The 115,070-nt window shown below is 63.5% G+C and carries 102 protein-coding genes and 2 pseudogenes (2 of these 104 running past the window's edge); 60 read left to right on the top strand and 44 right to left on the bottom strand.

Translation table 11 applies throughout. From position 1 onward, the window contains the following. The 9 genes from LDZ21_RS24455 to LDZ21_RS24495 form a co-directional block, all read left to right on the top strand. On the top strand, nt 1-1,571 hold the 3' portion of the coding sequence (locus tag LDZ21_RS24455; protein ID WP_244797289.1) for a hybrid sensor histidine kinase/response regulator. The gene continues 787 nt to the left of window position 1, outside the view; the window shows 1,571 of its 2,358 coding nt (coding positions 788-2,358); its start codon lies beyond the left edge, outside the window; the stop codon is at nt 1,569-1,571. Between the two features lie 325 nt (nt 1,572-1,896). After that, the gene (locus LDZ21_RS24460) at nt 1,897-2,613 is read left to right on the top strand and encodes a YrzE family protein (RefSeq protein ID WP_244797218.1); all 717 of its coding nucleotides are present in this window, start codon (nt 1,897-1,899) and stop codon (nt 2,611-2,613) included. A gap of 38 nt (nt 2,614-2,651) precedes the next feature. Next, on the top strand, nt 2,652-3,101 hold the full coding sequence (locus LDZ21_RS24465; RefSeq protein ID WP_244797219.1) for a DUF2382 domain-containing protein: 450 nt from the start codon (nt 2,652-2,654) through the stop codon (nt 3,099-3,101). Between the two features lie 85 nt (nt 3,102-3,186). Continuing rightward, nucleotides 3,187-4,047, top strand: a complete 861-nt coding sequence (locus LDZ21_RS24470; RefSeq protein WP_244797220.1) for a YsnF/AvaK domain-containing protein — start codon at nt 3,187-3,189, stop codon at nt 4,045-4,047. A gap of 224 nt (nt 4,048-4,271) precedes the next feature. Next, nucleotides 4,272-4,475 (top strand): cold-shock protein, encoded by a 204-nt coding sequence (locus LDZ21_RS24475; RefSeq protein ID WP_035962526.1) that lies wholly within the window; start codon nt 4,272-4,274, stop codon nt 4,473-4,475. 178 nt (nt 4,476-4,653) lie between these two features. Then, complete coding sequence (locus LDZ21_RS24480; RefSeq protein WP_244797221.1) at nt 4,654-4,872, top strand: hypothetical protein; 219 nt, start codon at nt 4,654-4,656, stop codon at nt 4,870-4,872. 391 nt (nt 4,873-5,263) lie between these two features. Further along, on the top strand, nt 5,264-7,585 hold the full coding sequence (locus LDZ21_RS24485; protein WP_244797222.1) for an EAL domain-containing protein: 2,322 nt from the start codon (nt 5,264-5,266) through the stop codon (nt 7,583-7,585). Nucleotides 7,586-7,599: 14 nt separating this feature from the next. Beyond that, nucleotides 7,600-8,334: an iron-containing redox enzyme family protein gene (locus LDZ21_RS24490; protein ID WP_244797223.1), complete on the top strand. Its 735-nt coding sequence runs from the start codon at nt 7,600-7,602 to the stop codon at nt 8,332-8,334. 108 nt (nt 8,335-8,442) lie between these two features. Beyond that, nucleotides 8,443-9,171: an OmpW/AlkL family protein gene (locus tag LDZ21_RS24495; RefSeq protein ID WP_244797224.1), complete on the top strand. Its 729-nt coding sequence runs from the start codon at nt 8,443-8,445 to the stop codon at nt 9,169-9,171. A gap of 48 nt (nt 9,172-9,219) precedes the next feature. Here the strand turns inward: LDZ21_RS24495 and LDZ21_RS24500 are convergent, their stop codons facing one another. The 5 genes and pseudogenes from LDZ21_RS24500 to LDZ21_RS24520 form a co-directional block, all read right to left on the bottom strand. Beyond that, the gene (locus LDZ21_RS24500; RefSeq protein ID WP_035962519.1) at nt 9,220-9,483 is read right to left on the bottom strand and encodes a DUF3072 domain-containing protein; all 264 of its coding nucleotides are present in this window, start codon (nt 9,481-9,483) and stop codon (nt 9,220-9,222) included. Between the two features lie 62 nt (nt 9,484-9,545). Next, entirely contained in the window at nt 9,546-10,421 is an 876-nt protein-coding gene (locus LDZ21_RS24505) for a LysR substrate-binding domain-containing protein (protein ID WP_244797225.1), read from the bottom strand. Nucleotides 10,422-10,796: 375 nt separating this feature from the next. Then, nucleotides 10,797-11,492, bottom strand: coding sequence for a CBS domain-containing protein (locus tag LDZ21_RS24510; protein ID WP_244797226.1), 696 nt, complete (start codon nt 11,490-11,492; stop codon nt 10,797-10,799). 121 nt (nt 11,493-11,613) lie between these two features. Next, nucleotides 11,614-12,249 (bottom strand): annotated as a pseudogene (locus tag LDZ21_RS24515) (MDR/zinc-dependent alcohol dehydrogenase-like family protein); the annotation flags it as partial. Nucleotides 12,250-12,395: 146 nt separating this feature from the next. Beyond that, nucleotides 12,396-13,325, bottom strand: a complete 930-nt coding sequence (locus LDZ21_RS24520) for a LysR substrate-binding domain-containing protein (protein ID WP_244797227.1) — start codon at nt 13,323-13,325, stop codon at nt 12,396-12,398. A 156-nt stretch (nt 13,326-13,481) separates the two neighbouring features. Here LDZ21_RS24520 and LDZ21_RS24525 point away from each other — a divergent pair, with 156 nt between their 5' ends. The 9 genes from LDZ21_RS24525 to LDZ21_RS24565 are packed head-to-tail and all read left to right on the top strand — an operon-like array spanning nt 13,482 to nt 21,773. Beyond that, nucleotides 13,482-14,537: an ABC transporter substrate-binding protein gene (locus LDZ21_RS24525; protein WP_244797228.1), complete on the top strand. Its 1,056-nt coding sequence runs from the start codon at nt 13,482-13,484 to the stop codon at nt 14,535-14,537. 46 nt (nt 14,538-14,583) lie between these two features. Continuing rightward, nucleotides 14,584-15,663: an ABC transporter ATP-binding protein gene (locus tag LDZ21_RS24530; RefSeq protein WP_035962512.1), complete on the top strand. Its 1,080-nt coding sequence runs from the start codon at nt 14,584-14,586 to the stop codon at nt 15,661-15,663. Continuing rightward, nucleotides 15,650-16,522 (top strand): ABC transporter permease, encoded by an 873-nt coding sequence (locus LDZ21_RS24535; RefSeq protein ID WP_244797229.1) that lies wholly within the window; start codon nt 15,650-15,652, stop codon nt 16,520-16,522. Before LDZ21_RS24530 ends, LDZ21_RS24535 begins: the two co-directional genes overlap by 14 nt. 16 nt (nt 16,523-16,538) lie before the next feature. Beyond that, nucleotides 16,539-17,336, top strand: a complete 798-nt coding sequence (locus tag LDZ21_RS24540) for an ABC transporter permease (protein ID WP_244797230.1) — start codon at nt 16,539-16,541, stop codon at nt 17,334-17,336. Then, entirely contained in the window at nt 17,333-18,469 is a 1,137-nt protein-coding gene (locus tag LDZ21_RS24545) for an NAD(P)/FAD-dependent oxidoreductase (protein WP_244797231.1), read from the top strand. Before LDZ21_RS24540 ends, LDZ21_RS24545 begins: the two co-directional genes overlap by 4 nt. Nucleotides 18,470-18,476: 7 nt before the next feature. Continuing rightward, entirely contained in the window at nt 18,477-18,830 is a 354-nt protein-coding gene (locus tag LDZ21_RS24550; protein WP_035962723.1) for a (2Fe-2S)-binding protein, read from the top strand. Continuing rightward, on the top strand, nt 18,820-20,226 hold the full coding sequence (locus LDZ21_RS24555) for an NAD(P)/FAD-dependent oxidoreductase (RefSeq protein ID WP_244797232.1): 1,407 nt from the start codon (nt 18,820-18,822) through the stop codon (nt 20,224-20,226). The genes LDZ21_RS24550 and LDZ21_RS24555 overlap by 11 nt, the downstream gene beginning before the upstream one ends. Continuing rightward, the gene (locus tag LDZ21_RS24560) at nt 20,219-21,391 is read left to right on the top strand and encodes an NAD(P)/FAD-dependent oxidoreductase (protein WP_244797233.1); all 1,173 of its coding nucleotides are present in this window, start codon (nt 20,219-20,221) and stop codon (nt 21,389-21,391) included. The genes LDZ21_RS24555 and LDZ21_RS24560 overlap by 8 nt, the downstream gene beginning before the upstream one ends. Before the next feature lie 28 nt (nt 21,392-21,419). Further along, entirely contained in the window at nt 21,420-21,773 is a 354-nt protein-coding gene (locus LDZ21_RS24565; protein ID WP_035962505.1) for a RidA family protein, read from the top strand. A 36-nt stretch (nt 21,774-21,809) separates the two neighbouring features. Here the strand turns inward: LDZ21_RS24565 and LDZ21_RS24570 are convergent, their stop codons facing one another. From LDZ21_RS24570 to LDZ21_RS24585, 4 genes are all read right to left on the bottom strand, one after another. Further along, a complete protein-coding gene (locus LDZ21_RS24570; RefSeq protein ID WP_244797234.1) occupies nt 21,810-22,763 on the bottom strand; it encodes a TauD/TfdA dioxygenase family protein in 954 nt (317 codons plus the stop codon). 39 nt (nt 22,764-22,802) lie between these two features. After that, the gene (locus LDZ21_RS24575) at nt 22,803-23,819 is read right to left on the bottom strand and encodes an ABC transporter substrate-binding protein (protein ID WP_244797235.1); all 1,017 of its coding nucleotides are present in this window, start codon (nt 23,817-23,819) and stop codon (nt 22,803-22,805) included. A 115-nt stretch (nt 23,820-23,934) separates the two neighbouring features. Beyond that, the gene (locus tag LDZ21_RS24580) at nt 23,935-24,705 is read right to left on the bottom strand and encodes a hypothetical protein (protein WP_244797236.1); all 771 of its coding nucleotides are present in this window, start codon (nt 24,703-24,705) and stop codon (nt 23,935-23,937) included. A 129-nt stretch (nt 24,706-24,834) separates the two neighbouring features. Next, a complete protein-coding gene (locus LDZ21_RS24585; RefSeq protein ID WP_244797237.1) occupies nt 24,835-25,428 on the bottom strand; it encodes a nitroreductase family protein in 594 nt (197 codons plus the stop codon). Nucleotides 25,429-25,681: 253 nt separating this feature from the next. Here LDZ21_RS24585 and LDZ21_RS24590 point away from each other — a divergent pair, with 253 nt between their 5' ends. The 4 genes from LDZ21_RS24590 (at nt 25,682) to LDZ21_RS24605 (ending at nt 30,023) form a co-directional block, all read left to right on the top strand. After that, nucleotides 25,682-26,323 carry an NADPH-dependent FMN reductase gene (locus tag LDZ21_RS24590; RefSeq protein WP_309774622.1) on the top strand — a complete coding sequence of 214 codons (642 nt, stop codon included), beginning with the start codon at nt 25,682-25,684 and terminating at the stop codon, nt 26,321-26,323. A gap of 5 nt (nt 26,324-26,328) precedes the next feature. After that, a complete protein-coding gene (locus LDZ21_RS24595) occupies nt 26,329-27,933 on the top strand; it encodes a rhodanese-like domain-containing protein (protein ID WP_244797238.1) in 1,605 nt (534 codons plus the stop codon). A 138-nt stretch (nt 27,934-28,071) separates the two neighbouring features. Further along, nucleotides 28,072-28,899, top strand: a complete 828-nt coding sequence (locus LDZ21_RS24600; RefSeq protein ID WP_244797239.1) for a MetQ/NlpA family lipoprotein — start codon at nt 28,072-28,074, stop codon at nt 28,897-28,899. Between the two features lie 134 nt (nt 28,900-29,033). After that, nucleotides 29,034-30,023 carry an aliphatic sulfonate ABC transporter substrate-binding protein gene (locus LDZ21_RS24605; RefSeq protein WP_244797240.1) on the top strand — a complete coding sequence of 330 codons (990 nt, stop codon included), beginning with the start codon at nt 29,034-29,036 and terminating at the stop codon, nt 30,021-30,023. A 38-nt stretch (nt 30,024-30,061) separates the two neighbouring features. Here LDZ21_RS24605 and LDZ21_RS24610 read toward each other — a convergent pair whose 3' ends face one another. Genes LDZ21_RS24610 through ssuD form a run of 3 tightly spaced genes read right to left on the bottom strand, consistent with a single transcriptional unit; the run spans nt 30,062 to nt 32,892 of the window. Further along, nucleotides 30,062-30,853, bottom strand: a complete 792-nt coding sequence (locus LDZ21_RS24610) for an ATP-binding cassette domain-containing protein (RefSeq protein ID WP_244797241.1) — start codon at nt 30,851-30,853, stop codon at nt 30,062-30,064. Further along, on the bottom strand, nt 30,850-31,692 hold the full coding sequence (gene ssuC, locus LDZ21_RS24615; protein WP_244797242.1) for an aliphatic sulfonate ABC transporter permease SsuC: 843 nt from the start codon (nt 31,690-31,692) through the stop codon (nt 30,850-30,852). Before ssuC ends, LDZ21_RS24610 begins: the two co-directional genes overlap by 4 nt. Before the next feature lie 36 nt (nt 31,693-31,728). After that, nucleotides 31,729-32,892 (bottom strand): FMNH2-dependent alkanesulfonate monooxygenase, encoded by a 1,164-nt coding sequence (gene ssuD, locus LDZ21_RS24620; RefSeq protein ID WP_244797243.1) that lies wholly within the window; start codon nt 32,890-32,892, stop codon nt 31,729-31,731. Nucleotides 32,893-33,177: 285 nt separating this feature from the next. Between ssuD and LDZ21_RS24625 the strand changes: the two genes are divergently transcribed. Continuing rightward, nucleotides 33,178-34,134, top strand: a complete 957-nt coding sequence (locus LDZ21_RS24625; RefSeq protein WP_244797244.1) for a sulfonate ABC transporter substrate-binding protein — start codon at nt 33,178-33,180, stop codon at nt 34,132-34,134. A 1-nt stretch (nt 34,135) separates the two neighbouring features. Here the strand turns inward: LDZ21_RS24625 and LDZ21_RS24630 are convergent, their stop codons facing one another. Then, complete coding sequence (locus tag LDZ21_RS24630; protein ID WP_244797245.1) at nt 34,136-35,335, bottom strand: YbfB/YjiJ family MFS transporter; 1,200 nt, start codon at nt 35,333-35,335, stop codon at nt 34,136-34,138. An 80-nt stretch (nt 35,336-35,415) separates the two neighbouring features. Next, complete coding sequence (locus tag LDZ21_RS24635) at nt 35,416-36,351, bottom strand: LysR family transcriptional regulator (RefSeq protein WP_244797246.1); 936 nt, start codon at nt 36,349-36,351, stop codon at nt 35,416-35,418. A gap of 111 nt (nt 36,352-36,462) precedes the next feature. On the opposite strand from LDZ21_RS24635, the gene LDZ21_RS24640 reads away from it, so the two are divergent. After that, nucleotides 36,463-37,203, top strand: a complete 741-nt coding sequence (locus tag LDZ21_RS24640) for an alpha/beta fold hydrolase (RefSeq protein WP_244797247.1) — start codon at nt 36,463-36,465, stop codon at nt 37,201-37,203. Between the two features lie 78 nt (nt 37,204-37,281). Here LDZ21_RS24640 and LDZ21_RS24645 read toward each other — a convergent pair whose 3' ends face one another. The 6 genes from LDZ21_RS24645 to LDZ21_RS24670 all read right to left on the bottom strand — a co-directional run bounded on the left by LDZ21_RS24645 (nt 37,282) and on the right by LDZ21_RS24670 (nt 45,475). Next, nucleotides 37,282-38,232 (bottom strand): hydroxymethylglutaryl-CoA lyase, encoded by a 951-nt coding sequence (locus tag LDZ21_RS24645; protein ID WP_244797248.1) that lies wholly within the window; start codon nt 38,230-38,232, stop codon nt 37,282-37,284. Nucleotides 38,233-38,245: 13 nt separating this feature from the next. Continuing rightward, nucleotides 38,246-39,607: an MFS transporter gene (locus LDZ21_RS24650; RefSeq protein ID WP_244797249.1), complete on the bottom strand. Its 1,362-nt coding sequence runs from the start codon at nt 39,605-39,607 to the stop codon at nt 38,246-38,248. A 101-nt stretch (nt 39,608-39,708) separates the two neighbouring features. Further along, complete coding sequence (locus LDZ21_RS24655; RefSeq protein ID WP_244797250.1) at nt 39,709-40,524, bottom strand: enoyl-CoA hydratase-related protein; 816 nt, start codon at nt 40,522-40,524, stop codon at nt 39,709-39,711. Further along, nucleotides 40,521-41,690, bottom strand: a complete 1,170-nt coding sequence (locus LDZ21_RS24660; protein WP_244797251.1) for a CaiB/BaiF CoA transferase family protein — start codon at nt 41,688-41,690, stop codon at nt 40,521-40,523. Before LDZ21_RS24660 ends, LDZ21_RS24655 begins: the two co-directional genes overlap by 4 nt. Next, nucleotides 41,687-43,426 carry a hydantoinase B/oxoprolinase family protein gene (locus tag LDZ21_RS24665; RefSeq protein WP_244797252.1) on the bottom strand — a complete coding sequence of 580 codons (1,740 nt, stop codon included), beginning with the start codon at nt 43,424-43,426 and terminating at the stop codon, nt 41,687-41,689. The genes LDZ21_RS24660 and LDZ21_RS24665 overlap by 4 nt, the downstream gene beginning before the upstream one ends. Before the next feature lie 3 nt (nt 43,427-43,429). After that, on the bottom strand, nt 43,430-45,475 hold the full coding sequence (locus LDZ21_RS24670; protein ID WP_244797253.1) for a hydantoinase/oxoprolinase family protein: 2,046 nt from the start codon (nt 45,473-45,475) through the stop codon (nt 43,430-43,432). Nucleotides 45,476-45,636: 161 nt separating this feature from the next. Between LDZ21_RS24670 and LDZ21_RS24675 the strand changes: the two genes are divergently transcribed. Continuing rightward, nucleotides 45,637-46,575, top strand: a complete 939-nt coding sequence (locus LDZ21_RS24675) for a LysR family transcriptional regulator (protein ID WP_244797254.1) — start codon at nt 45,637-45,639, stop codon at nt 46,573-46,575. 52 nt (nt 46,576-46,627) lie between these two features. Here the strand turns inward: LDZ21_RS24675 and LDZ21_RS24680 are convergent, their stop codons facing one another. Continuing rightward, on the bottom strand, nt 46,628-47,524 hold the full coding sequence (locus tag LDZ21_RS24680) for an ATP-grasp fold amidoligase family protein (protein WP_052005683.1): 897 nt from the start codon (nt 47,522-47,524) through the stop codon (nt 46,628-46,630). A 392-nt stretch (nt 47,525-47,916) separates the two neighbouring features. Then, nucleotides 47,917-48,180, bottom strand: coding sequence for a YlcI/YnfO family protein (locus tag LDZ21_RS24685; RefSeq protein ID WP_035962481.1), 264 nt, complete (start codon nt 48,178-48,180; stop codon nt 47,917-47,919). A 1,419-nt stretch (nt 48,181-49,599) separates the two neighbouring features. Here LDZ21_RS24685 and LDZ21_RS24690 point away from each other — a divergent pair. After that, complete coding sequence (locus tag LDZ21_RS24690) at nt 49,600-50,853, top strand: glycosyltransferase family 4 protein (RefSeq protein WP_244797255.1); 1,254 nt, start codon at nt 49,600-49,602, stop codon at nt 50,851-50,853. Between the two features lie 4 nt (nt 50,854-50,857). Here LDZ21_RS24690 and LDZ21_RS24695 read toward each other — a convergent pair whose 3' ends face one another. After that, nucleotides 50,858-51,967 (bottom strand): nucleoside hydrolase, encoded by a 1,110-nt coding sequence (locus LDZ21_RS24695; protein ID WP_244797256.1) that lies wholly within the window; start codon nt 51,965-51,967, stop codon nt 50,858-50,860. A 151-nt stretch (nt 51,968-52,118) separates the two neighbouring features. Here LDZ21_RS24695 and LDZ21_RS24700 point away from each other — a divergent pair, with 151 nt between their 5' ends. Then, on the top strand, nt 52,119-52,475 hold the full coding sequence (locus tag LDZ21_RS24700; protein ID WP_244797257.1) for a CidA/LrgA family protein: 357 nt from the start codon (nt 52,119-52,121) through the stop codon (nt 52,473-52,475). Next, nucleotides 52,472-53,206, top strand: coding sequence for an LrgB family protein (locus LDZ21_RS24705; RefSeq protein WP_244797258.1), 735 nt, complete (start codon nt 52,472-52,474; stop codon nt 53,204-53,206). Before LDZ21_RS24700 ends, LDZ21_RS24705 begins: the two co-directional genes overlap by 4 nt. A gap of 12 nt (nt 53,207-53,218) precedes the next feature. Here the strand turns inward: LDZ21_RS24705 and LDZ21_RS24710 are convergent, their stop codons facing one another. Beyond that, entirely contained in the window at nt 53,219-54,247 is a 1,029-nt protein-coding gene (locus LDZ21_RS24710; RefSeq protein ID WP_244797259.1) for an alpha/beta fold hydrolase, read from the bottom strand. Between the two features lie 50 nt (nt 54,248-54,297). Here LDZ21_RS24710 and LDZ21_RS24715 point away from each other — a divergent pair, with 50 nt between their 5' ends. Then, complete coding sequence (locus LDZ21_RS24715) at nt 54,298-54,501, top strand: MARCKS-like protein (protein WP_244797260.1); 204 nt, start codon at nt 54,298-54,300, stop codon at nt 54,499-54,501. 10 nt (nt 54,502-54,511) lie between these two features. On the opposite strand, the gene LDZ21_RS24720 is transcribed toward LDZ21_RS24715, so the two are convergent. Continuing rightward, a complete protein-coding gene (locus LDZ21_RS24720) occupies nt 54,512-54,937 on the bottom strand; it encodes a CBS domain-containing protein (protein ID WP_244797291.1) in 426 nt (141 codons plus the stop codon). 150 nt (nt 54,938-55,087) lie between these two features. Between LDZ21_RS24720 and LDZ21_RS24725 the strand changes: the two genes are divergently transcribed. From LDZ21_RS24725 to LDZ21_RS24745, 5 genes are all read left to right on the top strand, one after another. Continuing rightward, complete coding sequence (locus LDZ21_RS24725) at nt 55,088-56,182, top strand: glycosyltransferase family 4 protein (protein WP_244797261.1); 1,095 nt, start codon at nt 55,088-55,090, stop codon at nt 56,180-56,182. A gap of 38 nt (nt 56,183-56,220) precedes the next feature. Next, the gene (locus LDZ21_RS24730) at nt 56,221-57,291 is read left to right on the top strand and encodes a glycosyltransferase family 4 protein (RefSeq protein WP_244797262.1); all 1,071 of its coding nucleotides are present in this window, start codon (nt 56,221-56,223) and stop codon (nt 57,289-57,291) included. Nucleotides 57,292-57,306: 15 nt separating this feature from the next. Then, nucleotides 57,307-59,118: an HAD family hydrolase gene (locus LDZ21_RS24735; protein WP_244797263.1), complete on the top strand. Its 1,812-nt coding sequence runs from the start codon at nt 57,307-57,309 to the stop codon at nt 59,116-59,118. Between the two features lie 159 nt (nt 59,119-59,277). Next, nucleotides 59,278-61,695, top strand: a complete 2,418-nt coding sequence (locus LDZ21_RS24740) for a glucose/quinate/shikimate family membrane-bound PQQ-dependent dehydrogenase (protein WP_244797264.1) — start codon at nt 59,278-59,280, stop codon at nt 61,693-61,695. Between the two features lie 241 nt (nt 61,696-61,936). After that, entirely contained in the window at nt 61,937-62,227 is a 291-nt protein-coding gene (locus LDZ21_RS24745) for a hypothetical protein (RefSeq protein WP_244797265.1), read from the top strand. 136 nt (nt 62,228-62,363) lie between these two features. On the opposite strand, the gene LDZ21_RS24750 is transcribed toward LDZ21_RS24745, so the two are convergent. The 3 genes and pseudogenes from LDZ21_RS24750 to LDZ21_RS24760 all read right to left on the bottom strand — a co-directional run. Next, the gene (locus LDZ21_RS24750; protein ID WP_404980583.1) at nt 62,364-63,530 is read right to left on the bottom strand and encodes a YihY/virulence factor BrkB family protein; all 1,167 of its coding nucleotides are present in this window, start codon (nt 63,528-63,530) and stop codon (nt 62,364-62,366) included. A 327-nt stretch (nt 63,531-63,857) separates the two neighbouring features. Next, on the bottom strand, nt 63,858-64,025 hold the full coding sequence (locus tag LDZ21_RS24755; RefSeq protein WP_244797266.1) for a hypothetical protein: 168 nt from the start codon (nt 64,023-64,025) through the stop codon (nt 63,858-63,860). Nucleotides 64,026-64,229: 204 nt separating this feature from the next. After that, nucleotides 64,230-64,415 (bottom strand): annotated as a pseudogene (locus LDZ21_RS24760) (hypothetical protein); the annotation flags it as partial. Between the two features lie 991 nt (nt 64,416-65,406). Here LDZ21_RS24760 and LDZ21_RS24765 point away from each other — a divergent pair. After that, nucleotides 65,407-66,579, top strand: coding sequence for a YbfB/YjiJ family MFS transporter (locus LDZ21_RS24765; RefSeq protein WP_244797293.1), 1,173 nt, complete (start codon nt 65,407-65,409; stop codon nt 66,577-66,579). 36 nt (nt 66,580-66,615) lie between these two features. Here the strand turns inward: LDZ21_RS24765 and LDZ21_RS24770 are convergent, their stop codons facing one another. Then, nucleotides 66,616-68,010, bottom strand: coding sequence for a replication initiation protein (locus tag LDZ21_RS24770; protein WP_244797267.1), 1,395 nt, complete (start codon nt 68,008-68,010; stop codon nt 66,616-66,618). A 619-nt stretch (nt 68,011-68,629) separates the two neighbouring features. Here LDZ21_RS24770 and LDZ21_RS24775 point away from each other — a divergent pair. The 3 genes from LDZ21_RS24775 (at nt 68,630) to LDZ21_RS24785 (ending at nt 72,374) form a co-directional block, all read left to right on the top strand. Next, a complete protein-coding gene (locus LDZ21_RS24775; protein ID WP_035965603.1) occupies nt 68,630-69,841 on the top strand; it encodes an AAA family ATPase in 1,212 nt (403 codons plus the stop codon). After that, nucleotides 69,838-70,815, top strand: coding sequence for a ParB/RepB/Spo0J family partition protein (locus LDZ21_RS24780; protein WP_244797268.1), 978 nt, complete (start codon nt 69,838-69,840; stop codon nt 70,813-70,815). Before LDZ21_RS24775 ends, LDZ21_RS24780 begins: the two co-directional genes overlap by 4 nt. Nucleotides 70,816-72,020: 1,205 nt before the next feature. Next, the gene (locus LDZ21_RS24785) at nt 72,021-72,374 is read left to right on the top strand and encodes a hypothetical protein (RefSeq protein ID WP_244797269.1); all 354 of its coding nucleotides are present in this window, start codon (nt 72,021-72,023) and stop codon (nt 72,372-72,374) included. Between the two features lie 418 nt (nt 72,375-72,792). On the opposite strand, the gene LDZ21_RS24790 is transcribed toward LDZ21_RS24785, so the two are convergent. Beyond that, the gene (locus tag LDZ21_RS24790; protein ID WP_244797270.1) at nt 72,793-73,257 is read right to left on the bottom strand and encodes a hypothetical protein; all 465 of its coding nucleotides are present in this window, start codon (nt 73,255-73,257) and stop codon (nt 72,793-72,795) included. Between the two features lie 1,278 nt (nt 73,258-74,535). On the opposite strand from LDZ21_RS24790, the gene LDZ21_RS24795 reads away from it, so the two are divergent. Continuing rightward, complete coding sequence (locus tag LDZ21_RS24795) at nt 74,536-75,333, top strand: hypothetical protein (RefSeq protein ID WP_244797271.1); 798 nt, start codon at nt 74,536-74,538, stop codon at nt 75,331-75,333. 950 nt (nt 75,334-76,283) lie between these two features. Here the strand turns inward: LDZ21_RS24795 and LDZ21_RS24800 are convergent. Together LDZ21_RS24800 and LDZ21_RS24805 are read right to left on the bottom strand one after the other, a co-directional pair. Beyond that, complete coding sequence (locus LDZ21_RS24800) at nt 76,284-77,366, bottom strand: hypothetical protein (RefSeq protein ID WP_244797272.1); 1,083 nt, start codon at nt 77,364-77,366, stop codon at nt 76,284-76,286. 102 nt (nt 77,367-77,468) lie between these two features. After that, nucleotides 77,469-77,957, bottom strand: a complete 489-nt coding sequence (locus LDZ21_RS24805) for an Lrp/AsnC family transcriptional regulator (protein WP_244797273.1) — start codon at nt 77,955-77,957, stop codon at nt 77,469-77,471. Between the two features lie 173 nt (nt 77,958-78,130). On the opposite strand from LDZ21_RS24805, the gene LDZ21_RS24810 reads away from it, so the two are divergent. The 5 genes from LDZ21_RS24810 (at nt 78,131) to LDZ21_RS24830 (ending at nt 83,539) form a co-directional block, all read left to right on the top strand. Continuing rightward, nucleotides 78,131-79,147 (top strand): 1-aminocyclopropane-1-carboxylate deaminase, encoded by a 1,017-nt coding sequence (locus tag LDZ21_RS24810; protein ID WP_244797274.1) that lies wholly within the window; start codon nt 78,131-78,133, stop codon nt 79,145-79,147. 83 nt (nt 79,148-79,230) lie between these two features. Then, on the top strand, nt 79,231-79,551 hold the full coding sequence (locus LDZ21_RS24815) for a DUF1330 domain-containing protein (RefSeq protein WP_244797275.1): 321 nt from the start codon (nt 79,231-79,233) through the stop codon (nt 79,549-79,551). A gap of 131 nt (nt 79,552-79,682) precedes the next feature. Next, entirely contained in the window at nt 79,683-81,017 is a 1,335-nt protein-coding gene (gene argG / locus LDZ21_RS24820; protein ID WP_244797276.1) for an argininosuccinate synthase, read from the top strand. Between the two features lie 100 nt (nt 81,018-81,117). Beyond that, nucleotides 81,118-81,942 (top strand): NAD(P)-dependent oxidoreductase, encoded by an 825-nt coding sequence (locus LDZ21_RS24825; RefSeq protein ID WP_244797277.1) that lies wholly within the window; start codon nt 81,118-81,120, stop codon nt 81,940-81,942. 151 nt (nt 81,943-82,093) lie between these two features. Then, nucleotides 82,094-83,539, top strand: coding sequence for an NAD-dependent succinate-semialdehyde dehydrogenase (locus tag LDZ21_RS24830; RefSeq protein ID WP_244797278.1), 1,446 nt, complete (start codon nt 82,094-82,096; stop codon nt 83,537-83,539). Between the two features lie 60 nt (nt 83,540-83,599). On the opposite strand, the gene LDZ21_RS24835 is transcribed toward LDZ21_RS24830, so the two are convergent. Together LDZ21_RS24835 and LDZ21_RS24840 are read right to left on the bottom strand one after the other, a co-directional pair. Further along, nucleotides 83,600-84,529, bottom strand: a complete 930-nt coding sequence (locus tag LDZ21_RS24835; RefSeq protein WP_244797279.1) for a phosphatidate cytidylyltransferase — start codon at nt 84,527-84,529, stop codon at nt 83,600-83,602. Between the two features lie 31 nt (nt 84,530-84,560). Beyond that, nucleotides 84,561-85,190 (bottom strand): lysophospholipid acyltransferase family protein, encoded by a 630-nt coding sequence (locus tag LDZ21_RS24840; RefSeq protein ID WP_244797280.1) that lies wholly within the window; start codon nt 85,188-85,190, stop codon nt 84,561-84,563. A 208-nt stretch (nt 85,191-85,398) separates the two neighbouring features. Here LDZ21_RS24840 and LDZ21_RS24845 point away from each other — a divergent pair, with 208 nt between their 5' ends. Then, nucleotides 85,399-86,007, top strand: coding sequence for a CDP-alcohol phosphatidyltransferase family protein (locus LDZ21_RS24845; RefSeq protein WP_244797281.1), 609 nt, complete (start codon nt 85,399-85,401; stop codon nt 86,005-86,007). Between the two features lie 25 nt (nt 86,008-86,032). Here the strand turns inward: LDZ21_RS24845 and LDZ21_RS24850 are convergent, their stop codons facing one another. Then, entirely contained in the window at nt 86,033-86,257 is a 225-nt protein-coding gene (locus LDZ21_RS24850) for a hypothetical protein (RefSeq protein WP_152562602.1), read from the bottom strand. Nucleotides 86,258-86,397: 140 nt separating this feature from the next. Here LDZ21_RS24850 and LDZ21_RS24855 point away from each other — a divergent pair, with 140 nt between their 5' ends. The 5 genes from LDZ21_RS24855 (at nt 86,398) to LDZ21_RS24875 (ending at nt 94,865) form a co-directional block, all read left to right on the top strand. Further along, the gene (locus tag LDZ21_RS24855; protein WP_244797282.1) at nt 86,398-87,546 is read left to right on the top strand and encodes a PDDEXK nuclease domain-containing protein; all 1,149 of its coding nucleotides are present in this window, start codon (nt 86,398-86,400) and stop codon (nt 87,544-87,546) included. A gap of 149 nt (nt 87,547-87,695) precedes the next feature. Then, nucleotides 87,696-88,439 (top strand): carbonic anhydrase family protein, encoded by a 744-nt coding sequence (locus LDZ21_RS24860; protein ID WP_244797283.1) that lies wholly within the window; start codon nt 87,696-87,698, stop codon nt 88,437-88,439. Nucleotides 88,440-88,743: 304 nt separating this feature from the next. Further along, nucleotides 88,744-90,483 carry an IlvD/Edd family dehydratase gene (locus LDZ21_RS24865; protein WP_244797284.1) on the top strand — a complete coding sequence of 580 codons (1,740 nt, stop codon included), beginning with the start codon at nt 88,744-88,746 and terminating at the stop codon, nt 90,481-90,483. A gap of 160 nt (nt 90,484-90,643) precedes the next feature. Then, a complete protein-coding gene (locus tag LDZ21_RS24870; RefSeq protein ID WP_244797285.1) occupies nt 90,644-92,230 on the top strand; it encodes an alanine/glycine:cation symporter family protein in 1,587 nt (528 codons plus the stop codon). Nucleotides 92,231-93,152: 922 nt separating this feature from the next. Then, nucleotides 93,153-94,865, top strand: coding sequence for a tannase/feruloyl esterase family alpha/beta hydrolase (locus LDZ21_RS24875; protein ID WP_244797286.1), 1,713 nt, complete (start codon nt 93,153-93,155; stop codon nt 94,863-94,865). Nucleotides 94,866-95,041: 176 nt separating this feature from the next. Here the strand turns inward: LDZ21_RS24875 and nudC are convergent, their stop codons facing one another. Continuing rightward, nucleotides 95,042-95,977: an NAD(+) diphosphatase gene (nudC, locus tag LDZ21_RS24880; RefSeq protein ID WP_244797287.1), complete on the bottom strand. Its 936-nt coding sequence runs from the start codon at nt 95,975-95,977 to the stop codon at nt 95,042-95,044. Nucleotides 95,978-96,458: 481 nt separating this feature from the next. Continuing rightward, a complete protein-coding gene (locus LDZ21_RS24885; protein ID WP_244796765.1) occupies nt 96,459-97,001 on the bottom strand; it encodes a response regulator in 543 nt (180 codons plus the stop codon). A 226-nt stretch (nt 97,002-97,227) separates the two neighbouring features. Between LDZ21_RS24885 and LDZ21_RS24890 the strand changes: the two genes are divergently transcribed. The 4 genes from LDZ21_RS24890 to LDZ21_RS24905 all read left to right on the top strand — a co-directional run bounded on the left by LDZ21_RS24890 (nt 97,228) and on the right by LDZ21_RS24905 (nt 100,529). After that, on the top strand, nt 97,228-97,887 hold the full coding sequence (locus LDZ21_RS24890; RefSeq protein ID WP_244796766.1) for a glutathione S-transferase family protein: 660 nt from the start codon (nt 97,228-97,230) through the stop codon (nt 97,885-97,887). A gap of 25 nt (nt 97,888-97,912) precedes the next feature. Further along, a complete protein-coding gene (locus LDZ21_RS24895; RefSeq protein WP_244796767.1) occupies nt 97,913-98,620 on the top strand; it encodes a DUF899 family protein in 708 nt (235 codons plus the stop codon). Nucleotides 98,621-98,742: 122 nt separating this feature from the next. Further along, nucleotides 98,743-99,387, top strand: a complete 645-nt coding sequence (locus tag LDZ21_RS24900) for a septal ring lytic transglycosylase RlpA family protein (protein ID WP_244796768.1) — start codon at nt 98,743-98,745, stop codon at nt 99,385-99,387. A gap of 80 nt (nt 99,388-99,467) precedes the next feature. Beyond that, nucleotides 99,468-100,529, top strand: coding sequence for a phytoene/squalene synthase family protein (locus LDZ21_RS24905; protein WP_244796769.1), 1,062 nt, complete (start codon nt 99,468-99,470; stop codon nt 100,527-100,529). Here LDZ21_RS24905 and LDZ21_RS24910 read toward each other — a convergent pair. Then, on the bottom strand, nt 100,507-101,358 hold the full coding sequence (locus LDZ21_RS24910) for a LysR substrate-binding domain-containing protein (RefSeq protein WP_244796770.1): 852 nt from the start codon (nt 101,356-101,358) through the stop codon (nt 100,507-100,509). The two genes, LDZ21_RS24905 and LDZ21_RS24910, sit on opposite strands and share 23 nt — an antisense overlap. Before the next feature lie 107 nt (nt 101,359-101,465). Here LDZ21_RS24910 and LDZ21_RS24915 point away from each other — a divergent pair, with 107 nt between their 5' ends. The 4 genes from LDZ21_RS24915 (at nt 101,466) to LDZ21_RS24930 (ending at nt 104,340) form a co-directional block, all read left to right on the top strand. After that, nucleotides 101,466-102,335, top strand: a complete 870-nt coding sequence (locus LDZ21_RS24915) for an alpha/beta fold hydrolase (RefSeq protein WP_244796771.1) — start codon at nt 101,466-101,468, stop codon at nt 102,333-102,335. Between the two features lie 122 nt (nt 102,336-102,457). Then, the gene (locus tag LDZ21_RS24920) at nt 102,458-102,808 is read left to right on the top strand and encodes a hypothetical protein (protein ID WP_244796772.1); all 351 of its coding nucleotides are present in this window, start codon (nt 102,458-102,460) and stop codon (nt 102,806-102,808) included. Between the two features lie 158 nt (nt 102,809-102,966). Further along, nucleotides 102,967-103,863 carry a fructose bisphosphate aldolase gene (locus LDZ21_RS24925; protein ID WP_244796774.1) on the top strand — a complete coding sequence of 299 codons (897 nt, stop codon included), beginning with the start codon at nt 102,967-102,969 and terminating at the stop codon, nt 103,861-103,863. A gap of 252 nt (nt 103,864-104,115) precedes the next feature. Then, nucleotides 104,116-104,340: a hypothetical protein gene (locus LDZ21_RS24930; protein WP_244796776.1), complete on the top strand. Its 225-nt coding sequence runs from the start codon at nt 104,116-104,118 to the stop codon at nt 104,338-104,340. Here the strand turns inward: LDZ21_RS24930 and LDZ21_RS24935 are convergent. Beyond that, complete coding sequence (locus tag LDZ21_RS24935) at nt 104,333-105,283, bottom strand: LysR family transcriptional regulator (protein ID WP_035965428.1); 951 nt, start codon at nt 105,281-105,283, stop codon at nt 104,333-104,335. The two genes, LDZ21_RS24930 and LDZ21_RS24935, sit on opposite strands and share 8 nt — an antisense overlap. Before the next feature lie 113 nt (nt 105,284-105,396). On the opposite strand from LDZ21_RS24935, the gene LDZ21_RS24940 reads away from it, so the two are divergent. Both LDZ21_RS24940 and LDZ21_RS24945 read left to right on the top strand, forming a co-directional pair. Then, a complete protein-coding gene (locus LDZ21_RS24940; RefSeq protein ID WP_244796778.1) occupies nt 105,397-106,908 on the top strand; it encodes a CoA-acylating methylmalonate-semialdehyde dehydrogenase in 1,512 nt (503 codons plus the stop codon). A gap of 93 nt (nt 106,909-107,001) precedes the next feature. Next, nucleotides 107,002-108,093, top strand: coding sequence for an NAD(P)H-dependent flavin oxidoreductase (locus LDZ21_RS24945; RefSeq protein ID WP_244796780.1), 1,092 nt, complete (start codon nt 107,002-107,004; stop codon nt 108,091-108,093). Between the two features lie 116 nt (nt 108,094-108,209). Here the strand turns inward: LDZ21_RS24945 and LDZ21_RS24950 are convergent, their stop codons facing one another. From LDZ21_RS24950 to LDZ21_RS24970, 5 genes are all read right to left on the bottom strand, one after another. Next, nucleotides 108,210-110,552 carry a penicillin-binding protein 1A gene (locus LDZ21_RS24950; RefSeq protein WP_404980587.1) on the bottom strand — a complete coding sequence of 781 codons (2,343 nt, stop codon included), beginning with the start codon at nt 110,550-110,552 and terminating at the stop codon, nt 108,210-108,212. 83 nt (nt 110,553-110,635) lie between these two features. Beyond that, nucleotides 110,636-110,977 carry a zinc ribbon domain-containing protein YjdM gene (locus tag LDZ21_RS24955; RefSeq protein ID WP_244796782.1) on the bottom strand — a complete coding sequence of 114 codons (342 nt, stop codon included), beginning with the start codon at nt 110,975-110,977 and terminating at the stop codon, nt 110,636-110,638. 59 nt (nt 110,978-111,036) lie between these two features. After that, nucleotides 111,037-112,497: an efflux transporter outer membrane subunit gene (locus LDZ21_RS24960; RefSeq protein ID WP_244796783.1), complete on the bottom strand. Its 1,461-nt coding sequence runs from the start codon at nt 112,495-112,497 to the stop codon at nt 111,037-111,039. A gap of 19 nt (nt 112,498-112,516) precedes the next feature. Then, the gene (locus LDZ21_RS24965) at nt 112,517-114,088 is read right to left on the bottom strand and encodes an MDR family MFS transporter (protein WP_244796784.1); all 1,572 of its coding nucleotides are present in this window, start codon (nt 114,086-114,088) and stop codon (nt 112,517-112,519) included. Then, nucleotides 114,081-115,070, bottom strand: partial view of an HlyD family secretion protein gene (locus tag LDZ21_RS24970; protein ID WP_244796786.1) — the 3' portion only. Its footprint extends 138 nt past the window's final position; only the last 990 of its 1,128 coding nucleotides appear in the window; the start codon falls outside the window, past its right edge — the gene reads right to left on this strand; it ends in the stop codon at nt 114,081-114,083. Before LDZ21_RS24970 ends, LDZ21_RS24965 begins: the two co-directional genes overlap by 8 nt.

The following is a 115,070-nucleotide window of genomic DNA, read 5'->3' on the forward strand; positions in this document are numbered from 1 at the left end:
ACCAGCTACTCGAGGAAACCCGCGCGGCGCTGTTGCAGGCGCAAAAGATGGAGGCCATCGGCAAGCTCACGGGCGGCGTCGCGCATGACTTCAATAACGTCCTGCAAGTGCTGCGCGGCAATCTCGAACTGCTGCGCACGCGCTGCCTTCACGACACCTGGAGCATGGACCGCGTGAGCAGCGCGATCGACGCCGTCGAGCGCGGCGCCAAGCTCGCCTCGCAGTTGCTCGCGTTCGGCCGCCGCCAGGCGTTGCGGCCGGTATCGGTGAATCTCGCGGCGATGGTGCGCGGCATGGACGACCTGCTGCGCCGCGCGCTCGGCGAAACCATCGAGGTCGAGACGGTTGTATCGGGCGGGCTGTGGAATGCGTTCGTCGATCTGCATCAGTTGGAGAACGTGCTGCTGAATCTCGCCATCAACGCGCGCGACGCGATGCCCGAGGGCGGCAAGCTCACGCTCGAACTGGCCAACGCCATGCTCGATGACCGTTACGTGCGCAGCTTGTCCGACGTGCCGCCCGGCCAGTACGTGATGCTCGGCGTGACCGATACGGGCATCGGCATGCCGCCGGAAGTGATGGAGCGCGCGTTCGATCCGTTCTTCACGACGAAGCCCGAAGGCGAAGGCACTGGGCTCGGACTAAGCATGGCGTATGGCTTCGTCAAGCAAAGCGGCGGGCATATCCGCATCTATAGCGAAGTCGGGCACGGAACCACGGTGCGCGTGTATCTGCCGCGATCGTCCGTCGAGGCGGCGGAGCCGGTCAGATGGCGCAACGCACCGGTCACGGGCGGCACGGAAACCGTGCTCGTCGTCGAGGACGATCAGAAGGTGCAGGCGACGGTCATCGAAATGCTCTCCGAGCTGGGCTATCACGTGCTGAAAGCGGACAACGCCGATCAGGCGCTCGTCGTGTTGAGCAGCGGCGTGCACGTCGATCTCATCTTCACGGACGTCGTAATGCCCGGTACGCTGAAGAGCCCGGAGATGGCGCGTCGTGCGGTCACGATGCAGCCGCACGTGCGCGTGCTGTTCACATCCGGCTATACGCAGAACGCGATCGTGCATGGCGGGCGTCTCGACCCCGGCGTCGAACTGTTGAGCAAGCCGTACAGCCGCGAAGACCTCGCCTTCAAACTGCGGCAAATGCTGGGCTCACCGGGGGAACTCGTCGCCGCACCTGCCGATAAACCATCGGCGGAATCCGCCCCGGCGGGTGCGAAACGCGTGCTCGTCGTCGAAGACGACGGCGCGACGCGTGAAGCGGTCGGCGAACTCATCGGCATGCTGGGTCATCAGGTGGTCGGCGCGGCCAACGCGCAAGCGGCGCTCGATGCCATGGCGCAAGGCCCGTTCGATGTCCTTCTCACCGATATCAACCTGCCCGACATGACGGGCATCGAACTGGCGCGACGCTGGATCGAACGCTTCCCGGACGTGCGCGTGATATTCGCGTCGGGGGAAAACGTCATGCAGGAAGACGTGCGGGACTTCTCGTGGCAAGCGCTGCGCAAGCCCTATACGCTCGAACAGCTCGAAAACGCGTTGAGCGACAACAGCGGAGCGTAGCCGCCCGGCATCGTGCCGTGGCGCATGGCTGAGACTGCGCGGTCGAGCGCGTCTCAGCCGGGCCTTCCTCGTTAATTCATTGCTCACTGCGGAATCGGCCGCCCGGCTTTACGCGGGAATGATTCCGGTTTAGTCACGTCTTTATTACGGCATCCATAATAATTCAAAGCGGGCTTGTAATATCGCTATGGCGCTCGCCCCTTCGAGCGTCGCCGGGACGTGCATCGCGTCTCGCGTTGCGGCACAACGCTTGCGGAAAGTGGTCACCGGACGCGTAATCGCCAAGTGCGGCCATGCGGAAGGTGTGACCTGTCAGGGGGACATCATGAAACTTCTCACTACGCGCGATGGCCTGCCACGGCTGTCGTGGGGCTCCATCATCGCGGGCGTCATCCTGTCGATGGTCGTCTATCTCATCATGAGCGTGCTCGGCACGGCGATCGGGGCATCGTTGCTCTCCCCGATGTCCAGGCCCGATGCGCTGCATGGCTTCGGTTTCGGCTCCGGCGTATGGGTGATCGTCACTACGGTCCTCGCTGTTTTCGTCGGGTCTTACTACGCGGGACGTTGCGCGCCCGTGCTCGGGTGGCTGCATGGCCTGCTCGCGTGGGCCGTGATGACGCTTCTCATCGTCTATGGAATGACGTCGCTCATTACGGGCGCGGTCAGCACGGCTGGCAGCATCGCCGCGACCAGCGCGCAGGTCGGCGCGACGGCCGCGAATCAATCAGGCGGCACAAGCCAGATGATCGATTCCGCCAAACAGCAAGTACAGGCGGCGCTGGCGTCGGCGGCGTCCGCCGCATCGAGTCCCGAAGCCGAGCAGAACGCGCGTCAGGCCGCCGACACGGCCGCTCGCAACGTCGCTCGCGCAAGCTGGTTCTCGTTCGCGGCGCTAATCGTCGGCGCGATCATCGCCATTGTCTCGGGCAACGCCGGATTCAGGCATCAGCCACCGTTCGAAGAAGGCGGCGGGTCGGCCACCACGCGCGACGCCGCAGCCGCGCGCAACCGCCCTTTGCAAACCGGCGGACGCGCGTGAGCGTCGACGTTACCCACACATGAGAAACGGAGAACCCGATGAACCCGGACGAAACGCCCAGGCACGTCACCCCATCGACGGATTCGTCCGACGAAGTTCGGCTCTCGGCGGTGCAGGAAGAACTCGCCGTCGGCGTGCGAACGACCGAGACCGGCTCCGTGCGCGTGCGCAAAGTCGTGCACGAAGAGATGCAGCCCGTGCCGATGCGGCTTGCCACCGAGCAAGTCGAAGTCACGCGCGTGCCCGTGAACCGGGCCGTCGATGAGCGAGCGGAGCCACGGCGCGAAGGCGACACGCTCATCGTTCCTGTCTACGAATACGTGCCGGTAGTTCGCATGCAGCTCAGTTTGAAAGAAGAGGTGCATATTCGGACGGTACATGCGCAGCAGGACGTCGTGCAGCAGGTTCTGTTGAACTCGGAAGAGTTGATCGTCGAGCGGCGCGAAGGCACGGACGGCGAATGGAAACCGGATCGCACCGGCGAATGAATCAAGCGGGAACGCGCGTTGCGCTTTCTGTGCACGCGCTTCAACTTCGGCCTGCGTACGCCTTTATTGTTAAGGAGATCATGCAATGACTCAGACCATCATCGGTGTATTCAACACCATCCAGGATGCGGAAGTTGCCCAAGCCCGCCTCGAAGCGGAAGGCTTCGCCAGATCGGACATGAGCGTGCACGCGCAGGACGCGACGAGCACCACTGACGCCGATCTGACCACGCGCAATGGCACCGCCGGCACGTCCGACACCGGCTATCACGAAGGCGCGATGTCGCGTATCGAGCACTTCTTCAAGAACCTGTTCGGCGACAACGACCGGCCGGAAGAGATCGGTCATTATCAGGAAGCGGTTCGCCGCGGCGGCGCGTTGCTGACCGTCGATATCGTGAACGAGTCGGATAGCGAGCGCGTGCGCGATGCACTTTATGCAGCGGGCGCAATCGATATCGACGCGCGCGTCGCCCAATGGCGCAACACCGGCTACACCGCCTACGACAGCAGCGCCCCCGCCTACACGGCCGATGAAATCGCCGCCGAACGCAAGGCGTTCCCGGTCGTTCAGGAATCGCTCGAAGTCGGCAAGCGCGAAGTGCAGACGGGCGGCGTGCGTGTCTATTCGCGTGTGACCGAAACGCCCGTCAGCGAGTCGGTCAATCTTCGTGAAGAACACGCGAGCATCGAGCGCCGTGCTGTCGACCGTCCCGCGACGGCCGCCGATCTGAAGGAAGGCTTCGTCGAGATCCGCGAAACAGCGGAGCAGCCGGTCGTGGCGAAGACGGCACGCGTCGTCGAGGAAGTGGTCGTCGGCAAGGAAGCGTCGAACCGCACGGAAACCATCACGGACACCGTGCGCGGCACCGAAGTGGAAGTGGAGCGGACCACCGGCGTTGAAGGCACCGCCGACGTTCCTCCGGTGAAGAAGACGCCGCTCTGATCGCGGCAGCGTTTAGCGGTCCGTCACGTGCGGGCCGCTGAACGCGAGCTTATTCAAAAAATAGTTGACCGATTCGATAGAGTTCGGCATAATCCACTGTGAAGTTCAAGAAGTCGATTGCTGTTCATCAATAGTCCGATTCCCCCCGGTATTCGTTGTCCACTCCCTCCTTGCTGCTTCGCCCTGCTCACTGAGCGATCACACTTATTCATTTCAGGATTCTCATGGATACCGGTACGGTTAAATGGTTCAACGACACCAAGGGTTTTGGCTTCATCACGCCGGATAACGGCGGCGACGATCTTTTCGCCCACTTCTCGGAAATTCGCGCGGACGGCTTCAAGACGCTCGCAGAAGGCCAGAAGGTGAGCTTCGAAACGAAGCGCGGCCCGAAGGGCATGCAAGCTTCGAACATCAAGCCGGTGTAAGTTTGCTGCACATCGGGAGCTGAATAATCGGCTCCCGATTTCTTGCTGGTCCGCTTTACCTCCCCTCCGCGTTCCTCCGGCCAAGACGTTCCCAGGCCCATTCCCCCAAGCGTCTCTCAGGCGCGGCATTTCAAGACTTTCCGTACTTTGACGGAAGGCATTTACCTACAAAATTAAAATGACATCAAATCAACATTACCGCGGTTATGCGGTGCATCCCTTCGCACATCAACTCGGCGATAACGGCTTTTCCGCGAACCTGCTGCTCGAGCGCGCCGACACGGATTGCGGCGACCCAGCCTATCAGTTTTATTCGCTCGACTACTTCTCGAAAGAAGCCGACGCCATTGCTTATTCGCAGCGATGGGCGGAGGACTGGATCGACGCGCGAGGCTAAATCGCCCGCGCCGTGCCTTCGACGTGCCGCTCGGTAACGTCGACACTCCCCCTTTCCCGCCTTGCATTTTTTCCCTCGCAGCACATTATCGGACTCCCATTCCGATAATTAAGATTCAACGCGCCAAACGTTTGCCCGCGCAGGCAACGCCTTCAGTCGCCGCTGCAACTGCCGTTATCGGTGGAAGGAGGCTTATCCGGCTTTAGCCGTCGATACCTCTCCCCCGACCCTGGCTTTGCAGTCGCATCGTTCCGTCGTTTAAGAGCGAATAAGAAAGGAAAACATGCGCGTTGCCTCTAAAACGACGAATCGGCAGTTGTTCAACACAATCTGGCCATTCCTGGCGGTCGTCATCTCCCTATTGGCGATGGCGGCTACGAGCCTGGCGATCATGTCGTCTGTGCGTGCTTATATCGGCGGGGAAAGTACCTGGTCGAAGGGGCAAAAGGACGCAGTGTTCTATCTCGTCCGCTACGCACAGACCGGCGATGAACAAGCGTTCTCGGAATACCAGAGCGCGATCGCCTATCCGCAGAATCTCAAACGCGCCCGTCTCGCGCTCGACCGCCCCGATCCCGATGTGCCCGAAGCACGCGCCGCCCTGCTGGCGAGCGGCGTGTATCCGGCCGATGTCGGCGCGGTCATCTGGGTCTATCGCACGTTCCGCCGCGCAAGCTATTTTCAGGAAGCCGTGGCGTACTGGACGGCCGGCGACCTGCTCGTCGACAAGCTCGCCGATGCGGGCCGCCAGTTGCGCGCCGCCGTGAAACGCGGGGACGCCGGGCGCGCCGACGTCGACCATCTCACCGACGAAGTCTGGAACATCAACGGCGCGATCGCCCCGACCTCGCGCGCCTTCGCCGACGTGCTCGGCTCCGCGTTCCGCCAAACCGCGATGCTGCTGTTCACGGTCAACGTCGTGATCGCCGTGCTGCTCGTCTGTTTGTCCGGCTGGTACGCGCGGCGCTTCATCACCGCGCGGCTCGCGACGGAGAACGCGCTGCGCCGAAGCGAAGCGCGCGCCAAGGCGACGCTCGGCTCGATCGGCGAGGCGGTGATCTCGGTCGGTCCGTCGGGTCTCGTCGAGTTCATCAATCCGGCAGCGGAAAAGCTCTTCTGCCGGGAAGCGGCGGCCTGCGTGAACCGGCCGCTCGGCGCGCTCGTGACGGTGGCGCGCGAATGGGACCGCCGGCCCGTCGACGTGATCGACGAGGCGCTGAAGGAAGCGGAGCCCGAAGACGTCAGCGGCGACCTGATTCTGACGAACGCGATGGGCGTGGATATCGTCGTGCAGGCCATCACGTCCGTCGTGCGCGATCAGTCGGATGTGCTCACGGGCGTCGTGCTCCTGCTGCGAAACATGACGCGCGAGCGCGAGTACGTGTCGAACCTTGCCTGGCAGGCGACGCACGATGGCCTGACGGGCCTGCTCAACCGCACTGAATTCGAGCGGCGTCTCAGCAACGCGCTCGATCGCGAATCGGACATCGATCCGTCGCATCGCGCGCAAATGCTGATGATGCTGGACCTCGACCAGTTCAAGGTCGTCAACGATACCTACGGTCACGCAGCTGGCGACGCCATGCTGCGCGAAGTCGCGCTATTCATCGAAGAATGCCTGCGCGAAGACGACGTGCTCGGCCGTCTCGGCGGCGACGAGTTCGGCGCGCTGCTCTGCAATTGCGACAAGCAGACCGCGATGCAGATCGCCGAGCGCTTGCGAAAGGACGTCGCCGCGTTCGAATGGTCGTGGGAGACGCATCGCCTGTCGACGAGCGTGAGCATCGGCGTGGTCGATCTTCGGCAAAGCGGACTCGATGTCGAGACCGCCATGCGTTATGGCGATATCGCGTGCTATCTCGCGAAGGAGCGCGGCCGCGATCGCGTGCATCTCGCGGTGCCCGGCGACAAGGAACTCACGCGCCACGCGAGCGAAATGTCGTGGTGCGGACGCATCAAGGACGCGCTCGCCAACGACCGCTTCTGCCTCTACATGCAGGAGATTCGCGCGACCGAACTGGAGGCGGGCGATCCCAGCGGCATCGCATACCCGCGCCATGCGGAAATTCTCCTGCGCATGGTGGGCGAACGCGGCGATATCGTGCCGCCGGGGCTTTTCATGCCGGCAGCGGAGCGTTATGGGCTGATGTCGGCCATCGACCGGTGGGTCGTGCGCGCGGTGTTTTCCACGCTATCGCAGACGCCGCAAAGAGAACGGATGGAATACGCGATCAACCTTTCGGGCGCATCCATCGGCGACGAACGCTTCCTTCAGTTCCTGAACGAGCAGTTCGCGGTCAGCGGTGTCGCGCCATCGTCGATCTGCTTCGAAGTCACCGAAACCACCGCTGTCGCCAATCTCGCCGCCGCCGCGCGCTTCATCCGCGAACTGAAGAAGCGCGGCTGCAAGTTCGCGCTCGACGACTTCGGCGCGGGCATGTCGTCGTTCGGCTATCTGAAGCACTTGCCGGTCGACTACATCAAGATCGACGGCGGATTCATCAAGGACATGCTTAAAGATGCCGTTAACCGAGACATGGTGGCGGCGATCAACGACATCGGTCATTCGATGGGCCGTCTGACCATCGCGGAATACGTGGAAAGCGAGGCGATTCATCGCGCGCTTCGGGAGATGGGCGTCGATTTCGTACAAGGCTTCCATGTCGGGCGTCCCGAACCCTGGGCGCAGCACGTCGAACCTATCAACATCTAACAGGAGAGTACGTTTTGGATCCGACTTTTCAGCGGGTTGGCGATCTGAAGGATATCGCCAGCTACCCGGCATGGCTTGGCGACGTTTTGGCCGAGACGAACGAAGCGAAACAAGGCGTCGTCAGGCATCCGATTTTCGCGGCAATGCGCGAGGCGAAGCTGGAAGCGCGTCAGGCAGAGGCGTTCCTCGTCAACGGATGGCCGGTCGTCGAGCAATTCCCGCAATACATGGCGATGAACCTGCAAAAGCTGCGCTACGGCCACTCGCGCGGCGAAGACCTCGCGCGGCGTTATCTGACGCGCAATATCCGCGTTGAGCAGAATCACGCGGATTACTGGGTGGACTGGGCCGCTGCACACGACGTCAGCAAGCGCGCACTGATGAAGGCCAATGGCCCGACGCTCGCGTATGCGCTTAGTCACTGGTGCTGGAAGAGCAGTAGCACGGACGCGCTCGCGGCCAGCATCGCGGCCACGAACTTCGCGATCGAAGGCGTGACCGGCGAATGGGCGACGCTCGTTTGCAGCAGCGACACGTATGCGAACAGCTTCCCGGTATCGATCCGCCGCAAGGCGATGCGCTGGCTCAGCCTGCATGCGCATTACGACGACGCGCATCCGTGGGAAGCGCTGGAGATCGTGGCCACGTTGCTCGGCAATGCGCCGGGTGTCGACGAAGTGCATACGGTGAAGCGCAGCATCGAGATGAGCTATGAGTACTTCAAGATGAGCCTCGACTGCTGCCTGTAGCAGACGGCTTCCCGCTGTATCAAGAGTGTTATCCGCAGCCGCACACGAGATGTCGTGTGCGGAGTGGATACGCTCTGCCCGGCAAACTGGAACCAATCTGGACAAGAGATGAAAAAGAAGCAATTTGCGTGTGCTGCCGCAGCGGCCCTGTGTGTCACGGGCGCTCACGCACAGGCGGCGGGAAGTGTCGTCGTGAACGCCGGGTGGATGCATTTCGCACCGCAGGAATCGAGCGGCCCGTTCAAGATCACCGCGTTGGGGCAGACGACGACGGCGCCCGGCGCGGGCGCATCCGTGAGCGATGCCGACACGTTCGGTCTCACGGCGACGTACTTCATCACCGATCACATCGCCGCTGAAGGCGTGATGGGCGTGCCGCCGAAGTTCAATCTGTACGGCACCGGCACGCTGGCTCCGTTCGGCAAGCTCGGCTCGGCGCGCGAATGGAGCCCGACGCTGCTCCTGAAGTATTACTTCGGCGGCGCGCAAAGCCGCTTCCGCCCTTACCTGGGCGCGGGCGCATCGTACGTGTGGTTCTCGGGCGAGAAGTTGAACGGCGCGATGTCGAGCGGCGCCTTCCTCTATTCGAGCCAGTTCGGCAACGCGCTGACCGGACCGACGACCGTCAAGCTCAGCAGTTCGTTCGCGCCTGTCGTGAACGCGGGTCTCTCGTACAACTTCAACGAGCACTGGTCGGCCGCGTTCTCGGTGTCGTACATGTGGCTTAAGACCCGTGCGACGATGGAAACCCAATCGGCGGTGGGCACGGTCAAGAGCGAATCGAAGATCAAGCTCGATCCGATCGTGACGTTCCTCTCGGTCGGCTACAAGTTCTGAGTGTTCTCGCGATGCCGCCGCCGTGACGGGCGGCGGCTCATCGCCGGCTCAGGACTTTTGTCCGCGGCCTGTCTTTTCCTGCAGTTCTTCGATCCTGCGCGAAGCGTCCGCCTTCGTCAGCGATGGATCGAACGGCTCCTTCGCCTCTTCCGATAACGTCTTCAGATACGACGCCTGCGCGCCGGTCATCGGCTCGTCGCCCGTGACCCAATCGTCGGGATCCTTCTCCGCATTCGAAGTGGGCGATGCCTTCGGGTTGTCGCTGGGCGCGTTGCTTTGAGCATCGTCGCGTTCGGTGTCTTTCTCGTTCATTGTGCGGTTCTCCTTGCGGGTGCCTGGTCGATGATGACAGCGCGCAAAGAACGTGCCTTGCCTCATCCACGCGACAGCGCCGCGCGCACATGCGATACGAATCGCGCAGTCACCGGATTCTCCCGCGCCGATGCCCACGCCAGCCCGACGCGCCATCTCGCGTCCTTGCCGGGCAACGGCAGAACGGTCGCATCGCGCAACAGATATTGCGCACGCGAGGGAATAAACGCGACGCCGACGCATGCCGCGACCGACGTCAGCACGGACTGCACGTCTTCCGCATGCTGCGTGATGTTCGGCACGAAGCGCCGCGCGCCGCACCACCGGTCGATCTGAGCGGCGAGACCCGGCCCGCGCGCGCGCGACAGCGCAATGAACCCGATGTCGTTGAGCACCGCAAGGTCTGAAGGAAGGCGCTTGTACTGGCTGTGCGGCGGCATCGCCAGCGCGAGGCCTTCATCGACGACCTTGAACGACGCCAGTCCCGCGCCCGCCGGCAAGCGCAGAAAGCCGGCGTCCAGCTTGCCCGCGAGCAGCCGCCGCTCCTGCTCGGCCGAAGACAGATCGCTCAAAGTAATGGCCACGCCCGGATTCGCGCGACGGAAATCCGCGATGATATTCGGCACGAGCGTCAGCACCGACAGGCAGATGCCGATGCGCAGATGCCCGGTTCGACCGCTGCTCGCGTCACGCGCACGCGCGAGTAGGTCGTCCGCGTCGCGAACCAGCGTCTGTGCGTCGGGCAGGAAACGCTCGCCGAACAGCGTGAGTTCCGCGCCATGCCTTCCCCGCTCGAACAGCTTGCCGCCGATGCTCGCCTCCAGCGCACCGATCTGCTTGCTGAGCGCGGGCTGGCTCATATGCAACGCGTCGGCGGCGCGGCTGAAATGGCGCAGTTCCGCGACCGCGAGAAAGGTTCTGGGCAGCCTGATTTCCATTCGTTTTGGTGATTGAACGCCGCAAATCATTCATTTTACAAATCGGGCGCCACAACGTTCAATAGCTACCTGAACTTTCGATCGAGGTAGCGTCATATGTCATCTGAAAAGTTTCCGCCGAATGCGAGTGCGCCTGATGCGCGCGCTCAGTCGAAACTCTCGCCGCGCGTCAGGCGCATTCAGGTTGGAGAAGCACCGGCGCAGGATCGGCCTTTGACTGGGTCCATCGCGTTGAGCTTTGCGGTGGTTAGACGGAATATGGGGAGTTCGGCGAAGTAGGGGCGCGATGAACGCCTGTCGAACCGGACTGCCTCGATTGCGGCTGCGGAGCGCAATCTGGATGGTGTTGCGATGCAAACCAGTGCCCGGATCCGCTCAAACCCCCGGCATCATCGGATAGGCAACCGTATGATCCTCCACGCGCTTCACGCCGGGGATATTCTCGGCCGCGATCCGCATCGCGTCGATCTGATCCGTCGACCACACCGCGCCCCACAAGTGCACGACGCCATCCTGCACGACGATATTGCGCCCGGGAAACGCCCATTCCCGCCCCGCGACCTCGCCCATCAGCATCGCGCGAATGTCCTTGTCGGTTGCTGGGGTACACGGCGCGCCCTTCGCTACCGGCGCCGACGCCAGCGCCTGCACGAGATTCGAGCGGCTCACGATGTCGACGAGCCGGTGATCCCGCAGCACCGGCACGCGCTTGATATGCCGCGTTTCCAGCACCGAGGCAACCTCGGCAAGCGACGCATCCTCCTGCACGCACACCACATCGCGGCTCATGATTTCGCCGACCGTGCGCGCATGCGACTTCACGTAGTCCGCCGCGCCATCGGAGCCGATCAGATCCAGCCACCACGAACGCCTGCCTTGCCGCTTCTCGGTGTCCGTCTCGCTGCGATGAAGCAGGTCGCCTTCACTGACCATGCCGATCACGTGCCCGTCTTCATCGACGACCGGCGCGCCGCTGATGCGGTGCTTGACCAGCAATTGCGCCAACTCATGAACCGTCGTGCCGGGCGTGACGGAAAGGACGGTCGAGGTCATTACATCGCGTGCTTGCATGATGGGCTCCGGTGGTGATAAATGATCAGTTGATCGAAACGATGCCGGTTTCGCTAATCACGATACGCCTCGCGCAATGTCCCGCCTTGACGGGCGTCAATTGCGGATGAGATGCGAAGCCTCAACCGTCCATGCGCAACACCGCCGCACCGGAGACGCGGCCCGCGCGCAGATCGGAGAGCGCATCGTTCGCATCGTCGAGCGCGTAGACGCGTGTCCGCAAACGAAGCGCGATGCCATCCGCGCGCGCCATGAACTCCGCGCCGTCCGCACGCGTCAGGTTCGCCACCGGCACGATCCGCCGTTCGCCCCATAACAGCGCATAGGAGAACGCGGGAATGTCGCTCATATGAATGCCGCCGCACACGACGACACCCCCCTTCGCGACCGCTCCGAGCGCGACCGGCACGAGCGCACCGGCGGGCGCGAAGATCAGCGCCGCATCGAGTTCGTCGGGCGGTGGTTCGCCGCTGCTGCCGGCCCAGCTCGCGCCCAGCTCCAATGTCAGCGCCTGCGCCGCCTCGTCGCCGGGACGCGTGAACGCATAGACCGCGCGCCCCTCGCGCCGCGCGACCTGCGCGACCTGCGCGACCTGCGCGACCTGCGCGACCTGCGCGACGATATGCGCCGCCGCGCCAAACCCATAAATGCCGATGCGCTTCGCGTCGCCCGCCATCTTCAGCGTCCTGTAGCCAATGAGTCCGGCACACAGCAGCGGCGCCGCGTCGAAGTCCGGGTAGCGCGACGGAAGACTTACGCTTCCAGTGTTCCCGCGATGACCCTCGCGAGCGTTGATCCAGATCAATGCCCGGACGCGCTATCTGCGCAGAATCGATGACTCCGCGCATGCCATGTTGTCGATGGCGTGCATCGCATTCGCCCACGAAACATCACGCGCCAGGTTCAACGCGATGCCCGCGCGCCGCGCCGGGGCGGGACCACTTCTGCGAGCAGCTCGTAATGCAACTGGCGCAGGATTTCGACGAACGCCGAAGTAAGCCGCTCGCGCGGCCGATGCGGCGGAAACAGCAGATATGTCGGGAAAAGCGTGGCCGGAAGAAACGGACGAATGGCGATTTCCGGTCCCGCAAAGTCCCGCGCGACGATCGGATGCGCGAGCGTCACGCCCATGCCGTGCCTGACCATTTCGCAGCTAATGGCGGTGTATTGCGCTTCGATCGCGAGCACGCGTTCGACGCCGGCGCGCTGGAATACCTCGTCCATCAATGCGCGCGTGCCGTCGCCATGACACAGCGAGATGAACGATTCGCCTTCGAGATCTTCGGGCTTGATGCTGCGCTTCGCCGCCAGCCGATGCGACGCCGGCATCACACAGACGGCTGCGACACTCGATAACTGCTCGACCTCGCAATCGGACGCCTCGCTGACATAGACCGCGACGCCAAGATCGCAGAACTGCGAAGCAGTCCAGTGATTGACGGTGCCCGACGTATTCACGTGCAGCGACACCGTGACTTCCGGAAACTGCGCGACGAATCGTTTGATCGCGTGCGGCACGAGCGTCATGCCCGCGGATGGCATCGCCGCAATGCGCAGACGCCCGCTGCCCAGATTGCGTATTTGCGCGGCGGCATTGGCGAGCCCTTGCAGGCCCACGAACGCGCGCTCGACTTCGCGGAAGAATGCCGTGCCTTCGCTTGTCGGTATCAGACGCACGCCGCTGCGCTGAAAAAGCTGCAGGCCGGTATCGCGTTCAAGCTGCGAAATCAGCCGGCTCACGTTTGGCTGCGACGTGAACAGCGCCTTGGCTGCGGCGGTCATCGATCCCGAGACCATCACCGCGCGAAAGGCCTCGATGTGCTTCAGGTTCATGCGCGTTTTCCCTCATCGGAATAACCATGGTCCATATCATTCCTGCATGGATAGGTATTTTATTCGTATTGGACGATATGACACGCCGGCGCGACACTGCATCTCAACGACAGGCTGCAAAGTCCCCCACACATACCGGTACTGGAGATCGTCGTCATGAAAAGAGCGCTGCATCGCCGTCTTTCCGCCCCTGCCCGCACCGCCATCGCGGCGCTTTCGCTGGCTGCCCCGCTTCTCGCACACGCCGAAACCACGCTCTACGTGGCGAACGTCGGCGGCTCGAACGAGCAGTTGTATCGGCAGAAGGTGATACCGCCGTTCGAGAAGGCGCATAACGTGAAGATCGTCTACGTCGCGGGCAATTCGAGCGATACGCTCGCGAAGCTCCAGGCGCAGAAAGGGCATCAGCAAATCAACGTCGCGGTGATGGACGACGGTCCCATGTATCAGGCGATGCAGCTCGGCTTGTGCGCGAAGGTCGAAGACGCGCCCGTGATGAACGATCTTTATCCGCTTGCGAAGCTCGGTCCGACGGCGGTCGGCGTCGGCATGGTGGCGACGGGCATCGGCTACAACGAGGAAGCGTTCAAGAAGGCGGGCCTGCCGCCGCCCGATTCGTGGAAGGTGCTGTCGGACGCACGCATCAAGGGCAAGCTGGGCGTGCCGCCGATCACGAATACGTATGGCCTGCATACCCTCGTGATGCTCGCGCGCATGAACGGCGGCGGCGAAAAGAACATCGATCCCGGCTTCAGCGCGATGACGAAGCAAGTCGCGCCGAACGTGCTTTCGTGGGCGCCGACGCCCGGCGAAATGGACGGCCACATGCAGTCCGGCGACGTGATCGTCGCGCCGTATGGCAGCGGCCGCGCGGTCGCCCTGCAAAACACGGGCTTTCCGCTCAAGTTCATCTACCCGAAGGAAGGCGCGGTCGCGTTGCAGGTGGCCGCATGCACGCTCGCCGAGAACGCGCAGCCGCAACTGTCGCAGCAATTCGTGCAATACCTGCTGACCCCGGAAGTGCAGACGATGCAGGCGCAAGCCATCGGCCTCGGTCCGGTCAACAAGACGGTCAAGCTCACCCCGGAGATCGCGGCGCGCGTGCCTTACGGCCCGGAGCAGATCGGCAAGCTGACCGCGATGGACTGGACGAGCATCAACCAGCATCGCACGGAATGGACGGAGCGCTGGAATCGTTCGGTCGAACGCTGATTCCCCGCCCGCCTCGTGCACGTGACTCGATGAAGGAGCAAGGCGCATGGCCTTCCTGACTTTGCAGGGCATTTCGAAACGCTACGGCGATTTCACCGCGATCGAGCAGCTCGATCTTTCTGTCGAACGCGGCGAACTGCTGTCGCTGCTCGGGCCTTCGGGCTGCGGCAAGACGACGACGCTGCAAATGGTGGCGGGGTTCGTGACGCCGACCACGGGCCGCATTCTGCTCGATGGCCGCGACATCACGCACGAGCGTCCGGAGAAGCGCGGCATCGGCGTCGTGTTTCAGAGCTATGCGCTCTTTCCGCATATGACGGTGGCGGGCAATGTCGGCTTCGGACTCGAGATGCGCAAGGTCAAGCGCAAGGAGCGTGAAGCGCGCGTCGCCGAGGCGCTCGCGCTCGTTCGCCTCAACGGCCTCGGGCATCGCTATCCGAAGGAACTGTCGGGCGGGCAGCGGCAGCGCGTGGCCATTGCCCGTGCGATTGCGATGGAGCCGGAACTGCTGCTGCTCGACGAACCGATGTCGAACCTCGATGCCAAGCTGCGCGAAGAGATGCACATCGAGTTGCGCGGTATTCAGAAGCGGCTCGGCATCACGACGATCCTCGTCACGCACGATCAGGTCGAAGCGATGACCATGAGCGATCGCATCGCGGTGATGCATCGCGGCACCATCGCGCAACTGAGCACGCCCTACGACGCCTACGAACGCCCCGCGACGCCGTTCGCATCGACGTTTCTCGGCCGCACCAATGCGTTCGCCGGCGAAGTGCTGCGGCGCAATCCGCGTTGCGCGGAAGTGTCGGTTGCGGGCGCGACGCTGCACGTTCCGCACGAAGGCCGTCATGTGGATGGCGCGGTGAACGTCTACATCCGCCCCGAAAAACTGCATCTCGCCAATGGCGATGCCCGCGTGCGCGGACGCATCGCGACGCGGGTGTTCGTCGGCAATCAATGGCTGCTCGAAGTGGAGACACACCTCGGCAAGCTGCGTGTCGCGCAGCCGAATCACGGCGCGCCGCCGCCCGAGGAAGGCGATGAAGTCGGTCTCGACTGGACCGACGACGACCTGCGCGTGCTCACGCAAGACACGGCCGGAGGCGCTCATGGCCACGCTTGACGACACCCGTCCGGGCGCCGCGCCCTGGCTGTTGTCCGGTCCCGCGCTGCTGCTCTTCATCGGCCTGTTGCTGGTGCCCCTGCTGCTCACGCTGATGCTCTCGTTTCGCGTGTTCAGCGATACCGCCGGCGTGCAGAGCGCCTTCACGCTGTCGAATTACTGGGAAGTCGTTAGCGATCCGTACTATGGCACGATCTTCCTGCGCACCGCCGGCCTCGCATTCGCCGTCACGTTGCTGTCGATCGTGCTCGGCGTGCCGGAGACCATCGTGCTTGCGCGCATGAAGCGGCCGTGGCAGTCGCTGTGCCTGCTCATCGTGCTCGGCCCGCTCCTGATTTCCGTCGTCGTGCGCACGCTCGGCTGGCAGATCCTGCTCGGCAACAACGGCGTGCTCAACAACGTGCTGCAGGCGCTGCACATCACGGACGAACCGATCCGCCTCGTCTTCACGATGACCGGCATGATCATCGCGCTGACACATGTGCTGGTGCCGTTCATGGTGATGTCCGTGTGGGCGAACATGCAGAAGCTGGACAGTCAGGTCGAATGGGCCGGCCGCTCGCTCGGCGGCTCGTCTTTCGCGGTGTTTCGCCGCGTGGTGCTGCCGCAGATCATGCCGGGCGTGCTGTCGGGATCGATCATCGTGTTCGCGCTGTCAGCATCGGCTTTCGCGACGCCTGCGCTGATCGGCGGACGACGCCTGAAAGTGGTCGCCACCGCCGCGTACGACGAGTTCCTCGGCACGCTTAACTGGCCGCTCGGCGCGAGCATCGCGGTGCTGCTGCTGATCGCTAACGTGGCGATCGTGATGGGCTGCAGCCGTCTCGCGGAACGCCGCTTCAAGCACATCTTCGACTGAGCGCGAGAGGACTCCCATGAAACAGAACGGCATACTCGGCCTCGTCTATAACGCCTTCTTCCTCTCGTTCATCATTGCGCCGCTCGCGGTCGTGATGCTCGTCGCGTTCACCGACAAGGGCTTCATTTCGATGCCCTTCGAAGGCGCGTCGCTGCGCTGGTTCCGCGCGATCATCGAGAACGGCGACATCGTCGCGGCGTTCTGGCTCTCGGTGCGTCTCGCGTTCGCGGCGGCGACCATCGGCGTGCTGCTCGCGGTGCCCGCCGCGCTCGCCATCGCACGCTATCGCTTTCCGGGCCGCGCCGCGCTGACGAGCTTCTTTCTCTCGCCGATGATGATTCCCGCCGTCGTGCTCGGCATCGCGTTCCTGCGCTTCCTGTCGCTGCTGCACCTGTCGGGATCGTTCTGGTCGCTGGTCTGCGCGCACGTGATCATCGTGCTGCCGTATGCGCTGCGGCTCGCGTTGTCGTCGGCGGTCGGGCTGGATCGCGATGCCGAACGCGCCGCGCTGTCCTGTGGCGCGAGCCGCTTCACCGCCTTTCGCCGCGTGGTCCTGCCGATGATCCGCACCGGCGTGGCGGGCGGCTGGGTGCTGTCCTTCATCCAGAGTTTCGATGAACTGACGATGACCATCTTCGTCGCGACGCCTGGCACCACCACGCTGCCCGTCGCCATGTACAACCAGATCGCGCAGACCATCGATCCGCTGGTCGCATCGGTGTCGGCGGTGCTGATCGTCGGCACGGTGCTCCTGATGATTCTGCTCGACCGCATGGTCGGACTCGACCGCATTCTGATCGGAGAAGCGCGATGACACACACAAGCACCGCCAGCGCCGACGTACTGGTTCTCGGCGGCGGCCTCGTCGGTTCGGCCGTGGCCTACGGGCTTGCCCGCGAAGGTGCACGCGTGACCGTGCTCGACGAGGACGACGGCGGCTTTCGCGCGTCGCGCGGCAACTTCGGACTCGTCTGGATTCAGGGCAAGGGGTACGGGTTATCGCCTTACGCACGCTGGTCGCGCAGTTCGGCCACGCGCTGGCCGGCGCTCGCCGAGGCACTGTTGCAGGAGAGCGGCATCGACGTGGCGTTAAAGCAGCCGGGCGGCTTCCATTTCTGCTTCAGCGACGACGAACTCGCCGAACGCGAGAAGCGCCTCTCGACGCTGAAGGCCGAACTTGGCGACTATCCCTACGAGATGCTCGATGCCGCCGATGTGCGCGCGCGCATTCCGCAAGTCGGCCCCGCCGTGCTCGGCGCAAGCTATACGCCGATGGACGGCCACGTGAACCCGCTCAAGCTTCTGCGTGCGCTGCATGCCGCGATGCAGGCGCGCGGCGTCAAGCTCGTATCGGGCGAACGGGCGGAGCGCATCGAGCCGCAGGCGAACGGTTTCGTCGTGCACGGCAAACGCGGCACGTATCGCGCGGCGCGCGTGGTGCTCGCGGCGGGCCTCGGCAATCGCACGCTCGCGCCGTTCGTCGGAATGCATGCGCCGGTGGCGCCGAATCGCGGGCAAGTGCTGGTCAGCGAACGCGTCGCGCCGTTCCTTCATTACCCGACGCTCAACGTGCGGCAGACCGACGAAGGCAGCTTGCAGTTCGGCGATTCGATGGAAGAAGTCGGCTTTGACGACTTCACGACAACGCACGTGCTCGCCGATATCGCACGTCGCGGCGTGCGCGCCTTTCCGATGCTGCAGAACGTTCGGCTAGTCCGCATGTGGGCCGCGCTGCGCGTCTACAGCCCCGATGGCTTCCCGATCTACAACGAATCCGAAGTGCATCCCGGCGCGTTCGTCGTCACGTGCCATAGCGGCGTGACGCTGGCCGCCGCGCACGCGATGCGCATCGCGCCGTGGGTCATGGGCGCGCCGATGCCCGACGAACTGCCCACGTTCTCCGCGCGCCGTTTCGAAAGCGCCGAGCAGCTGACACTTGCACACTGATCCCGACATGACTTCACATACAACGTTGTTTAAGCCGCTGAACGCCGAAGGCGCGCCCATCGACATCTGGTTCAACGATCAGCGTTTGTCCGTGCCGGGCGGGCGCTCGGTGGCGGCCGCGTTGCTGGCGGCGGGCGTGTCGCGGTTTCGTGCGACGCCGGTCTCGGGCGCACCGCGTGCGCCGTACTGCATGATGGGCGCGTGCTTCGAATGCCTCGTCGAGATCGACGGCGTGCCGAGCCGCCAGAGCTGCATGGTGGAAGTGAAGGCCGGCATGCGTATTCGCTCGCAGGAAGGCGCACGCGATCTTCCGCCGATGGATCTGACCGATGCCCCGCTGGAGAACGCACATGGCCGCTGATTTTGCATCCGAAGCCGTCGATGTCGTCGTGATCGGCGCGGGCCCCGCTGGCATGAGCGCGGCGACCGTCGCGGCGCGCGCGGGCTTGAGAACCGTGTTGCTCGATGAACAGGACGCCGTCGGCGGGCAGATTTATCGCGGCATCGTAAAAGCCGACGCGCAGCGCAAGCAGATACTCGGACCGGATTACGCGGCGGGGGCATCCATCGCGCAGGCCTTCGCGGCTTCCGGCGCGCGCCACGTGACCAACGCGACCGTGTGGCAAGTCACGCGCGAGCGCGGCGTCAACTATCTGAAGGACGGCAAGATCGGCAGCTTCGACGCGCAGCGCGTGATTCTCGCGAGCGGCGCGCTGGAACGCCCGTTCCCGATTCCCGGCTGGACGCTGCCCGGCGTGCTGACGGCAGGCGCGGCGCAAATCCTCCTGAAAAGCGCGGGCGAAGTGCCCGCCGCGCCGCCCGTGCTCGCGGGCTGCGGGCCGCTTCTCTATCTGCTCGGCTGGCAATACGTGCGTGCCGGCGTGCCGATCCGCGCACTCGTCGATACGACGCGCCATGAGGATCGCTGGCGCGCGAAGCGTCACATGCTGTCGGCGCTGCGTGCGTGGCCGTTCCTGTCGAAAGGGCTGCAACTGATCCGCACCCTGCGCGAAGCCGGCGTGCCGATCTTCGAAGCCGCCGACGATTTGCGCGTGGAAGCGCGCATCGGCACGGACAACGTGGAGCGCGCCGCGGCACTGAGCTTCACGACGCAGGGCGCCGCGCATCGCATCGAAGCCGATGTGATCCTGCTGCATCAGGGCGTCGTGCCGAATACGCAGTTCACGCAGGCATTGCGCGCATCGCACCGATGGGACGATGCCCAATTGTGCTTCACGCCCAAGGTCGATGAATGGGGCGAGCTGGATGTGCCCGGCATCTTCATCGCGGGCGATGGCGCGGGCATCGGCGGCGCGCAGGCGGCGGCCTTGCAGGGCACGCTCGCGGGCCTGGCCGTGGCCGCGCAACTCGGCGCGGTCGGCCACGCGAAGCGCGATGCGGAAGCCATCGCCATCCGGCGTGCGCTGGCGGGCGTGCTGCGCATCCGGCCGTTTCTCGACAGCCTCTATCGTCCGCGCGACGTCAACCGCATTCCGCGCAACGAAACCATCGTGTGCCGCTGCGAGGAGGTCACCGCGGGCGAGTTGCGCAAGTTCGTCGAACTGGGGTGTGTCGGGCCCAATCAGGCGAAATCGTTCGGACGCTGCGGCATGGGGCCGTGCCAAGGCCGCATGTGCGGTCTCACGGTGACGGAAGTCATCGCGGATGCGCGGCGCGTCTCGCCCGCCGATGTCGGCTATTACCGTATTCGTCCGCCGATCAAGCCGCTCACGCTCGGAGAACTCGCCGGTGAATGACGCACGCGCGGTACAGGAAGCCGATGTGCTCGTGATCGGCGGCGGGCTGCACGGCACGAGCAGCGCGTTCCATATGGCGCGGCGCGGCGCGAAGATCTTCGTGCTCGAAGCGGACTACGTCGCGCGGCATTCGTCAGGCGTGAATGCAGGCGGCGTACGCACGCTCGGGCGTCCGCTGCCGGAGATACCGCTTGCGTTGATGTCGCGTGAGATATGGCATGACATGACGGAACGCATCGGCGAGGACGGGGGATTCGTTCCATCTGGACAGCTGAAGATCGCCGAAACCGACGATGAACTCGAAGACTGCCGCAAGCGTGTTGCGCTGCTGGAATCGCACGGTTTCACGCATGAAAAGGTGATCGACCGCGAGACCGTGCTGGAACTCGAACCGGCGCTCGCGCGGCACGTGACGGGCGGCATATGGGTCGAGCGCGACGGCTATGCGCTGCCCTTTCGCACGACGACGGCGTTCCGGCTCGCGGCGCAACGGGTCGGCGTGCGCTTTCTCGAAGGCACACCGGTGCGCCGCATCGAACAGCAGGGCACGCGCTGGTTGGCTCACACGCCCCAGGGCGCCTTCAGCGCGGAGAAGCTGCTCGTCACGGCGGGCGCGTGGTCGGGCGAGCTGGCGAAGCAAGTCGGCGAACCGGTGCCGGTGCATCCGGAAGGACTGATGCTGATGGTCACGCATCGCGTGGCGCCGTTCTGCCGCGCGACGCTCGGCGCAACGGGCAGGCCGCTATCGTTCAAGCAGTTCGACAACGGGACGGTGGTGATCGGCGGCAAGCTGATCGGGATTGCGGAGCTGGCGAACCGGCATGGCGAAGTGGATTTCATTCGCCTAGTGCGCAGCGCGCAGACGGTCACGGACTTGTTCCCGCATCTGCGTCATCTCGGCGTGAACCGCGCATGGGCCGGCGTCGAGGCGTTCACGGAAGACGAACTTCCGGTGATATCCGCGAGCCGCAAGGCATCGAATCTCTATTACTCGTTTGGCTACTGCGGCAGCGGATTCCAGTTGGGACCGGGCTGCGGACAACTCGTTTCCGAACTGATGCTCGACGGCTCGCCATCCATTTCGCTCGATGCCTTCGCGGTCGATCGATTCGATCGCCACGGAACGGCATCGGCGGCAAGCGCGCGTCATCTGGCGACTCACTAACTCAACCACTCTTTAACGGAGAGCATGCATGACCGACATCCAACGTATCGAAACGAACCAGCGCATGAGCCGTGTCGTCAAGGCGGCGGGCCTCGTGTTCATCGGCGGCCAGACTTCCGCCGATCACACGCCCGATGTGAAACTTCAGACCGCAAAAGTGCTGGACAAGATCGACGCGTTTCTGGAGAAAGCCGGCATCGACAAGACGCGCCTCGTTTCCGCGCAAGTGTGGCTTGCGGATATCGACCGCGACTTCGCCGGCATGAACGAAGTGTGGGAAGCATGGGTTCCGCAAGGCCACGCGCCGACCCGCGCGACCGTGCAGGCCAAGCTCGCGGCGCCTGAGTTGCTCGTCGAGATCGCGGTCATCGCGCTGGCCTGATGTCAGGCGATGAACACAGGCGCGAGAGCAACGCGTCTAGTTCATCGCCACCGCAGCCGCGGCGCCGACCGGCGATCCTTCTATCGCGACGGACGCCTTGCCATCCGGGCCAACCGGCACATCGCCGACGAGCGTCGTGCGATAAAGCTGGCGATCGAAGTCGAGATCGAAGATATCGGACGGCGCCAGATGTGCAGTCGCGCGGTTGTCCCAGAACGCGATGCTGCCCGCCTCCCACTTGAAGCGCACCGTGAACTCCGGGCGCGTCACGTGCTCCCACAAGAGTTCGAGCAACACTTGACTCTCGCGCGGCGAAAGCCCGACGATCTGCTTCAGGAAACTCGGGCTCACGTAGAGCGCCCGCTCGCCCGTCTCGGGATGCACGCGCACGAGCGGATGCTCGCTCACCAGCGTGCGATCGTCGACGGCCTTCGAGAACGCTTCGGTGCCGCTCGCGCCTTGCGGCGGCGCGAAGCGATGCAGGCCACGCAAGCCATCGACGAATGCGCGCAACGGCGCCGACAGCTTTTCATAGGCGATGACGAGATTGGTCCACTGCGTATCGCCGCCATAGGGCGGAATGGTCACGCCGCGCAGTATCGACGCAAACGGCGGGTTGACGGCCGCCGTCACATCCGTATGCCATCCGGTCCACGGGCGCAGCAACGCCTGCCCTTCGAATCGCGTCGCCTTGCGAAACTTGGAGATGGAGTAAATCTCCGGATGTCCATCGACATGACCGAACACCGGATGCCCGATGGTCAGCTCTCCGAACTGTGCAGAGAACGCGACATGCTGTTCGTGGCTCAGGAACTGCTCGCGGAAAAATACGACACGCCACTTTAATAGCGCGGCGCGTATCGCCTCGACCTGCGGGCGCGACAAGGCCTTCCTGAGATCGACCCCGCTGATTTCCGCACCGATGTGCGCGGAAAGCGGACTGACTTTCACACCGGCTTCATGGTCATTGACGATAACGGCTGCATTCACGAATGTGTCTCCCTTCGAATGATGAAAAGGCGCCCGGCTTCAACTGCCCTGCGCGGCCGGATCGTCGGCGAAGAAGTAATCCCCCCACGACTTCGGTTCGTGCCGGATCACGCCGACCTTGTACAGAAATGCGCCCAGCGGCAGCGTGTTATTCGGCGTCGTGGCAAAGCTGACTTCCTTGTCGTTGAGAATGCGTTCGACGAATGCGGGCGAGAGCTTCGAGCCGTCCTGACGAATGTAGATGGCCGCCGCTTGCGTCTTGTCGGCTTCGATGAGCTTCGCTGCGTCGGCGAGCGCCGCGCGCACGGCGGCATACGTTCTGGGATTGTCGCGACGCCACTTGTCCGATGTGACGGCGACACTGCTCGTCGCGAGTCCGCCGAGTATGTCGGTGGAACTCAGCACCTTGTGGATCTTTGGATCGTCGAGTTCCTGGTACTGATACGGCGCGTTCGAGAAGTGCAGGTCGATGACGGGGCTGCCCAAGAGCATCGCAGTGGTAGCGTCCGCATGCGGCATGTTCACTTCGAAGCGATCGAGCCGCGCGTAGTGGTCATTGCCGAACGCCTGCGCCGCCGCCATCTGCAAGAGGCGGCCTTGCTGCGATACCGCGACGGACACCACGGCAATGCGGTCTTTCTCGCCGATATCCTTGATGCTGCGGATGCGCGGATCGTTCGATACGAGATACACCGGCACCGCGCTTTGCGCCGATAGCGCGCGGAAGTCCTGATGCCCGCGCGTGCGATCCCAGATGGTCATGAGCGGACCGATGCCGAGCGTCGCGATATCCGCCGCGCCGGACAGCAGCGCGTCGTTCACGGCCGCGCCGCCCGAGAGCGTGGTCCATTGCACGTCGATGGCAAGGCCCGCGCGTGCGCCCTGCTTCTCGATCAGCTTCTGATCCTTCGCCACTTTCAGCAGCAAAGAACCGATGCCGTATTGATCGACGATCTTCACGGCGCCTTCGGCCTGAGCATGGCTCATCGGCCAAACGAATGCCGCAACCAGTGCAATCAGCGAAGGGAAACGCGTGAGCCAGAGAGATAACGTCATACAGTGACCGTCCAGGCGATATGCGCCAAGAGGAGTCACTGTACAAGCGGCATCCTTGCTTCCCAACGAAGAAAGGATGCTACGGATATGCAGTCACGCGAAAAGCGGGCCTTGCTTACTGCGCGGAAAGATAGAACGCGGCATTGCGTTGCGGCGTGACGCCGACGACCGTGAGCAGGCCGTTGACGACCGTCGCTTCCACGGCGACCGATACGTTGTCGAGATAACACGCCGGGCCCGAGAACTTGAGCGTGCCGTCGAGCAGATGCTTGCCCGTTGCGCGCGGCTTGAAGCTGCCGGCGAACGCGCACGTGCCGCGCGCGTCGGCGGCTGTGCCATTGGCGGTGCCGTCGGCGGCGACGGTGATCGTCGCTACCGGCGATACGCCCGATGCGCTGGTCCACGTGCGCGCGACGCCGCTGATCGCGAGCGGCGTATCGTAGGCCGTGCTGTAGTTGCCGTTAAAGGCGGTCGCGGCCGTGTCCGGCAACACGTAAAGGCTCGTGGACGCTGCGAGCGTGCTCTTCGTCGAGAAGTTGCCCGACAGCGAGCCGGCGCGTATCACGTTCGATATCGCGCCGACCGTCGCCTGATCGGAGAAGGCGCCGTTCGACGCTGTCATCGTCCCTTCGATCATCCAGGAGAACGAGCCTTGCCGCGTGAACACGGTGAAGTACTGCCCCGTTTCGAGCACGATGGTCTGCGCCGCCACGGACAGATCGTTGTTTGCCGCGCCGTACCAGATGCCCTCGGGAACTGTGTGCGAGACGCAGGTCTTTTGCAGGTTGCTGAGATCTGAGACACAGGTTTTGTCGTCACCGCCGCCACCGCAAGCGGCGAGCACGACGGGCAGCGCGAGCAGCATCGATCTGAAAAGCAGTTTCATGAGGCGTCTTCGTTGTCTGATGGGAGATCGTGGCTGCCGCGTCCTCAACGTGCTTTATGTTCTTCACGTCCTCTGCGGCCTGCCGACAACGGGATAACGGTTTGACGCCGGAAATCTTGAATCGCCCCGTTATGCAGGATCGCCCCACGCGCCGAACCGCGCAACCTCGTCGAGCGGCAATCGCGTACGAGGCGCAAGCTCGCGTTCGGCCAGTTCGGCGGGCAATGCCTGCGCGTCGCCGTGGTGCGCCACCGAAATCATGCTCAATGCGGCGTAGCGCTCGGGAATCGCGAATGTCTCGGTCAGGCCGCTGGCGTCGAAACCGCCCATCGCGTGCGCGGCGAGGTCCTGCGCGTGGGCCTGAAGCAGCAGCGCCATCGCAGCCGCGCCGGCGTCGTAACTCGCGCTTGGATTGACCGTGCCTTTGGCGTTGAGGGTATCGGCAAGCACGGCGATCAACACTTGCGCGTGCTCGTTCCACTTTTGGTTGAACGGCGCGAGCAAGGCGAACGCGCGATCGAACGCCGCGCGATCCTGAGATTTCTCGAACACGACAAAGCGCCACGGTTGCACGTTATACGCCGACGGAGCCCAGCGCGCCGCCTCCAGCAACGCGACGACCTGCGCGTGCGCGACGGGACGATCGGCGTAGGCGCGGGGGCTCCATCGTCCGGCGATCAGCGGATGAATGGCGATATCGGTTGGTGCGGGACGGTGTGTCATAAGCCTCTCGTGATGGATGTGAATGGCGGGTTCGAGCATACCGCGCGCAAATGCGTCCGCAGAACAGGCATCGAACGAATGGTTTGCGATATGCAATTCACGATTGGCGCTATCGCCGCGCGGCCGGGCGTACGCTGCCACACCGATGCATATCCTTAGCGGAATTCGTGCGTTCCGGTGCGCGTGCGCGCTCGTTATGATGGCTGGCTCGGGGCTTGCAACATTGCCGATATCATCCCAAGGGAGCCTGATCTTGACCCAGATTCAATCACCGCGCAGGCCGCTCGTCGTCGGCATTGGCGGCACCACGCGCCCGGCGTCATCGACTGAACGCGCGCTGGCTTTCGCATTGAAAGGCGCGCAGGAAACCGGCGCGCGCGTGCAAATGTTCGGCGGCGCGTTACTGCACAGCCTGCCGCACTATGCGCCCGAAACACGCGAACTGACCGATGAACAACACGAACTGATCGAAGCGGTGCGCGCCGCCGATGCGTTGATCATCGCGACACCCGGCTATCACGGCGGCATCTCGGGCCTGGTCAAGAACGCGCTCGATACGCTCGAAGAACTGCGGCTCGATGATCGCCCGTACCTCGATGGCCGCGCGGTCGGCAGCATCGTGACGGCTTATGGATGGCAGGCCGCGGGCACGGTGCTCACGTCGCTGCGCTCGATCGTGCACGCGCTGCGCGGCTGGCCGACGCCGTTCGGCGCAGCCGTCAACACGCTCGAAACGCGCTTCGAAACCGCGGATACGTGCTCGGACCCGAAAGTGGTCGAGCAGCTTCGCACCGTCGGGCGGCAAGCGTCGACGTTCGCGCTGGCGTTCGGCGCGCATGCATCGTCGGATGCGTATCACGCGGTCGAGCATCGCGTGGCTGTCGCGCAGAGTTGACACGCATGAGCCCGACTCCATTCGCGGTGTGGACGTATCAGGACGTGCGCGAGGCGCTCCTTGACAAGCGCGAAATCGCGCTGCTCGACGTGCGCGAGGAAGACCCGCACGCGCAATCTCACCCGCTGTTCGCGGCGAATTTTCCGCTCGCGCGCATTGAACTCGATGCATACACGCGTCTGCCTCGCCGCACTGTCTCCATCGTATTGCTCGATGACGGCGAAGGGCTTGCATTGCGCGCCGCGCAGAAGTTCGCGGAGCTGGGCTATACGCACGTCGCGCTGCTGGAGGACGGCCTCGCCGGCTGGATTCGTGCGGGCGGCGAGGTGTTTCGCGACGTGAATGTGCCGAGCAAGGCGTTCGGCGAATTTGTCGAAGCGCGGCGTCATACACCGATGCTGTCCGCTCCGACGCTGCACGAGTTGCAGAAGAATGGCGATGACGTCGTGGTGCTCGATGCGCGCCGCTTCGACGAATATCGCACGATGAACATTCCAGGCAGCATCAGCGTGCCGGGTGCGGAACTGGTGCTGCGTGCGCGCGCATTGGCGCCGGATGCGGCGACGCGCATCGTGGTCAACTGCGCGGGGCGCACGCGCAGCATCATCGGTGCGCAATCGCTCGTCAATGCGGGCTTGCCGAACCCGGTGGCCGCGCTGCGCAACGGCACGATCGGCTGGACGCTTGCGGGGCAGGCGCTGGAACACGGCAGCGAACGGCGCTTCGATACCGATGCGGGGCGCGATGCGTCGTCGCTCGATGCATCGCGGAAGGCGGCGCACGCGCTTGCCGATCGTGCGGGCGTGCGGCGCACGTCGCTCGAAGAGGCGTCACGATGGGCCGAGGATGCGGCGCGTACGATCTATCGGTTCGATGTGCGTACGCCGGAAGAGTATGAGGCGGGGCATGCGCCGGGATTCCAGAACGCGCCGGGCGGCCAGCTCGTGCAGGAAACGGAGATGTTCGCGCCGGTGCGTGGCGCACGCGTCGTGCTGCTGGACGACGACGGCGTGCGTGCGAATATGACGGCGTCGTGGCTTGCGCAGATGAACATCGAAATGTACGTTGTCGATGGCGTATCGTCAGGATCGCTAAACGAGGTGGGACCGTGGCGGCATGATCGACCTCAGCCGCCGAGCGTTCCTTCTCTTGCGCCTGCCGAACTGTCGGCGCTGCTTGCTGATGCGGACAGTGGCGTCGCGTTGCTCGATGTTGCGCCGGGCGCGAGTTTTGTGAAGGCGCATATCATCGGTGCGCGCTGGATTCTGCGATCGCGTCTCACGCCGGCATACGATGATTTGCCCGATGCGAAGCGTTACGTGGTGACATGCGGCACGAATGCGCTTGCACCTTATGCCGCCGCCGACGTTGCTGCGTTGACGGGCAAGCAAGTGCATGTGCTGGAGGGCGGAACTTCGGCGTGGGTGCGCGCGGGATTGTCGACTGAGGGCGGCGAGAGCGGGATGGTGTCGCCGCGTATCGACAGGTATCGGCGTCCGTATGAGGGCGTGAATAACGCGCGGGAAGCGATGCAGGCGTATCTCGAATGGGAGTACGGGCTGGTCGCGCAACTGGAGCGTGACGGCACGTGCGGATTCTTCGTGATTTGAAGTCACCGAGGCCGCGCCAATAGACCGGCGCGAAACCAACAACCGCACGTATAACCATATCGCCCGATATTATTTGCCCCTTGCGCCCGCGCTAATTAGCATCACGACTTCCATACCAAGTCGCGGAAACCGCAAACCATGAAACTAAAAGCGCCCATCAAAACTGCCCTGTTTTCCGCATTGATTGCATTGGGCATCGCAAGCGCACAACCGGCGCTCGCCGCGGACAAGACCATCCGCGTAGGCATCATGTCGGGCGAAGACGAAGACGTATGGCGCGCAGTCGCTGCCAATGCCGCGAAGCAGGGCATCAAGGTGAAGGTGACGACGTTCTCCGATTACACCCAGCCCAACGAGGCGCTCGCGCAACACGACCTCGATGCCAACTCGTTCCAGCACAAGCCCTATCTCGATGCGCAGATCAACGCGCGTCATTACGACATCGTGCCGGTCGGCTTCACCTATGTGCAGCCGATTGGTCTCTATTCGCGCAAAGTTAAATCGGTAGCGGACTTGCCGCAGAACGCCGCCATCGGCGTGCCGAACGATCCGAGCAACGAAGGCCGCGCGCTATTGCTGCTGCAAGCGAATGGCATTATCAAGCTGCGTGAAGGCGTCGGCCAGCTACCGACGGCGCGCGATATCGCAAGCAATCCCAAGCATGTTCAGATCAAGGAACTGGATGCGGGCATCGTCGGACGCGCGATCGGCGATCTCGACGCGGCCGTCGTCAACACCGACTGGGCCATCAAGGCGGGCATCAAGATCCCGCAGGAACGCATCGCGCAGGAGAGCGTGAACGGCAACCCGTATCGCAACTTCATCGCGGTGAATGCGAAGGATGCGCAAGCGCCCTGGGTCAAGACGCTGGTGCAGAGCTATCAGCAAGCGAACGTGGCGTCGGCGATCCTGACCGTCTATCACGGTGCGACGCTGCCCGCGTGGGACGGCGCACCGCAGCACTGAACGCATGCCACGGGTTGTCTGCACGCTTATCGCCGTGCGCGGGATCGATAGCTGAATCCGTCAGTTAGCGCGGGATCGTCGCATTGCTACGATGGCGATCCCGCGACCTCGCATACGACACAAGGACACCCGCAATGGCGCCGATGACCCGACGCACCTTCACCCGCCTCGCGCTCGCTTCCACGCTCGGCGCCGCGCATTCCTTCGCGTTTGCGCAGGCATCGCCGCAAGTGCTGCGCATCGGCTATCAGAAGTCATCGACGCTCATCACGCTGCTCAAGACGCGCGGCTCCCTCGAAAAGGCGCTCGCGCCGCTGAACGTGCGCGTATCGTGGAACGAATTCGCAAGCGGTCTGCCGCTGACGGAAGCGCTCAACGTGAACGCCGTCGACTTCAGCGCCGATGTCGCCGACACCGTGCCGATCTTCGCGCAAGCCGCGCATGCGAGCTTCGTCTATGTCGCGCAGGAAGCGCCATCGCCTCACGCGCAGGCCATCATCGTGAAGAAGGACGGGCCTGTCCGATCGCTCGCGGATCTGAAGGGCAAGCGCATTGCCGTGACGAAGGCAGCCGGCAGCCATTATCTTTTGTTCGCTGCACTCGCACGCGCGAAGCTCGAACCCGCCGACATCAAGACCGCCTATCTCACGCCCGCCGACGGACGCGCCGCATTCGAGCGCGACAGCGTCGATGCGTGGATCACGTGGGACCCGTATGTCGCTTCGGTGGAGAAGACAAGCGATGCGCGCGTGCTCGTCGACGGCGCAGGGCTCGCTTCGTATCAGCGTTACTACCTCGCATCGCGTTCGTATGCCGCTGCGCATCCGCAAATCGTGCAGACCGTGTTCGATCAATTGAAGACCGCGGGCGAGTGGTTGCTCGCCCATCAGCAGGATGCCGCGAATGCGCTTGCGCCGGTATGGGGTCTCGATGCCGCGACCATCGAACGGGCGAATGCACGCCGCAGCTATGCCGTGCGCGCGGTGACGGCGCAGAACTTCGGTGAGCAGCAGACCATCGCGGACACGTTCCATCGCAACGGCTTGCTGCCCGCGCGCATCGACACGAAAGAGTCGCTCGTATGGGATTTCGCCGCGAAGCAGGCCAAAGCCATCGCAGCGTGAATGCGTTGCGGGCCTTCGTTGAAGACCCGCTTTTTTCCTTAACCCTGCTTCAGAATCCGGCGCAACACGCGTTCCTCGAGCGCCGACGCTTCCGCTGATGCCTGCTTGCGCGGCCGGGCCAGTGGCACCGGCTGATCCAGCGCGATACGCCCTTCCTCGATCAACAGAATGCGGTCGCCGAGCACGACAGCCTCATGCACGTCATGCGTCACTAGCAGCGCGGTGAAGCGATGCTCGCGCCACAGCCGTTCGATCAACGCATGCATTTCGATGCGCGTGAGCGCATCCAGCGCGCCGAGCGGTTCGTCGAGCAGCAGCAGTTGCGGCCGATGCACCAGCGCACGCGCCAGCGCCACGCGCTGTCTCTGGCCACCCGACAGTTGCGACGGCCAGTCGTTCTCGCGTTCGAGCAGCCCGACTTCCGCCAGCACCGCGCGAGCCTGATCGCGTGCGCCGCGCCTGAGGCCGAGCATCACGTTTTGCAGCACGGTCTTCCACGGCAACAGCCGTGCGTCCTGAAACATGATGCGCGTGTCGAGCGCCTCGCCGTTGCTCGCGCGCATCGTCAGCGCGCCGCCGCTCGGCGTTTCGAGGCCGGCGATGAGCCGCAGCAGCGTCGACTTCCCGCATCCGCTGCGTCCGACGATCGTTACGAAGCTGCCCTGTTCGATCGACAGATCCAGCGCCGACAACACCGTCCGATCGCCATAACGTTTCTCGACGCCGCGCAGTTCCACCGCGACATCGTGCGCAATCCGCGCATGCGGTTGCGCTCGCTCTATCGTCGATCGTTCGTCTACTCTGAACAACACAGCAGCAGTCGCGCTCATGCCTTCTCTCCTCGTTGATACGCCGGATGCCAGCGCAGCGCCAGGCGTTCGATGCCTTTCGCGAGCACATCCGCGAGCTTGCCGAGCACCGCATAAAGCAGGATGCCGACAACTACCACGTCCGTTTGCAGGAACTCGCGTGCGTTCATCGTCATATAGCCGATGCCCGATTGCGCCGAGATGGTTTCGGCCACGATCAGCATCACCCACATGAGGCCGAGCGCAAAGCGCACGCCGACGAGAATCGAAGGCAACGCGCCCGGAAGGATCACATCGCGATACAGCGCGAAGCCCTTCACGCCATAGCTGCGCGCCATCTCGATCAGGTTTGCATCGACGGAACGGATGCCGTGGAACGTGTTGACGTACACCGGAAAGAACACGCCCAGCGCGACGAGAAAAATCTTCGCTTCCTCTTCGATGCCGAACCACAGAATGACGAGCGGAATCATCGCGAGCGCGGGGATGTTGCGGATCATCTGCACGGTGGAATCGAGCGCGACTTCGAACGGACGAAAGAGCCCGGTCCAGAGTCCAAGCACGAGCCCGACGCCGCCGCCGATAGCCAGGCCCAGCAACGCGCGCCAAGCGCTGACTTTCACGTTCGCCCACATATCGCCCGATTGAATCAGCGCCCATGCCGATTTGACGACGGCAAGCGGCTCGGGCAGCACGCGCGTAGAAAGCACGCCTGCACGCGTGGCATATTCCCAGAGCAGCAGGATGGCAATGGGCACGAGCCACGGCGCGATGGCTGCGCCGATCCGCCGGAAAATGAGAGCGCCGTATTGCTTGTTCTGCGCCGGGGCGGGTATCGCCTGAGTGAGGGCATCGGCCATGCTGCTAGTTCCTCCGATGAGATTGCGGTTGCATGTTCAGCTCTGGCTCGCGTTCGGCAAATAGCTGTTGCCGACGATTTCGCCGAATGGTCCCGACAACGGACCGGACTTTTTCTCGGCCTGCACTCCGCGCTCGCCGAGGAACGGGAACACGAGTTCGGCGAACCGGTACGACTCTTCGAGATGCGGATAGCCGGAAAGAATGAACGTCTCGATGCCGAGGTCCGCATATTCCTTCATAAGCGCCGCCACTTGTTCCGGATTGCCAACTAATGCCGTTCCGGCTCCGCCGCGCACGAGCCCCACGCCCGCCCAGAGGTTGGGATAGATTTCGAGCGTCTCGCGGCCGCCGCGCTTGCCGCCGTGCAACTGCGCCATGCGGCGCTGGCCTTCCGAGTCCATCTTTGCGAAGGCGGCCTGCGCACGCGCGACCGTCTCATCGTCGAGATGGCTGATCAGGCTGTCGGCCGCCGCCCATGCTTCCTCTTCGGTCTCGCGCACGATCACATGCAGGCGGATGCCGAAGCGAATCTTGCGGCCCTGCGCTTCGGCGCGGGCGCGTATATCGTCGAGCTTCTTCTTGACGGCTTCGGGCGGCTCGCCCCAGGTGAGATAGGTATCGATATGCGTTGCGGCGATGTCATGCGCCGCCGCCGACGAACCGCCGAACCACAGCGGCGGATGCGGCTTTTGCACCGGCGGATACAGCACCTTGCCGCCCTTCGTTTGCAGATGCTTGCCATCGAACTCGATGGCTTCGTTCGCATGCGATGCGCTCAGCAGATTGCGCCAGATATGCAGGAATTCATCGGTGATTTCGTAGCGCGTGTCGTGATCGACGAAAAGGCCATCGCCTTCCAGTTCGGCTGCGTCGCCGCCCGTCACGACGTTGATCAGCAGACGCCCGCCCGACAGTCGATCGAACGTGGACGCCATGCGCGCGGACAATCCCGGCGACGACAAACCCGGGCGGATCGCGACGAGAAACTTCAGCCTCTTCGTGGCCGCGATGAGGCTCGATGCGACGACCCATGCGTCTTCGCACGAACGTCCTGTGGGAAGCAGCACGCCTTCATAGCCGAGCGTATCGGCGGCGGTTGCAATCTGCTGAAAATACGAGAGGTCAGCGGCGCGCGCCCCTTTCGACGTGCCGAGATAGCGGCTGTCACCGTGGGTCGGGATGAACCAGAACACATTCATGCGCTATTCCTCTTTGCCTTCGTTGAGCGTTGTTTGACGGCGATGCCGTCGCAGACGAGTAGGCCAGTTTAAGGACGCGCGTGACTGCCGCGAACGATGGAATTCAGCTTTGGTTTTCTGCTTTAGTGCTTTGCAGGCGGCAGCGGCGCGTCTATCGCCATGACGGTGATTTGCTTATTCGAATCGATCATTTCGCGGCGCGTGTGCGCCTCGTTAGCATGGCGGACCGGGCCGTCTCGCTGAAGCAGGCGGTCGCGTCACTCAATTTGCCGGAGGCTTTGCACCATGAATCGCACGACATCGAAAAGCCGCCGAATCTTTCTGGCCGCGCTCGCCGGAACGCTCGGAGGAATGGCGGCGCCGTCCTGGGCGAAGTTCGAGAACGATCGCTTCAGAATCGGTTATCAGAAGGCCGCGAGCACGCTCGTGTTGCTCAAGGCGAACGGCACGCTGGAGAAGCAGCTCGCGCCGCTAGGCGTAAAAGTGACGTGGACCGAATTCCCCGCTGGCCCGCAATTGCTCGAAGGGCTGAATGTCGGCGCGATCGACTTCGGCTACGTCGGCGAAGCGCCACCCGTGTTCGCGCAAGCGGCGGGCGCGGACTTCGTCTATACCGCCTATGAAATTCCGACGCCGCGCGCCGAAGGCGTGATCGTCCCGCAAGACTCGCCGATCAAAAGCGTAGCCGATCTGAAGGGCAAGAAGATCGCCTTCAACAAGGGATCGGATGTGCACTGGTTCATCGTCGCGTTGCTGCGCAAGCACGGGCTCGCCTATACCGACATTCAACCCGTGTTTCTCGCACCCGCCGATGCGCGCGCCGCGCTCGAACGCCGCTCCATCGATGCGTGGGCGATATGGGACCCGTTCCTCGCGGCGGCGCAGGCGCAGAGCAATGCGCGTCTGATCGCGGATGCAGACGGCGTGGCGAGCCATCATCAGTTCTTCCTGAGCCAGCGCGAATTCGCGCAAAAGCGCAAGGACGTGATCGCCATCGCGATGGATGCGCTCGGCAAGCAAGGCCAATGGGTCAAGCAGAATCCGGCGCAAGCCGCCGCGCAACTCGCGCCCATTCAAGGGCTCGACGCTGGGATCATCAAGACCGGTCTGGAGCATTACGAGCATGTGTATCGTCCGATCGATTCATCCGTGCTGGACCAGCAGCAGCGCATCGCGGATACGTTCTATGAACTCAAGCTCATTCCGCGCAAGATCGTGACGAAGGACGCGGCGCTGGCCTGATTCACTTCGACCGCGCCAGCGCAATGACATCGACCACGAACGCGACGCCGAGCGCCGCCGCGCCGATCGCGAACAGCAGGCGGTAGTCGCCGCCGCTATGCGAGAACAGGAACGACAGGCCATAGGCGGATGCGGCCTGCATCACCGCGAAGCTCGTCGTCGCCGTGCGCCAGGCGCGTTTTTGCGCGGCTGGATGATGCGCGAGCAGTTCGTTCACGCGGCCAAGCACGAGCGGCACGATGCCTGGCGTGAACGCGCCGACCACGACACTCGACACCATCAGCAGCGCCGCTCCCGAGGCGATCACAGGCAGCACGACCGCGACGAGCTGAAGCACGAGCGCGACCCGCAACGCACGGCCGAAGCCCGCGCGATCCGCGAGATGCCCGCTCAGCAGCGGCCCCGCAATCGCGCCCAGACCATACAGCACCCAGTATTGCGCGCCCCCATCGACACCCTTGCCGAGCCCTCGTGCGACGTAATCGACGAGAAAAATCATGTGCGGCACGAGGCCGACCGCGTTCAGCCCGTACTCCGCGAAGAGCGCGCGCAACGCGGGCGTCGGCGGCGATTTCGCTTTCGGTTGCTCGTTGACTTGCAATGACGGCGCATCGTGCGCAGGCCATCCGTTCCACGCGATGATCGTCAGCAGCAGCGACACCGCCGCAAGCCCGAGCCACGTCTGTCGAAGCCCTTCTCGCAGCAACAGCGGCACGATGGTCCCCGATGCGGCGATGCCCAAGCCGATGCCGGTGAAGATCGCGCCGCCCGCGAAACCGCGCCGCGATGGCGCGACGTGCGCGAGGATCGTCGGGGCGGCGAGCACCATCAGCGCGCCGCCGGATATCCCCGACGCGAGCCGCCACACGAAGAACCACGCGAACGACACCGGAAATGCGCACGCGATGAACGCGATGGTCGCGAGCAGCATCATCGCGCGCAGCACGGTTGCCGGACGCGCGTGACGAACGAGCGCGCCCGCCGACAGCGCGCCGGCCAGATAGCCGCCGAGATTCGCCGCGCCGAGGTAAGCCGCCGTCGATGCGGGGAACCAGTGCGCGCCGATGATCGCCGGCAGCAGCGGCGTATAGGCGAAGCGCGCAAGCCCGATGCCGACGAGACTCGCGCTCGCGCCCGCCAGCACGCCGCGCCACACCTGAAACGTCGCGCCCTCCGGTTGATTCGACACTGCGTATCGCATGCTCCCTCCGTACCATTGCACGCAGTTTATATTCGCGCGATTCGCGAGAGAATCGGCGGGTTACGGAAGAGACTCTTTCGCTAAACGGTCGATTGCCGCCGCGTGCCGATCCGCAATCGCTTGAACTGGCGGCGCAGACGCGGCGTCGCGAAGTCGACGAACGCGCGCACTTTCGGCACGGCGAGCCGTCCTTGCGGCGTCAGCAGATGGACGGGCAACGGTGCGTGCTCGCTGTCGGGCAGCACGATGCGCAGCGCGTCGTCCTGTACTTCCTTCGCGACGTGATACGAAAAGAGCCGCGTCACGCCCTGCCCGTCGACGGCGGACGCCACCGCCGCCCGCACCGTGTTGACGATGATGCGCGGCACGAACTGCACGACCTGCGGAATCGCGGAGCCGCTCGATGCGGGAAAGCTCCACGAATCGAGGCCGAAATGCGTCATCGAGATGATGCGATGCCGTGCGAGATCGGCGGGGGTATCGATAGGCGGATGGGCGTCAAGGTATTCCGGCGACGCGGTCACGACCCGCCGCACTTCGCCCACGGGAATCGCGATCAGCGTCGAGTCCGCGAGGTGCGCGATGCGCAGCGCGATATCGATGCCCTCGTCGATCAGGCTCACGGGCCGGTCGAGCAATTGCAGGCGCACGGATACGGCGGGGAAGCGCGCGAGGAAGTCGTCGAGCATTGGCGCGAGCAACGCTTCGCCGGCGGCGACAGGCGCGGTGATCGTCAGCAGGCCGCGCGGCGCGGAGCGTTCATGCGCGACGAGCAGGTCCGCTTCTTCGAGATCGGTCAGGATGCGCCTGCATGCGGACGCATAACGTTCGCCCGCTTCACTCAGCTTGATGGTACGTGTCGTGCGATGAAGGAGCGCGGTGCCGGTATGCGCTTCGAGAAACGCGATCGCGCGGCTGACGGCGGCGGGCGATCGTCCGAGCCGCCGCCCCGCGCCCGCGAGACTGCCTTCGTCGAGGGTGGCGATGAAGACTTTCATCGCGTCGATTCGATCCATGAAGTGTGCGGGCGATGGTTGAGTGATGCACGAAGTCTAACCTCGCACTGCACGCATCCGCCGATGCGTTGTACGATGCTTCACCATTGCGCATTCACGGAGCATGAACGCATGTCGTCCACGCACGCAAGCCCGGCAAGAACCTTCGTCCTGATTCACGGCGCATGGCATGGCGGCTGGTGCTGGCGCTTCGTCGCGGACCGGCTCGCGGCGCGCGGGCATCGCGTGTTCGCGCCTTCGCTGACGGGTCTTGGCGACCGGCGTCATCTCGTGGGCGCGGCGACATCGCTCGATGTGCCGATTGCGGACATCGAGAATCTCATCGAATCGGAAGAACTCAGCGACGTGGTGATCGTCGGTCACAGCTTCGGCGGGCTGGTGGCGTCGGGGGTGGCGGACCGCAGGGCGCAGGCAATACGCTCGCTCGTCTTTCTGGATAGCCTGCTCGTCGAGAATGGACAGGCCGCGTTCGATGTGCTGCCGGCCAATGTCGTAAAGGAGCGCATGGACTCGGTGGAAGCGAGCGGACAGACGCTTGCAATGCCCGTCAACGGACTGGCGGGCACGGCCATTCCGGACGATCACCCGCTCGCGGACTGGGTGCGCCGCCGCTTGACGCCGCATCCTGTCGCGACGTATCGCACGCCGTTGCACTTGAAGCATCCGCTTGGCAATGGCTTGCCCTGCACGTACGTGCATTGCGCGAATCCTTCTTATGACACGCTCGCGGGGGTGCGGGAGCGGGTTCGCACGCTGCCCGGCTGGGGATGGGAAACGATCGATACCGGGCACGATGCGATGATTCTCGCGCCCGATTTGCTGGTGGAAGTGCTGGAGAGGTTGGCGGGGTGAGCCTTCCCGCATGAGTGCCGCGAACGCAAGGTTTCGCTCGCCGGGTATCCGCCCACTGTGAGCGGATACCGTGTAGCTTCACGCGACCACCGCCTCCCTCGCCCGAAACGTCTTCGGCACCCCCGCCCGCGCGATCGCACCGGTAAAGGCCTCGCCCGGCAACCATTGCGCAAGCGTCTCGCGCATCGCCAGCAGCTTGTCCAGGTCGATACCCGTCTTCAGCCCTTCGGCTTCCAGCAGGAACACCGTGTCCTCGGTATTAATGTTCCCCGTTGCGTTCGGCGCGAACGGACATCCGCCCAGGCCGCCAAGCGACGAATCGAACACGCGCACGCCGGCATCGAGCGCGGCGAGGACGTTCGCCAGCCCCAGGCCGCGCGTATCGTGGAAATGGCACGCCACCGGCACCGCGCCGGCCAGCGCGCACACCTTGCTCATCAGCGCACGCACTTGCCCGGGATTCGCATAGCCGACCGTATCGGCGACGGTGATCTCGTCCGCGCCCGCCTCGATCAGCTTGTCGACGAGACCGAGCACCACGCTCTGCTCGACCTTGCCCGCGATGGTGCAGCCGAACGCCGTCGCCACGCCCGCGCCCAGCACGACGCGCGGCGCGCGATCATCCCGCTCCGCGACGATGCGCCCGAAGTCCTCCAGCGACTCCGCCGTGCTGCGGCGCACGTTCTTGAGATTGTGCGCATCGCTTGCCGACAGCACGTAATGCACTTGCGCGACGCCCACATCGAGCGCACGCTGCGCGCCCTTCAGGTTCGGCACGAGCGCCGACGCGTGCAGGCCGTCGATCGCGAGCGCGCCGCGCGCCACATCGACCGCATCGGCGAACTGCGGCACGACCTTCGGCGGCACGAACGACGTGACCTCGATGTCGCGCACGCCCGCATCGACCATGCGGCGGCACCAGTCGAGCTTCTGCTCCGTCGTGAGAATCTTGGCGACCATTTGCAGGCCATCGCGCAAGCCGACTTCGCGCACACGGACAGCGGGCGTTCCAATCACTGCATCATTCATCTCGATGTTCCTTTCAAAGCGTCGCATCCGCGACAGTCGCGCCGCCTTCGGCACGGCTTTCTTCCTTCGCGGCCGCCGCCGATGTCGTGGGCGCGAAGCGCACCGCCGCAATCGCGCCGAGCACCATCAGCAGCGCAATCGCACCGAGGCCGCCGACCATGCTGTTCGTAAGCGTCTTGATGGAGCCGATGATCATCGGGCTCACGAAGCCGCCGAGCAGTCCGAGGCAGTTGATCATCGCGACGCCACCGGCCGCGCCGCTGCCGCGGATGTAGTCCGTGGAGATCGCCCAGATCAGCGGATTCGGCGCGAGAATGCCCGCCGTCGCGATCGAAAGCGCAACAAGCGACAGCGCGAGGTTGCCGGTCGTGAACGCCGCGATGACGAGGCCCGCCGCGCCGCACACCATCGGGATCGCGCAGTGCCAGCGGCGCTCCATCGTGCGGTCGGAATGTCGGTTCAGCGTGACGAGCGCAACCCAGCTCACGAAGTACGGAATCGCCGAATAGCATCCGATGGCAAGCGAACTCGTCACGCCCGCGCTCTTGATGAGCGTCGGCAGCCAGAAGCCGATGGCGAACACGCCGGCGATCTGCGTGAACCAGACGAAGCCCATCACGTAGACGCGGAAATCGCGAAGCGCGCGGGCGAACGTATGCTCCGCGTGCGTCGCGGAAACGCTCGACGTCTTGCGGATATCGCGCAGCACGAGGTTCTTCTCGGCTTGCGTGAGCCACTTCGCCTGCTCGGGGCCGTCCTGCAGGTAGAAGAACGCCATCACGCCCAGCACGCTTGCCGGCAGACCCTGCACGATGAACATCCACTGCCAGCCGTGCAGCCCGGCATAGCCATTGAAGTAGGTCATCAGCGCGCCGGAAAGCGGCCCGCCGAAGAGACCGGCGATACCCGTCGCACACGTGAAGATCGCGATGACCTTCGCGCGGCGCTCGACCGGATACCAGCGCGTGAGATAGAAGATCACGCCGGGATAAAGACCCGCTTCCGCGAGCCCGAGAAAGAAGCGCACGGTGTAGAGATGCGAAGGCAGCGTGACGAAGGCCGTCCCCGCGGCGATCACGCCCCACAGAATCATGATGCGCGAAAACGTCCGCTTCACGCCGATGCGCGCCAGCAGCAGATTGCTCGGCACTTCCATCAGCACGTAGCCGAGGAAGAAGATGCCCGCGCCGATGCTGTAGGTGAGATCGCTGAAGCCGACATCGTGCTTCATGTCGAGCTGCGCAATGCCGATGTTGATGCGATCCAGAAACGCGAACACGTAGCACAGGAACAGGAACGGAATCAGCCTGCGCGTGATCTTGCCGTAGGTCTGTTCCGCGTCGGGCGCGTCGAAACTGCCAGGGTTGGGGGTCATGTCTGTCTCCTCCGGTGAGTCCGGGTGTCGTGCCGGCCAGTCGATGCCGGCCGGTGCTTGCTTCATGCCGCTTGCTGCGTGCTGCACGTGGACATCGGCGGTCAGCGGCCCTTGAACGCGGGCGTGCGCTTCTCGTTGTAGGCGCTGATGCCTTCCTGCCTGTCCGCCGTCGGAATGAGGCGGTTGTACGCCTCGATCTCGACATAGAGGCCCGTGCGCAGATCGCCCTGAATGCCGAGGTCGATGGCCTTCTTCGCCTGCGCGACGGAAAGCGGCGCGCTCGTGCAGATGTCGCGTGCGGCTTCGATCGCATCGGCGAGCACGCGGCCGCGTTCGCACAGCCGGTTGACGACGCCCCACGCGAGCGCTTCATCGGCGGTAAAGCGCGCGCCGCGGAAGATCAGTTCTTTCGCGCGCCGCGTGCCGATGGTGCGCGGCAACTGCTGCGTGCCGCCGCCGCCCGGCATGATGCCGCGCTTGACTTCGGTGAAGCCGAAGACCGCATCCTTCGCGGCGTAGGCGAAGTCGCACGCGAGCAGCAGTTCCAGTCCGCCCGCCACCGCCGATCCGTTCGCCGCGCAAATCAGCGGCAGCGGGCAGTACGTGATCGCGCGGTTCATGCGCTCGAAGAGATAGTGCTGCACGCCGAAGTCTTCATCGGTCATGCCTTCGCGCTGCTTCAGGTCCGCGCCGCCGCAGAATGCCCGATCGCCCGCACCCGTCAGGATCACGCAGCGATACAGCGACGGATCGGCCTCCAGCGCGCCGAACACGCGGATGATCTCATGGCCCATCGCCGTGCTGATCGCGTTCGATACGGCCGGACGGTTGAGCGTCACGACCAGGATCTGCTGATCGATTTCTTCGAGCTGCAGCGTTTCGAGCGGCGCGTGGCCGAGTTGCTTTGCCAGTTTCAAGGTGTCTCCAGTGGCGTCTTGGCCAGCAGATGATTGTGTTCGCCGAGCCGGGGCGTGCGTCCGACGTGCGCGGGCCGCGCGCCGCCGAATGAGATCGGCACGCCGACGACCGTTGCGGCGCCATCGTCGGTGGTGCGCAGCAGGTCCAGCGCCTTCGTCTGTTCGTGCGCGACGACCTGATCGATTGTCTGCAGCGGGCCGCTCGGAATGCCGGCCGCGTCGAGCGCGGCGAGCCAGTGCGCGCTGCCCGCCTTGCGGAACTCGGCGTGCAACAGGTCGATCAGCTCGACGCGGTTCTGCACGCGCGCGCCGTTGGTGGCGAAGCGCGCATCGGCGGCGAGCGCGGGGACCGCGAGCACGTCGCACAGCCGGCGGAACAGGCGGTCGTTGCCAGCTGCGACCATGATCGTGCCGTCCGCGCATTCGAACGCCTGATGCGGCACGATCGCGGCCGTGCCGGAGCCCCAGCGTCCCGGCAGCACGCCCGATGCGAGATAGTCGGCGATCTGAATGCCAGCCCAGCTGATCGCCGTCTCGTACAGCGATACCGAGACCACTTCGCCCTCGCCCGTGTGCTGCCGCCGGAACAGCGCGGCCAGCACGCCGATGGCGGCCCACAGTCCGGTGCCCATGTCGTTCACCGAAACGGGGATGCGGCTCGGCGGCTCGCCCGGTTGCCCGAGAAAGCTCATGAGACCCGACAGCGCCTGCACGAGCGGATCGTAGCCGGGCTTGTCACGCAGCGGCCCCGACGTCCCGAACGCGCCGAGATTGCAGTACACGAGCGACGGTTTCATGCGCAGCATTTCGTCGGCGCCGAGACCATACTTCTCGGTGCCGCCCGCCTTCAGGTTTTGCAGCACGACATCGGCGCGGGTGCGGATGAGCGCGCGAAGCGCATCGCCTTCATCCGGATTCGACAGCGACATCGCGATGCTCGACTTGCCGTGATTCACCGCATGAAAGAGCGCCGCCGCGCCGTCGATGAACGGCGGGCCCCAGTCGCGCGCATAGTCGCCGCCGTCCGCGCTTTCGATCTTGATGACCGTCGCGCCGAGCGAGCCGAGGATCATGCCCGCATACGGCGCGGCGAGGCTGTGGCCAATCTCGACCACGCACACGCCTTCGAGCGGCAACGGCTTTGCCATGTCGTCGCGCGTGCTCATTCGGCGGTCACCGCGAGCGCGGGTTCGTCGTGGGCGACGGTCTCGCCGTAGCCGTAGAAGCGGTGCGCGGCGCCTGCGCTGATGTAGCCATCGGCGATATCGGCGGCCACGCGTTCGCGTTCGCGCGTCGCGGGATCGCCATATCCGCCGCTGCCCGCGGGCTGCACCGTCACGCGATCGCCGCGATACACCACGGTCTGCCCGCCCTTCGCGGCCACTTTCTGCTCGCTGCCGTCCGCACGCTGCACCGTGCACTGGAAGCGCGTGCCCGGCAATCCGCCGAAGTGGCCTTCGGGCGCGGAGCGGCCGCGTTCGCCGGATACCGTGAACGTCGCTTCGTCGTATTCGATGCGATACACGCGCCGCGACGTTAGCCCGCCCCGCCGGCGGCCCGCGCCGCCGCTATCGGTGACGAGCGACCATTCTTCGACGACGAGCGGCGAGGTCGCTTCGATCATCTCGATCGACTGGCTGCCCGCATTGCCGACATACACGCGCACGCCGCTCACGCCGTCCTTCTCGGCGCGCGCGCCCATGCCGCCCGCATGGACGTCGTGCATCGTGACGAAGGCCTGACCCGTCTGCGCGACGCGCGCCGCGTCGGTGTCGCGTCCGCTGAAAATGCCCGCGCACGACGCGCAATTGCTTTGGCCCGTGATGCGTTCCGGCACGGCGGGCGCGAGCGCCTTCAGTAGCAGGTCGATCACGCGCGGCGACGTCTCCGTATTGCCCGACACAACCGAGGCCGGGTACTGGCAATTGAGCACGCTGCCTTCGGGCGCGATGATCGTCACCGGGCGATAGCAGCCCTGGTTGATCTGGATCGCCGGATCGGTCAGCGCCTTCACGGTGAACCACGTGCTGTTGCAGGTTACGGAAAGCGGGCAATTGATGCCGCCGCGCACTTGCGGACCGGTGCCGGTGTAATCGAAGGTGATGTGATCGCCTTCGACCGTCACCTTCACCTTGAGAAGCGGCCGCTCCTGTTTCCAGCCGGGCGCTTCGATCGGATCGAGATACTCTTCCGCTTCGTAGACGCCGTCGGGAATGCGCGCGATCTCCGCGCGGATCAGCTTCTCCGAATGATCGAGGCTCTGGCTCATCACTTCGGCGAGCGCGTGTGCGCCATATTTCGCGACGAGTTCGCCGATGCGCCTGTCGCCGACGAAGGTGCCCGCGTATTGCGCCTGAATGTCGAGCAGCAGTTCGTGCGCGTTGCGGCTGTTCTTCGTGAGCAGGTTCAGCATGTCCTTCACCGGCTCGTCGTTGCGATACAGCAGCACCGGCGGAATGCGGATGCCTTCCGCGAAGATGTCCCAGGTCGTGACGGTATAGCTGCCGGGCGACTGCCCGCCGATATCGGTCCAGTGGCCGCGCGTCATCACGAACGCGACGATCTTGCCGTCCGCGAACACGGGGCGCGTGAACTGCACGTCCGGCTGGTGATTGCCGCCGCCGACATACGCGTCGTTGCTGACGATGACATCGCCGGGGCGCAAGTTCTCCCGGCCCACGGCTTCCACCGATACGCGCGTCGAGATGACGGCCGAGCCGAGCATCGTCGGGATGTCGTTGCCCTGAGCGACGAGCTGCATGTCGGCGTCGAAGATCGCGGCGGAGGAATCGCCGCTTGCGTGCATCAGCGGGCTGCCCGCGGTGCGCATCATCGCGATTTTCATTTCGCGCGCAACGGCGAAGAGACTGCTGCGGATGATTTCGTAGGTAACGATGTCCATGAATCAGGCTGCCAGTTCGATGACGAGGTTGAGATCACGATCGACGCGCGCGACGTGCGACGCCTTCAGCACCGCGCAACTGCTGTGCTCTTCGATCACGGCCGGCCCTTCGATCGCCGCGCCCACCGGAATCTCCGTGCGGGCGAACACGGGCAACGTGCGGACGTTGCCGTCGAAATACACGTCGCGCGTGCGGGTCGGTGCGGGCATCGCGCCGCCGTTGCGTTGCGCCGCGCTGCCGCGCCAGCCGGTCGACGTGACGAGTTGCAGCCGCACGTTGGCGACGACAACCGGCTTGTCCTTGCTGACGAAGTTCCATTGCCGCAGATGCGCCGCCTCGAAGTTCGCCGCGAGCGCACTGCAGACGCCTTCGGCTCCGTCCTGCACTTCGACGGTGATGACATCGGGCTGGCCGGCGTAGCGGCAATCCGCGAGACGCACGACCTTCACGCCTTCCGCATCGACGCCATGACGCTGGAGTTCTTCCATGCCTTGCGCGCGCAGATCGTCGAGCGCACGGTTCAGCGTGGCGTCGTCGATCTTCGCGAGATCGCTTTCAAGGGGACGCTGATAGTCGTATTGCTGATCGGCGACGGTCATGCCGAACGCGCTGAACAGTCCCGGCAGCGGCGGAATCACGACGCGGCGAATCCCCATTTCCTGCGCGAGATCGACCGCGTGGACCGGGCCCGCGCCGCCGTAGCAGATGTAGCTGAACTCGCGCGGATCGTAGCCGCGCTCGACGGTCATGATGCGAATGGCCTGCGCCATCAGCGCGTTCGCCACCGAGCGCACCACTTGCGCCGCTTCGGGCACGGAAAGACCGAGCGGCTTCGCGATCACTTCCTCGACGACACGCCACGCGGCCTTCGCATCGAGCTTGAATTCGCCGCCGAGGAAGCTGTCCGGATCGATATAGCCGAGGACGAGATTGCAGTCGGTGACGGTCGGGCGCGTGCCGCCGCGCCCGTAGCACGCGGGGCCGGGATCGGCTCCCGCGCTTTCCGGCCCGATCCGCACGCCGCCGCCCGCATCGATCCACACGATGGAGCCTCCGCCCGCGCCGACCGAATCGATATCGATGCTCGGCGAGCGCACCGTGTACGTATGCAGCACGCTCTTGTTGCGCAGTTCGGGGCGGAAGTCGCGGATCAGCGAGACATCGAACGTGGTGCCGCCCATGTCGCCGAGAATCGCGTTCTTCAGTTCGCTCTTCTCGCAGTTGCGGATCGCCGCCGACACGCCGCCCGCCGGTCCTGATTCGAGCAGCACGATGGGCCGGTCCGCGACCATCGCCGGGCTCGCGAGGCCGCCGTTCGATTGCATGAACAGGAACTTGCCGGCGAAGCCCAGTTGCGCGAGCGCATTGATGAGCCGGCCGATATAGCGGCCGCAAACGGGGCCGAGCATCGCGTTGATGACGGTGGAGCTGGCGCGCTCGTACTCCATCGCTTCCGGATTGACTTCGTGCGATGCGCAAATGAAGCGGTCCGGCAACAGGCGGCGCAGCGCATCGACGGCCTCGCGTTCGTGCTGCGGATTCACGTGCGCGTGCAACAGGCAGACGGCGACGGCTTCGACATCCGATTCGCGAATCTGCGCGGCGATGCGTTCGAGTTCCGCGTGATCGAGCGGCGTGGCGACGATGCCGTCATAACGCATGCGCTCGGTCACTTCGAGCCGCCAGCGGCGCTCGACGAGCGGGCGCGGGTTATCGAAGAGCAGATCGTAGAGGTCGGCGCGGTCGTGGCGCGAGACGCGGCGCAGTTCGAGGATGTCGCGAAAGCCGTGCGTGGTGACGAGCGCGGTTTTGGCGCCGGTGCCTTCGACGACCATGTTGGTCGCCATCGTCGTGCCGTGTCCGAGGAACGATACGTCCGCGCTCGCCGTCCCCGACAGTTCGAGAATCTTGCGAAAGCCTTCCACGGTGCCGACGACGCGATCCTTCGGCGTCGTGGGAACCTTGGTCGACCAGATGCGGCCCGTTTCGTCATCCACCATGACGACGTCGGTGAAGGTGCCGCCGACATCGATACCGATTCGTTTCAATTGCGTCTCTCCATGTACGTTGTGCTGTTTGAGCGCCATGCGCGTTGCGGCTATGATCTGCCGCACTGAAGGCATCGGGCATCGACGGACTCAGTGTAGAGAGACATCGCCCGGCCAGATAATGAAACGTTCCGATCAGGTGAATCAGTGGAGTTATATCGGTGATAACCAGTATCGACGCGATCCTGCGGCGCTTGCGCGGGAACCATGTGGCGCTGTTGATCGCGCTCGACGATCACGGCTCGCTTCGCCGTGCGGCGCAGCAGGTCTCGCTTTCTCAGCCCGCGACGACGAAATCCCTGCGCGAAATCGAAGCGATGTTCGGCGCAGAACTGTTCGCGCGCTCGCCGCGCGGCATCGTCGCGAATGAGCTCGGGCGCTGCGTGATCCGCCATGCGCGTGCGGTGCGATCGGAGATCGGCGCGTTGCGCGATGAACTCGCGGCGATCATGCGTGGCGGCGGCGGGACGCTTGCGATCGGCGCGGTCATGGGCAGCATGCCCGTGTGGCTGACGCCGATCCTGCGCTCATTGCGAGAAGTGCAGCCGGATATATCGGTGGAAGTGTGGGAGGACAACAGCGCGCGGCTTTTGTCGATGCTCGATCAGCGCCTGCTCGATCTCGTTATCGGCCGGCCGAGCATCAGCGTGCATCCCGATGCTTACGACTTCGTGCCGCTCGAAGCGGAGGAAGTGTGCTTTGTCGTGGACGGCGCGGACCCGCTTGCGAAGGTGGAGCGCATCGAGCTTGCCGATCTGACCGGCAATCCGTGGATCGTGCCGCAAGCCGCGCTGCCGATGCGTTCCTTGCTCGAACAGCTCTTCGACGACAGGCAGTTGCCGTTTCCGCGCTATGCGATAGAAACGTCATCGACATTTGCGACCTTGTCGTTGCTGCGCTCGGGAAGCGGGACGGTCGGCCTCGTGCCGATGAAGGTGGCGCGCTACTTCGAGGAACACGGGCTGGTTGCCGTGCTGCCGATCACGATCGACCGGCGCGGGCCGCCGTATGGCATCGCGACGCGGCGGGGCGCGACGCTGCCGCAGCCGGTGCAAAGGTTCATCGATCTATGTCTCGCGAAGCGTGATGCCGATGCTTGATGCCGATGTTTGATGCCGATGCTTGATGCCGATGTTTGATGCGCTACCGTGATCAGGCTTTCTCGGTGGCCCACTCCTGGCGGATCGTTTCGAGCATGCGGCCCCATTCGTAATCGACGCTATCGGGGGACATCCGCAAAACTCCCGCGCCCGGCGTAAAAGTAAGCTCACCGAAATAAATATGTTCTCTCAGCGAGTACAGATCGACGCGCACGTACTCGAAGTCTCTTGCGAGTTCACCGGCCGTCTTCAGCAACGCATCCAGATTCGCGGGACGCGGCACGGGCTTGTCGCTCGGCTTGTAATGGCCGAAGCGAATGTTCTGCAGGTTCCAGTTTGCATCGAAGGTGTCGCCGTGCGGCGTTTCGCCGAAGCGATCCGATATCACGAGGACGTAGATCGTCTGCTTGCCGGACTTCTCGTTGAAGACGTGGAACTTGAGATCGGGCGGAACGGTGCCGGTATCGTCGAGTAGCAGCTCTTCGAAGAAGATGCGCGGCTTGATCGCGCGATAGTGCCGCTCCCGTGCGATGCGATAAAAGTCCGTCGATAGCCACGATTGCGCGAGTTGCGACAGTTCCTCGAAGGACGTCGTCGATTTGTCGCGGACCACCTTGACGAAACCGCTGCCGTGATTGGCTTTCATCACGAAGGCGTTAGGCAGTTCGTCGAAGACAGTCTTCGTGAAGACCGATGGGGCAGCGAGCAATGGAATCAGATATTGCGGGCCGATTTTTCTTGCGATGTAGTCGCGGACCGCGAGCTTGTCGCTCAAGTCGACATAGCGCGGATCGGGGTGCAGACAGCGCCGAAGGATCTGCTCGTTGAACGTCAGGGGACGCCGCAGATTCGGGAATCGCCCAATGCGCCTGCGATGAACGAAGCTCAGGAACACATCGTCCGGCAACCACACCTTTGCGCTGTCAAAGAGCCGTTTCGAAAGCGACATCCGGTATTCTCCGTGTGACTAATCTTGTAATCTTGGTCGTAGCTCAAGCCCCGTTTCGTTAGCGAGCGCCTGACGTCGTTCACCGGTGCGGTGGACTCGAAATCGTCCCAAGCCGCCGATGCCCCGACCGTGCGGCAACCAACAAAACGAAACCAAAAGACTTGCCTGCCGATTTTGCTTGTATTAAGCGGCTGGTAAAGCGCCGCTCCTCGTTGAACGAGCGTAGCAGACGCTTAGTGGGAACCGGAGCGCGTTTCCACACGCTGTGGGGCATATTTTCGTCTTGACGGTGCATTAGCAAGACAAATTCCCGGCGGATGTGCGGGTGTGTCGGCTGTCGCGACGTTAGGGGTTCGAAAGGTTTAGCAAGTGCGGTGGCCGTGGGTGACCTGTTAGTCCGCCAGGTTGCTGAAGAGGTCGGGCGTGGCGTCGCTTGCGGGCTGCCTGCGCTGCAATGAGCCACCGCGCGCCTGCTCGAGCATGTCCGGCGGCAACCACGTTTCTTCCATCTGAGCGATGCCGCGCTCGATCATCTGCTGCAGGAAAAACGACTGCTTGTGTCCCGTTACTTCTGCCAATAGCCGCAATCGCTGTTCGATCGCCGGCTCGACACGTACCGCGACCACCTTCAACTTGTTTTCGGCGGTCCTTCTCACGTTTGCTCCTTTTGCTGCCTTGTTAGTGCTACGGTTCGCGCCGGTTGGGGACGCGGATGCAGCGGTGCTTCTACCATGAAGGTTTGGTGGGGGGCAATGGTTTTTTGGGCGAGGGCGGGCGCTGTTCGCGTTTGGGGCGGCTTCTTGAGGTGCTTTTGCCGCCCAGTTCGGCGATGCCGCGCCGTAAAGCCTTCGCAAATAACGTAGCTCGTTAATCAAATACGCGAGATCGGCGGGGCATCGATGATCATTTTAGTGACTAGATGGGGTCGTCGGTCATCCCGTTTATGCGATGCCGTTATTCAGACGCGTTGCAGTGATGGCTGCGCGTCAGTCTGGTACCTTCGTCAGATTTTCGAGACCCTGACCGCCCTGCACGTGACGCGCAATTCTACGCAACCAGAACAGGAACAACAGGTTCGTCGCCTCATGCTCGACGCACTCATGGTTTTACAGCGTAATCGCGCGCGTCACCAAACGAACGGCGACACCCCCAAGCAGAAGGCAGAGCGAGTAGTGAAGCACCGTTGTAGGAGACGCGAAGGCCGTGAGTACGTCGCGTCAATGCACGTGCACCGCACGAAACGCGTTAAGACCAGGCCACAGTCATGGCGTATCTCTAAGTGACGTGGCTACGATGGCTGATAAAGACGCCCGGGAGTTATCGCACGTCGCTCGGATGCTTCTTCAGAGCTGACCAATTGCCTTTCGGCACACGGTCACGTTCTTCAGATAGGTAGTACATCGTAATATCTGGTCCGATGCTAACGAAGCGTCGTTTGGACGCTCCTAACTGTGGCCGTTGCTTTTGCTTCCCGTTGAGGAAGCTGCTCGCGACACCGCCGCGAATTCGCTTGCCTGGGCGAGAAGGCCACGGCATCGTGCAGCTGATACACGCCGTCCTCCGACCGTTGCTACCATTCGACGACACGGACACACGAATTGCCTTCCGCTCGTAGCATTGTCGAACTGGAGCACGGCTTCAGCGTCTGCACACCCCGACTTACCAACTGACGAATAGCCAGCCACCCCGCCGTATGTGAACCCTTCGTCGCGACTACACTCAAACGAGATTCATGACGTATGGAAGAACCGCGAGAAGCACACGTAACTTATTCATTACGCCGACACTAACCCGGCAATATTTGCAGACGAATCGCGTTATTAATCCAGCTTGATTCACAACGGATCGATCCAAAGCTAGCATTGCATTTGCTTACGTTTCGCTTTGCGCCTTCTCAAGCATTTTGGCTTATCCTAAACTCCTGCTTACCGGCTGGAGCGATGCCGCAACTGCGCTGTCATGTTGTGCTTCAAATCCGAGATGGCTGCAGCGGTGCACCCCTTGCCTTCTGGTAACTGTCTCGGGCCGACAGCGAGGGTGCCTTATCGTAGGACGACGACACTACTTCAAACGCCGTGAAAATACTCATCGTCAACACGTTGTACTATCCGGACAAAATCGGCGGAGCTGAGGTATCGACGCAACTGCTCGCCGAGGGGCTCGTCAGGGCAGGCATGGACGTGTGCGTCGCCTGTGCAACGGGAACAGGCAACGATAGCGTCACCGAATTCAACGGGGTCAAGGTTTATCGTCTGCGCTCGGCCAATCTCTATTGGCCACATGCGCCCAAGAAGCGCTCGCGTGTCGCCAGGTTCATCTGGCATGCCATCGACGTCGTCAATGTCGTCATGTCGCGCAAGCTGCGCGAGATCATCGCGCGGGAAAAGCCGGACATTATTCATACGAGCAATCTCGCATGTCTGTCCGTCGATGTTTGGCGCGCTGCGCGTGCCGCCGGCGTGCCGATCGTTCATACCGCACGCGACTACTATCTGATGTGCCCGGCGACGACGATGTTCTCCGACGTCGAGCCCTGCAAACGGCAGTGCGGTTCATGCGCGTTGTATTCCGCGCCGAAAAAGGCTGCGTCGACGCGCGTTCAGGTCGCCGTGGGCGTCAGCCGCTTCGTGCTGCAAAAACATCTGAACAGCGGCTACTTTCCTGAAGCGACACGCACGGCTGTCATCAACAATTGCTATGTCCCAAGCCAGGACGCCGTTACGCACATGAAGCCACGCTACCAGGGCGGCCCTGTCCGTCTTGGCGTGCTTGGCCGCGTCGCGCGAGACAAAGGCTCGGAAGTCGTGCTCGAACAGCTCGCCGCCGACAACACGCTCGACTGGACGCTCGTCTTCGGCGGCAAGGGCGACCCGGATTACATCGACGGCCTGAAGCGCAAATACGACGACCCGCGCGTGCAGTTTCTCGGTCACGTGAAGCCCGAGGACTTTCTTCGCAGCATCGACATTCTGATCGTGCCGTCCATCTGGCATGAGCCGTTCGGCCGCGTGATCGTGGAGGCCTATTCGTATGGCTTGCCGGTCGTCGGTGCAAATCGCGGCGGCATTCCGGAAGTGATCGAGCCGCGCTCCAATCTCGTCTTCGACATGGAGCGTCCGCACACGCTGATCGAAAAGATTCGCGAGGCCATCGAGTTGCTGAAGGAACCGTCCGTGCACGACAGGCTGCGCAAGCACGCCGATACCTTCAGCCCCGACTCGATGGTCAACGCCTATCTCGACGTCTATCGCAGCGCGCTCGGCAACGCCATCAAAAGAACCGTCGAACCGGTCACGCCCGCGATAGCGCCGAAAGCCCGAATGGACTGAGCCGTCACTGGAACTTCACCGGCACCGGACTCGTTAGCAAGCCCACGTAGAAATTAAAGAAGCGGTCGTTGTCATACCGCGTGACGTAGGTGATTTTCTGCGGCGACGCGCCGGGTGCCGGCGCGTCGGGATACACACGCACATGCCCCTGATCTTCGCCAGGCGTCGTATCGATATCGAGGTAGGCGCTCTGCGTCTCTTTGGCATACGTGGGATCGAGAAAATATCCGATGGTCAGCGTGTCGTAGATATTCGTATTGCTCGCAAATGCGCCCGCATTCGCGATGGCATAAGCCTGCGTGACCGGCGTCTGTCCCGTCGGCGGATTGACGATCTGGTTATAAACGCTCTCCGTTAATGGAACTGTATTCGTCACGTCGAGTGGAATCACCCGCTGCGGAATGGTGGTTTGCAACAGCGTGCGCACCGCCACCGGATCGAACCACCAGTTCAGTTCGCCCACTGCATTCGCATTGCCGGGCACGTTCATCGCGCCGCCCATATACACGATCTCCTTGATGAGCGGCACGATCTCCGGCGCTTTCTTCACGGCTGTCGCGAGATTCGTCGGCGGTCCGACTTCGATGATGGTCACCTGATTCGGATAGCGCTTGATCGTATCGATCATGAAATCCGCGGCGGCTTCGGCCTTGAGCGTCGTCGATTGCGCGAAGCCGTCGGGCGGCGCCGTCAATTGCGACGACTGCGTCGGCTCCGGACGCATCCACGCGCCGAAATAGCCGTTCGGATTCGCGGCCTGCTGCGCGCGAATGCTCGCGACGTCGTATTGCAGCGGATAATTCGCGCCGGCATACACGCCGACCTTGTCCTGCACGCCCATGCGCTCGACGGCCTTCAGCGCATCCGCCTGTTCCTGCAGCAGCCAGTCGTTGCCGGTGACAACACAGAGTCCCAGCAGGTTGACCTTGCCCTGCCCCATCAACTGCGTTGTCATTGCGAAGAGCTGTCCGTCGTCGCCCATCGTGTTGAAGTCGGAATCGATGATGACCTTCGGTGCGTCGTTGTAAGCATCGTGATGATCGGAGCCGCCGCAGCCGGCGACGATGCCGGCCACCACGACTGTGACGAGTCCTGCTGCATTGCGAGGCGTCATCGTTGTCTCCTGAGTCCTTCGACTTATCGTGCGAATCGTGGCCGCCGATGCCAGCGGCTTCTTCATTCTAGGAGCATTCCGTGCAATCGTCGGCTGGACTATGATTTGCTCGCGCGACTTGCCGCCCGGAACAATGAATACAGGACTTGCGATGCTTCTCTCACTGGCCGTGCTGCTGCTCTTCCAATGTCTCGGCGAGGGCCTTTCGTATCTCTTCCGGCTTCCGGTGCCCGGCCCGGTCGTCGGCATGTTGCTGCTGCTCGTGTTTCTGATGGCGCGTCCGCGCGCCGCCGATGCAATCGAACCTACCGCGAACGAATTGCTGCGCCATCTCTCGTTGCTGTTCGTGCCGGCAGGCGTCGGCATCATGGTGTCGGCGAGCGCGTTGCGCGGCAATCTGATGGCGATCGTGCTCGCCATCATCGTCAGCACGACGCTCGGCATCGCCGTGACCGCGCTCGTCATGCGCGCGCTGATGCAGCGTCATCGTGAAGGGAGCGCGCGATGACCGCGTTCCCGCAAATCAATGCGATATGGGTCTATCTCGCCGCATCGCCGCTGCTTGGGTTGACGATCACGCTTTTCGCGTATCTCATCGCGCAGTGGATTTACGCGCGCTGCCAGTTCAATCCGCTGGCGAACCCGGTGTTGATCGCCGTCGCCATTCTGGTGGCCGTCTTGCAGATCAGCCGCACGCCGTATCCGACTTACTTTGAAGGCGCACAGTTCGTGCACTTTCTGCTGGGACCCGCAACGGTTGCGCTGGCCTTGCCGCTTTATCGGCAACTGGGGAATCTGCGCAAGCTCGCCGCGCCATTGATGGTGGCGCTCGTTGCCGGGTCGATGACGGCGATCGTGTCCGCTGTCGCGATCGCATCGTGGCTCGGCGCATCGAAGCAAACGATCGCCTCGCTTGCGCCGAAGTCCGCGACGACGCCTATCGCGATGGCCGTCGCCACGTCTATCGGCGGCATTCCATCGTTGACCGCGGTGCTCGTGATATCGACCGGCATCTTCGGCGCGGCGTTCGCACGCGTGATCCTCAACGCGCTGCGTGTGACAGAACCGGAAGCGCGCGGCTTCGCGCTCGGCGTGGCATCGCATGGCATCGGCACGGCGCGGGCGTTTCAGGTCAGTCAGCAAATGGGCGCGTTCGCCGGCCTCGGCATGGGGCTGAACGGAATACTGACGTCGATACTCGTGCCGCTCGTCGTGCCGATGCTTACCGCGTGGCTCTGAGCGGCTCGCGCATCAGCCGATCGCCATCGCCTCGACCGCATCGCCGATGCGGCCGGCATCATCGTAATGAACCATGTGCCCGCCATGCCGGATCACCGACAGCACGCTCTGCGGAATGTCCCGCGCAAGACGGCTGGAATGCGCTTGCGGATCGACCACGACATCGTCTTCGCCCGCGAAAATGCGCACGGGGATATCCACCGCTCGATAGTGCTTCGACAACGCACTCGCCGCCGGCACCATGCACGCCGCATCCTCGCCGATGGCCCGCATCTGCGACGGACGAAGCACGATCTGGCGCTGCACGTAATGACCGAAATCGGGCGGCACGTCGGAGGGCGCGAACATCGCACGCACGTTCTGGTCGAGCAACAGGCGTCCCATGACGGGCGACACGGTGTAGCGAATGACGTCGCCGACCACGGGAATCGCAGCGGGCGCGGTGAGCAGAACGTCGTATCGCGCGGTCGGATAGTAATAGCCCGAGATGAGCGTCAGCCCGCGAATCTCGATGCGCGGCTCGATGGCCATTGCCAGTGCGATGAGGCAGCCGAGCGATTGCCCGACCACGACCGCGCTCGTCAGGCCCATGCGCCTGAGCGCGTGTTGAAAGAGCGCAGCCTGCTCCTGCGGCGTCCAGACGCGATCGCGCGGGCGCGTGCTGAAGCCGAAGCCCGGACGATCGAACGCAATCACACGATGACGCTTAGACAGGCGCGCGACCAGCCCGCTCGCGATGAAGTCCTGCAGCGTGACGAGATTGCCGTGCACGAGCAGCACCGTGGGGCCTTCGCCTTCATCGATGTAATGAAGGCGCACGCCGTCGACGTCGATGAACTGACCGATGGGCGGATGCTCCCGTTCGGCGCGTCGTCCCCGCCACGCGGCCCACGCCGCGATGCCGATGGATGCGGCCGCGATGCCGGCAAGAAGTGGGGGCGATGAGGAAGCGCTGGATCGTGTTGGACGCATATAGGAGAGAGAAGGAGGCGAAGGACGAGCCAGCGAAGCGAGCAACCGGCGTGCCACGGATCGGAACATCGCTTGCTCGATGAGGCCAGGACACTGCTCACACAGACGAGGCACGCGCGATGAACCAGCAAGATCACATCGAAGGTCAACCGGTTCCCGGCCATACCGAGAACATCCCGACCAATCCAGCGGATGCGCCGCTACGCGGCCCGACCGAGGACCGCGCGCCTGACGCGACGCCCGACGACAAGCCCGGCACGCCGCCCGGCACGCAAAGCGAGAGCGACCGCCTGAAGACGCCGGAAGACGGCAATCCGGTCTGACTTGCGCGTGCTACCGGTCGGGCACGGACGGCGTGGAGATTGCCTGTATCGTCGATGACACTTCGCCGTCCGAGTAGACCGCGATATCGCCCAGCGCGAGCATGCCGACGAGTTTCTCCTCGCTGTCCACGACAGGCATTCGCCGGATCTGCAACTGCTCCATCCTCTGCATGGCGGATTCGATCTCGTCACTCTCCCGGCACCACTCCACCGGCTCGCTCGCGATTTCCTGCACCGTGCACGACGAGTCCTTGCCCGCCGATACCGCACGCACGACGATATCCCGGTCCGTGATGAGCGCCTTCAGCCGCTCGCCCTCGCATACCGGCAGCGCTCCGACGTTGAGTTCGTCCATCAGTTCGGCCGCGCGGCGAATGGTGTCGCTCGGCGCGATGCTTTGCACGCCGCATGTCATTACTTCAGCAACCTGGGTCATGACGTTCTCCGTTGAATCGTGGATGGACATCGAATGAGCATGCGGCATGCCGTCATACGCCGCGCAGCGATCGTCGGCCCGCAGATTGCTCATTGAGCGCATCGAACGACACAAACCATGCATTGGCGTGGCCGACACTGGAATCCATCGATGAAAATCGCACAGGTCGCACCGCTCTACGAGAGCGTCCCTCCTATCGCATATGGCGCCACCGAGCGGATCATCTCTTACCTGACCGAAGCACTCGTCGCTCTCGGGCACGACGTCACGCTGTTCGCCACCGGCGATTCGCGCACGCGCGCCCGTCTGCACATCGGCACGCCGACTGCGTTATGGCGCGACGAACGCGTATGGGATACGACGAGTCATCACTTGCGCCAGCTCGATGCGGTCATCAAACGTTCATCGCAATTCGATGTAATCCACTTTCATACCGAGCCTTTGCATCTGCCGATGCAGCGCCTGCTCGCATGTCCATCCATCACGACGATGCATGGCCGCCTGCTCCCCGCCGATCACGGCCCGCTCTTCGATACCTTCAGCGATGCGCCGCTCGTCGCCATCTCCGATAGTCAGCGCAGCGAAATGCCCGACGCGAACTGGCGCGCGACCATTCATCACGGTCTCGCACTCGACGAAATGCGTTACTCGCAGAAAGGCGGCGACTATCTGCTCTTTGTCGGACGCGTGATGCCCGAGAAGCGCATCGATCGCGCAATCGAGATCGCACGCCGCGCCGGGTTGCCGCTAAAGATCGCCGCCGCCGTACATCCGGGTGAGCGTGCGTACTTCAAGGAGCAAATCTGCCCGTTGCTCGAAGCGTCGCAATCGTTCGTCGAATATCTCGGCGAAGTCGGCGGCGAAGCGCGGCGCGCGTTGTTCGCGCATGCACGTGCGCTCGTTTTTCCGATCGACTGGGAAGAGCCGTTCGGCCTCGTGATGATCGAAGCGATGGCGTCGGGCACGCCGGTCATCGCGTTCAGGCGCGGCGCGGTGCCGGAGGTGATCGAGCATGGCGTGAGCGGCTTCATCGTCGACGATGTCGATGAAGCCGTGCAGGCGGTACGCGATATCGGCGCGGTCGATCGCGCGCGCTGCCGCAGGACCTTCGAGCAGCGCTTCTGCGCCGAGCGGATGGCGCGCGATTATCTCGCGGTCTATCGCGATCTGATCGAATCTCACGCGCCCGCTCCGGCTGCGAATGCCGACGCCGCCGATCTCGACACCGGCGCGCTACAGGCATAGGGAATGCATCGCATCGATCGTCCTTTCATCGAATAGTCATGCGCATCGCCCAGGTATCGACGTTATATGAGAGCGTGCCGCCGCAGCGTTATGGCGGCATCGAGCGGATCGTGTCCTATCTCAGCGAGGAACTCGTGAAGGCGGGCCACGATGTCACGCTGTTCGCGAGCGCGGATTCACGCACGAGCGCGAAGCTGGTCGCGGGAAGCGATTGCGCGGTGCGGCTCGTCGAAGACACCGCCGACCCGCAAGCCTTTCACTTCGCTATGCTCGAAGATGTCGTCGCTGCGTCGAAGCAGTTCGACATCGTCCATTTTCATACGGACTACCAGAGTTTTCCGTTCGCGCGGCGGATGCAATGCGCGCATGTCACGACCCTGCACTGGCGGCTCGACGTGCCCGGTCTCGAGCCGATGTATCGGCGCTTCGCGGACATTCCGCTCGTCTCCGTCTCGGATGCGCAGCGCGCGCCGCTGCCGTGGCTTTCGTGGGCGGGCACGGTCCATCACGGCTTGCCCGCCACGCTGTACCGCTTCCATGAACGCGCGGGCGAGCATCTCGCGTTCGTCGGCAGGATCGCGCCGGCCAAGGGACCGGATGCCGCGATCCGCATCGCGCGCCGTGCAAACGTGCCGCTTCGCATCGCCGCGAAGGTGGACGAAGCCGATCGCCCGTATTTCGAACGCGCCGTCGCGCCGCTCGTGCAGGCGCCGCTCATCGAGTATGCGGGCGAACAGGACGATACCGGCAAGAGCCGGCTCATCGGCCATGCGCGCGCATTGCTGTTTCCGATCGACTGGCCGGAGCCGTTCGGGCTCGTGATGATCGAGGCGCTTGCCTGCGGCACGCCGGTGATCGCATTCGGGCGCGGCTCGGTGCCGGAGATCATCGAAGATGGCGTGAACGGCTTCGTCGTGCGTAACGAGGACGAAGCGGTCGAGGCCGTCGCGCGCCTGCCGCAAATCAATCGCCGCCGCTGCCGCGAAAGTTTCGAGCGGCGCTTCACGGCCGAGCGCATGGCGGGCGATTACGTCGATGTTTATCGGCGCCTGCTCGATGCGCGCGCCGCCCGTCGGGTGCCGCCGCATCTGGTGGCGCACGACGCTTAACCGAGGGATACCGCTATGCGATGCATGGTGCTTGCCAGCGATTACGACAACACGCTCGCCGAAGAAGGCCGCGTGAGCGATGCGACGTGGGAAGCCGTCGACCGGCTGCGCGCGTCCGGGCGTCATATGGTGCTCGTGACGGGCCGTGAACTCGACGATCTGCTCACGCTATGCGATCGCGTCGATCGCTTCTCGCTGATCGTCGCGGAGAACGGCGGCGTGATCTACTCACCGGCGACGCGTGAGCGCACGCTGCTCGCGCCGCCGCCGCCGCCCGAGTTCGTAGAGGCGATGAAGGCCAGCGGCGTGCGGCATCTCGGCGTGAGCCAGACGCTCGTCGCGACCGTGAAGCCCTACGATGAGCAGGCCCACGCCGCGATCCGCGATCTTGGTCTCGATTTGCATGTCGTCTATAACGGCGACGCGGTGATGGTCCTCGCGCCCGGCGTCAGCAAGGCGAGCGGCCTGCTTGCGGCGCTCGACAAGATGGCGCTGTCGCCGCGCAATGCGGTGGGCGTCGGCGATGCGCAGAACGATCACGCGCTGCTCGATGCGTGCGAGATATCGGCCGCCGTCGGCAACGCGATCGATGCGCTGAAAGCGCACGCCGATATCGTGCTGGATCGCGAATGCGGCGCCGGCGTGACGGAGCTGATCGAAGCGATCCTCGAAGACGATCTCGCCAGCGCTTGCGAACATCTCACGCGACGTCATCTCGTGCTCGGCGAGCGCGTGAAGGCGCAAGGCGGCCAACGCGAGAAAAGCGGCGAAACAGAAACGCTCGCGCCGCAAGACACCGTCGCGCTGATCGCGGGGCAATCCGGCGGCGGCAAATCCACGCTCATCACCGGATTGATGGAGCGGTTGTCGGAGTCGGGTTATCAGTTCTGCGCGCTCGATCCCGAAGGCGACTTCGACAACCTCGAAGATGCGCTTCCCATCGGCGACGCGGAAACCGCCCCGAAAGCCGATGATGTCACGCGGCTCATCCATCAGCCGAGCCAGTCGGTCGTCGTCAACCTGATGCGCGTGTCGTTCGCGGAGCGGCCGACCTATTGCGCGACCGTGCTCGCGCACATGCAGAAGACGCGCGCGCTCACCGGGCGTCCGCACTGGATGATCTTCGACGAAGCGCATCACTTCTTTCCCGCGAGCATCAACGCCGCCGATGAAACGCTGCCCGACCAGCTCGCGCCCGCGCTGTTCGCGACCGTGCATCCGAATCAGCTTTCGGCGCGGCTGCTCGACCGCGTGACGGTGTTCATCGGCGCCGGTCCGGGTGCGCAGGAAACGCTGCAGGAGTTCGCGCAGGCAGCGGGCATCGACGAACCCGCCGAACTTCCCGATGCGATCGAGACAGGCGAGGCGCTCGTGTGGCGTCGCGATCGCGAGGGACACTGGGGCGCCCCGATCGTCGTGCGAATCGAGCCGGCGAAGACGCAGCGCCGGCGGCACGTGCGCAAGTATGCGGAGGGCATGCTGATTCCGGAGCGCAGCTTCTATTTCCGCGGCCCCGAGGACAAGCTCAACTTGCGCGCACACAATCTCGTGCTGTTCCTCGAAATCGCGGAAGGCGTCGATGAGGACACCTGGCTCTTTCATTTGCGCCAGGGCGATTATTCGACGTGGTTCCGCGACGTCATCGGCGATGCCACGCTCGCCGACGAAGCGCGCGAGGTAGAAGCCGACGAAGCGCTTTCGGCCGCTGAAAGTTTTGAAGGAATCCGAAAGGCTGTCGAGCAGCGTTACACTCAGCCGGAGAACCCGGTGCTGCCGAATATCCTCGCGCCGGGAGCGAACAACGGCGGTGGCACGTCAAGTGCTTGATGGGCGCCGGTATCGACTCACGTCCCGCTTTGGCGAATGCTTTGCCAACGCGTTACGCTTGTCGTCCGCCTGCTCGCGTCGCATGCGTATCCATTCGCATGCGACGCTTCACACTGGCCGCATGATCCATTACTCCTAGTTGCAAACAGAGGTGTGTGAATGAATACGAACTCCCCGCCGGCGCGGCCGTCTACCGGCTCGCCGTCGCCGATCGTCAAGTGGCTTACCATCGCGTTCCTCGCGCTATCGGGCCTGTATCTTGGCGGCGTCGGCATATGGCTCGTCGCGATCGGCGGATCGCCCTATTACGTCATTGCGGGCCTGCTCATGCTGGCGGTCGCATGGCTCATCATGCGGCGCAATCCAACGGCGCTCCTCGTCTATGCGCTGCTGCTTTTCGGCACGCTGATATGGGCGATCGCCGAAGCAGGCTTCGATTTCTGGGCGCTCGCGCCGCGTCTCGACGTGCTCGTGATCGTCGGCATATGGCTGCTGCTGCCGTTCACGTATCGCCTGTATGCGAGCCCGGTTCGCCGAGGCGGGCTTGCAATTGCGGCGGCGCTCGTGCTGACGGGCATCGCGCTCGTGTATGCGGTGTTCAACGATCCGCAAGAGATCAACGGTTCGTTCGCGCGTCAGGGATCGGGCCCGCCCGCCGCCACGGCTGGCCGTCCGGGCGACTGGCTCGCTTATGGCAACTCGCAGGGCGGCACACGCTACTCGCCGCTTGCGCAGATCGACGACAAGAACGTCGGCGATCTCAAGGAAGCGTGGAGCTTTCGCACCGGCGACATGAAAGGCCCGAACGATCCCGTCGAAATCACCGATGAAGTCACGCCGCTCGCGGTCGATGGCACGCTGTTCTTCTGCACGCCGCATCAGAACGCGATCGCGCTGGACGGCGCGACCGGCAAGGAGAAATGGCGCTTCAATCCGGAACTGAAGCCGGACCCGAGCTTTCAGCACGTGACCTGCCGGGGCGTCTCCTACTATGAGACGCCGGTCGCCGCACAGGCGCGCCAGGCGAACAAGGCCGCTTCACTGCCGATGTGCGCGCGCCGCATCATCCTGCCCGTCAACGATGGCCGCCTCTTCGAACTCGATGCCGCCACCGGCCAGCGCTGCGCCGGCTTCGCGGTCAACGGCGTGCTGGACCTTCAGCATTTGCAGCCGGTCAAGACGCCGGGCCAGTACGAGCCGACATCGCCGCCAGTCGTGACGTCGAAGGTGATCGTCGTGGCGGGCGCGGTGACGGACAATTACGGCACGCGTGAACCGTCGGGCGTGATTCGCGGCTTCGACGTGGACAGCGGCAAGCTGCTGTGGGCCTTCGATCCGGGCGCGGCGAATCCCAACGCGATTCCCGACGATCAGCATGCCTACACGTTCAACTCGCCGAACTCATGGGCGCCCGCCGCCTACGATGCGCAGCTCGATCTCGTTTATCTGCCGATGGGCGTAACGACGCCGGACATCTGGGGCGGCAACCGCACGCCGGAACAGGAACGGTACGCGAGCGGTCTGCTCGCGCTCAACGCGACGACGGGCAAGCTCGCGTGGTTCTATCAGACCGTGCATCACGACCTGTGGGACATGGACCTGCCGGCGCAACCGACCATCGCGGATATCAAGGATGCCAACGGCAACATCGTTCCGGCCATTTACGCGCCTGCCAAGACAGGCAACATCTTCGTGCTGGACCGCCGCACCGGCAAGCCGATCATCCCCGCGCCCGAACAGGCGGTGCCGCAGGGTCCGGCGAAGGGCGACCGGCTTTCGCCGACGCAGCCGTTCTCGGAACTGACCTACCGGCCGCAGAAGAACCTGACCGGCGCCGACATGTGGGGCGCGACGATGTACGACCAGCTCGTGTGCCGCGTGATCTTCCATCGGCTACGGTATGAGGGGCCGTTCACGCCGCCGTCGGAACAGGGCACGCTCGTGTTCCCCGGCAATCTCGGCATGTTCGAGTGGGGCGGGCTGGCCGTCGATACGGATCGACGGATCGCGATTGCGAACCCGATTGCGTTGCCGTTCGTGTCGCGGCTCGTTCCGCGCGGGCCGGACAATCCGATGGAGCCGCCTCAGGCGGGGCGGGCCGGCACGGGCACGGAAGTCGGCATTCAGCCGCAATACGGCGTGCCGTTCGGCGTCACGCTGAATCCGTTCCTGTCGCCGTTGAACCTGCCGTGCAAGCAGCCTGCATGGGGCTACGTGTCGGCGCTCGATCTGGATACGCACAAGGTGATCTGGAAGAAGCGCATCGGCACGACGCGCGATTCATCGCCGATTCCGCTGCCGTTCAAGATGGGCATGCCGATGCTGGGCGGGCCGATGACGACGGCGGGGCGCGTGTTTTTCATCGGCGCGACGGCGGACGACTATATCCGCGCGTTCAGCACGGATACGGGCAAGGAGCTGTGGCACGCCCGGCTGCCGGCGGGCGGACAGGCCACGCCGATGACGTACGAGGCCAATGGCAAGCAGTACGTGCTGATCGCGGCGGGCGGGCATGGGTCGTTCAATACCAAGCTCGGGGATTACGTGATCGCTTATGCGTTGCCGGGTGGGCGTTAAGGGGTGTTTGGCTTGGCGCGTTGCTGCCTTCTCCGTCGGCTGGATGGCGGAGGGCGGCGATGCGCTGGCTTGGGGGACGGGGATGGGGCCGGCTATCCTGCCGTGTCTCGCTCGAAGTACAGGCGAGTGGCCCGCAATCGCGGTGACCGCCGAGGATTCGATGTCGATGGTGTAATCGTCGCTCGGATCGCTGCCGCCTGGTTCGGAGCACGTTCATGTCGAGCCGGCCATCGTTGCGAGCATGGCGAAGGCGGCGCTCGACGACCGTTTTTGCTACTGGCACGAATCGGTCGGTATTGCAGCCGAGGCGCGCGATTGGATCGAAGCGGTTTCTTCTGACTTCGACCGCTTCAACGAGCGCAAACAGGATCGCGGTAGTTGTTGCTTCTTGAAGGCGCGAGTATCGATGGCACACGCCGCGCAGATGCACGCGATTCGAACCGCAAAATGGCGCGCCTTTGTACAAGGCGATACCTGTGCGGCTTACGCTCGGTCAAGCCGGATCGCGGAGGGCGTCGATGCGCAAACGTGACGCCAGCATGAAATCAGCTACAAGACAACGGCGCTGCGGCTGAAGCGTCAGCGCATCGGCGGAAAATGGGGACGCCGTCGCTATTGCCGCGACGGCACCCCAACGCGGGAAGAACGGCGCCCGCCCCGCGCCCTTCTCAAGCCTTCACCGACCGATGCCTTCCGTGCGCCCGCTGCGATCCCTTGGTGAACAGGAACAGACCCGCCCCCGCCGCCGCGATCGCGATGCGGCTCGGATTGGACTTCAGCGCATCCATACCTTTCGCGAGAGCCAGCGCCCACGACGATGACGGCGTCGCAACCACGCGCTCGTCAAGCGGCGCGGGCGTCACATCGTCGAGATGCTCGACGCGCACGACAGGCGCGGGCATTGGCATGGCGCTGTTGCCTTTATCGGCAACTGGGGGCGCATCGGCGGCACCCGCGTTGGCCGCGCCGCTACCTTCGCGCACCTCGACTCGCGTCGCCGCGGCTTCCGCGCCGAGCAGCACCACGGCTGCCGCGAAGTACAGCCACATCAGCAGGACCGCGAGCGAGCCGGCCGCGCCGAACGCGTTGGCGGTCCCCGCATGCGTCAGATAGAGCGCGAACAGCTTCTTGCCGACGGAGAACAGCACGGCGGAGATAGCGCCGCCGACAAAGGCGTCGCGCCACTCGACGTGACCATCGGGCAGGTATTTCAGCAGCGCGGCGAACGCGGCGGACAGGATGACGAGCCCGAGCACGAACTGCACGATATCGCCGATGATGACGAGCGGCGACTCGCCGAACACCCACTTTCCGGCGGCCTGGACGGCGGTATCAAGAACGAGCGAGACGATCAGCAGAAATGCGACGCCCATCACGAGGCCGAAGGAAATCAGCCGCACCTTGACCAAAGTGGCGACGCCGGATTTCTCCTTTTTCTCGGCAGGCCAGATGATCGACAGGGCCGTGTTCAGCGATGAAAACGTCGCCGACGCGCCGACCGCCAGCAGCACGAACGATATGATCGCCGCGATACCGCCCCCGCCGCTGCGATGCGCATGCTGGACGATCGTCTGCACGCTTTCAGCGGCATCCTTGCCGAGCATTCCGCTTATCTGATGGAAGAGTTGCCCGCGCGCCGCTTCGGCGCCAAACACGAGCCCGGCAATTGCGATGACCATGACGAGCGTCGGCGCGAGCGAGAACGCCGAGTAAAACGCAATGCTCGCGGCCATCGGCGCGGCGCGGTCGTCGCCGAATCGCTTGAACATGCGAACGGGCCACGCGAAGACGCGGCTCATCAGGGATTTGGAATCCCGTGCGGGGGTCTTGTCCATCGCTTCCTCCTTGTTGGCTTGCTGAAGGCTTATAGCATCGCGAATGCCAGGGGGATGGGTGGCTGGGTTGAATGATGGGGGTGCACCGTCCAGCGCGCCCGGGCGCGTGACGGTTAGCGTGTTCCGACCGCACGGGGCAAGGGGAGCGCCGCTTCGTGCGTTCTGAAAGCGCGTGACGAATCAGTGGCTGGGATCGACCATGATCACGCTGGCGCGCTTGGACTTCTCTTGGTTCTGATGGACCTAATAGGCTGCAAATCGCGTCTGTTTCGGGCACGCCTTCAGTGCCGGCCCCGGCGTACCCGCACGGCCTGTTGCGGCGGGATATCAGCCGTCTGCACCCGGCTTGGACAAATCCGGCGTGCTGCGAACAGGCTGCTGATCCGGCTGCAAGTCGGTGTCGGGCAAAGTCTCGGGCGTGCGCGCAGGCGGCGTGCCGCGCGCTATCTCCGCTTGCGATGGATCGGGCGTTTGCGGGTCGGAAGCGTCGGGCATGAGCGTTCTCCTTTGCGGATCATAGGGAAGCACCGACGTGCGCTGGGTCGGGAACTGCACGATGGACGTCGGGTTCCTTAGATTCGTAGCAATGAGTGTGCTTGCAGTGTCCCGCACCGAATTGCCATGCGACATCACCCCGGGCCGACCATATCAACTGGTTGCGCGAGTCATCGTTTCAAAGCATCTGACGCGTTCTCTTCGTTATGTGGCAGCGACCACCAACCCCTCACCCCGTCGAATCATCGCTATCACACTGCGCAAGCATTTCCGGCTGATCGCTTTCACGACTTCAGCGTATCGCTTGCCGACGAACTGTTCCGCACGCCGCAGCAAAACCGGGATCGGGCTGCTCGGCTCATGCTGGTTCCCGGATTGTCGCGCTTGTCGTCTCCCGTTGGTCAACCGTTGCCTGGACCGTATCTCGCATTCGGCCGGCTCAAGCGGCTGCCGGTATCGGCATGTGCGGCATCATCACGTTGCTGTTCGTCGGGGGTTGCTGTGGCTGTAGGAATTGTCGAACAGCCCCTGTTCGTCGCACTGCTTTGCTTGCCCGCTGCGCCGCTCGGTTTCCCGGCATGGTCGTCGCCGAGACCGGCCCCTGTAGCCAAGCCGCGGCTGCGTCGGATGGTCATTGAAGCTTCCATCCATCGGCGGACTACCGCTCGCTGGTGTGAGGGGTGGTTGACACACATAGCAAACGTGGCGGCTGCTTCAGTGTGAGCCGAGCGGGCGATTCTTTCCCCGCCCCGCGTCTCTTCGTCACCGCTGCGGGCCACTGCTGTCCGCCCGTCAGCGAAGTCTTTCGACCGACCGCTGCGTACGAAAGCCCCGCCGCACGCGCCCTCCCTTCCGTGACTAGCTCGTCACGAGCTTGTGCACACTCTCCCAGCGCTATCGCGCGTGCGCCCTGATCTGATTGACCTTTCGACTGAGCGGACGTGCTCATCGCTCGACGGCGCGGCGCGTACGGTCCGAGCTTGAAGGCGACGCTTGTCGAACAGGTGCTCTTCCGCCCACACAGATGCGGGAAGGATGCAGTCGGTTGTGGCTACGATGGTCTCGGGTAATGTTAGGCAACGGCGCAACGTGCAACAACGTACGCGCTCGAAAAGCCTTTCAAGCATCCTCATTCGCGGAAGGCGAGGCATGCAACCCATCCCTTTCCCCGCGTTACCATACCCCGGCAAGCCCCCCGGTCGTCCCGTCGACCGCCGATCAGCGATCAGCAAGCCTCAAAGGACCACCACGCGTGAAACAACGTGACGACTGCAGGGAAGCCCTCGCCGACGACGCTTCCGCGGAAGTGAGCCGCGTCGCCCCTGTCGGTACTTCATGCAGCGCCGAAGCAACCATTGCCCGCCACGCGCCCGCCGTCGCCATGGCGCTTTCGCTTGGCAGCGCCATCGCGCTCGGCTTCGCGCGCTTCTCGTACGCGCTTCTCTTGCCGTCCATGAAGCTGGACCTTGCCTGGAACTTCGCGCAAGCCGGCGCGATGAACACGGCAAACGCGTTCGGATACCTCGTCGGCGCGATCGCGTTCGCCCGCCTCTCCCGGCGATGGGCGTCGCAGACGTCGTTCGTCAGCGGCTGCTTCGCGACGGCCGTGCTGATGGCCGTCAGCGGCGCCTTCACCGACACCAATGCCCTTCTCCTACTCCGCGTCGTCACCGGCGCAGCCAGCGCGCTCGTCTTTGTGAGCGGAGGCGTGCTTGCTGCGCGTCTTGCGTCGCTCTCGCCGCGTCGCGCGGGGCTCATCATCGGCCTTTACTACGGCGGCACGGGCTGGGGCATCGTGATGTCATCGATACTCGTGCCGATCACGATTGCACCCGTCCCCCACGGCTGGCGCTATGCATGGTTCGCCCTCGCGGCGGCTTGCGCGGTCAGTTCGCTCATCGCCGTCGCGGCTGCGCGACGGATCGAACGCGAGCAGCCGAGCGTCGCACCGGAACGCGCGACAGACGCGATGCGGGGCCACGCAATTCATCGAAGGCGCTGCGCCCTCGCGCTCGCCGGATACGCGTGCTTCGGGATCGGTTACATCGGCTATATGACGTTTATCGTGGCGCTGCTGAGGACCGCGGGCATGTCGGACGCCGTCGTCACGGGCTTCTACATGCTGCTGGGCGTGGCGACGATCGTTTCCGCGCGCATCTGGTCGGGGCTGCTCGACCGGATGCGCGGCGGTCAGGCGCTCGCGCTGCTCAACGCGCTGCTCGCCGTGGCAACGGTCATCCCCGCCGTGATTGCGCATCCGCTCGCGGCATTTGCATCAGGCGCGCTGTTCGGGGCGACGTTCCTTTCGGCAGTCGCGTCGACGACCGCATTCGTGCGGCATAACCTGCCGGCTAGCCAGTGGGGCAGCGGGATCAATGCGTTCACGATCGTGTTCGCGGCGGGGCAGATCGTCGGTCCAACGGTCATCGGACGCATATCCGATAGCGCAGGACTCACGCGCGGTCTCGTCTATTCCGCGCTGGTGCTCGCCGCGGGAGCGGCGCTTGCGGCATGCCAGAAGCCGTTGAAAGACGTATCGCGTGCAAGGGAATGAGACGTACGCCGTATTATTTCGGCATCCGAATCATAGTTACGACCTCGCCTTCTTCATCTTGACGAATACGTGGGAACAGAAGGCATCGGCGACCACGCGGTTGACCGTCAGAATATTCTCCGCACTCAACGACTCGCGGGACAAGCCCTGCTTTTCGATGAGACGCTGCGGGATCAGTTGACTCACGAACGAGTGGCAAAGGTCCTTGCGCGTCTGGGCGTCGGCGGATTCGAAAAACTCGCGGCCCGCGCGAATCTCCTCGCTCATCTTGGCCCGGGCGGAGTCGTTCTGCGCCTGAATGGTCGCTTCCAGTTGCGCCTGGGCCGACTCGCGTTCGCGACGATGCTTCTTGTCGTCCTCGAGCTGCTTTGCCTTGATCTCGGCCATTCTCCGGTCCGCTTCGCCGATACGGTAGTTGCCTTCCAGCGCCTTGAACAGATAGCCGCGAGGACTGACGGTCACCTTGCCTTCGTTGAGCTTGAATCGCGTGTATTCGATAGCCTGCTCGAGGCGTTCGTCCGTCCAGACATCGCGATGTTTGGCGAGGCGCTCGAAGTCGGGGGTATCGAACGCGAATTCGTTGTGCAGCAGGAGGTACATTGAATCCTGAATGCCGGCACGCGCCGCGTCCGCGCCCTGCTTCTTGGTGAAGCGGAAGCGAATCTTGAGCTTGTCGCGCGTGACGCGATCGGCATTCGGCTCCCAGCTCACGTCGAAATCCGACACTTCGTTCAGCTGGTCGATGGCCGGTTCCAGAAAGCGCTTCTTGAACTCCTTCACTTCCTTTCGCGATTCGCCCACCTTCCCCGGCCATTCGAGGACTTCGTCGAATGGGAACCACTCGGTGACGCCATGACCCTGGCACGGGATGAGGCGGTCGTAGATGGCGCGTGCGAGCGACAGCGAAAAGGCCGTCGACGCGCGCAAGCTGAGCCAATGCGCCTTGTACGGGCTGATCAGATACTTGATGACGCGGCCGGAAAGCAGCACGCAGACGACGTTGCGCTCGATATAGCAGTCGCCAAGCAAGCTGATGGTGCCCCACGAATCTTTCTCGGTGAGCTCCTCGATGGACGGCGCGGTCATGATTTCGACGCGCGCCCGCGCTGCTGCCCGCATTTGCGCAATCAGGTGGCTATGGTTGCGGCTGTCGTACCGCATGAGCCACTTGAAATAGTTCACATCGGCGGTGAAGGTGTAGACCTTGTCGTCGATGAGCGCGTCTGGCGCTTTCGTCGCCACGATGAAGTAGGCCGCATCCAGGACGCGCCGCGCGGCGATGCCCAACCCTCCGACGCGCGTGAAGATATTGTTTCTGAGAAACCCGATATCGCGTGTGGCCTCTGAGATGGCCGTGCCTTGACCGGACATGTCTTCGTAGATGTCCAGCGCAAGTTGCTGAGGCGTAACGGTGAAATCCTGATCTTCCATTCTTCGATTCGGCGGCGGTCCCCGGCACTCTAACAGGCAAGAAAAGCGTGTCAACACAAAAACCGCCCCTGATTCCCGCTCGATTTTGCGCACAAAAACCGTCCCGCCCAAAAAACCTCAGCCCAATTTCCGCCCCTCTGCACACAAAAATCGACCCGTGCGGCCCAACTTCCACTCCAGCCCGCACAAAAACCGCCCTCGCCTTCACAAAAAGCACCTCTATCCACAGGTCTTTTTGTTGATTCGAAAGGGAAAAGGCGGCGCTGTTGGTTGGTGGGTTGGTCGAAGTTTACAAAAAACAAAACTGACAGAACCACGGGTCTACGTGACATGCACTCGGAACGCAGATGCAAGTGCTTGACATCAAACGGAAAACTCTCCAAGTAAGACTTGCGCACAAGAACCGCCTCGGGGTGGTTTTTGTGCTGAATGGGCTTTCGGTTTCGTGGGACGTGGAGGCATGGAGGATCGCTGGCGGTTTTCTGGCAACTGGGGACATTTATCAAGGTTGATCAAAGCCTTTTGCGGCTAAAAGCGGCATTTTTCAACGCTACGCAACCCCGTTTACACGTATTCGTGTATTCTGCGCTTCAGCGTCAATAAATGGAGAAAGCGCAGAATGGCCAACGTAGGCAGCCTACCTATGGAAGACCGCAAGGTCTCTCTTCGCGAAGTCGCGGAATTCGCGGATAACCTCGAACCCTTTTCCGACAATCTTCGTGAGCAAATCCTCGCGCCCCGGCCGCGCAAGACTGCGCCCTTCTATACGATCAGCGAACTGGCCGAGATGTGCAATCTGACTCGGCAACAAATTCAATATCTGGTGACAAAGGGGGAAGGAGGGCTGCCCCCGGGAACATTGAACGGCAACGGTCGCAGTCGAACGTTCACGCTGCCCGAGGTTCGCATGTGGGTGAAAATGGCCTCGGACATCTATCAGACTCGCCTCGACGATGGGCACGGCGATTTCAAAGGCAAGGTATTGACCACGGCGCAACTGAAAGGCGGGTCGGCGAAGACTACAACGACGGTCTGCCTCGCACAAGCGCTCACGTTGCTCGGCCGCAAGGTGTTGCTGATCGATTTAGACCCGCAAGCGTCCGCGTCCGAGTTGTGCGGACTCTATGCGGAGAAAGAGATCTCCGGGGACGATACCGTGCTCCCCTATATATATGATCAAAACATCGAGGGGGGTCTCGGCGCGAGCGTTCAGTCGACGTACTGGGACGGTCTCGACATCATCCCCGGTCATACGTTTCTCTATGGCGCCGAGTTCCTTCTGCCGGCGCGCCAAAAAACAATTCAGGGCTATCGGTTCTGGGCGGTCTTGCGTCAGGGACTTGAGCCGTTGCGTGCTCAGTATGATTACATCTTGATCGATACGTCGCCGTCGCTGTCGTATATGAACTTGAATGCGTTGCTGGCCGCGGACGCGCTGGTCATGCCGATGATTCCCGAGAATCTCGACTTCATTAGTTCACTGGCGTTCTGGCGTCTGTTCAGCGATGTCGCGGAAGATTTCCTGCCGTACGAAGAAGACAAGGTCTACGACTTTATCTCAATCCTGCTGTCGAAGGTCGACTACGGTAAGACATCGTCGGCACCGGTCGTTCGTCAATGGGCGCAGAGTGCGTACGGGCGATGGCTCGACCCGTTCGAAATTCCCGCTAGTTCGGTGATGAGCGGCGGCGCCCTTTCGTTCTCGACGGCGCTCGATGTCGTTAGCACACATTCGACCGCGAAGTCGCTGCAGCGGGTCCGTCAGCCGATGATGCAGTACGCCAAGTGGCTCGACGATATGTTCGTCAAATCCTGGAAGGAGGCGGCATGAGCAACAACATCCGAGAACAACTCATGGCCAAGACGGCCAACCTTCCCAAGCCTGCTGATTTCAAGGGCGAGAACAAGAAGGATCGCACGAACCGTGGCCCGCAGACGATGCCGGGTATTACTAGCGCTTTGGCCGCGGCGCAGTTGCGGATTCAAGAGTTGGAATCGAAAGGCGTCGAGACGGATATTCCGCTTGACGCGATTGCGCCAAATCCCTGGCAGCCGCGACGTCAGTTCAACGAGGCCAAGCTGTCCGAATTGGCCCGTTCGATCGATGAAGTCGGATTGCTTCAGGCGGTGACCGTTCGTCGTATCGGAGAGGCGTTTCAGCTAGTCGCCGGCGAGCGGCGGTTTCGCGCGCACAAGCTTATCAATCGGGAGACGATTCGGGCGGTCGTTATCGAGTGTTCCGATCAGGATATGGCGGCGCTCGCTCTGATGGAAAACGTCACGCGGGACGACCTGTCAGATTATGAGATCGCGATTGCCATACGTCGGGCCGAGGCAGAATTTCCTAATCGAACGCGTCTCGCTGAAGCGATGGGGATCTCGCGTAGTGACCTCTATCGGTTCCTCGCCTTTGATGCACTGCCGGATTTTGTGAAACGTGATTTGGACCTGACGCCATCGGTGCTTGGAGCGTCGTCGGCACAGGATGTTGCGAACGCCCTCAAGAAGGCTGGCGAAGCGGGGCTTAGGGCGCTCCACGAACTGTGGCCGCAGGTGTTAGCGGGAGACTTGGTCCAGACTAAGCTAGCGGCTAGCTTGGTTGCGCAGGTTACTAGAGGCGAGTCGGCGACTGATGCCGGCGGTCGAAGCATCTTGAAGATTTTCGCCGGCAAGGTCCAAGCGGGCAGCATCACCAAGGATGTTAAGGGACTCACCTTCAAATTTAAGGCGGGGGTCGTGACGGAGGAGCAGGAGAATCAACTGCGAGAGCACATTGGGAAGATGTTCTCGATTCGGTCAGAGTGAAATCAAACCCGCGCAAGCGGGTTTTTTCTTGGTTCAGAGTTTGACGGGCACGTTCGGGGGCCGGGGCCGGGTGGGGAGCCGGCGGGCCACGCCAAGTGTCCGAATTCGGACACGAGACTAGGAGGGCGCATGTCGGCATGGTTTCCCATGCGGAGACGCTGGCACGTACCGACGCTTGAAACTCACTCAGACCACCGCCGACGTGAACCGCTCGACCGTTGCGTGTTCGGTGGCAGGAGCCGCGTTCGACTGGTACGGCACCCTCGCCGGTAGAGGGCGGACAGTGAAAATTAGGTTGGTAAGCAAGTGTCTTCGTTCACACACCGCACGACTGGAGGTTGCTGATGCGGACCGCGGCGTCTGAGTGTGGTCAATGCGCATTGACTCCGTCCCTCGCAATGCGAAGGCTCGTGTCCGAATTCGGACACTTTAGCGCCGACGGCCGTAGCAGCGTGCCGACGTACGATCAAAGCGACCGCACTAGACTATTAATCGTGACGGCTGTGCGTGTGGCTGAAAGTAGTGCCGCGCGATGAAATCACCGCAAAAACGGTACTGCCGTCGGCACGTGCTCCGACGTCGTGTCCGAATTCGGACAGTTGGGTTATGCGACGGAGGATCTGTGTTAAGCGCCGGGCCAGTGCATCGGACTCGGTTCGCACGTGCAATGCGATTACCCCGCAGTGACGAGCCTTGCGCTATCGATCAGCGTAGTCGCCCGCTTGCAGGGAGATCGTCTCCGACACTCCACATGCAGATCGACGGCCGCCTCACATGGCGCCGTGTCCGCCACTACAGCCGACAGTTCAACCACCTCACTACACGTAACGCACGGATACCATTTGCATACCGTTATTAGCGTTGCTCGAACCGCCGCCCAGCTTTCCAAATTCCCCCAGTGAAGCACGGTCACTACCACACGGCACCGCACCGCACCGCACCGCAATGCGACGCGACGCACGGACTGGCTCTCATCAACCACGCTTAGCCGTGCAGTAATGCACGCGTGAGGACCATCGGCGCTGATATCAGGAGGCAGGTCCGTAACTACGGCTTAGGGAGCCGGGAAAGACAGTTGGAGAAGGTGAAGCGGCGTGCTGCCGAGGCGGCACGCGCCAAGCGCCAAGCGACAAGCGGCAGGCGCAGACGCAGACGCAGACGCAGACGCAGACGCAGACGCCAACGGCAGACGGCAGACGGCAGACGTGCAAGCGGAAGCGGAAGCGGAAGCGGAAGCGGAAGCGGAAGCGGAAGCGGAAGCGGAAGCGGAAGCGGAAGCGGAAGCGGAAGCGGAAGCGGAAGCGGAAGCGGAAGCGGAAGCGGAAGCGGAAGCGGAAGCGGAAGCGGAAGCGGAAGCGGAAGCGGAAGCGGAAGCGGAAGCGGAAGCGGAAGCGGAAGCGGAAGCGGAAGCGGAAGCGGAAGCGGAAGCGGAAGCGGAAGCGGAAGCGGAAGCGGAAGCGGAAGCGGCGGGCAGTCAAGCGGTAACAAGACACCCACGACAAGCCCAACGACCGCCATGCGAGGCGTGCCGGCGCGGGCAGGAAACACGTCCGGCCTAGCGCGGTTGCTTTTCGCTGGGAACCGTCGTCGCTACTTAGTACCCAACTCAGCACGATACGCCAGCGGGTGCTTCGCAGTGACTCTGACCATCATGGGTCGTCCACCGCGCCAGTTGCGTTGGCGTGAAACACAGGCACCGCAACCGTGAACAAAAAAACCGCAGTGTAATCAGATAGATATCGAGCATATCTCGCCTTGTTTCACGGCTTACGCTCGGTATTACGGCGTACGTCACTCTCGCGGGACGTATAGCGGTGTCTTTCGCGCTGTTCGTCCTGACAATGTGTCAAGCTGTATCGAACGACACAGATGTCGTGTATCCCGCGAATGGGTGATCTGCATGCCAACAGCCCTGATGCCATCGAGTGACGCGGAGATAAGACTGTTCGAGCGGGTGGTTACGTCCACCACTGCTTCTTACGCGCGTCGTCTGTGCAGACTTCGATACTGTTCGCCCGACTTGAATCGTTCGAAGCGAACGCTCGCGTCGGTCAATGCTCCGAGCGTGGCCCGTCGCAATTGGTAGTCGTATAGCGATACCATCGCCGCTAGTTGATCGAACTCTTCGAGGTCAACACACCAACGACCTGAGCGCTGACCGCCATCGAAAATCCTGACCATCATAGCGTCGGTGTCGAACAAGGCATCCTCAGGAAAGTGCCCATGTCCCGCCTCGGCCAAAAACGCGGAGATGAGCATCACCTCGCCCAATTGTTGCGCCGGGGCAATGTCGGAAGCGCCTGCACGCAGCGCCTCCAGCGAAAGATGCGCGAGCAGAGCGAGTTCATCGGCCACCGCACGCGGGATAGGAAGCAACTGCGCCTTGGTCAGGCGTTTCTGCGCGGCTTGGGCGGAGCGCCCGAAAGGGATGGTAGTTGACATACGTCGATCGTTGGTTGACCTCTACCGGTTAACGATATCGTCGCAGGAAACTGAAGGGTCGTTCAACCGCTTGGTGACCACTGCGAGAAAGTACGCCTGTGCGCGTCGAGCATCGCTTAGCAACGCGATAAGGCTCAACCCTGCAGTGGGCGTCGTTCGCACCAAGGCGGTCGTAGGACTCGAGCGAAACACGCTTCGCCCGTCCCGCCGCACAACTGCGTAGAACAACTGCTCACCAAAGCTTTCTGCGAGGCCGATGTCCCCATTAATTTACGGCACGCGCATCCGCCGCTAGCGACGTTCAAAACTGAATTGGTTATGGGCACGAGTTCATGTATGCGCAGTCGTCTCGGACGGCGCTCTCTCTCTAATCCGCATTTGCACTGCAAAGTTACCCATGCGTAAATGCTCCGTTGCCGCTTTGCACCGCGACATAAGCGAACCGAGCAACTAACGGTCATCTTTGAACCGAATTGCACTGCGAGGCGTTGGACCCAGAACGTGCGACTCCGTGTGAAGTCGGCAGCAACTCTAGCCCACGAATTACAACGCGCTCTTTACTGCGGCGCTCTTCCGCTTTACGCGAGAGACTGTTTGACCGTTGACGCATCAATCTCAACTCCACGCACAAGGCGGTCAGGCTCGCTAACGCGGCCTCGAAGTGAAAGCGAAGGCGATTCCGACCACTTCGTCGACCGTTGCCGCTAGCTGAACATATCTAAACTCTGAACGAAGGATAACGCCGCCCTGTACCGCAAGCTATGCCCCGCGCCACAGAACGAAGCATCGTTCTGGGCCTAATACACGATCGAACGCGAACCGCTCGTGCGGCCTCGCTCGGCCCGCTCGCCCGATACACCTGCACGACGTATAGCAGCGGGAACGACTCCAAGATGTCGACCTTCCTTTTTTTCGGTGCTACGGCTCCGGCCGCAGGAAATCGCAGTTGAATGGGGCGGATGTGCGTTAACGTGAAGAACCAATTCGACAGAACTATCTGGCTTCTTATCGCAACGGCAGTTTGTGCGCGATCGGCTACGGAAAGACAACCGTTCTCAGGCGCAAATTTCGGGTCGAGCCACGCTTTGCCACGCCGAGATTTTTAAAGCAAGGCGTTTCTCTACCGAACCTTGGCGTCTATCGCCTGTATCTCCTCTTCTGAGGAAAATTAGTTAGGCATCCATGACATTTATCGGCTGGACAACCGAATCCAGATGAACTAGCTTGAAAACGGTTGAACCCGGTCCGTCACCGGTCCGCCCCAAAAAGGAGGCGCCCATGCCAACTCAACTGAACCCGGCCTTGATCGAAAAAGCGCTCTCCATCACGGGCCATTTCGAGGACTCAGACGATCCCTTCGGAGCGGTATCGGGCAACTTCGACGGCATGGGCATCTCGCTCGGCGTCTTGCAGTGGAACATCGGCTCGGGATCGCTTCAGCCCTTGTTGAAAGCGCTTTCCACCGACGAAATCCGCACCCCATGCCCGACTTGCGGAGCGGACCTCATCCGGGCGCGCGGCGTGTCTCCGTCCGAGGGGCTCAAGATCGTGAATCAATGGCAGCCCGGCGGCAAGCTGCCCGCGACGATCAGGAACGAACTTAAGACGCTTGCGCATAGCGAACCCTTCAAGGCGCAACAGGTCAAGGCCGCACAAGCCGTCGCCGCCCGCGCATACAAGACATGCGGCGAATGGTGCGCGGCGTGGAATCAGGAAGTCGATGCCCACGCGTTCTGCTGGTTCTTCGATGTCTACACGCAGAACGGCGGTATGAACACGGTCACGCCGCAACAGGTGGATGCGTTCGTTCGCGACAACCCTCACCACGGCATCGACATGATCTGCTCCTGGCTCGATGACCGCGTGAGTCCGGAGCACGGATTCCGCGACGCCAACAAGAACGCGCAAATGTGGCGCAACGCGGTCCCGCAGGCCGCGACGCATCTGTTCTCAGCGTCTTTCCTGCGTTCGCAGCGATCGAAAATCGACTGGCGCGCGGACACGCTCAACCGGAAGGGCACTATTGCTGTCGGCCAGGGCTGGGTGCATGGCGAGAAGCAGCGCCTCGATCTGTGAGACGGCGGCGTTTATCTTCAAGTCCGCGCTTACAGGACTTGATAGAGCGTACTTCGTCATCGTGCTCCACTTGCCCGACACGTTACGCCGCAGTGTCGGACGGCTGCGTGTGGCCGGGAGCATCGGGCGGCGCATCGCCGTGTCGAAAATGAAGCCTGCATCGTGCGCGCGAAAATCGGTCGTATCGAAACTGGAGTCGGACGTGCGACGGGGGTATTACGTACTCGCTGTTACTTGCGCACGCGCCCGGTCGGCGTTCATCTGCACGTTGAACCACGAGGCCGCGAGACGTTCTTGAGTAACGGATGAAGAGGGGGCCAGGGCAGCCGGTCATCGGGATCGACGCGGATCGGCAACAGGTTGCCGTCCTCCATGCGCCGGAACAGTTCGGTCCGCATTCGGGTCGCCCGTGACGAATCGCGCGAGCTTAAAGCGTTCAAGCGTGGGGAGATCGGCAACGCCTCGGCAAACTTGGGCAGTTACGCTGGCAGGTGCGCCGTGACCTTTCCGCTCAGGTAAGTCGCTACATCGCTGGAACGCCACGCGACATCGTCCAGCAGCGCGCACGATGCCCCATCTTATTTGCCTCGATGTCCAGAAGGCTCGCGTTGCCCATCGCTACTGCAGACATGAACCCTCGGCATTGTCAGCGAACTGTCCTACGGAGATACTGAAGCACGTTTCACCGCGGCTGAGACAACGTTGCGCGAGCGTTGCTGTGACATTCGCCGCGTCCATTCTCCGCGACCGCAGGCCCACCAGGTAACGAAACATCACCCAGTAACGTCGCCTATCCGTGCGCGGCCACGTCTCCTCACTCATCCTTCAGAGTTCGCAAAATACGTCACCCCACGCGGCCTTCTTCATCCGCCGTCCCCCATTGCCCGGCCCACGCCACAACCAATCAATAGTCACAGGGATAACCTCTGACGCGCGATATCCGCTCACCCCTACCGGTCTTCCGATGCCTCCTCCGGACTTTTCTCGTGCGGCTTGACGGTCGACCGGATGATCATGATCTTGTTCAGCACATCGAACCAAAACGGCGCGCCAAGCGTGACCGCAAATGCGGTCAGCAGCCAACCGAGCGGCTTCATGAAGTACCCGTGATATTCGCTCCAGAAACTCTTTCGAGCGCCAGTCGGCGGTTCTTTATCGTTGAAGACAATGTCCCATCCAATAGGAAGCCGAAGACTGTCGATCTGCGCTTTCACGTCGTCGAAGTTAGCAGGTTTTCCGAGTTCGTCTTTGGCGATGGAACCTGCCTGTGCCACGATAGCCCCGCGTTGCGTTTCATTGCGATACAGATAATCGGCGAGCGTGAGCGTATCGATATTGAAGCCCACCGAAATCGCAAGTCCGATCCAGAACAACACCCATTGCGTCGAGCGTCGGTATCGTCCGGAGATGCGATCCATCGCGCTGTCGTACCAGCGCTCTAGATTCTTTCTAGCTTTATCGAGGTCGTCGTTCGCGGTATCGAGAGAGGTGAGAACGGCGCGCTGCACGGCGGGGTTATCGATTAATGCAAGCTGGCCGCGAATGCCCGCGACGGTGGCGGATTCCGTGGACACCAGCGCGCGCCCCGGACCGCGCGCAATAATGTCCATCAACGCGGCCGCGAAGTTTTCTGCCGGTATATACGATGGCAGCGTCTTGCCGCGTGTCAGCGCGCCCGCTGTCTTACCCGGCGCCGGCGACGCGTACTCCCCGTTGAACAGGCTAAAGACGAGCGGATGCTCATAGAACGCTTTGGCAAGGCTCTCGCCCCTGGGATCGAACAGCAGCTCGCGGATGCCATTCTCCAGATACGACGCGCGCGTCTTCAAGTAACCCTCCAGTCCCTCGCGCAGCGCGGTGCACATGAGACTCAGCAGCACATAAATGAAGACGATGCCGATGGCGACTTCGAGTATTGCCGAGTTGAACATGGCGCCCCTCATGGTTGGGGGTTGGAAGCCGCCCAGGCAGGCGATGGCGACAGGAGATGAGCGGGACAGCGCTCGAATCAGGGTAGTCCATATTCCAGGCAAGAGCGAACGAGTGTGTGCGCTCCCGTACTAAGGCTTGGTTTGATGCGCTCAGAATAATATAGGGTAACGAACTATTTTCGGAGACACGCGCACCGCGACTCGTCAAACCGGAAACGCGGTCGTCGACAAGATCTCCCGCAACACCACGAACGTGCGTATCTGCCGTACCCCCGGCAGGTAGAGCAACTTCTCCGCGTGCAGCCGATTGAAGCTGTCGCTGTCGCGTGTGCGGATCAGCATGAAGAAGTCGAATTCGCCGGTGACGACATGACATTCCATGCAGCCCGGCACCTTCTGCGCTGCCTTCTCGAATGCGGTGAATGACTCGGGCGTCGAACGGTCGAGCACCACGCCGATCAGCACGAGCATGCCGGCGTCCAGCGCTTTCGGGTTGAGCAGCGCGACGGTCGCACGGATGAGGCCCGCTTTGCGCAGCCGTTCGACGCGCCGCAGACAGGCGGGCGGGCTCAGATTGACCTTCGCCGCGAGCGCCACGTTGGAAATGGAGGCGTCGCGCTGAAGCTGTCGCAGGATCGCGCGGTCGACGCGGTCCGTCTGAAGCGGCTCTTGCACGGTTGCAGTTTTTTTCATTGCGCGGGATCCGCGTGAGAGGAAATGAACGTGCGCGAAACGACACACGCTCCCTCGGCAATTAAGCCAAGCGCGTTTTTTTCGCAACGCGCATTCGAGCCAGATTATCTACGATACCGCAAGGCGTCGCCGATGCGCGCGGCTGCCGTGACCCAATATCGAGGATGCCGACCATGAACCTGCAACGTTTCCCGCGTTATCCCCTGACCTTCGGGCCGACGCCCATTCAGCCGCTCAAGCGTCTGAGCGCGCATCTGGGCGGCAAGGTCGATCTGTACGCGAAGCGCGAAGATTGCAACAGCGGCCTCGCGTTCGGCGGCAACAAGACGCGCAAGCTCGAATACCTGATTCCCGAAGCGCTCGCAGAGGGCTGCGACACGCTCGTTTCCATTGGCGGCATTCAGTCGAATCAAACCCGGCAAGTGGCCGCGGTCGCGGCGCATCTCGGCATGAAATGCGTGCTCGTGCAGGAAAACTGGGTCAACTACTCCGATGCCGTCTACGACCGCGTCGGCAATATTCAGCTCTCGCGGATGATGGGCGCTGACGTGCGGCTCGTGCCGGACGGCTTCGATATCGGCATTCGCAAAAGCTGGCAGGACGCGATGGACAGCGTGCGGGACGCGGGCGGCAAGCCGTTTCCGATCCCGGCTGGATGCTCGGAGCATCGGCTGGGCGGGCTCGGCTTCGTCGGTTTCGCGGAGGAAGTGCGGCAGCAGGAAGCGGAACTCGGCTTCCGGTTCGACTATATCGTCGTGTGTTCGGTGACGGGCAGCACGCAAGCGGGCATGGTCGTCGGGTTCGCAGCCGACGGCCGGGCGCGACGCGTCATCGGCATCGATGCATCGGCGAAACCGCAGCAGACGCACGAGCAGATCACGCGCATCGCGAAGCACACGGCGGAACTCGTGGAACTGGGGCAGGACATTACCGGCGACGACGTGATCCTCGATACCCGCTTCGGCGGCCCCGAATACGGCTTGCCGAACGAAGGCACGCTGGACGCGATCCGCCTTTGCGCGCGCCTCGAAGGCGTGCTGACCGATCCCGTCTACGAAGGCAAGTCGATGGACGGCATGATCCAGATGGTGCGAAACGGCGAATTCCCCGAAGGCTCGAAGGTGCTGTACGCGCATCTCGGCGGCGTGCCGGCGCTGAACGCATATAGCTTCCTGTTCCGCAACGGCTGAGCGCGCTTTACCTCCCGCGTAATCGACACACGCCATTCAGAGGCGGATGCTCAGGCGTGCGACATCACAACGGGAGATTCGAAATGACCGCTTATGCGATTGGCCATCTGCATGAAGTCGACATGTGCGCGGAGATCGTCGAGTATCTGGGCCAAATCGACGATACGCTCCCGCCGTTCGGCGGCCGCTTCATCATCCACGGCGGACAATGCGAGCTGCGCGAGGGCGAGTGGAAGGGCGATCTCATCGTGATTGCTTTCCCCGATCTCGCGCAGGCCCGCGACTGGTACGCATCCCATGCGTATCAGCGCATTCTGCCGCTGCGCATGCGCCACGCACGCGGCGCGGTGTTTTTTATCGATGGCGTCGATGCCTCGCACAGAGCCACCGACATCCTGCGTTAGCGGGCCGTCATCGGCTACGGTCTAAACTTGCGATTTTCCGTCTCCGGCCTCGCCCAACTTGTCATATCACCGGGCATGGTTGATACTCGAAAGTTGCACCCACCCCGTACGTCGACTTAACGGTTTCGCTAATGAGCACAATTCTTGAAAGCCTTCCGACTGGGCAAAAAGTCGGTATCGCATTCTCAGGCGGCCTCGATACCAGCGCCGCGCTGCACTGGATGCGTCTGAAGGGCGCGGTGCCCTACGCCTACACGGCCAATCTCGGCCAGCCCGACGAAGACGACTACGACTCCATTCCCCGCCGCGCGACGCAATACGGTGCAGAAGGCGCGCGCCTGATCGACTGCCGCGCACAGCTCGTCGCGGAAGGCATCGCCGCGCTGCAAGCCGGCGCGTTCCATATTTCGACGGCCGGCGTCACGTACTTCAATACGACGCCGCTCGGCCGCGCCGTGACGGGCACCATGCTCGTCGCCGCGATGAAGGAAGACGGCGTCAACATCTGGGGCGACGGCAGCACGTACAAGGGCAACGACATCGAGCGCTTCTATCGCTACGGCCTGCTCGTGAATCCGGACCTGAAGATCTACAAGCCGTGGCTCGACCAGCAGTTCATCGACGAACTCGGCGGCCGCGCGGAAATGTCGGAGTTCATGCGCCAGTCGGGCTTCGAGTACAAGATGTCCGCCGAAAAGGCGTATTCGACGGACTCGAACCTGCTCGGCGCGACGCACGAAGCGAAGGATCTGGAAAGCCTCGAGTCGGGCATCCGCATCGTGAATCCGATCATGGGCGTCGCGTTCTGGCGCGATGACGTGAAGGTCGACCGCGAAGAAGTCACCATCCGCTTCGAGGAAGGCCGCCCGGTGGCGCTCAACGGCAAGCCGTTCACGGATGCCGTGGAGTTGCTGCTCGAAGCGAACCGCATCGGCGGGCGTCACGGTCTCGGCATGAGCGATCAGATCGAGAACCGCATCATCGAGGCGAAGAGCCGCGGTATCTACGAAGCGCCGGGGCTCGCGCTCCTGCATATCGCGTATGAGCGCCTCGTCACCGGCATTCATAACGAAGACACCATCGAGCAGTATCGCGAGAACGGGCGTCGCCTCGGGCGTCTGCTGTACCAGGGCCGCTGGTTCGATTCGCAGGCGATCATGCTGCGCGAAACCGCGCAACGCTGGGTCGCGCGTGCGATCACCGGTGAAGTCACGCTGGAACTGCGTCGCGGCAACGACTATTCGATCGTCAGCACGAAGTCGCCGAACCTGACGTATCAGCCGGAGCGTCTGTCGATGGAAAAGGTTGCGTCGACGTTCTCGCCGCGCGACCGTATCGGCCAGTTGACGATGCGCAATCTCGACATCACCGACACGCGCGACAAGCTGCGTATCTACGCGCAAGTCGGCCTGCTCACGCCGGGCGAGTCGTCGGCGCTGCCGCAAATCAAGGGCGACAGCGAGTAACGCAGTTCGCCAGTCCAGCCGGATGAGCGCGGCGCGTTCTGCGAAGCCGCGCTCATCCGCGTATCCTGTGCGTCTGTCCTACTGACCGCAGGAGCCGCACTTGACTCGATTGACCATTGCGCTCGTCGGCGCAGGAAGCATGGGGTCGGCCGTCGGCAAGCTGTTGAGCGCGTCCGGCGCGCGCGTGCTGACGACGCTCGAAGGCCGCAGCGCCGCCAGTGCCGCGCGTGCGCGCGAAGCCGGCATGGAAGAGGCGACGCTGGACGAATTCGCCGCGTCGGAATTCATTCTGTCCATCGTGCCGCCCGCCGTGGCGCTCGAAACCGCCGAACGTCTCGCGCCCGCGCTCACACGAGCCGCGAACAAAGCCGTTTACATCGATTGCAACGCGATCAGTCCGCAGACGGTGACCACCATCGCGCAGACCGTGGATGCCACGGGCGCGGCATTCGTCGATGGCGGGATCATCGGCATGCCTTCATCGCCGAAGTTCTATTTCGCCGGGCCGCACGCGCCGCGGACAAGCGCGCTTGGCGACGCCGGCCTCGCGGTGCGTCTGCTCGACGGGCCGGTCGGCGCGGCGTCGGCGCTCAAGATGTCGTATGCGGGCATCACCAAGGGACTCACGGCGATCGGCTCCGCGATGTCGCTCGCGGCGATGCGCAACGGCGCGGGACAGGCGCTCTTGGACGAGCTATCGGAAAGCCAGCCGGAAATTTCCGCCTGGCTCGCGAGCAACGTGCCGCGCATGCCGCCGAAGGCGTATCGCTGGGTCGCGGAAATGGAGGAGATCGCGGCGTTCATCGGCGACGGCTTCCCGGAGCATCGCATCTATGAAGGCGCGGCGGGACTGTACGCGCGGCTCGCGACCGACAAGACCGCCACCGATGCGCTCAGCCGCTTCTTCAGCGAGACCGCCCGATGACCGCGAGGCATGCGGTCGTGCGATTTCCTGCGTATCCTTTAACGATGATGCAGGCACGCAGGTCCGGCCTCTCCGTCACATTTTCCATCGAAGCAAAAATCCTGGCTGGCGATCAAGCCGGCTTGGCCATCTTTTTAGCAAGAGGTGCTCAATGACCGCAGGAACGTATCAGAACACACGTCTTTATATCAACGGCGAGTGGTGCGACGCAGAGGGCGGCGCGACCATCGACGTGCTGAATCCGGCTACCGGCGAGAAAATTGGCACGGTCGCGCGGGCCAGCATCCGCGATCTCGATCGTGCGCTGGCCGCCGCGCAAGCCGGCTTCGCAACGTGGCGCAGGATGACGGCGCTCGAGCGCGCATCGCTGATGCGTAAGGCCGCCGCGCTCGTGCGCGAACGCGCCGATTCGATCGCCCGCCTGATGACGCAGGAACAGGGCAAGCCGCTCGTCGAAGCGCGCATCGAGGTGAACTCGGCGGCGGACATCATCGAATGGTTCGCAGATGAAGGGCGACGCGTCTACGGACGTATCGTGCCGCCGCGCAACATCAACGCGCAGCAGACGGTCGTCAAGGAGCCGCTAGGTCCTGTCGCGGCCTTCACGCCGTGGAATTTCCCGGTCAATCAGGTCGTGCGCAAGCTGTCGGCCGCGCTGACGACGGGTTGTTCGTTCATCGTGAAGGCGCCGGAAGAGACGCCGGCATCGCCCGCCGAGCTGATTCGCGCATTCGCCGATGCGGGCGTGCCGAACGGCGTGCTGGGCCTCGTGTTCGGCGATCCGCCCGAGATTTCGAAGTATTTAATCTCGCATCCGGTCATCCGCAAGGTGACGTTCACCGGTTCGACGGCGGTCGGCAAGCAACTGGCCTCGCTGGCCGGCCAGTACATGAAGCGGGCGACGATGGAACTCGGCGGCCACGCGCCGGTGATCGTCGCGGAAGACGCGGATGTCGAACTCGCGGTGAAGGCGGCGGGCGCGGCCAAGTTCCGCAACGCGGGGCAGGTGTGCATCTCGCCGACGCGCTTCCTCGTCCACAACAGCGTGCGCGATGAATTCGCGAAGGCGCTGGTCAAGCACGCGGAAGGGCTGTCGGTCGGCGATGGCCTCGCCGAAGGCACGACGCTCGGGCCGCTCGCGAACGCGCGCCGCATCACCGCGATGACGAGCGTGATCGAGAACGCGCGCAAGGCTGGCGCGACGGTGGCGACGGGCGGCGAGCGCATCGGCAGCGCGGGCAATTTCTTCGCGCCGACCGTGCTCACCGACGTGCCGCTCGAAGCCGACGTGTTCAACAACGAGCCGTTCGGCCCCGTCGCGGCGATCCGCGGCTTCGATTCGCTGGAAGACGCGATCAAGGAGGCGAATCGTCTGCCGTACGGTCTCGCCGGTTATGCGTTCACGCGTTCATTCAAGAACGTGCATCTGCTGACCAACCAGCTCGAAGTGGGCATGCTGTGGATCAACCAGCCCGCGACGCCGTGGCCGGAAATGCCGTTCGGCGGCGTGAAGGATTCGGGCTATGGTTCCGAAGGCGGACCCGAGGCGCTCGAGCCTTACCTCGTCACGAAGTCGGTGACGGTGATGGCGGTTTGAGGTTCGGGTCTGGCAAGTAGAAGCGTCGCCCGCGCGAGTCGATTCGCGCGGGCGGCGTCATCAGACATACACGTACCGCACCAGATGGAAAAACACCGGCGCGGCGAAGCAGATCGAATCGACGCGATCCAGCATGCCGCCGTGTCCGGCAATCATCGACCCCCAGTCCTTCGCGCCGAGCGAGCGCTTCACTGCCGACAGCACGAGCCCGCCGACGAATCCCGCCAGCACGATCGCAAGCGACATCAGCAACGCCGCGCCGAAGCTGAACGGCGTCACGCGATACAGCGCCGCGCCGCATAGCGTCGCGAGCAGGCCGCCGCCGATGAACCCCTCCACCGTCTTCGATGGCGACAGCACCGGCGCGATCTTGCGCCGCCCGAAGAGCTTGCCGACGACATACTGCAGCACATCGCTGATCTGCACCACGAACAGGAAATAGAACAGCAGCAGCGCGTTCTCTCCGCGATAACCCGGGATATCGAGCGTCAGCAGCGCCGGCGCATGACTCAATCCATAGACGCACACCATCAACGCCCAGTTGATGCGCGCATTGCGGCTCAGGAAATCGCGCGTGTCCTGCGTCAAGGCCGAGAGCAGGGACATCGCGAAGAAAAGATGCACCGGCACGAAGATCGAATACATGCCGTACCAGTCGATGCCGAGCAATACGTACTGCGCCGGCACCGCGACGAAGAACGCGACGAAGAGCGTCGTGTGATCGCTCGGCGTCGTCGGCGTCAGCGTGATGAACTCGCGCAGCGCGAGATACGAGAGCAGCGCGAAGACGATATACGTCGCCTTGTCGCCGAGACCGATGGCGATCACCATCACGGCGATCATGCCCCACCATGCGCGGATGCGTTCGTTGAGGTTGACGATGGTCGCGTTCGCCGCCCCGGCGCGTGCGCCGAGGATCGCGCCGATGACGGTCGCCACGGCGAGCACGCCGGTGACGCCGGCCACGAGTTGCCAGAAAGTTGAGGGCATGGTGCTTTCGTTATGCGATGAAGGGGCGCGCTCAGTGCGCATTCGATTGCGGCGCGAGCGCGATGACGGCATCGCGCATGCGGGCGAGAAACGAGGCTTTGTCTTCGCCTTCGCGTCGCGCTTCCGATGCGCCGAAGTGCAGCTTGCAGATGAGCGGGACCGGCACGATTGCGCCCTTCGGCATGATCCGCTGCAGGTTCTCCAGATAGACCGGCGCGAGTTCGACCTGTGGAAATTCGCTCGCCAGATTGAACAGCCCGCTCCTGAAGGCTTGCGGCAGCGCATCCGCGCCACGCGTGCCTTCGGGAAAGAGGATGATGGACTGCCCTTGCGCGAGTGCATCGCGAACGGGATCGAGCGGATCGCCTTCGGTCTCGCGGCGGCGGTCGATCAACACGACATTGAGCAGCTTCTGCGCGATATGACGCTTGAGCGGGCCGGAATCCCAGTAGTCGCGCGCGGCGACGGGCCGCACCGCGTTGCGCAGATTGCGCGGCAACGCGGCGAGGATCGCGAGCGTATCGATATGACTTGTATGATTCGAGAAATACAGCTTCTGCGTCGCGGATGGCGTTGCGCAGTGCCAGACCGGATAAGCGCCGGCCACGAGCCGCACCAAAGCGAGAAGCAGATCGCGCTGCCACATGTGCATGAGTTTCATCGGTCGAGTGCTGGAGTTGTCGTCAGGGCGCTATTCCTGTCACAGCGTCGCGAATGAGGCAATCGGTGGTGACGACTTTTGGCAAATATCGTCGATCTCGCTACACATACGCCTCTTTAACTAGCTTGGTATTCCTGAAGGTGGACGTATGCGTTGCGGGTCGAGATAGTAGCGCGTTTATTTCCTGGCACGCTGCGCGTCGATCCCCATGAGCCTTTACGCACTCAAACCCCGCTTTCAGAATCTCTTGCGTCCGTTGACCCGGTGGCTGGCGCGGCATGGCGTAACGGCGAATCAGGTGACGCTCGGCGCGGCAATCGGATCGATCGCAGCCGGTGCGCTTGCGGGGCTGGCGTATCCGCGTCACGCGATGTTCCTGCTGATTCCGGCTTGGCTCTTCCTGCGCATGGCGCTCAACGCGATCGACGGCATGCTCGCCCGCGAGCACGGCCAGAAGAGCACGTTGGGCGCGTATTTGAACGAACTGGGCGACGTGATATCCGATATCGCGCTGGTGCTGCCGTTCCTCGCCGTCGCCGGATTTGCGTCAGCGGACGTATGGCTGTTTGCGTTGACGGCGGTGATCGTCGAATGCGCGGGGTTGATCGGGCCGCTCGTGGGCGCGAGCCGTCGTTATGACGGTCCGTTCGGCAAGAGCGACCGCGCGCTCGTCATCGGCGCGTTTGCGTTGTGGATCGGTTTGGGATTGGGCATCGGCGCAATCGGCGTGTGGCTGTGGCGCGCGCTGATTGCGATGGCCGCGCTGACGGCGATGCGTCGCGTGCGCGCGGGTATCGCCGAGGCTGACGGCCGTTGATACGGCTATGCGACCGCGCGAGCGATCAGCTGATATACACGAGCTGATTCTCGTGCGCGTCCTCGTGACGGAACCAGCTAATGCGTCCTGCGCGCACGTCGAGCAGCACGTCGTCGATGCCGTTCACTTCGATGCCATCCGTGCGGCATGCGGCGATCGTCGCGAACGAATAGCCGGTGCGCGCGATTTGCCGCTTGAGATCCATCAGACGCTTGATCGCGCCTTGCCTTGAGGTGAAATATCGGGTCATTGAGCCAGCGAAACGTCCTATCGCAGGAAGGCCGAAGCGTAGGGCGAATGGTCGGACAATTCTGTGCGGTAGGCGACGCAAGCCCGTATGCGACACTGCACGGCATGAGCGTGCGCTCGAAACAGCACTCAAGGACTACGATGAACGACGTGATTCTCCCCGAGGACGACTACGGCGCCACGCTCGGCGACGTGCTCGCGCTACTGGAGCAGGGCCGGCAAGCAGCGGCGCGCAGCATCAATGCGCTGATGACGGCGACCTACTGGCGCATCGGGCATCGGATTGTCGAGTTCGAGCAGGGCGGGGCTGGCCGCGCGGCCTACGGACAGGCGCTCTTGCGCCGGCTTTCGGCGGATCTGACGACGCGCTTCGGACGTGGTTTCGGCGTCGATAATCTGGAATTGATGCGGCTCTTCTATCAGGCGTATCCCGCCGCCACGAGCGAGGCCATTTCCGAATCGCCGAATCGGAAATCGGCGGCGACCGCCCCGAACGCAAAATCCGAATCGGCGATTCGGAATTCGTCGCTCGCGCAACTGGCCGAGCGGTTCCCGCTTTCCTGGACGCACTACGTCCACCTGATGCGGCGCACGCGCTCCGACGACGAACGCCGCTTCTACGAGACGCAAGCCTTGCACGGCGGCTGGAGCGTCCGTCAACTCGACCGGCAGATCGGCAGCCAGTTCTACACCCGCACGCTGATGTCACGCGACAAGCGCGCGATGCTGGAGAAAGGCGGCATTGCGGAGCGCGGGGACATCGTGACGCCCGAAGAGGCCATCAAGGACCCGTACGTGCTCGAATTTCTCGACCTCAAGGACGAGTATTCGGAAAGCCAGCTCGAGGACGCGCTGATTCACCGGCTCGAAGACTTCCTGCTCGAACTTGGCGGCGACTTCACCTTCGTTGGACGGCAGCGCCGCTTGCGGATAGGCGATAGCTGGTATCGCGTCGATCTGCTGTTCTTTCATCGGCGGCTGCGGTGCCTGGTGATCATCGACCTCAAACTGACCGAGCTGAATCACGCCGATGTCGGGCAGATGCACATGTACTGCAACTACGCGCGGGAGCATTGGACGCTGCCGGGAGAGAATCCGCCCGTCGGCCTGATTCTTTGCGCTCGGACGAATGCGGCGGTGGCCCGCTATGCACTCGATGGCCTGCCGAACAAGGTGCTCGCAGCGGAGTATCACATGATGCTGCCGGACGAGAAGATGCTTGCCGAAGAGCTGGCCCGCGTGCGCAGGGAATGGGAGGCAGGAAGAGCGGGCGCCGGCGAAGGCGAATGAGCGCCTGGTTTCGACGATCGCTTCGACGAGCTTGAACGCCGCGCTGGATTGCCTATAGTAAGTCTGCGCGCGTAAGGGCCGGCACGCGTTCTCGAAGGCGGTTTTCCCTCGACCCTCTGCCGAAAAAGAAGAAGAGGAGGGTCAGCGTCATGTCCACCCATTTCGACCCATTGCAGCATGATGCCGTCGTGGCGCGGCGGGGCTTCTTCAAGCTGGCGAGCGTCGCCGCCGCTGCGCTCGCCACCGGGCCGTTGCGTATCGAGTGCGCACGCGCCGACGCATTGACGAAAGCCCAGCGCGAAAGCATGACGCCGGAACAGATCATTGGCGTCATGAAGCGGGGAAACGCGCGGTTCCGGAAAGGCGCGAGAAAGGAGCGGAACTATCTGCGCGAGCAGCGGGCGAGCGCCGCCGGGCAGTATCCCGCCGCTGTGCTGCTGAGTTGCATCGACTCGCGGGCGCCGGCGGAAGTCATCATGGATCTGGGTATCGGCGATATCTTCAATTGCCGCATAGCCGGCAACATCGAGAACGACGATATCCTCGGAAGCATGGAGTTCGCCTGCAAGTTGTCCGGCGCCAAAGTGGTCCTCGTGATGGGCCACACGTCATGCGGCGCGATCAAGGGCGCCATTGCGAACGCCGAACTGGGTCATCTCACCGGCTTGCTGGACCGGATCAAACCGGCCGTGCAGGCCACCGAATACGATGGCGACCGGTCCGGGACGAACTACGCTTTCGTCGATGCCGTCGCGCGCAAGAACGTCGAGATGACCGTCGCCAGCATTCGGCGAGACAGTCCGGTGCTCGCCGGTCTCGAAACTGACGGCAAGGTAAAAATCGTTGGTGCAATGTACGACTTGCGAACCGGCGCGGTGGACTTCTTCGGCTGATGCGCCTGGTTTGCTTCGTTGAGGTTCCACGACGAGTGGCGTGCCGGCTCGATCAGCCTTACTCCCGCGCGCAAGTCTTCGCAAACCCCGACCAGTAATGCCGCGCCGGCATCCAGAAGCGATGCCCCAGCAAATGCGGGATGATAGCAACAGCGGACTTTTGTTCTAGCCGGAAGGGACATGGAGCGTATCGCCTCCGCTGATTCGCTTACCTATTTCTCATGCGGCCCCGGCGCGGAGCGAGCTAATACACCGGCACGTCGAGAAGCAAAGACACAGACCAAACACCGGAGACGAAAGACAAATGCAAGAGAAGAAAGGCCCAGAACCCCAAGGCTTAGCTAGAGGCCTGACGAACTACGGCGACCGCGGCTTCGCTCTATACCTGCGCCGCTCGTTCGCGAAATCGATGGGCTATTCGACGGAGTTGCTGAAGAAACCCATCGTAGGGATCGCCACGAGCGGTTCGGGCTTCAACAACTGTCACCGCGCGATGCCCGAACTGGTCGACGCAGTCAAACGCGGCGTGCTGGCCGCCGGCGGCATGCCGATCGATTTCCCGACCATCTCGCTCGGCGAAGTCTTCCTGAACCCGACGTCGATGATGTTTCGCAACCTCATGAGCATGGACGTCGAGGAAATGTTGCGCGCCCAGCCGATGGACTCCGTCGTGCTCATCGGCGGTTGCGACAAGACGGTGCCCGCCCAACTGATGGGCGCCGCCGCCGCCGATATCCCCGCCGTGCAGCTCGTCGTCGGACCGATGATGACCGGCCGTCACCAGGGCGAGCGCCTCGGCGCCTGCACCGACTGCCGACGCTTCTGGGGCAAGTTCCGCGCGAACGAAGTCGGCGAGCAGGAAATCGATCAGATAGAAGGGCGTCTCGCGACCACCGCCGGCACATGCGCCGTCATGGGCACCGCCAGCACCATGGCCTGCATCGCCGAAACGCTCGGCATGTCGCTGCCGGGCACCGCCGCCATTCCCGCCGTGCACGCGGACCGCATCCGCGCAGCGGAAGCAAGCGGCGCACGCGCCGTGCAACTCATCCGCGACCCGTTGCGGCCAAGCCAGATCATCACCGACAAGTCGGTCGAGAACGCGCTGCGCGTGCTGCTCACGATCGGCGGATCGACCAACGCGATCATCCATCTCACGGCAGTGGCGGGGCGGCTCGGCATCCCGGTGTCGCTCGAACGCCTCAACGCCCTTTCCGATGAAACGCCCGTGCTCGTCAACCTGAAGCCGACGGGCGAGCACTACATGGAGGACTTCTTCGCAGCCGGCGGCATGACGGCCGTGCTGCGCGAACTGGAGCCGCAACTGCATCTCGATGCCATCACCATTACCGGCGAAACGCTCGGCGAGCGTATCGCGGCGGAACGCGAGGCCTGGGTCGATCACCGCATCGTGCGCAAGTCGTCCGATCCGGTGGAGCCGCAAGGCGGGCTCGTCGCGCTGTTCGGCTCGCTCGCGCCGCGCGGCGCCATCCTCAAGCGCTCCGCCGCCGACAAGTCGCTCTTCGAGCAGGAAGGGCGCGCGGTCGTGTTCACATCGCTCGAAGATCTGGCGGCGCGTATCGACGATCCCGAACTCGATGTCGATGCCAACGATATCCTCGTGCTGCAGAACGCCGGCCCCGCGAGCGGCACCGGCATGCCCGAAGCGGGCTATCTGCCGATCCCGAAGAAGCTCGCGCAACAGGGTGTGAAAGACATGCTGCGCATCTCCGACGCACGCATGAGCGGCACAGCGTACGGAACCATCGTGCTGCACGTGACGCCGGAAGCGGCGCTCGGCGGACCGATCGGGCTCGTGCGCAACGGCGATCGCATCCGCCTTTCCGTGCGCGAGCGGCGCATCGACCTGCTCGTCGATGAAGCGGAGCTGGCGCGCCGCGTGAAGGACGTGCAGCCGCCAAAACGCATCGCGCGGGGGTATCAGAAGCTGTATCAGGAGCACGTGCTGCAGGCCGACGCCGGATGCGACTTCGACTTCCTGCAGGCGGCGTCCAAAGACGACTCATCCACCGGGGGAAGCTGAGTCGTCAAGAACGCGCGAAGGGCATCGGAACGCGCGCCGTATAATACGCGCCCGCGCCTCCGATGACGCGCACTGGCACTGGACCCGGTTCCTTCGAATCGGGTTTTTTCTAATCCGAACTCCTGCTGCAAACAGCTCGAAGCAACAAGCAAGGCCCCGCGTGGATGACCTTTTCCAATCCGTGAACGCGTTCTTTGCGTTCATCGCGCCCGTCTCCGACTTTCTCTGGGACTTCCCGACCAACATCAAGGCGTACTCGCGAATCCCGGTGCTCGGGCAGTTCCCATTCGCGATCCTGCTGCTCGTCGGTGTCGGCATTCACTTCACGATCCGCACGCGCTTCATCCAGACGATGAACGCCGGCAAGATCGTGCGCATCATGCTGCGCAGGCAATCGTCGAATACGGGCGTGAGCGCGCTCGCGTCGTTCATGCTCGGACTCGCGATGCGCGCGGGACCGGGCAACATCGTCGGCATCACGGGCGCGATCTCGGTCGGCGGCCCGGGCGCACTGTTCTGGATGTGGGTCGCCGCCTTCTTCGGCATGGCGACGGCCTTCATGGAATCGACGCTCGCGCAATTGTTCAAGGAGGAGAAGCAGGACGAATTCGTCGGCGGTCTGCCCTTCTATGGACGGCGCATTCTCGGCGGACGACGCTTCGTCGGCACGTTCCTGTCGCTCGTGTTCATCGTATATGCGTTGTTCAACGTGCCGCCGCAAACGTTCAACGTGTTCACGGCGATCGGCACCATCGCCGATACGGTGGCCGGTGCGCATCTCGCACGGCAATCGACGGTGTATTACTTCATCGCTGCCGGGCTCGTGCTGGCGTGCGCGTTCATCATCATGGGCGGCATTCGCCGCGTGACCGCTTATACCGATGTCCTCGTGCCGATCAAGGCGACGCTCTTCTGCGTGATGTCGCTCGTCATCATCCTCATCAATCTGCCGCTGATTCCTTACTTCTTTCACGAAGTCGTCGTCGGCGCGTTCGCACCGCATGCGTTGTTCGGCGGCGCGATCGGCACGGCGCTCGCGCAGGGCGTCAAACGCGGGCTGATGTCGAACGAAGCGGGGCAGGGCACGATCACGATGGCCGCCGCCATCGCCGATAACGATCACCCCTGCGAACAGGGCTTCGTGCAAAGCCTCGGCGTGTTCTTCGATACGATGGTCATCTGCACGATGACCGGCTTCATCGTCGTGATGGCGCACGTCTGGACCGGCGCCGTCGATGGTCAGGCGTGGGAATCGGTGCGTGCGTCGAAGATCACGGTGTATCTGGCGTCGGTGGAGGCGCTCGTGCCGGCGTGGGCCGGCGACGTGATTCGCATCGTGATGTGCGTCTGCTATGGCCTCTTCGCGTTCACGACGCTGCTCGGCATGATTTCGTTCGCCGAAATATCGGCGAATTACATCTCGCGCAGCTCGCGCTTCATCGCCGGTATACGCGTGCTGGGATCGCTCGTGTTCGTGCCGTTCGGCGCGCTGACCGTGCTCGCGGGGCTGGAACTGCCGAACCTCTGGGCGCTGTCGGACCTGATGAACATCGTGATGGTGCTGCTCAACGTGCCGATCGTGCTGCTCGGGCAAGGGCTCGTGTACAAGGCGCTGGCGCATTATCGGGCCACGCGCGGCGGGCCGTTCGTTTCCGATGACATCGGCGTGCGGACCGAGTACTGGTCGGCACGGAAGGGTCACGATACGGAGGCGCAGGCGAGTGAGGCGGGCCGCGTCGAGGCTTGAAGCATGCACTGCTCCGTTGCATCGGCAAATTGCTGTCATCGGACGGGGAACAAAGCAACACGCTGCGGCCGCCCCGGTCGATGCGACGAAAGCAGCGGCATCGACTTCTTGCGGGCGTCGGGATCGTTGAGGCGCTTTTGCGTGATCGGCGTTGAATTGACTCCCGGTGCGATAGCGTTCACCTTCATGTTCGCCCGGCGATTCGTGCGACAGACTGCGAGTGCAATACACCGAACCGGGCGGGACTTCGCCATGCCATAGCGCGCGTCTTGCGGCATCGGCAGGGTGCTGCGCCACTGACAATACATTCACCATGCGCCCGTCGCGTCCCATCGCGCCGTGCGGAGCATTAAAGCGGGCCGAACGTTGCTGGTTCTTGAACTGTGCGACTTCGGCGCCGCCCGCTTCCTTCAAGCGGTTTTCGAGCCGCCGAGTTGCGAGTCACCGAAATCCGCGTACAGCACGATCGCTCCCCCGTCGGAAGAAGCAAGCTTTTCCGCGTCTGCGGTCGGTGAAGTAAATCACGGCGACGCCCGCGCCTTCTTCCCTTGCAGTTCTATTTCTGCGCCTCGTAGACGATAAGCCCGTGGAACGAATGCGTTCGATCGAGCCGCGTTACATGCCCAGCTAGCCGTTTCTAAACACGCGTTGCCGCCATCTAATTTATTTATCGACAGACCTCACGCCTTCTCCCCGTTTGAGTCCATCTCAGCAAGGCGATGCCTTGTCCTGCCTGCGCTTCCCAGTGACATCGTCGCTGGTTAACCCGCCCTTTCGCCGCCTTGGCGCACACGCCATTTTCATCCCCGGCAGCAACGTACGCCGAAGCCGATAGCCAACACGCGGCACAACTATTTGAAGAGGGAGACTCATGAAACGCATGAATCGCTTTGGGATGGCACGGTCGGTCGCGGCCTCGCTCATGACACTGTTCGTCATGTGCATGACCGCAGTGCTGACTGCCGCGTGCGGCAGCGACGGCAGTAACGACAGCACGTCCACCAGCAGCACGCCGCTCGCCGTGGTGAAGCCCGTCGTCGATTGTTCGAAGCTCGCTTCCGTCGATCTCAGCGACATCGGCGGTGTGGGCAGCACCATCAGCTCGGCGACGGTCACGGCCGCCACCATCAACGGCGCGAGCGTCAACTTCTGCACGGTGAAGGGCACGCTTGCGCCTTCCAATACTTTCCAAGTCGCGCTGCCCGTCGATTCGTGGACGCAACGCTTCGCCGAACTTGGCTGCGGCGGTTTGTGCGGTAATCTCAGCGATCCGACCAAGCAGACCTCGTTCAGCTTCAGCTATACCTGCCCGCTCGTGCAGCAAGGCGGTTTCGTCACGGCGGCGACGGACATGGGTCACTCCGGACAAAGCACCGCATGGACTACGGACCCTCAAAAGCAGGCCGATTTTGCTTATCGCGGGCAGCACATCACCACGCTCGCCGCAAAGAAACTGATTCAGGCGTACTACGGTCAGGCGCAGAAGTATTCGTACTTCGTCGGCTGCTCGGATGGCGGCCGTGAGGCGTTGATGGCCGCGCAGCGTTATCCGTCGGACTACAACGGCATCGTTGCGGGCGCGCCGGCTGCGCACTTCCAGATTCAGAACTCGCTGTATCACGGCTGGAGCGTCGAATCGAACAGCACGACGGGCACGAGCGCGGGGAAAGCCGTGCTGTACGCCGACAAGGCGCAAGTGCTGCACAAGGCGGTCGTGGCGGCTTGCGGAGGGCAATCGGGGGCGGCTGACGGCCTCATCGCCGATCCGCGCGTGTGTCATTTCGATCCCGCATCGATTCAATGCGCGGCGAGCGCATCGGATACGAGCATCTGCCTGACCGCCGCCGAAGTCGCGACGGCCACGAAGATCTATTCCGGCCCGACCGATTCCACCACCGGCGTGCGGATGCTCGGCGGCTCGCCGCAATATGGTTCGGAAGCCAACTGGATCGGCGTGGAAGTGCCGACCTCGAACTCGACGGACGCGCCCGTTTCCGTGACGAGCCTCTTCAGCTATACGATCGTGTCCGGCGCGTACAACCTGATTTTCACGGGATCGCCGGCGATGCCGAACATCGACAGCTTCGGGTATCAGGACGCGAGCTTCTATCCGACCTATCTGCAGGCGAACCACCCGCTCAACGATGCGACCAATCCCGACCTCTCCGCGTTCAAAAAGGCGGGCGGCAAGCTGATTCTGTGGCACGGCTGGGCCGATCAGCACATCTCTCCGCTCTACACGATCGCCTATTACCAGGCGGTGCAGAGCACGATGGGCGAAGCGAGCGCCAACGAGTTCACGCGGCTTTACGTGGTGCCGGGCGTCGGTCATTGCGGCGGCGGCGAGGGCTTCCCGAACATCGATCTCGTGTCGCAGATCACGGGCTGGGTCGAGCATGGCGCGGCGCCGAACGCGGTGATGGCGTATCAGACCGACGCGGCGAACAAGGTGACGGCATCGCGTCCGGTGTATCCGTATCCCGCGGTCGCGAAATTCACCGGCAGCGGCGACTGGCACGACGGCGCGAACTTCACGCAAGGCGCGCCGCTCTACACGGCGGCGGCGCCCGACTGGGCGGGGTCTTCCTTCTATACGCCGTACACCGCGAAGACGCAGGGCGTCGCGGCGCCGTAAATTGCAGGCCGGATGTCTGTGCGCGCGATGCCGGATTAGTTCGGCGTCGCGCGGTTTTCTAGTCGCTTGCGGGGAGGGTGCTCAAGGGCGAACAGGTTATGCGTCGCGCAGCATCGCATCGCATGAACTCCCGCATTCAACATAGCGAACCGCCCCGACGTCGCAGCGTCGCGCGCTCACTCGCCCGTCCCATCCACGAAACTTCTCAACAAATGATGCGCGATCGCAAACGGCTTCGGCGCGGACAGTCCGTCCGCGTGCGTGCCGTCGAGCATCGCGGCGACCTCCGCGCGCGTGAACCAGCGCGCATCCTCCAGTTCCTTCTCGTCGATGCGAATCTCCGTGTCCGTTGCCCGCGCGAAACAGCCGATCATCAGCGATGAAGGGAACGGCCACGGCTGCGACGCGAAGTAACGCACATCCGAGCAGCGAATGCCCGCTTCTTCGAGCACCTCCCGATACACCGCATGCTCGAACGTCTCCCCCGGCTCGATGAAGCCCGCGAGCGCCGAATACATTCCCGGCGCGAATTGCGGCTGGCGGCCGAGCAGGCAGCGCTCGCCATCGGTGACGAGCATGATGACGACGGGATCGACGCGCGGAAAATGCTGCGCCCGGCAGTTGCCGCAGATGCGCCGCCATCCCGCGCCGGCGTCGTCGGTAGGGTGACCGCAGTTCGCGCAGAAACGATGCCGGCGATGCCAGTCGAGCATCGAGCGCGCTTCGCCAAGCGCGCTGACGATGGGCGCGTCGACGAGTCCCTGCATCGCGACGGGCCGCAGCTCTATCGCTTCGACCGGCACGGCTTCGAGCGCGCCGGCTGCGGTTTCGGCGCTGGTGTCTAGCGCGCAGGCGAAGAGCGCGCGTCCGTCCGTGTCGCGTCCCAGCAAAACAGTTTGAGTCGGCGTGCCGAACTTCGCGGCTTCTTGCGCGCCGAAAAGCGCATCGTGGTCCTGAGTGCGCTTGAACAGCGGCACGTCCTTCAGAAAGAGCAGAAAGCGCGTGGCGGCATCGTCGCGAAGGCGGGCGACGAATGCTTCGTCATCGCGTTTGTCGGACATCCGGTCGAGCGGATCGAGCGTGAAACCGATGGCATGAGGCGGCGTGGGCATGATCGAGTGGGTTGGAGCGGCGGCGCGCGCCTGGGAAAGAAGTCCAGCGAGCATCCTAGCGAAGTTGACGCAACCTTGCTGGCGGAGCGGGGCTTCGCGCTGGCTTATGAGTCCCGCATGTGTCGGATACGGGTGTAAGTCTCAAGCGACGTCCCGGACGACGGAACCGCCGTGCTGAGTCATTATTCAGTATCGTGATGGACGCCGCAGCGAGGCTGCGAGCCGCGGCTGACCGCATTCGAGCGCGTGTTTCAAAAGTTGGGACGACTGTGCTTGCATGCGGAACGCCGAACGCCGCATCCGAATGTCACGGCTTTCGACCGATAGCTGTGCGGCGGGCACTCGAGCAAAGTCGCGCCTTCGCTTTGCATCGATATCATGGGGAACGTTGTGCGTTCGCCATCGAGGGAACGTCCGCCGGCCACGTTCCGATCCTGCCGAACTACGGCGAACGCTTCGACACGATGTGGTCGATCGACGCTCAGCGAACCAGTCGACGAAAATCCGCCCGCAATAACGTGATCGCGCTGAACGGCCTCGCTCTTGTGCGAACACGGCCGTAGACCGCATTCGCATTGAACGCCTGGCGAACGACCCGCTCATCCGTCGCCTGCAGAATCCCCGCAATCCGCCGCGAAACGACGCCTTTCGCCCCCGACAGCACGCGATCGCACATTCTCCCGAGTTCCCTCAGTTCGTCGCGCGTGCTAGCGATGCCGCGTGCGCCTGCATGCTGCATCGCGCGCAGCGTGCGCGGATCGAACTGCGATGTGAGCACGACCACCGGCGTATGCGGATGCCGTTCCCGCAGCGCGCGCAGAACCTCGTGGCTGTCACCGAGCGCGTCACCGATGATGATCACGTCGCCCCTTGCATCATCGATCTGCGCAAGCAATTGCCCGGCGCTTTTCGCGCTCGCCGCAATGCAATAACGCCCGCGCGCCTCGAACCATGCTTGCAGCCCTGTCAGCAACGCGGGTTGCCCGTCTGCGATGACGAGTCTTATCTTCTCTATACGCATCATTGATCGCCTCGACTCATTGGGGGTTGAATCTCATCCGAGCGACAGCCGTACGCGCCAAGTTATCAGAGCCGCCCTGCCGCGACAATCGAACGGCAGCCGCATCCGGTTTTCCGCACTGCACAACAAGAAGTCATTGATTCGCGCCGGACAACGTCGATTCGCCGCCACGCCGATCGTCGTCCATCAAGCCGGCGATGAAACCGCCGCACATCAAGGAGATCGTCCGATGACCCTGAGCCTCTATGCGCATCCGTTCTCATCGTATTGCCAGAAGGTGCTGATCGCGCTGTACGAGAACGCCACGCCGTTCGAATGGCGTCCGCTCACGCCCGAAACGCCGCAGTCCATGCGCGAACTCGCCGAGCTTTGGCCGATGAAGCGCTTCCCCGTCATCGTCGACGACGGCAGGCCGGTGATCGAAGCGACGATCATCATCGAGTATCTCGACCTGTTTCACCCCGGGCCGGTGCGCCTGATTCCGGCCGATCCGCGCGCCGCGCTCGACGTGCGCTGGATGGACCGCTTCTTCGATAACTACGTGTCGACCCCGCAGCAGAAAATCGTCTTCGATTGCATGCGAGCCGAGAGCGAGCGCGATCCACGCGGCGTCGCCGATGCCCGCGCGATGCTCGACACGTCGTACGCGTATCTCGACCGCCTCATGTCGACGCGGGAATGGGCCGCCGGCGATGCGTTCAGCCTCGCCGATTGCGCCGCCGCACCGTTCCTGTTCTATGCCGACTGGACGCATCGCATCGGGGATGCATATCCGAACGTGATCGCGTATCGCAAGCGGCTTCTCGCGCGGCCGTCGTTCGCGCGGGCGGTGGACGAGGCGCGGCCGTATCGGCGATTGTTTCCGCCGGGTGCGCCGGATCGCGACTGACGTTTCTCAACACGGGAGAACACGCATGACATCGACACCTTCACTCGTTCCCGCCGCCGAACTCGCGGCGCGGGCGACGATGACCTTTCCGAATGAAAGCGCCGACTATCGGCGGGCGCGCGTCGCGCTGCTGGCGGAAGAAATCGAATTGCGGCGGCATATCGAGCGCGTCGCGCGGATGCGGCGCGCGTTGCCGCCCGGCGGAGAAGTCACGGGCGATTACCTGTTCGAGGGCGAGCGCGGTCCCGTCGACATCGCCGGCCTGTTCGGCGACAAGCAAACGCTCGTCACTTACAGCTACATGTTCGGGCCGCAGCGCGAGCGGCCCTGCCCGATGTGCACGTCGCTGCTGTCGGCATGGGAAGGCGAGGTGCGCGATATCGAGCAACGTGTGGCGCTCGCTGTCATCGCGCGCTCGCCGCTCGCCAAGCTCGTCGCGTTCAAGGAGGAGCGCGGCTGGCGCGACCTGAAGCTGTATTCCGACACCAACGGCAACTTCAGCCGGGACTATTACGCGATCTCGAAAGAAGGCGGCGATGAACCCGCGCTCAACGTGTTCACGCGGCGCGACGGCGTGATCCGCCACTTCTGGAGCGGCGAAATGGACTTCGCGACAGCCGATCCCGGCGAAGATCCGCGCGGCGCGCCCGATCCGATGCCGCTCTGGACCGTGCTCGACATGACGCCGGAAGGACGCGGCACGGACTGGTATCCGAAGCTGAACTATTCGTAAGCCGCGCGGTGCTTGTGTCAAGTTGAGTCAAATGTGGGCGCGCGTGGTCAACTTCGATGGCGGGCCGGCGTTATGGGCGAACCGTTTCACGGTGAATCGGTATTACCGGGAGAAGTTCGCTCATGGTTGCAAACGCATTCATCCGGCGCGCGCGCGCGGCGGGTCTCGCATCCGTCGGCGCGCTCGTCGTGCTCAACGGGTGCGCCGCGCATCGGTCAGTGAGTGCGCCTGCGGCGGCAGAGCCGTCTCAGGGCGAGCCACGGGATGCGCAGGAAGCGCCGGCGGTTGCGGCATCGCCGGTCGATGTATCGGCCCCGGCCGCACCCGGCGACGCGGCAGCGAAACGGCCGGAATTCGTGGAGGCGTCGTTCTACGGCAGCAAATTCCAGGGGCGTCGCACGGCAAGCGGCGAGCGCTACGACATGCACGCGCTGACCGCCGCGCATCGCACGTTGCCGCTCGGATCGTATGTGCGCGTGAGCAACGCGTCGAAGACGCGGTCGGTGATCGTGCGCATCAACGACCGCGGCCCGTTCGTCAAAGGGCGCGCGATCGACCTGTCGTTCGCCGCCGCGGGCGAGCTCGGCCTGCGCAATGCGGGGCACGCCCGCGTCGTGCTGGAACCGGTCGAGCCGGTGAGGCTGAAGATTGCGTCGCCCGCCGCCGCGTCGAACAAGCCGCGCATTCATCGCGCGAAAACGACGAGCAAGCCGGTGAAGCTGCGTCTCGCGCATGCCCGGCCTCACAGCGCGCGGGCGCGAGCGTAGAAGCCCGGCTCGACGGCCATCGGACGGATACAATGCGGCGGCACAAGACCCGCGCCCTGCCGGGTCATCCGATCCGACACATGAATCCATCGCCCCGGGCCTTTCTTCTCGGCCCGCTCCTGAAGAGCGTTTCGCGGTCTTTCTATCTGACGCTGCGCATTTTGCCGCCCGCGATGCGCGATCCTATCGGGCTCGCCTATCTGCTCGCGCGCGCCGCGGACACCATCGCGGATACCTCGCTCGTGACGCCGGCGCGCCGGCTGGACCTGCTGCTGTCGTTGCGCGCGCAAGTGAACGGTGCGCCGGACGATGGCGCGCTCGCCCGCATCGCCGATGAAGTCGCCGGGCAGCAGGCGCAGCCGGATGAACGCGTGCTGCTGGAATCGCTCGGACCGGCGCTCGCGATTCTGAACGACCTCAGCGCCGCCGATACCGCCGCCGTGCGCGACATCGTGACCACGCTCAGCACCGGCATGGAGTTCGACTTGCGCACGTTCCCGGACGAAACGTCCGGCCAGATCGCCGCGCTCCAGCGGTTCGACGAACTCGACCGTTACACCTATCTCGTCGCGGGATGCGTCGGCGAGTTCTGGACCAAGATGACCTTCGCGCACATGCCCGGCCTCATCCGGACCGAACCCGATGTGATGCTCGCCCGCGGCGTGCGCTTCGGCAAGGCGCTGCAGATGACCAACGTGCTGCGCGATTGCGCACGCGATCTGCGCATCGGCCGGTGCTACCTGCCCGCCGACACGCTGGGGCGTCATGGTCTCGCGCCGCGCGATCTACTTGCGGCGCACGCATCGTCGCGTGCGCGGCCCGTGCTTGCCGACCTGCTGCGCGCAACCTTGCCGCTGTTTCAGGATGCGCTCGACTACACGCTCGCGATCCCCTCGCGCGCCGTGCGGCTTCGGCTCGCGTGTCTGTGGCCGATCATGATCGGGCTGGACACGCTCGTGCTGCTCGCCCGCAACGACGCGTGGCTCGATCCTGCGCGCATCTCGAAGGTTCGCCGCAACGACGTGTATCGCATCATGGCGACGTCGATGCCGCTCGTCGGATCGAATCGCATGCTGCGCGCGTGGGTGTCGCGCCGGATGAACGCGATCGAATCCGCGCTTAACGGCGCAATTCCGCGATAATCCGCTCCGCCAGAAAATCGCACGGCGGCCGTTGCGATGCGGCGCTGCGCGCGAGCACCACTTCGAGCGCGGCGATTTCCGGCAGCCCTTGCGACTGCCCGAGCAGCGTGAAGTGCGACGGCACCGCGCATTTGGCGAGCGGCGTAACGGCAAGCCCGGCTTCCGCCATCGTCAGCAGACCGAGCAGGCTCGGACTTTCGTAAGACGTCCGATAGCCGATGCGCGCCCGTTCCAGACTGCGGATCGCGTTCTCGCGTGCGACGCTGCCCGGCAGGAACACGGCGATCGGCAGCGGCCGTTCGCGCCAGATGTCGGTCGCGCCGGGCGCGGCGGCCCAGACCATCGGTTCGTGACGCAGGAATTCGCCGGAGATGCCCTTCACGCGCGTCGCGCACACCAGATCGACGTCGCCGTCCTTCAGCATCGGCGCGAGCGCGACGCTCGGCAAGCCGACAACTTGTATCTCGACCTTGGGATACGTCGCCGAGAATTTCTTGAGGATCGGCGGAAACAGCGACGACGCGTAATCGTCCGGCACGCCGATCACCACGCGCCCGGTCACGTCCGGCCGGACGACCGCCGCCCACGCTTCGTCACGCAGCGCGATCATCCGGCGCGCGTAGGTGAGCAGCACTTCGCCGTCTTGCGTCGGCACCACGCTGCGCGGCTTGCGCACGAAGAGCGCCTTGCCGAGCGCGGTCTCCAGCGTCTTAATCTGCATGCTCACCGCCGATTGCGAGCGATGCACCAATTCCGCCGCGCGGCTGATGCTGCCGGTGTCCGCGACGGCGATGATCATCGAGAGGACGTCGAGGTCGAGTGCTTTCATGGAAGGTAGGGCGAGCTCCGGTATCAGAAAAACTGGACGATCCTATCAATATTATGCGATTTTCTTTTAGGTCGCCGGGCGGCATAGTGCAGGAAAGGAGCCTACCGATGAACGCGCGTACCGATCCCGCTGTCCTCGCCGCCGTGCAAGCCATGCCCGAACCGTCGTTCGCGACGACCGCGTCGGGTGTGTCCGTGCCTTATGTCGAATGCGGCGACGGCGAGCCGCTCGTCTTCGTGCACGGCTCGCTGTGCGATTACCGCTACTGGAGCGCGCAACTCGCGCCGCTCGGCCAGCACTTCCGCGCGATCGCGCCGAGCCTGAGCCACTACTGGCCCGCCGTCGACGCCTTCGTGCAGGGCGAGTTCGGCTGGCGCGCGCACGTCGAGGAGATGGCCGAGTTCATCGTCGCGATGGATATTGCGCCGGTGCACCTCGTCGGCCATTCGCGCGGCGGCTGCATCGCGTTTCATCTGGCGCGCGAGTATCCGCGCCTCGTCAAGACGCTGACGCTCGCGGACCCCGGCGGTCCGCTGCAGACATCGGCGCAGGCCGCGCCCGCCGCGCTGCCGCCCGCGACCAACGCGCTGCGTTCGCGCGTCGCGGAACTGATCGAACAGGGCGATTCGGACACTGGCCTCGCGATGTTCGTCGACTCGGTCAGCATGCCCGGCTTCTGGCAAAAGAGCACGGAGAGCTTCCGCCGCATGGCGCTCGATAACGCGCTCACGCTGCCGAAGCAATTCCGCGATCCGTTGCCCGCCTACACCCGCGAGGCGGCGCGTGACATCAAGTGCCGCACGCTGCTCATCGACGGCCAGAAAAGCCCGCGCATGTTCCGCAACAACGTCGACAAGCTCGCGGAGTGGATCGAATTCGCGGACCGGCAGACGATGGCGGGGGCGTCGCACGGCATGAATGTCGCGAGTCCGGGCGCGTTCAACCGCGCGGTGCTGGGCTTGGCGGGCGCGTGGTAAGCGTCGGACGAACGGTCGGGTTTTCCTTCAGACTTTTTGATCGCGTGTTGTGACGGCACAACCGAAACCGCGCGACGGCCGGGCTACCATCGTTGCCATCTCATTGCCGTCGCGAGGCACAGGTGAGCACCGGTCACGACGATCTCGACGCATGGAAGCGCCAGCGCACCGTCACGCTGGCGTTCGAACTGGCCGATAGCGGCCGCTACGAGCACTTCGGCGACATCGCGTACACGCTGCAATTCGAGCGCGGATTGTCGATATCGCTCATCGACGATCCCGTCATGCGCCGCCAGCTCAACGAGCGATGCGGCAATGCGCGCGAGGCGCTGGCGCCGCCGCCCACGCTGCCAGCGCAAGCTTCGGACACGGCCGACGCTGCGAAGCCCGCTCCTTCACTGCTGCGCCGCGCCGCATCCGCGCTCTGGCGATCCGCCCCGCCCGCCGGCGACCTCCAATCCGCCGCGTCCTGAACGGCATTCACGCCTTTCTAGCCAAATCGCCGGGCAAATGGCGGATATGCACGAGAGTTGCGCGCGCCAAAACCTGTAAACTCAAGAAAGTTGAACCAGAAGCCCGGACACGCACCGCGCGTGCGGTCCGGCGTTTGAACTTTGAGGAGGAAATGCTCGTGGCTAACGAAAAGATGCTGGCGCAGATGGCGGAGAAGCAGGGTTTCATCGCCGCTCTGGATCAAAGCGGCGGTTCGACACCCGGCGCGCTGCGTCAATACGGAATTGCGGACGACGCCTACAACGGCGAAGCCGAGATGTTCAAGCTGATGCATGAAATGCGCGTGCGCATCATGACCGCGCCGGCCTTCACGGGCGAGAAGGTCATCGGCGCGATCCTGTTCGAGCGCACGATGGACGGCGAAGCCGAAGGCAAGCCGGTGCCGACGTTTCTGTGGGAAGACCGTGGCGTCGTGCCGTTCCTGAAGGTCGACAAGGGGCTGGAAGCCGAAGCCGATGGCGTGCAGATCATGAAGCCGATTCCCGGCCTCGACGAACTGCTTCAGCGCGCGGCCAAGCTCGGCGTGTTCGGTACGAAGATGCGCTCGGTGATCCATCAGGCGTCGGAGAAGGGCATCGCGGCGGTGGTGAAGCAGCAGATCGAAGTGGGCGAGCAGATCATCGCGCAAGGTCTCGTGCCGATCCTCGAGCCGGAAGTCTCGATCAAGAGCCCGGACAAGAAGGGCGCGGAAAAGATCCTGCGCGACGAACTGCTGAAAGGCCTGGACGCGCTGCCGGAATCAAGCCGCGTGATGATCAAGCTGACCATCCCGGACGAAGCGGATTTCTATCGCCCGCTGATCGAGCATCCGCGTGTGATGCGCGTGGTGGCGCTCTCCGGCGGCTACTCGCGCACGGATGCATGCAAGCGCCTTGCGGAAAACCACGGCATGATTGCAAGTTTTTCGCGTGCGCTCATCAACGAGCTGAAGAAGTCCATGAGCGATAGCGAGTTCGACAAGACGCTCGCTGAATCGATCGACGAGATTTACGAGGCATCGGTCAAGAAGGTCTGACCCTGAGCCGGCGGCTGCAATCCGTTGCAGCCGCATTGCATGCTTGAAAACGCGCCCTCCGGGGCGCGTTTTTCATGGTCAAGCGCAATCCTTCGGATCATTAACTGGGGTTTGTCAGATCTCTCGCACCCTCGTTCGCTTCCTATACTTCCTGCATGGGACGCGAACCACGATTGTGCCGATCGTATTCCGCGAGCTTGCGGTCGTCCCAGGCCACGGCACGAGTGCCGGAATCATCGTCGACGACTTGCCATGAAAGACCTCGCCTGGACTCTGTTCATTTCGGTATCCTTCGTAACGGCGATCGCGATGCTCTCGTGCACCGTCACCACCTATCTCGATCTCTGGCAATTCCACGGCGACCCGCGCCGCCGCGACGAGCCGTTGCGTTTCCGCCTGCTTCACTCCACCTGGTTCTTCTATTTCAACGCCTGCACTTGCCTGATGGCGGTGGCCGCGCTGCTCTACGTCACGTGACCGAGAGCGGGAAGCCGCCTGCAAACGCCTCGCGCAAGTATCCGATGAAGAGCGCAACCGCGCGCGGGACGTGCGGCGCATAGGGACGCACGACGTAAAGCTGATCGGCGAACGCGCCCACCGGACGCCAGTCCGGCAACAGCACCACGAGTTTTCCCGCCTGCACGGCCGCTTGCGCGGTGAAGTCGGGCAGCAGCGCGATGCCGAGATCGTCCAGCGCCGCATCGCGCAGCAACTCGCTGTTGTTGGCGGAAAACGCGCCGTTCACCGCGAGCGTGTACGGCCCGGATGCCGTCTTGCGCGCGCCCTTGCGCACGAACGACCAGATGCTGGCCGCCTGCGTGCGCGGATAGAACAGGCAATCGTGGACGGCGAGATCGGCGGGCGTCGCGGGCGTGCCGCGCCGTTTCAGGTAGGCGCGCGTCGCGACGATGACCGAGTGCGTATCGCACAGCTTCCATGCGACGTGCGTCTCCGGCGCGTGCGCGCTGTGCCGGATGGCCAGATCGAAGCCTTCGGTGGCGATCGACGTCAGCCGGTCCGATGCCTCCAGTTGCACGCGCACTTCGGGATGCGCATGCAAAAAGCCCGCGAGTTTCGGCGTCAATTGCTGCCGCGCGAACGCGACCGGCGCGGTCACGCGGATCAGGCCCCGCGCGATGCCCGCCATCTCCCGCACGCCCGAAAAACTCGCGGCAATATGCTCGTATTGCCCGCGCGTTTCATCGACGAGACGCCGGCCCGCCTCGGTAAAGCGCACGCTGCGCGTCGTGCGCGTGACGAGCGGAACGCCCGCTGCGCGCTCCAGTTCGGCGATGCGCTGACTCATCGCCGCCTTACTGACGCCGAGCCGCGCGGCCGCCGCCGTGTAGCTGCCCTGTTCGGCAAGCACGGTCAGCCAGTGCAGATGCGTCCAGAGCGTCTCGATCTTTTCGTCTTCCATGCGCCGATTGTTTGGCAGCGTGAACAATGAGTTCAATCATAGCGTCTTTGCAGCGCCCGCAACGCTTCTTACACTGACGACATTGCCAACCCATTCCGCAGACGGGAGACGAGATGCAAGCCTTCAACGATACCGCCGACGTCGTTCACTACATTCACGGTGAGCGCGTGAACGGCTCGGGCACGCGCTCGCAGCCGATCTTCAACCCCGCGACGGGCGAGCGTCCCCGCAAGCTCGTGCTGGGCGAAGCCGCGGATGTCGAAGCCGCCGTCGCCAGCGCGAAGGCTGCGTTTCCCGCATGGCGCGACATGCCGCCGATCCGCCGCGCGCGCGTCATGCAGCGTTTCCTGGAACTGATGAATCAGAATCGCGATGCGCTCGCCGCGATCATCACCGCCGAGCACGGCAAGGTCTTCTCGGATGCGCAGGGCGAAGTGACGCGCGGCATCGAAGTGATCGAATTCGCGTGCGGCATTCCGCAACTGCTGAAGGGCGATTACACCGAACAGGTCTCAACCGGCATCGACAACTGGACGACGCGCCAGCCGCTCGGCATCGTCGCGGGCATCACGCCGTTCAACTTCCCGTGCATGGTGCCGTGCTGGATGTTCCCGGTCGCGATTGCAGCGGGCAATGCGTTCATCCTGAAGCCGAGCGAGCGCGATCCTTCCGCGTCGCTGTTCATGGCGGATCTGCTGAAGAAAGCCGGCTTGCCCGATGGCATCCTCAACGTCGTGCAGGGCGACAAGGTCGTCGTCGATGCGCTGCTCGCGCACCCCGATGTCCGCGCGATCAGCTTCGTCGGCTCGACTCCGATCGCGAACTATATCTACGAAACGGGCGCGAAGCACGGCAAGCGCGTGCAGGCGCTCGGCGGCGCGAAGAATCATATGGTCGTGATGCCGGACGCCGACATCGACCAGACCATCGACGCACTGATCGGCGCGGGCTATGGCTCCGCGGGCGAGCGCTGCATGGCGATCTCGGTGGCCGTGCTCGTCGGCGATGTCGCCGACAAGATCGTGCCGCGTCTGGCCGAACGTGCGCGTCAGCTCGTCGTGAAGAACGGCATGGAGGCGGATGCGGAAATGGGTCCGATCGTCACGCGCGCTGCGCTGGATCGCATCGAAGGCTATATCGCGATGGGTGTCGACGAAGGCGCGCAACTCGTCGTCGACGGGCGCGGCCTGAAGGTCGCGGGCCACGAAGACGGCTTCTTCACGGGCGGCACGCTGTTCGATCATGTCACGCCGAACATGCGCATCTACAAGGAAGAGATTTTCGGACCGGTGCTCGCGTGCGTGCGTGTGAAGGACTTCGCCGAAGCCGTCGATCTCGTCAACGCGCACGAGTTCGGCAACGGCGTCGCATGCTATACACGCGATGGCCACGTCGCGCGTGAGTTCGGCCGGCGCATCGAAGTGGGCATGGTAGGCATCAACGTGCCGATTCCGGTGCCGATGGCATGGCACGGCTTCGGCGGCTGGAAGCGTTCGCTGTTCGGCGACATGCACGCTTACGGCGAAGAAGGCGTGCGCTTCTATACGAAGCAGAAGTCGATCATGCAGCGCTGGCCGGAAAGCACGGAGAAGGGCGCGGAATTCGTGATGCCGACTTCGAAGTAATCTCTTAACGTATGAACATGACGCCCGCTTCTCCACGATGGACAAGCGGGCGTTATGCTTTGCGATGACAGTGCTTTCAGGAGAGACCTTTCCATGACCCCTACCTTGATGCAAAGGCTCGGCATCACGAAGCCCATCATTCAGGCGCCGATGGCCGGCGTTAGCACGCCCGCGCTCGCGGCGGCGGTATCGGACGCGGGCGGGCTCGGCTCGCTCGGCGTCGGCGCGATGAACGCAGAGGCCGCGCGCAAGACCATCCGCGAGACGCGCGCGCTGACTGACAAGCCGTTCAACATCAACGTGTTCTGTCATCGTCCGGCGAAGGCGAACGAGGCGGTCGAGAAGGCATGGATCGACTGGCTCGCGCCGCTATTCGCACAGTACGATGCAAAGCCGCCGCAGACGCTCGGGGAAATCTACACCAGCTTCCTCGTCGACAAGGACATGCTCGACGTCTTTCTCGAAGAGAAGCCCGCCATCGTGAGCTTTCATTTCGGACTGCCATCTAATTATGCGATCGACGCTTTGCGCCGTGCGGGCATCACGCTGATTGCATCGGCGACGAACGTGCGCGAAGCGCAACAACTGGCCGATGCGAACATGGATGCGATCGTCGCGCAGGGTACCGAGGCGGGCGGTCATCGCGGTCTCTTCGACATCGACAGCGACGACGATGAACTCGGCACGTTCGCGCTCACGCGCCTTCTGGCCAGCAAGTTCGACGTGCCGGTGATCGCAGCGGGCGGCATCATGGATGGCGCGGGCATCGCGGCTGCGCTCGCATTGGGCGCGCAGGGGGCGCAGTTGGGCACCGCGTTCGTGGCGTGCACGGAGACATCGATCGATGCCGGTTATCGCCGTGCGATTCTCAGCGATGCCGCGAATCGCACGGCCTTCACTGCGGCGATTTCCGGACGCATGGCGCGCGGCCTCGCCAACAAGTTCACCGAACTGGGCCGCAGCGCCGATGCACCGCGCAACCCCGACTATCCCATTACTTACGACGCCGGCAAGGCACTGCATGGTGCTGCGAAGGCGAAGGGCGAGTTCGGTTACGGCGCGCAGTGGGCGGGGCAAGCGGCGGCGCTCGCACGCGAATTGCCGGCCGCCGAATTGATGGCGCGGCTTGTCGCGGAGCTGGATGAAAGCATTGAGGGACTTCAACGCTATGCGAGTGCGCGCTAGCGAACTGGTTTTATTCGCATGAGCCGTTTCAGGTCCGCCCGCTAATCGGCGCATCGGCGCGGAGGTGCCCGGCGTCCCTCGCGGGCATCGGGCGGAGCGCTTCTCCGGGGCCTGAATCAGGGTGCCGATGCCGGCGCTGCGCTCGCCGCCTCGGGACTCGAAGGCAACAACGGCGGCATCGTCTGAAATACCGGCGGCTGCGGCGGCGCTTCTTCGGTCACTTCGGCTTCGGGCTCGGCGGGCGCGCGCTTCACGCGAGCCGGCTTCTGCGTGACGGTCTGCCCGGACTTCGCAACAGTCGGCTTCGCCGTCTTGCCGAAGGTCTCGTCGATCCAGCCGCGCAGGCGCGTCGTGAAAGTCTGCCATGCGCTCGGCGGCGCCTGAATGTCGAAGCGCGCACGTGCATCGATCAGATGCGAACGCAACGCGCGTTGCGTGAAGTCGCCGACCATCGGCAACGCGCTATGCGCGCCTTGTCCCCAGTAATCGCTGCGCAACGTGACGCGGCTATCGTTGAAGCCGACCCATGCGCCCGCAACCAGTTGCGGATGCATCAGGATGAACCAGCCGTCCGCGTTGTCCTGCGTCGTGCCGGTCTTGCCGGCGACATCGGCGCGAATGCCAAAGCGCGTGCGAATGGCCGTGCCGGTGCCGCGGTTCACCACGTCGCGCATCACATCGACGAGCTTGTGCGTTGCATCGACCGATAATGCGCGCTCCGGCGTGCTGTCGAATTGCGCGAGCACTTCGCCCTGCTTGTTCTCGATGCGCGTAACGAGCAACGGCTCCATGTAATTGCCATCGTTCGCGATGGTGCCGTACGCCGACACCATTTCCTTCAGCGTGACCGGGCTCGTGCCGAGCGCGAGCGACGGCACTTCGTCGAGATGGCTCTCGCGCACGCCCATGTCGCGTGCGAGCCGCGCGACGCGAGCCGGGCCGACGGTCTGCATCAGTTGCGCGGTGATGCGGTTCTTCGAATACGCGATGCCGTCGCGCAAGCTGACTGCACGGCCACTGGGCGGCGCTTCGTCGGTCGGATGCCAGGTCTCGTCGCCTTTGACAGGAATCGTCACGTCCTGGTCGACGAACGTATCCGTCGGCATCGCGCCGCGCTCGAAAGCCGCGCCATAGACGAACGGCTTGAACGTGGAACCGGGCTGGCGGCGCGCTTGCTGGACGTGATCGAACGGGTCTTGCGTGAAGTCGCGGCTGCCGACCCACGCCTTGATCTGGCCGTTGCGCGGATCGAGTGCGAGAAACGCAGCCTGCACGCGCGTCTTTTCTTCACAGAGCGCGCGCATGAAGTTGCGATCCCCGATCAAATGCTTCAACGCATCGGCATCGTTCGCGCCGGCGTCGCGGGCCTTGCGATAGTCGCCCGTCTCTCGGATGAACGCGCGCGCGAGATCGTCGTTCGCGCTCGCGCAGCCGCCGCGTCCGCCCCACGCCGCATTCGCAATCGACTGCAACTGATTGCCCTGCAACATCAGCGATTGCGTCGCCATGGACTGCAGGCGCGAATCGATCGTCGTCCTGACGATCAGCCCATCCGAGTAGATGTTGAAGTCGTGGTCGTCTGCCCACGCGATCAGCCATTTGCGCAACTGCTGCGCGAAATGCGGCGCGCGTCCCGGCTCCTCGGTCTGCCGCTCGAAGTCGATCCGCAGCGGGCGCTTCTTCAGCGCATCGAGTTTTGCGGGCGCGAGATGACCGAAGCGCACCATCTGACCGAGCACGATGTTGCGCCGGTCGAGCGCGCGCTCCGGATTGATGACGGGGTTGTAATAGCTGTTGCCCTTCAACATGCCGATGAGCGTCGCGCTTTCGAGCACGTCGAGCTGGCCGGCGGACTTGTCGAAGTAAGTGCGCGCGGCCATTTCGATGCCATACGCGTTATACAGAAACGGCACCGTGTTCAGATACGTTTCGAGAATCTCGTCCTTCGAATAGACGGCTTCGATCTTGAACGCGGTGATCGCTTCCTTCAGCTTGCGGGTGAGCGTTTGGGAGCGGCCGACTTCATCGGGATACAGATTGCGTGCGAGCTGTTGCGTGAGCGTGGAGCCGCCCTGACGGTCGCCCGAGAACGTATGCACCGCAGCCGATGCAGTGCGCCGCCAGTCGATACCGTGATGCTCGTAAAAGCGCCGGTCTTCCGTTGCGATGAGCGCATCGACGACGTTCGGCGATATCTGCTTGAGGCTCACCCATTCGCGATGCGTCGGCTTGAACTCGGCAAGCAGCCTGCCATCGGCGGAATAGATTTGCGCGGGCTGATCGACCTTGGCTTTGCGAATGTCGCGTATGCCGGGCGTGAACGGAATCAGCACCAGCACATAAAGCAGGAACAACGCAGGCAGCAGAAGCAGCGTGCGGGGCCGCAGATGCGGACGCAGCCGGACCGCAAGCTGGGTCAGCGCTGCGCGCGCGGTGGCTTTGAATTCGGACGCGGTCAAAACGAAACGGCGGGGCCGGGCAGGGAAAAGACTGCATCGTAACGCATCTTTACATCCTGCCCGCCGAGGTTTCTATCGCGAGATCATGCCTTGCGGACGAATTCGGACTTCAGGCTCATCGCGCCGAAGCCGTCGATCTTGCAGTCGATATCGTGATCGCTATCGACGAGACGGATGTTCTTGACCTTCGTGCCCATCTTGATGACGCCGCCCGAGCCCTTCAGCTTCAGGTCCTTGATGACGGTCACCGTGTCGCCGTCCTGAAGAATGTTGCCCGCCGAATCGCGATACACCTTCGCGGCGGCTTCGGCGGCGTCGCCCGCTTGCGCCTTCCATTCGTGCGCGCACTCGGGGCAGATGTAGACGCCGCCATCCTCGTAAGTGAATTCGGAATGGCATTGCGGGCAGGGAGGGAGGGCGTTCATCGGTAATCCTGTCTTGCTGGGTGAAAAGCGCGAGAGTATAGCGCCGCGCGCAGCTCCGGTCAGGAGCTTGGATTGTCGCGCTGTTGCCACCCGAGTCCAAGACTCTTTTGCAAGGAAACGTAGTCCTTCAACAACTCAGCCTGCGCCGCGACCACGTCCTGTTGCGCGGCGAATTGCGTGCGCTGCGCATCGAGCAGATCGATCAATGTCGATACACCCGCCGTATAGCGTTGACGCACGAGCGTAGCTGAACGCTCCGACGACGCCTGCACCTGCTGTAACCGCACGACATGTTCGCGCTGATTGCCGTAACGCGAGAGCGCGGAATTGGCGTCCTTCAGCGCGGCGAGCACGGTCTTTTCGTAACGCGCCTCGGCTTCGTCGCGCGATGCCTCGGCGGCATCGACGCTCGCGGTCGTGCGGCCGAAATCGAACACGTTCCATTGCAGATACGGCACGCCGACCCACGAGAAATTCTGCTTGCGCAACAAATGGGCAGGGTCGGAAGCCGAGAAGCCGATATCGCCGAGCAAGGACACCTTCGGGAAATAATCGGCGATGTGCTCGCCAATCTGCGCATTGCTCGATGCGAGACGCCGTTCCGCCGCGCGAATGTCGGGGCGCTGCTGGAGCATCGTCGCGGGATCGCTGATGGATACCGATGCGGGCAGCGCTGGCAACGGAGCGGGCTGCGCGAGTTCGGCATCGAGTGCGCCGGGCGCGCGGCCGGTCAGCACGGCGAGCTGATCGAGCGAATCCGTGATCTGCACTTGCAACGGCACGAGCGTTGCGCGCGTGGTGTTGACCTGCGTGGAGAGACGTTCGACATCGACCTCGGCCGCCGTGCCGCGCGCGCGCCGCTGCTCGGTGAGCGTCAGCATTTGCTGCTGATACTCGGCGGTGCGCTGCGCGAGCGCGAGACGTTCCTGCTGATCGCGCAGATCGATATACGCCGATGCCACTTCCGCCGCGAGCGACACTTGCGTGTCGGAGAGATCGGCCTGGACGGCATCGGCTTCGCCGGATGCGGCTTCGATCGCGCGCCGCGTGCCGCCGAAGAGGTCGATTTCCCAGGAGGCATCGAAGCCCACGGTGTAGAAATCGACCGGGCCGCGACCGCCGCCCGAGCCTTCCGATTGCCCGAAGATCGAGGTATCGGGCGAACGCATGCGCAACGCCGCCGCGGAAGCCGATACTTTCGGCAGTTCATTCGCGCGCTGCTCGCGCAATTGCGAGCGCGCTTGCCGCAGACGCGCTTGCGCCATCTTGAGGTCGGGATTGTGCGCGAGTGCGGCGTCGATCAGCGCGTCCAGTTGCGGATCGTTGAGCGAGGACCACCATGCGGCGGGCGCATGCGTCGTCGCAACGCCTTCGAGCGGGGCACGCACGAACGCGCCGCTTTTTACGGATTCAGATGCGACATCCGGCGCGCCGCGATAGTCGGGGCCGACCGTGCACGCGGCGAGTGCGAATGCCGCGAGCGGCAGCAAGCGAGTGAAAGAGAAGTGGCGTGATGACATCTTTAATTGATTCATTGCATCAGTGTCCGGCCGATGGCATTTCGCCGGGCTGCGGCTTGGGCGTCTTCAACAACAGCGCGAGCGGCAGGCACGCAAGCAGCGCGATCGCGAGCACATAGAACGTTTCGGAGTACGTCATGACGATGGCTTGCTGGCTGATCTGCATCGACAGTTGGCCGAGCGCCTGCAGCTTCGCGTGCGCCATGTCGCCGGTCTGTGCAAAGAAGCTGGCCGCGCTGCCCGCGATGCGCTCCTGGCCAATGATCGAATTCGCTGTCACCGATTCGCGGATCGCCGCGCCGTGAAAGTCGTTGCGCCGATCGATGACCGTGCCGAGAATCGCGAGCCCCACGGAGCCGCCGAGATTGCGCGCCATGTTGTAGAGGCCGGCTGCATCGCCGGATTCCTCGCGCGAGACCGCGGCCATCGATGCCTGATTGAGCGGCATCATCGCGAGCATCTGCCCGAAGCCGCGCAAGATTTGCGACCAGAAGAAGTCGTCACCGACGCTCTGCGCGGTGAGCGAAATGTCGAGCAGACAGCTTGCCGCGAAGAACAGCAAACCGGAAATGACGAGCACGCGGGAGTCGACCTTGCCGAGCAGACGGGGCAGCACGGGCATGATGAGAAACGCGGGCACGCCGGATATAAGCATGATCGAGCCGGACTGGAACGCGTTGTAGCCGGCGACGATGCTCAGGAACTGCGGCAGCAGGAACGACACGCAATAAAGTCCCGCGCCGACCGCGAACACGATGAAGATGACGCTCGCATAGCGCGGATTGCGCAACAGCGACAACCGCACGATAGGCTGCTTCGCGACGAACTGCGACACCGCGATGAGAATGAAACCGAACGCGGTGACGCACGTCAGCATCACGATTTCATGCGATTCGAACCATTGATTGCGCTGGCCTTCCTCGAGCACGACCGTGAGTGAGCTTAGACCGATCGCCAGCCCCGCAATGCCGATCCAGTCGGCCTTGAAGAACGCTTCCCAGTGCGGCTTGTCCGCCGGGAGGCCGCTGACGAGCAGCACGGCAAGCGCGATGCCCACCGGCAGGTTGATGAAGAAGCACCACGACCACGAGATGTTTTCCGCGAGCCAGCCGCCGAGCACCGGGCCGAGCAGCGGCCCGAGCAGCACGATCAGCCCGAAGATGGTCATGCCGACGGGCATCTGCTGACGCGGCAGCCGCGTGCGGATGATGGTCTGCGCGGTCGGAATCATCGCGCCGCCGGTGAAGCCCTGGCCGATGCGGCCCGCGACCATCATCGGCAGCGAATTGGACAGCCCGCACATGATCGAAAAGAGCGTGAAGAGCACCGCATTGCCGAGCAGAAAGTTGCGCAGCCCGAACACGCGGGTGAGCCACGCGGCAAGCGGAATCATCACGATTTCGGACATCAGATAGCCGGTCGAAATCCATGTGCCTTCGGTGCCGGTCGCGCCGATTTCGCCCTGAATCTGCGGAAGCGCGGAGTTCGTGATGGAGATGTCGAGCGTGGCCATCAACGCGCCGAGCGCGCCCGCCGTGACGGCGATCCAGTCGGTGGCGCTCGCGCGGGCTTGCGCGTTCGCGTCAGTCATGGCGATTTTCTGCGGCGATGCGCTTGCTCTCGTCGGTGGCCGATTTCGTATCGACATCGACGGTCACGGACAGGCCCGGCAGCAGCACCTTGCGCGTTTCGGGCCCCGTATCGACGCGAATCCGCACCGGCACGCGCTGCACGATCTTCGTGAAGTTGCCTGTTGCATTCTCCGGCGGCAGCAGCGCGAATTGCGCGCCGGTGCCGGGCGAAAAACTCTCGACGACGCCATGCAGATCCGTGCCCTTGAGCGCATCGACGTGCAGCGTCGCCGGTTGCCCGACGCGCATGCGGCCCACCTGCGTTTCCTTGAAGTTCGCTTCGAGATAGACCGTCTGCACCGGCACGACCGTCATCAGCCGCGTGCCGGGCTGCACGTACTGGCCGACGCGCACGGAACGATCGCCGACGCGTCCCGCGAGCGGGCTGTAAAGCGTGGTGTCGTTCATGTCGAGCTTGGACTGGTTCAATTGCGCTTGTGCCGCTTCCATTTGTGCGCGGGCCTGCACGATCTGCGCTTGCGTCGCCCCGATTTGCGTGGCGGCGGAGCGGGCGGCGGCCTGATTCGCGGCGAGCGTGGCGCGCGCCTGATCGCGTGTGCTGACGAGGCTGGCGAGACGCTCGGCGCTTTCCGCGCCCGTGGCGACGAGCGGACGATAACGGCTGACGTCGTCTTCCGCATGTTGCAGACTGACGCGCGAGACTTCGGCCTGCGCCTTCGCCTGGTCGGCGTTGGCCTGCTGCTGCCGGAGTTCGGCTTCGGCGCGCTGAATGTCGGCGGCGCGGGCGTCCAGCGTGGCCTTCGACTGATCGAGCGAGGCCTGATACTGCCGCGTATCAAGGCGCGCGAGCGGCGCGCCGGCGGCTACGGCCTGATTGTCTTCGACGAGGACGTCGGTCACATAGCCGCTCACTTTCGGCGCGATGGTGACGCTGTCGGCTTTCAAATAAGCGTCATCCGTGCTTTCGACGAAGCGGCCGAC

This window comes from Caballeronia grimmiae (assembly GCF_022879615.1).
GTDB classification, from domain to species: domain Bacteria; phylum Pseudomonadota; class Gammaproteobacteria; order Burkholderiales; family Burkholderiaceae; genus Caballeronia; species Caballeronia grimmiae.

Coding starts and splice junctions, on each gene's coding strand:
- LDZ21_RS24460 (WP_244797218.1), top strand. CDS start 1,897: ATGAAACTTCTCACTACGCGCGATGGCCTGCCACGGCTGTCGTGGGGC.
- LDZ21_RS24465 (WP_244797219.1), top strand. CDS start 2,652: ATGAACCCGGACGAAACGCCCAGGCACGTCACCCCATCGACGGATTCG.
- LDZ21_RS24470 (WP_244797220.1), top strand. CDS start 3,187: ATGACTCAGACCATCATCGGTGTATTCAACACCATCCAGGATGCGGAA.
- LDZ21_RS24475 (WP_035962526.1), top strand. CDS start 4,272: ATGGATACCGGTACGGTTAAATGGTTCAACGACACCAAGGGTTTTGGC.
- LDZ21_RS24480 (WP_244797221.1), top strand. CDS start 4,654: ATGACATCAAATCAACATTACCGCGGTTATGCGGTGCATCCCTTCGCA.
- LDZ21_RS24485 (WP_244797222.1), top strand. CDS start 5,264: ATGTCGTCTGTGCGTGCTTATATCGGCGGGGAAAGTACCTGGTCGAAG.
- LDZ21_RS24495 (WP_244797224.1), top strand. CDS start 8,443: ATGAAAAAGAAGCAATTTGCGTGTGCTGCCGCAGCGGCCCTGTGTGTC.
- LDZ21_RS24500 (WP_035962519.1), bottom strand. CDS start 9,483: ATGAACGAGAAAGACACCGAACGCGACGATGCTCAAAGCAACGCGCCC.
- LDZ21_RS24505 (WP_244797225.1), bottom strand. CDS start 10,421: ATGGAAATCAGGCTGCCCAGAACCTTTCTCGCGGTCGCGGAACTGCGC.
- LDZ21_RS24510 (WP_244797226.1), bottom strand. CDS start 11,492: ATGCAAGCACGCGATGTAATGACCTCGACCGTCCTTTCCGTCACGCCC.
- LDZ21_RS24520 (WP_244797227.1), bottom strand. CDS start 13,325: ATGAACCTGAAGCACATCGAGGCCTTTCGCGCGGTGATGGTCTCGGGA.
- LDZ21_RS24525 (WP_244797228.1), top strand. CDS start 13,482: ATGAAAAGAGCGCTGCATCGCCGTCTTTCCGCCCCTGCCCGCACCGCC.
- LDZ21_RS24530 (WP_035962512.1), top strand. CDS start 14,584: ATGGCCTTCCTGACTTTGCAGGGCATTTCGAAACGCTACGGCGATTTC.
- LDZ21_RS24535 (WP_244797229.1), top strand. CDS start 15,650: ATGGCCACGCTTGACGACACCCGTCCGGGCGCCGCGCCCTGGCTGTTG.
- LDZ21_RS24540 (WP_244797230.1), top strand. CDS start 16,539: ATGAAACAGAACGGCATACTCGGCCTCGTCTATAACGCCTTCTTCCTC.
- LDZ21_RS24545 (WP_244797231.1), top strand. CDS start 17,333: ATGACACACACAAGCACCGCCAGCGCCGACGTACTGGTTCTCGGCGGC.
- LDZ21_RS24550 (WP_035962723.1), top strand. CDS start 18,477: ATGACTTCACATACAACGTTGTTTAAGCCGCTGAACGCCGAAGGCGCG.
- LDZ21_RS24555 (WP_244797232.1), top strand. CDS start 18,820: ATGGCCGCTGATTTTGCATCCGAAGCCGTCGATGTCGTCGTGATCGGC.
- LDZ21_RS24565 (WP_035962505.1), top strand. CDS start 21,420: ATGACCGACATCCAACGTATCGAAACGAACCAGCGCATGAGCCGTGTC.
- LDZ21_RS24575 (WP_244797235.1), bottom strand. CDS start 23,819: ATGACGTTATCTCTCTGGCTCACGCGTTTCCCTTCGCTGATTGCACTG.
- LDZ21_RS24580 (WP_244797236.1), bottom strand. CDS start 24,705: ATGAAACTGCTTTTCAGATCGATGCTGCTCGCGCTGCCCGTCGTGCTC.
- LDZ21_RS24585 (WP_244797237.1), bottom strand. CDS start 25,428: ATGACACACCGTCCCGCACCAACCGATATCGCCATTCATCCGCTGATC.
- LDZ21_RS24595 (WP_244797238.1), top strand. CDS start 26,329: ATGAGCCCGACTCCATTCGCGGTGTGGACGTATCAGGACGTGCGCGAG.
- LDZ21_RS24600 (WP_244797239.1), top strand. CDS start 28,072: ATGAAACTAAAAGCGCCCATCAAAACTGCCCTGTTTTCCGCATTGATT.
- LDZ21_RS24605 (WP_244797240.1), top strand. CDS start 29,034: ATGGCGCCGATGACCCGACGCACCTTCACCCGCCTCGCGCTCGCTTCC.
- LDZ21_RS24610 (WP_244797241.1), bottom strand. CDS start 30,853: ATGAGCGCGACTGCTGCTGTGTTGTTCAGAGTAGACGAACGATCGACG.
- ssuC (WP_244797242.1), bottom strand. CDS start 31,692: ATGGCCGATGCCCTCACTCAGGCGATACCCGCCCCGGCGCAGAACAAG.
- ssuD (WP_244797243.1), bottom strand. CDS start 32,892: ATGAATGTGTTCTGGTTCATCCCGACCCACGGTGACAGCCGCTATCTC.
- LDZ21_RS24625 (WP_244797244.1), top strand. CDS start 33,178: ATGAATCGCACGACATCGAAAAGCCGCCGAATCTTTCTGGCCGCGCTC.
- LDZ21_RS24630 (WP_244797245.1), bottom strand. CDS start 35,335: ATGCGATACGCAGTGTCGAATCAACCGGAGGGCGCGACGTTTCAGGTG.
- LDZ21_RS24635 (WP_244797246.1), bottom strand. CDS start 36,351: ATGGATCGAATCGACGCGATGAAAGTCTTCATCGCCACCCTCGACGAA.
- LDZ21_RS24640 (WP_244797247.1), top strand. CDS start 36,463: ATGTCGTCCACGCACGCAAGCCCGGCAAGAACCTTCGTCCTGATTCAC.
- LDZ21_RS24645 (WP_244797248.1), bottom strand. CDS start 38,232: ATGAATGATGCAGTGATTGGAACGCCCGCTGTCCGTGTGCGCGAAGTC.
- LDZ21_RS24650 (WP_244797249.1), bottom strand. CDS start 39,607: ATGACCCCCAACCCTGGCAGTTTCGACGCGCCCGACGCGGAACAGACC.
- LDZ21_RS24660 (WP_244797251.1), bottom strand. CDS start 41,690: ATGAGCACGCGCGACGACATGGCAAAGCCGTTGCCGCTCGAAGGCGTG.
- LDZ21_RS24665 (WP_244797252.1), bottom strand. CDS start 43,426: ATGGACATCGTTACCTACGAAATCATCCGCAGCAGTCTCTTCGCCGTT.
- LDZ21_RS24680 (WP_052005683.1), bottom strand. CDS start 47,524: ATGTCGCTTTCGAAACGGCTCTTTGACAGCGCAAAGGTGTGGTTGCCG.
- LDZ21_RS24695 (WP_244797256.1), bottom strand. CDS start 51,967: ATGACGCCTCGCAATGCAGCAGGACTCGTCACAGTCGTGGTGGCCGGC.
- LDZ21_RS24700 (WP_244797257.1), top strand. CDS start 52,119: ATGCTTCTCTCACTGGCCGTGCTGCTGCTCTTCCAATGTCTCGGCGAG.
- LDZ21_RS24705 (WP_244797258.1), top strand. CDS start 52,472: ATGACCGCGTTCCCGCAAATCAATGCGATATGGGTCTATCTCGCCGCA.
- LDZ21_RS24710 (WP_244797259.1), bottom strand. CDS start 54,247: ATGTTCCGATCCGTGGCACGCCGGTTGCTCGCTTCGCTGGCTCGTCCT.
- LDZ21_RS24715 (WP_244797260.1), top strand. CDS start 54,298: ATGAACCAGCAAGATCACATCGAAGGTCAACCGGTTCCCGGCCATACC.
- LDZ21_RS24720 (WP_244797291.1), bottom strand. CDS start 54,937: ATGACCCAGGTTGCTGAAGTAATGACATGCGGCGTGCAAAGCATCGCG.
- LDZ21_RS24725 (WP_244797261.1), top strand. CDS start 55,088: ATGAAAATCGCACAGGTCGCACCGCTCTACGAGAGCGTCCCTCCTATC.
- LDZ21_RS24730 (WP_244797262.1), top strand. CDS start 56,221: ATGCGCATCGCCCAGGTATCGACGTTATATGAGAGCGTGCCGCCGCAG.
- LDZ21_RS24735 (WP_244797263.1), top strand. CDS start 57,307: ATGCGATGCATGGTGCTTGCCAGCGATTACGACAACACGCTCGCCGAA.
- LDZ21_RS24740 (WP_244797264.1), top strand. CDS start 59,278: ATGAATACGAACTCCCCGCCGGCGCGGCCGTCTACCGGCTCGCCGTCG.
- LDZ21_RS24745 (WP_244797265.1), top strand. CDS start 61,937: ATGGCGAAGGCGGCGCTCGACGACCGTTTTTGCTACTGGCACGAATCG.
- LDZ21_RS24750 (WP_404980583.1), bottom strand. CDS start 63,530: ATGGACAAGACCCCCGCACGGGATTCCAAATCCCTGATGAGCCGCGTC.
- LDZ21_RS24755 (WP_244797266.1), bottom strand. CDS start 64,025: ATGCCCGACGCTTCCGACCCGCAAACGCCCGATCCATCGCAAGCGGAG.
- LDZ21_RS24765 (WP_244797293.1), top strand. CDS start 65,407: ATGGCGCTTTCGCTTGGCAGCGCCATCGCGCTCGGCTTCGCGCGCTTC.
- LDZ21_RS24770 (WP_244797267.1), bottom strand. CDS start 68,010: ATGGAAGATCAGGATTTCACCGTTACGCCTCAGCAACTTGCGCTGGAC.
- LDZ21_RS24775 (WP_035965603.1), top strand. CDS start 68,630: ATGGCCAACGTAGGCAGCCTACCTATGGAAGACCGCAAGGTCTCTCTT.
- LDZ21_RS24780 (WP_244797268.1), top strand. CDS start 69,838: ATGAGCAACAACATCCGAGAACAACTCATGGCCAAGACGGCCAACCTT.
- LDZ21_RS24790 (WP_244797270.1), bottom strand. CDS start 73,257: ATGTCAACTACCATCCCTTTCGGGCGCTCCGCCCAAGCCGCGCAGAAA.
- LDZ21_RS24795 (WP_244797271.1), top strand. CDS start 74,536: ATGCCAACTCAACTGAACCCGGCCTTGATCGAAAAAGCGCTCTCCATC.
- LDZ21_RS24805 (WP_244797273.1), bottom strand. CDS start 77,957: ATGAAAAAAACTGCAACCGTGCAAGAGCCGCTTCAGACGGACCGCGTC.
- LDZ21_RS24810 (WP_244797274.1), top strand. CDS start 78,131: ATGAACCTGCAACGTTTCCCGCGTTATCCCCTGACCTTCGGGCCGACG.
- LDZ21_RS24815 (WP_244797275.1), top strand. CDS start 79,231: ATGACCGCTTATGCGATTGGCCATCTGCATGAAGTCGACATGTGCGCG.
- argG (WP_244797276.1), top strand. CDS start 79,683: ATGAGCACAATTCTTGAAAGCCTTCCGACTGGGCAAAAAGTCGGTATC.
- LDZ21_RS24830 (WP_244797278.1), top strand. CDS start 82,094: ATGACCGCAGGAACGTATCAGAACACACGTCTTTATATCAACGGCGAG.
- LDZ21_RS24835 (WP_244797279.1), bottom strand. CDS start 84,529: ATGCCCTCAACTTTCTGGCAACTCGTGGCCGGCGTCACCGGCGTGCTC.
- LDZ21_RS24840 (WP_244797280.1), bottom strand. CDS start 85,190: ATGAAACTCATGCACATGTGGCAGCGCGATCTGCTTCTCGCTTTGGTG.
- LDZ21_RS24845 (WP_244797281.1), top strand. CDS start 85,399: ATGAGCCTTTACGCACTCAAACCCCGCTTTCAGAATCTCTTGCGTCCG.
- LDZ21_RS24850 (WP_152562602.1), bottom strand. CDS start 86,257: ATGACCCGATATTTCACCTCAAGGCAAGGCGCGATCAAGCGTCTGATG.
- LDZ21_RS24855 (WP_244797282.1), top strand. CDS start 86,398: ATGAACGACGTGATTCTCCCCGAGGACGACTACGGCGCCACGCTCGGC.
- LDZ21_RS24860 (WP_244797283.1), top strand. CDS start 87,696: ATGTCCACCCATTTCGACCCATTGCAGCATGATGCCGTCGTGGCGCGG.
- LDZ21_RS24865 (WP_244797284.1), top strand. CDS start 88,744: ATGCAAGAGAAGAAAGGCCCAGAACCCCAAGGCTTAGCTAGAGGCCTG.
- LDZ21_RS24875 (WP_244797286.1), top strand. CDS start 93,153: ATGACACTGTTCGTCATGTGCATGACCGCAGTGCTGACTGCCGCGTGC.
- nudC (WP_244797287.1), bottom strand. CDS start 95,977: ATGCCCACGCCGCCTCATGCCATCGGTTTCACGCTCGATCCGCTCGAC.
- LDZ21_RS24885 (WP_244796765.1), bottom strand. CDS start 97,001: ATGATGCGTATAGAGAAGATAAGACTCGTCATCGCAGACGGGCAACCC.
- LDZ21_RS24890 (WP_244796766.1), top strand. CDS start 97,228: ATGACCCTGAGCCTCTATGCGCATCCGTTCTCATCGTATTGCCAGAAG.
- LDZ21_RS24895 (WP_244796767.1), top strand. CDS start 97,913: ATGACATCGACACCTTCACTCGTTCCCGCCGCCGAACTCGCGGCGCGG.
- LDZ21_RS24900 (WP_244796768.1), top strand. CDS start 98,743: ATGGTTGCAAACGCATTCATCCGGCGCGCGCGCGCGGCGGGTCTCGCA.
- LDZ21_RS24905 (WP_244796769.1), top strand. CDS start 99,468: ATGAATCCATCGCCCCGGGCCTTTCTTCTCGGCCCGCTCCTGAAGAGC.
- LDZ21_RS24910 (WP_244796770.1), bottom strand. CDS start 101,358: ATGAAAGCACTCGACCTCGACGTCCTCTCGATGATCATCGCCGTCGCG.
- LDZ21_RS24915 (WP_244796771.1), top strand. CDS start 101,466: ATGAACGCGCGTACCGATCCCGCTGTCCTCGCCGCCGTGCAAGCCATG.
- LDZ21_RS24930 (WP_244796776.1), top strand. CDS start 104,116: ATGAAAGACCTCGCCTGGACTCTGTTCATTTCGGTATCCTTCGTAACG.
- LDZ21_RS24935 (WP_035965428.1), bottom strand. CDS start 105,283: ATGGAAGACGAAAAGATCGAGACGCTCTGGACGCATCTGCACTGGCTG.
- LDZ21_RS24940 (WP_244796778.1), top strand. CDS start 105,397: ATGCAAGCCTTCAACGATACCGCCGACGTCGTTCACTACATTCACGGT.
- LDZ21_RS24945 (WP_244796780.1), top strand. CDS start 107,002: ATGACCCCTACCTTGATGCAAAGGCTCGGCATCACGAAGCCCATCATT.
- LDZ21_RS24955 (WP_244796782.1), bottom strand. CDS start 110,977: ATGAACGCCCTCCCTCCCTGCCCGCAATGCCATTCCGAATTCACTTAC.
- LDZ21_RS24960 (WP_244796783.1), bottom strand. CDS start 112,497: ATGTCATCACGCCACTTCTCTTTCACTCGCTTGCTGCCGCTCGCGGCA.
- LDZ21_RS24965 (WP_244796784.1), bottom strand. CDS start 114,088: ATGACTGACGCGAACGCGCAAGCCCGCGCGAGCGCCACCGACTGGATC.